General features: G+C 59.3%; 106 protein-coding genes and 1 other RNA gene. 40 read left to right on the top strand and 67 right to left on the bottom strand.

What is annotated here, in order from left to right:
* Positions 1 to 710 precede the first annotated feature (710 nt).
* From thrC to ffh, 10 genes are all read right to left on the bottom strand, one after another.
* Positions 711 to 2,120 (bottom strand): threonine synthase, encoded by a 1,410-nt coding sequence (thrC, locus tag F8N12_RS12235; protein WP_150580660.1) that lies wholly within the window; start codon positions 2,118 to 2,120, stop codon positions 711 to 713.
* A gap of 103 nt (positions 2,121 to 2,223) precedes the next feature.
* Positions 2,224 to 3,528 (bottom strand): homoserine dehydrogenase, encoded by a 1,305-nt coding sequence (locus F8N12_RS12230; protein ID WP_028623878.1) that lies wholly within the window; start codon positions 3,526 to 3,528, stop codon positions 2,224 to 2,226.
* A 133-nt stretch (positions 3,529 to 3,661) separates the two neighbouring features.
* Positions 3,662 to 4,393 (bottom strand): bifunctional protein-disulfide isomerase/oxidoreductase DsbC, encoded by a 732-nt coding sequence (gene dsbC, locus F8N12_RS12225; RefSeq protein ID WP_150580659.1) that lies wholly within the window; start codon positions 4,391 to 4,393, stop codon positions 3,662 to 3,664.
* Positions 4,394 to 4,648: 255 nt separating this feature from the next.
* Complete coding sequence (gene xerD / locus F8N12_RS12220; protein WP_150580658.1) at positions 4,649 to 5,545, bottom strand: site-specific tyrosine recombinase XerD; 897 nt, start codon at positions 5,543 to 5,545, stop codon at positions 4,649 to 4,651.
* Between the two features lie 72 nt (positions 5,546 to 5,617).
* Entirely contained in the window at positions 5,618 to 6,031 is a 414-nt protein-coding gene (locus F8N12_RS12215; RefSeq protein ID WP_150580657.1) for an acyl-CoA thioesterase, read from the bottom strand.
* Positions 6,032 to 6,167: 136 nt separating this feature from the next.
* A complete protein-coding gene (rplS, locus tag F8N12_RS12210) occupies positions 6,168 to 6,518 on the bottom strand; it encodes a 50S ribosomal protein L19 (protein WP_003175895.1) in 351 nt (116 codons plus the stop codon).
* Positions 6,519 to 6,563: 45 nt separating this feature from the next.
* Positions 6,564 to 7,337, bottom strand: coding sequence for a tRNA (guanosine(37)-N1)-methyltransferase TrmD (gene trmD, locus F8N12_RS12205; protein ID WP_191623154.1), 774 nt, complete (start codon positions 7,335 to 7,337; stop codon positions 6,564 to 6,566).
* Entirely contained in the window at positions 7,319 to 7,855 is a 537-nt protein-coding gene (gene rimM, locus F8N12_RS12200) for a ribosome maturation factor RimM (RefSeq protein ID WP_008014731.1), read from the bottom strand. The genes trmD and rimM overlap by 19 nt, the downstream gene beginning before the upstream one ends.
* 5 nt (positions 7,856 to 7,860) lie before the next feature.
* Entirely contained in the window at positions 7,861 to 8,112 is a 252-nt protein-coding gene (gene rpsP, locus F8N12_RS12195) for a 30S ribosomal protein S16 (protein ID WP_045059142.1), read from the bottom strand.
* A gap of 250 nt (positions 8,113 to 8,362) precedes the next feature.
* Positions 8,363 to 9,739 carry a signal recognition particle protein gene (gene ffh, locus F8N12_RS12190; RefSeq protein WP_028623883.1) on the bottom strand — a complete coding sequence of 459 codons (1,377 nt, stop codon included), beginning with the start codon at positions 9,737 to 9,739 and terminating at the stop codon, positions 8,363 to 8,365.
* A 195-nt stretch (positions 9,740 to 9,934) separates the two neighbouring features.
* Here ffh and F8N12_RS12185 point away from each other — a divergent pair, with 195 nt between their 5' ends.
* The 3 genes from F8N12_RS12185 to F8N12_RS12175 all read left to right on the top strand — a co-directional run bounded on the left by F8N12_RS12185 (position 9,935) and on the right by F8N12_RS12175 (position 13,627).
* Positions 9,935 to 10,747 (top strand): inner membrane protein YpjD, encoded by an 813-nt coding sequence (locus F8N12_RS12185; RefSeq protein ID WP_150580655.1) that lies wholly within the window; start codon positions 9,935 to 9,937, stop codon positions 10,745 to 10,747.
* Positions 10,748 to 10,759: 12 nt separating this feature from the next.
* The gene (locus F8N12_RS12180; protein ID WP_150580654.1) at positions 10,760 to 11,995 is read left to right on the top strand and encodes an HlyC/CorC family transporter; all 1,236 of its coding nucleotides are present in this window, start codon (positions 10,760 to 10,762) and stop codon (positions 11,993 to 11,995) included.
* Positions 11,996 to 12,310: 315 nt separating this feature from the next.
* Complete coding sequence (locus tag F8N12_RS12175) at positions 12,311 to 13,627, top strand: MFS transporter (RefSeq protein ID WP_150580653.1); 1,317 nt, start codon at positions 12,311 to 12,313, stop codon at positions 13,625 to 13,627.
* Positions 13,628 to 13,745: 118 nt separating this feature from the next.
* Here the strand turns inward: F8N12_RS12175 and purT are convergent, their stop codons facing one another.
* The 5 genes from purT to F8N12_RS12145 form a co-directional block, all read right to left on the bottom strand.
* Positions 13,746 to 14,927 carry a formate-dependent phosphoribosylglycinamide formyltransferase gene (gene purT / locus F8N12_RS12170; RefSeq protein ID WP_150580652.1) on the bottom strand — a complete coding sequence of 394 codons (1,182 nt, stop codon included), beginning with the start codon at positions 14,925 to 14,927 and terminating at the stop codon, positions 13,746 to 13,748.
* Between the two features lie 101 nt (positions 14,928 to 15,028).
* Positions 15,029 to 15,496, bottom strand: a complete 468-nt coding sequence (locus F8N12_RS12165; protein ID WP_150580651.1) for a preQ0 transporter — start codon at positions 15,494 to 15,496, stop codon at positions 15,029 to 15,031.
* A 265-nt stretch (positions 15,497 to 15,761) separates the two neighbouring features.
* Positions 15,762 to 15,977: a DUF1289 domain-containing protein gene (locus F8N12_RS12155; protein WP_150580650.1), complete on the bottom strand. Its 216-nt coding sequence runs from the start codon at positions 15,975 to 15,977 to the stop codon at positions 15,762 to 15,764.
* Positions 15,974 to 16,498: a gamma carbonic anhydrase family protein gene (locus tag F8N12_RS12150; protein ID WP_150580649.1), complete on the bottom strand. Its 525-nt coding sequence runs from the start codon at positions 16,496 to 16,498 to the stop codon at positions 15,974 to 15,976. The genes F8N12_RS12155 and F8N12_RS12150 overlap by 4 nt, the downstream gene beginning before the upstream one ends.
* Positions 16,499 to 16,559: 61 nt before the next feature.
* Positions 16,560 to 17,159 carry a CoA pyrophosphatase gene (locus F8N12_RS12145; RefSeq protein WP_150580648.1) on the bottom strand — a complete coding sequence of 200 codons (600 nt, stop codon included), beginning with the start codon at positions 17,157 to 17,159 and terminating at the stop codon, positions 16,560 to 16,562.
* Between the two features lie 146 nt (positions 17,160 to 17,305).
* Between F8N12_RS12145 and F8N12_RS12140 the strand changes: the two genes are divergently transcribed.
* Positions 17,306 to 17,857: an NUDIX hydrolase gene (locus F8N12_RS12140; RefSeq protein WP_150580647.1), complete on the top strand. Its 552-nt coding sequence runs from the start codon at positions 17,306 to 17,308 to the stop codon at positions 17,855 to 17,857.
* Between the two features lie 82 nt (positions 17,858 to 17,939).
* Positions 17,940 to 18,446: a L,D-transpeptidase family protein gene (locus tag F8N12_RS12135; protein ID WP_150580646.1), complete on the top strand. Its 507-nt coding sequence runs from the start codon at positions 17,940 to 17,942 to the stop codon at positions 18,444 to 18,446.
* Between the two features lie 74 nt (positions 18,447 to 18,520).
* Here the strand turns inward: F8N12_RS12135 and F8N12_RS12130 are convergent, their stop codons facing one another.
* Positions 18,521 to 18,832: a YqfO family protein gene (locus F8N12_RS12130; RefSeq protein WP_150580665.1), complete on the bottom strand. Its 312-nt coding sequence runs from the start codon at positions 18,830 to 18,832 to the stop codon at positions 18,521 to 18,523.
* A 5-nt stretch (positions 18,833 to 18,837) separates the two neighbouring features.
* Complete coding sequence (gene purL / locus F8N12_RS12125; protein ID WP_150580645.1) at positions 18,838 to 22,734, bottom strand: phosphoribosylformylglycinamidine synthase; 3,897 nt, start codon at positions 22,732 to 22,734, stop codon at positions 18,838 to 18,840.
* A 274-nt stretch (positions 22,735 to 23,008) separates the two neighbouring features.
* Here purL and mltF point away from each other — a divergent pair, with 274 nt between their 5' ends.
* Positions 23,009 to 24,469: a membrane-bound lytic murein transglycosylase MltF gene (gene mltF / locus F8N12_RS12120; protein ID WP_150580644.1), complete on the top strand. Its 1,461-nt coding sequence runs from the start codon at positions 23,009 to 23,011 to the stop codon at positions 24,467 to 24,469.
* An 85-nt stretch (positions 24,470 to 24,554) separates the two neighbouring features.
* On the opposite strand, the gene pdxJ is transcribed toward mltF, so the two are convergent.
* From pdxJ to lptF, 8 genes are all read right to left on the bottom strand, one after another.
* Positions 24,555 to 25,301 (bottom strand): pyridoxine 5'-phosphate synthase, encoded by a 747-nt coding sequence (gene pdxJ, locus F8N12_RS12115; protein WP_150580643.1) that lies wholly within the window; start codon positions 25,299 to 25,301, stop codon positions 24,555 to 24,557.
* Positions 25,302 to 25,352: 51 nt separating this feature from the next.
* Positions 25,353 to 26,036 (bottom strand): DNA repair protein RecO, encoded by a 684-nt coding sequence (gene recO, locus F8N12_RS12110; RefSeq protein WP_150580642.1) that lies wholly within the window; start codon positions 26,034 to 26,036, stop codon positions 25,353 to 25,355.
* A gap of 166 nt (positions 26,037 to 26,202) precedes the next feature.
* On the bottom strand, positions 26,203 to 27,105 hold the full coding sequence (era, locus tag F8N12_RS12105) for a GTPase Era (protein ID WP_150580641.1): 903 nt from the start codon (positions 27,103 to 27,105) through the stop codon (positions 26,203 to 26,205).
* Positions 27,098 to 27,787, bottom strand: a complete 690-nt coding sequence (gene rnc / locus F8N12_RS12100; protein WP_150580640.1) for a ribonuclease III — start codon at positions 27,785 to 27,787, stop codon at positions 27,098 to 27,100. The genes era and rnc overlap by 8 nt, the downstream gene beginning before the upstream one ends.
* Positions 27,788 to 27,970: 183 nt before the next feature.
* Positions 27,971 to 28,825, bottom strand: coding sequence for a signal peptidase I (gene lepB, locus F8N12_RS12095; protein WP_150580639.1), 855 nt, complete (start codon positions 28,823 to 28,825; stop codon positions 27,971 to 27,973).
* 5 nt (positions 28,826 to 28,830) lie between these two features.
* Positions 28,831 to 30,630 (bottom strand): translation elongation factor 4, encoded by a 1,800-nt coding sequence (lepA, locus tag F8N12_RS12090; RefSeq protein WP_150580638.1) that lies wholly within the window; start codon positions 30,628 to 30,630, stop codon positions 28,831 to 28,833.
* A gap of 237 nt (positions 30,631 to 30,867) precedes the next feature.
* On the bottom strand, positions 30,868 to 31,929 hold the full coding sequence (lptG, locus tag F8N12_RS12085) for an LPS export ABC transporter permease LptG (protein WP_150580637.1): 1,062 nt from the start codon (positions 31,927 to 31,929) through the stop codon (positions 30,868 to 30,870).
* The gene (lptF, locus tag F8N12_RS12080) at positions 31,922 to 33,040 is read right to left on the bottom strand and encodes an LPS export ABC transporter permease LptF (RefSeq protein ID WP_150580636.1); all 1,119 of its coding nucleotides are present in this window, start codon (positions 33,038 to 33,040) and stop codon (positions 31,922 to 31,924) included. Before lptF ends, lptG begins: the two co-directional genes overlap by 8 nt.
* 293 nt (positions 33,041 to 33,333) lie before the next feature.
* Between lptF and F8N12_RS12075 the strand changes: the two genes are divergently transcribed.
* From F8N12_RS12075 to rlmF, 5 genes are all read left to right on the top strand, one after another.
* On the top strand, positions 33,334 to 34,824 hold the full coding sequence (locus tag F8N12_RS12075; RefSeq protein ID WP_150580635.1) for a leucyl aminopeptidase: 1,491 nt from the start codon (positions 33,334 to 33,336) through the stop codon (positions 34,822 to 34,824).
* 58 nt (positions 34,825 to 34,882) lie between these two features.
* Entirely contained in the window at positions 34,883 to 35,311 is a 429-nt protein-coding gene (locus F8N12_RS12070; protein WP_150580634.1) for a DNA polymerase III subunit chi, read from the top strand.
* Positions 35,312 to 35,319: 8 nt separating this feature from the next.
* The gene (locus F8N12_RS12065) at positions 35,320 to 35,706 is read left to right on the top strand and encodes a DNA polymerase III subunit chi (RefSeq protein WP_150580633.1); all 387 of its coding nucleotides are present in this window, start codon (positions 35,320 to 35,322) and stop codon (positions 35,704 to 35,706) included.
* 223 nt (positions 35,707 to 35,929) lie between these two features.
* Positions 35,930 to 38,776 (top strand): valine--tRNA ligase, encoded by a 2,847-nt coding sequence (locus tag F8N12_RS12060; protein ID WP_150580632.1) that lies wholly within the window; start codon positions 35,930 to 35,932, stop codon positions 38,774 to 38,776.
* Between the two features lie 233 nt (positions 38,777 to 39,009).
* Complete coding sequence (gene rlmF / locus F8N12_RS12055) at positions 39,010 to 40,032, top strand: 23S rRNA (adenine(1618)-N(6))-methyltransferase RlmF (RefSeq protein ID WP_150580631.1); 1,023 nt, start codon at positions 39,010 to 39,012, stop codon at positions 40,030 to 40,032.
* Positions 40,033 to 40,244: 212 nt separating this feature from the next.
* Here the strand turns inward: rlmF and F8N12_RS12050 are convergent, their stop codons facing one another.
* The gene (locus tag F8N12_RS12050) at positions 40,245 to 40,526 is read right to left on the bottom strand and encodes an HU family DNA-binding protein (RefSeq protein ID WP_007905514.1); all 282 of its coding nucleotides are present in this window, start codon (positions 40,524 to 40,526) and stop codon (positions 40,245 to 40,247) included.
* A gap of 496 nt (positions 40,527 to 41,022) precedes the next feature.
* Between F8N12_RS12050 and yejK the strand changes: the two genes are divergently transcribed.
* Positions 41,023 to 42,027 carry a nucleoid-associated protein YejK gene (gene yejK / locus F8N12_RS12045; protein WP_150580630.1) on the top strand — a complete coding sequence of 335 codons (1,005 nt, stop codon included), beginning with the start codon at positions 41,023 to 41,025 and terminating at the stop codon, positions 42,025 to 42,027.
* Positions 42,027 to 42,377, top strand: coding sequence for a glutaredoxin family protein (locus tag F8N12_RS12040; RefSeq protein WP_150580629.1), 351 nt, complete (start codon positions 42,027 to 42,029; stop codon positions 42,375 to 42,377). The genes yejK and F8N12_RS12040 overlap by 1 nt, the downstream gene beginning before the upstream one ends.
* A 227-nt stretch (positions 42,378 to 42,604) precedes the next feature.
* On the opposite strand, the gene F8N12_RS12035 is transcribed toward F8N12_RS12040, so the two are convergent.
* The 5 genes from F8N12_RS12035 to F8N12_RS12015 all read right to left on the bottom strand — a co-directional run bounded on the left by F8N12_RS12035 (position 42,605) and on the right by F8N12_RS12015 (position 46,513).
* A complete protein-coding gene (locus F8N12_RS12035; protein ID WP_150580628.1) occupies positions 42,605 to 43,540 on the bottom strand; it encodes a glutathione S-transferase family protein in 936 nt (311 codons plus the stop codon).
* An 87-nt stretch (positions 43,541 to 43,627) separates the two neighbouring features.
* The gene (locus F8N12_RS12030) at positions 43,628 to 43,945 is read right to left on the bottom strand and encodes a GIY-YIG nuclease family protein (RefSeq protein ID WP_150580664.1); all 318 of its coding nucleotides are present in this window, start codon (positions 43,943 to 43,945) and stop codon (positions 43,628 to 43,630) included.
* A 39-nt stretch (positions 43,946 to 43,984) separates the two neighbouring features.
* Positions 43,985 to 44,455: a nuclear transport factor 2 family protein gene (locus F8N12_RS12025; protein ID WP_150580627.1), complete on the bottom strand. Its 471-nt coding sequence runs from the start codon at positions 44,453 to 44,455 to the stop codon at positions 43,985 to 43,987.
* 110 nt (positions 44,456 to 44,565) lie between these two features.
* The gene (locus F8N12_RS12020; RefSeq protein ID WP_150580626.1) at positions 44,566 to 45,864 is read right to left on the bottom strand and encodes a CynX/NimT family MFS transporter; all 1,299 of its coding nucleotides are present in this window, start codon (positions 45,862 to 45,864) and stop codon (positions 44,566 to 44,568) included.
* Positions 45,854 to 46,513, bottom strand: a complete 660-nt coding sequence (locus tag F8N12_RS12015; RefSeq protein WP_150580625.1) for a FadR/GntR family transcriptional regulator — start codon at positions 46,511 to 46,513, stop codon at positions 45,854 to 45,856. Before F8N12_RS12015 ends, F8N12_RS12020 begins: the two co-directional genes overlap by 11 nt.
* Before the next feature lie 167 nt (positions 46,514 to 46,680).
* Between F8N12_RS12015 and F8N12_RS12010 the strand changes: the two genes are divergently transcribed.
* Positions 46,681 to 46,992 (top strand): type II toxin-antitoxin system MqsR family toxin, encoded by a 312-nt coding sequence (locus tag F8N12_RS12010; RefSeq protein WP_150580624.1) that lies wholly within the window; start codon positions 46,681 to 46,683, stop codon positions 46,990 to 46,992.
* Positions 46,989 to 47,471, top strand: coding sequence for a type II toxin-antitoxin system MqsA family antitoxin (locus tag F8N12_RS12005; protein ID WP_150580623.1), 483 nt, complete (start codon positions 46,989 to 46,991; stop codon positions 47,469 to 47,471). Before F8N12_RS12010 ends, F8N12_RS12005 begins: the two co-directional genes overlap by 4 nt.
* Positions 47,472 to 47,529: 58 nt before the next feature.
* Here the strand turns inward: F8N12_RS12005 and F8N12_RS12000 are convergent, their stop codons facing one another.
* The 4 genes from F8N12_RS12000 to F8N12_RS11985 all read right to left on the bottom strand — a co-directional run bounded on the left by F8N12_RS12000 (position 47,530) and on the right by F8N12_RS11985 (position 51,692).
* Positions 47,530 to 48,294, bottom strand: coding sequence for an amino acid ABC transporter ATP-binding protein (locus F8N12_RS12000; RefSeq protein WP_092272917.1), 765 nt, complete (start codon positions 48,292 to 48,294; stop codon positions 47,530 to 47,532).
* An 11-nt stretch (positions 48,295 to 48,305) separates the two neighbouring features.
* Positions 48,306 to 49,403 carry an amino acid ABC transporter permease gene (locus F8N12_RS11995; protein WP_150580622.1) on the bottom strand — a complete coding sequence of 366 codons (1,098 nt, stop codon included), beginning with the start codon at positions 49,401 to 49,403 and terminating at the stop codon, positions 48,306 to 48,308.
* Between the two features lie 10 nt (positions 49,404 to 49,413).
* The gene (locus F8N12_RS11990) at positions 49,414 to 50,595 is read right to left on the bottom strand and encodes an amino acid ABC transporter permease (protein ID WP_150580621.1); all 1,182 of its coding nucleotides are present in this window, start codon (positions 50,593 to 50,595) and stop codon (positions 49,414 to 49,416) included.
* A gap of 65 nt (positions 50,596 to 50,660) precedes the next feature.
* Entirely contained in the window at positions 50,661 to 51,692 is a 1,032-nt protein-coding gene (locus F8N12_RS11985; RefSeq protein ID WP_150580620.1) for an amino acid ABC transporter substrate-binding protein, read from the bottom strand.
* A gap of 465 nt (positions 51,693 to 52,157) precedes the next feature.
* Here F8N12_RS11985 and F8N12_RS11980 point away from each other — a divergent pair, with 465 nt between their 5' ends.
* The 5 genes from F8N12_RS11980 (at position 52,158) to F8N12_RS11960 (ending at position 57,454) form a co-directional block, all read left to right on the top strand.
* Positions 52,158 to 52,814: an alpha/beta hydrolase gene (locus F8N12_RS11980; protein WP_150580619.1), complete on the top strand. Its 657-nt coding sequence runs from the start codon at positions 52,158 to 52,160 to the stop codon at positions 52,812 to 52,814.
* An 86-nt stretch (positions 52,815 to 52,900) separates the two neighbouring features.
* Complete coding sequence (rhlB, locus tag F8N12_RS11975; RefSeq protein WP_150580618.1) at positions 52,901 to 54,364, top strand: ATP-dependent RNA helicase RhlB; 1,464 nt, start codon at positions 52,901 to 52,903, stop codon at positions 54,362 to 54,364.
* A gap of 127 nt (positions 54,365 to 54,491) precedes the next feature.
* Complete coding sequence (locus F8N12_RS11970) at positions 54,492 to 55,439, top strand: ornithine cyclodeaminase family protein (RefSeq protein WP_150580617.1); 948 nt, start codon at positions 54,492 to 54,494, stop codon at positions 55,437 to 55,439.
* 148 nt (positions 55,440 to 55,587) lie between these two features.
* Positions 55,588 to 56,715, top strand: a complete 1,128-nt coding sequence (locus F8N12_RS11965) for an NAD(P)/FAD-dependent oxidoreductase (RefSeq protein ID WP_150580616.1) — start codon at positions 55,588 to 55,590, stop codon at positions 56,713 to 56,715.
* A gap of 88 nt (positions 56,716 to 56,803) precedes the next feature.
* Positions 56,804 to 57,454 carry a transcriptional regulator gene (locus F8N12_RS11960; protein ID WP_150580615.1) on the top strand — a complete coding sequence of 217 codons (651 nt, stop codon included), beginning with the start codon at positions 56,804 to 56,806 and terminating at the stop codon, positions 57,452 to 57,454.
* Between the two features lie 172 nt (positions 57,455 to 57,626).
* Here the strand turns inward: F8N12_RS11960 and hmpA are convergent, their stop codons facing one another.
* Entirely contained in the window at positions 57,627 to 58,808 is a 1,182-nt protein-coding gene (hmpA, locus tag F8N12_RS11955) for an NO-inducible flavohemoprotein (protein ID WP_150580614.1), read from the bottom strand.
* A 155-nt stretch (positions 58,809 to 58,963) separates the two neighbouring features.
* On the opposite strand from hmpA, the gene norR reads away from it, so the two are divergent.
* The 5 genes from norR (at position 58,964) to F8N12_RS11930 (ending at position 63,558) form a co-directional block, all read left to right on the top strand.
* Complete coding sequence (gene norR / locus F8N12_RS11950) at positions 58,964 to 60,511, top strand: nitric oxide reductase transcriptional regulator NorR (RefSeq protein ID WP_150580613.1); 1,548 nt, start codon at positions 58,964 to 58,966, stop codon at positions 60,509 to 60,511.
* A gap of 324 nt (positions 60,512 to 60,835) precedes the next feature.
* Positions 60,836 to 61,738: a chemotaxis protein CheV gene (locus F8N12_RS11945; RefSeq protein ID WP_028620833.1), complete on the top strand. Its 903-nt coding sequence runs from the start codon at positions 60,836 to 60,838 to the stop codon at positions 61,736 to 61,738.
* Positions 61,739 to 61,765: 27 nt separating this feature from the next.
* Positions 61,766 to 62,224, top strand: a complete 459-nt coding sequence (locus tag F8N12_RS11940) for a GNAT family N-acetyltransferase (protein ID WP_150580612.1) — start codon at positions 61,766 to 61,768, stop codon at positions 62,222 to 62,224.
* Positions 62,225 to 62,398: 174 nt separating this feature from the next.
* On the top strand, positions 62,399 to 62,725 hold the full coding sequence (locus F8N12_RS11935; protein WP_150580611.1) for a hypothetical protein: 327 nt from the start codon (positions 62,399 to 62,401) through the stop codon (positions 62,723 to 62,725).
* Positions 62,726 to 62,808: 83 nt separating this feature from the next.
* Complete coding sequence (locus F8N12_RS11930) at positions 62,809 to 63,558, top strand: YkgJ family cysteine cluster protein (RefSeq protein WP_150580610.1); 750 nt, start codon at positions 62,809 to 62,811, stop codon at positions 63,556 to 63,558.
* Between the two features lie 146 nt (positions 63,559 to 63,704).
* On the opposite strand, the gene F8N12_RS11925 is transcribed toward F8N12_RS11930, so the two are convergent.
* Positions 63,705 to 63,962 (bottom strand): hypothetical protein, encoded by a 258-nt coding sequence (locus F8N12_RS11925; protein WP_150580609.1) that lies wholly within the window; start codon positions 63,960 to 63,962, stop codon positions 63,705 to 63,707.
* Between the two features lie 138 nt (positions 63,963 to 64,100).
* The gene (locus F8N12_RS11920) at positions 64,101 to 64,499 is read right to left on the bottom strand and encodes a type 1 fimbrial protein (RefSeq protein WP_224787698.1); all 399 of its coding nucleotides are present in this window, start codon (positions 64,497 to 64,499) and stop codon (positions 64,101 to 64,103) included.
* Between the two features lie 183 nt (positions 64,500 to 64,682).
* Between F8N12_RS11920 and F8N12_RS11915 the strand changes: the two genes are divergently transcribed.
* From F8N12_RS11915 to F8N12_RS11895, 5 genes are all read left to right on the top strand, one after another.
* Positions 64,683 to 65,843 carry an efflux RND transporter periplasmic adaptor subunit gene (locus tag F8N12_RS11915; protein WP_150580608.1) on the top strand — a complete coding sequence of 387 codons (1,161 nt, stop codon included), beginning with the start codon at positions 64,683 to 64,685 and terminating at the stop codon, positions 65,841 to 65,843.
* Positions 65,840 to 68,947 (top strand): multidrug efflux RND transporter permease subunit, encoded by a 3,108-nt coding sequence (locus tag F8N12_RS11910; protein ID WP_150580607.1) that lies wholly within the window; start codon positions 65,840 to 65,842, stop codon positions 68,945 to 68,947. Before F8N12_RS11915 ends, F8N12_RS11910 begins: the two co-directional genes overlap by 4 nt.
* Before the next feature lie 9 nt (positions 68,948 to 68,956).
* A complete protein-coding gene (locus F8N12_RS11905) occupies positions 68,957 to 69,631 on the top strand; it encodes a heavy metal response regulator transcription factor (RefSeq protein ID WP_150580606.1) in 675 nt (224 codons plus the stop codon).
* Positions 69,624 to 70,988 (top strand): heavy metal sensor histidine kinase, encoded by a 1,365-nt coding sequence (locus F8N12_RS11900; RefSeq protein WP_150580605.1) that lies wholly within the window; start codon positions 69,624 to 69,626, stop codon positions 70,986 to 70,988. The genes F8N12_RS11905 and F8N12_RS11900 overlap by 8 nt, the downstream gene beginning before the upstream one ends.
* Positions 70,989 to 71,095: 107 nt before the next feature.
* The gene (locus F8N12_RS11895; RefSeq protein WP_150580604.1) at positions 71,096 to 72,598 is read left to right on the top strand and encodes a sensor domain-containing diguanylate cyclase; all 1,503 of its coding nucleotides are present in this window, start codon (positions 71,096 to 71,098) and stop codon (positions 72,596 to 72,598) included.
* A 203-nt stretch (positions 72,599 to 72,801) separates the two neighbouring features.
* On the opposite strand, the gene lpxC is transcribed toward F8N12_RS11895, so the two are convergent.
* The 18 genes from lpxC to rsmI form a co-directional block, all read right to left on the bottom strand.
* Positions 72,802 to 73,713, bottom strand: coding sequence for a UDP-3-O-acyl-N-acetylglucosamine deacetylase (gene lpxC, locus F8N12_RS11890; protein WP_064675983.1), 912 nt, complete (start codon positions 73,711 to 73,713; stop codon positions 72,802 to 72,804).
* Between the two features lie 112 nt (positions 73,714 to 73,825).
* Positions 73,826 to 75,019, bottom strand: coding sequence for a cell division protein FtsZ (gene ftsZ / locus F8N12_RS11885; RefSeq protein ID WP_033061342.1), 1,194 nt, complete (start codon positions 75,017 to 75,019; stop codon positions 73,826 to 73,828).
* A gap of 107 nt (positions 75,020 to 75,126) precedes the next feature.
* Positions 75,127 to 76,386, bottom strand: coding sequence for a cell division protein FtsA (ftsA, locus tag F8N12_RS11880; RefSeq protein ID WP_150580603.1), 1,260 nt, complete (start codon positions 76,384 to 76,386; stop codon positions 75,127 to 75,129).
* 15 nt (positions 76,387 to 76,401) lie between these two features.
* Positions 76,402 to 77,271 (bottom strand): cell division protein FtsQ/DivIB, encoded by an 870-nt coding sequence (locus F8N12_RS11875; RefSeq protein WP_150580602.1) that lies wholly within the window; start codon positions 77,269 to 77,271, stop codon positions 76,402 to 76,404.
* Positions 77,272 to 77,274: 3 nt separating this feature from the next.
* Positions 77,275 to 78,243: a D-alanine--D-alanine ligase gene (locus F8N12_RS11870; protein WP_150580601.1), complete on the bottom strand. Its 969-nt coding sequence runs from the start codon at positions 78,241 to 78,243 to the stop codon at positions 77,275 to 77,277.
* Entirely contained in the window at positions 78,240 to 79,700 is a 1,461-nt protein-coding gene (murC, locus tag F8N12_RS11865; protein WP_150580600.1) for a UDP-N-acetylmuramate--L-alanine ligase, read from the bottom strand. Before murC ends, F8N12_RS11870 begins: the two co-directional genes overlap by 4 nt.
* Entirely contained in the window at positions 79,693 to 80,763 is a 1,071-nt protein-coding gene (murG, locus tag F8N12_RS11860; protein WP_150580599.1) for an undecaprenyldiphospho-muramoylpentapeptide beta-N-acetylglucosaminyltransferase, read from the bottom strand. The genes murC and murG overlap by 8 nt, the downstream gene beginning before the upstream one ends.
* Complete coding sequence (gene ftsW, locus F8N12_RS11855; RefSeq protein ID WP_150580598.1) at positions 80,753 to 81,970, bottom strand: putative lipid II flippase FtsW; 1,218 nt, start codon at positions 81,968 to 81,970, stop codon at positions 80,753 to 80,755. The genes murG and ftsW overlap by 11 nt, the downstream gene beginning before the upstream one ends.
* Entirely contained in the window at positions 81,967 to 83,313 is a 1,347-nt protein-coding gene (murD, locus tag F8N12_RS11850; RefSeq protein ID WP_150580597.1) for a UDP-N-acetylmuramoyl-L-alanine--D-glutamate ligase, read from the bottom strand. The genes ftsW and murD overlap by 4 nt, the downstream gene beginning before the upstream one ends.
* 5 nt (positions 83,314 to 83,318) lie before the next feature.
* The gene (gene mraY / locus F8N12_RS11845; RefSeq protein ID WP_028620371.1) at positions 83,319 to 84,401 is read right to left on the bottom strand and encodes a phospho-N-acetylmuramoyl-pentapeptide-transferase; all 1,083 of its coding nucleotides are present in this window, start codon (positions 84,399 to 84,401) and stop codon (positions 83,319 to 83,321) included.
* Positions 84,401 to 85,768 (bottom strand): UDP-N-acetylmuramoyl-tripeptide--D-alanyl-D-alanine ligase, encoded by a 1,368-nt coding sequence (locus F8N12_RS11840; RefSeq protein ID WP_150580596.1) that lies wholly within the window; start codon positions 85,766 to 85,768, stop codon positions 84,401 to 84,403. The genes mraY and F8N12_RS11840 overlap by 1 nt, the downstream gene beginning before the upstream one ends.
* On the bottom strand, positions 85,761 to 87,224 hold the full coding sequence (locus tag F8N12_RS11835; protein WP_150580595.1) for a UDP-N-acetylmuramoyl-L-alanyl-D-glutamate--2,6-diaminopimelate ligase: 1,464 nt from the start codon (positions 87,222 to 87,224) through the stop codon (positions 85,761 to 85,763). Before F8N12_RS11835 ends, F8N12_RS11840 begins: the two co-directional genes overlap by 8 nt.
* Positions 87,224 to 88,963 (bottom strand): peptidoglycan D,D-transpeptidase FtsI family protein, encoded by a 1,740-nt coding sequence (locus F8N12_RS11830; protein WP_191623156.1) that lies wholly within the window; start codon positions 88,961 to 88,963, stop codon positions 87,224 to 87,226. Before F8N12_RS11830 ends, F8N12_RS11835 begins: the two co-directional genes overlap by 1 nt.
* Positions 88,963 to 89,256 carry a cell division protein FtsL gene (ftsL, locus tag F8N12_RS11825; protein ID WP_150580593.1) on the bottom strand — a complete coding sequence of 98 codons (294 nt, stop codon included), beginning with the start codon at positions 89,254 to 89,256 and terminating at the stop codon, positions 88,963 to 88,965. Before ftsL ends, F8N12_RS11830 begins: the two co-directional genes overlap by 1 nt.
* Positions 89,253 to 90,200 (bottom strand): 16S rRNA (cytosine(1402)-N(4))-methyltransferase RsmH, encoded by a 948-nt coding sequence (gene rsmH, locus F8N12_RS11820; protein WP_412072146.1) that lies wholly within the window; start codon positions 90,198 to 90,200, stop codon positions 89,253 to 89,255. The genes ftsL and rsmH overlap by 4 nt, the downstream gene beginning before the upstream one ends.
* Positions 90,197 to 90,652 (bottom strand): division/cell wall cluster transcriptional repressor MraZ, encoded by a 456-nt coding sequence (mraZ, locus tag F8N12_RS11815; RefSeq protein ID WP_008025967.1) that lies wholly within the window; start codon positions 90,650 to 90,652, stop codon positions 90,197 to 90,199. The genes rsmH and mraZ overlap by 4 nt, the downstream gene beginning before the upstream one ends.
* A 353-nt stretch (positions 90,653 to 91,005) precedes the next feature.
* Positions 91,006 to 91,359, bottom strand: an RNA gene (rnpB, locus tag F8N12_RS11810) — RNase P RNA component class A.
* A gap of 76 nt (positions 91,360 to 91,435) precedes the next feature.
* Positions 91,436 to 92,341 (bottom strand): 16S rRNA (cytidine(1402)-2'-O)-methyltransferase, encoded by a 906-nt coding sequence (gene rsmI, locus F8N12_RS11805; protein ID WP_191623153.1) that lies wholly within the window; start codon positions 92,339 to 92,341, stop codon positions 91,436 to 91,438.
* 176 nt (positions 92,342 to 92,517) lie between these two features.
* Here rsmI and F8N12_RS11800 point away from each other — a divergent pair, with 176 nt between their 5' ends.
* The 4 genes from F8N12_RS11800 to F8N12_RS11785 all read left to right on the top strand — a co-directional run bounded on the left by F8N12_RS11800 (position 92,518) and on the right by F8N12_RS11785 (position 95,964).
* Complete coding sequence (locus tag F8N12_RS11800; RefSeq protein WP_150580591.1) at positions 92,518 to 94,329, top strand: penicillin-binding protein activator; 1,812 nt, start codon at positions 92,518 to 92,520, stop codon at positions 94,327 to 94,329.
* Positions 94,329 to 94,691: a YraN family protein gene (locus F8N12_RS11795; protein ID WP_150580590.1), complete on the top strand. Its 363-nt coding sequence runs from the start codon at positions 94,329 to 94,331 to the stop codon at positions 94,689 to 94,691. The genes F8N12_RS11800 and F8N12_RS11795 overlap by 1 nt, the downstream gene beginning before the upstream one ends.
* Positions 94,692 to 94,795: 104 nt before the next feature.
* Complete coding sequence (locus tag F8N12_RS11790) at positions 94,796 to 95,389, top strand: phosphoheptose isomerase (RefSeq protein WP_028624534.1); 594 nt, start codon at positions 94,796 to 94,798, stop codon at positions 95,387 to 95,389.
* Entirely contained in the window at positions 95,386 to 95,964 is a 579-nt protein-coding gene (locus tag F8N12_RS11785) for a BON domain-containing protein (RefSeq protein ID WP_150580589.1), read from the top strand. Before F8N12_RS11790 ends, F8N12_RS11785 begins: the two co-directional genes overlap by 4 nt.
* A 187-nt stretch (positions 95,965 to 96,151) precedes the next feature.
* On the opposite strand, the gene F8N12_RS11780 is transcribed toward F8N12_RS11785, so the two are convergent.
* From F8N12_RS11780 to rplM, 7 genes are all read right to left on the bottom strand, one after another.
* Positions 96,152 to 96,565, bottom strand: coding sequence for a ClpXP protease specificity-enhancing factor (locus F8N12_RS11780; protein WP_064675964.1), 414 nt, complete (start codon positions 96,563 to 96,565; stop codon positions 96,152 to 96,154).
* A gap of 16 nt (positions 96,566 to 96,581) precedes the next feature.
* On the bottom strand, positions 96,582 to 97,199 hold the full coding sequence (locus tag F8N12_RS11775) for a glutathione S-transferase N-terminal domain-containing protein (RefSeq protein ID WP_028624531.1): 618 nt from the start codon (positions 97,197 to 97,199) through the stop codon (positions 96,582 to 96,584).
* Positions 97,200 to 97,349: 150 nt separating this feature from the next.
* On the bottom strand, positions 97,350 to 98,132 hold the full coding sequence (locus tag F8N12_RS11770; RefSeq protein WP_150580588.1) for a cytochrome c1: 783 nt from the start codon (positions 98,130 to 98,132) through the stop codon (positions 97,350 to 97,352).
* Positions 98,132 to 99,343: a cytochrome b gene (locus tag F8N12_RS11765; protein WP_150580587.1), complete on the bottom strand. Its 1,212-nt coding sequence runs from the start codon at positions 99,341 to 99,343 to the stop codon at positions 98,132 to 98,134. Before F8N12_RS11765 ends, F8N12_RS11770 begins: the two co-directional genes overlap by 1 nt.
* The gene (petA, locus tag F8N12_RS11760; RefSeq protein ID WP_008060255.1) at positions 99,343 to 99,936 is read right to left on the bottom strand and encodes a ubiquinol-cytochrome c reductase iron-sulfur subunit; all 594 of its coding nucleotides are present in this window, start codon (positions 99,934 to 99,936) and stop codon (positions 99,343 to 99,345) included. Before petA ends, F8N12_RS11765 begins: the two co-directional genes overlap by 1 nt.
* A 268-nt stretch (positions 99,937 to 100,204) precedes the next feature.
* The gene (gene rpsI, locus F8N12_RS11755; protein WP_002555064.1) at positions 100,205 to 100,597 is read right to left on the bottom strand and encodes a 30S ribosomal protein S9; all 393 of its coding nucleotides are present in this window, start codon (positions 100,595 to 100,597) and stop codon (positions 100,205 to 100,207) included.
* Positions 100,598 to 100,611: 14 nt separating this feature from the next.
* Positions 100,612 to 101,040 (bottom strand): 50S ribosomal protein L13, encoded by a 429-nt coding sequence (gene rplM, locus F8N12_RS11750; protein WP_007905295.1) that lies wholly within the window; start codon positions 101,038 to 101,040, stop codon positions 100,612 to 100,614.
* 245 nt (positions 101,041 to 101,285) lie between these two features.
* On the opposite strand from rplM, the gene F8N12_RS11745 reads away from it, so the two are divergent.
* Positions 101,286 to 102,326, top strand: a complete 1,041-nt coding sequence (locus F8N12_RS11745) for an NADP(H)-dependent aldo-keto reductase (protein ID WP_150580586.1) — start codon at positions 101,286 to 101,288, stop codon at positions 102,324 to 102,326.
* A 131-nt stretch (positions 102,327 to 102,457) separates the two neighbouring features.
* Here the strand turns inward: F8N12_RS11745 and F8N12_RS11740 are convergent, their stop codons facing one another.
* Positions 102,458 to 103,594, bottom strand: a complete 1,137-nt coding sequence (locus F8N12_RS11740) for an acyl-CoA dehydrogenase family protein (protein WP_150580585.1) — start codon at positions 103,592 to 103,594, stop codon at positions 102,458 to 102,460.
* A gap of 242 nt (positions 103,595 to 103,836) precedes the next feature.
* Between F8N12_RS11740 and F8N12_RS11735 the strand changes: the two genes are divergently transcribed.
* The 4 genes from F8N12_RS11735 to F8N12_RS11720 all read left to right on the top strand — a co-directional run bounded on the left by F8N12_RS11735 (position 103,837) and on the right by F8N12_RS11720 (position 108,239).
* A complete protein-coding gene (locus F8N12_RS11735) occupies positions 103,837 to 104,733 on the top strand; it encodes a GlxA family transcriptional regulator (RefSeq protein ID WP_191623155.1) in 897 nt (298 codons plus the stop codon).
* A gap of 341 nt (positions 104,734 to 105,074) precedes the next feature.
* Entirely contained in the window at positions 105,075 to 105,962 is an 888-nt protein-coding gene (locus tag F8N12_RS11730; protein WP_150580583.1) for a nitrilase family protein, read from the top strand.
* 16 nt (positions 105,963 to 105,978) lie between these two features.
* Complete coding sequence (locus F8N12_RS11725; RefSeq protein WP_150580582.1) at positions 105,979 to 107,184, top strand: hypothetical protein; 1,206 nt, start codon at positions 105,979 to 105,981, stop codon at positions 107,182 to 107,184.
* Positions 107,185 to 107,258: 74 nt separating this feature from the next.
* Positions 107,259 to 108,239 (top strand): asparaginase, encoded by a 981-nt coding sequence (locus F8N12_RS11720; protein WP_150580581.1) that lies wholly within the window; start codon positions 107,259 to 107,261, stop codon positions 108,237 to 108,239.
* Between the two features lie 96 nt (positions 108,240 to 108,335).
* On the opposite strand, the gene zapE is transcribed toward F8N12_RS11720, so the two are convergent.
* The 3 genes from zapE to F8N12_RS11705 form a co-directional block, all read right to left on the bottom strand.
* Positions 108,336 to 109,430 carry a cell division protein ZapE gene (zapE, locus tag F8N12_RS11715; protein ID WP_150580580.1) on the bottom strand — a complete coding sequence of 365 codons (1,095 nt, stop codon included), beginning with the start codon at positions 109,428 to 109,430 and terminating at the stop codon, positions 108,336 to 108,338.
* A 90-nt stretch (positions 109,431 to 109,520) separates the two neighbouring features.
* Positions 109,521 to 110,876 (bottom strand): tryptophan--tRNA ligase, encoded by a 1,356-nt coding sequence (locus F8N12_RS11710; RefSeq protein ID WP_150580579.1) that lies wholly within the window; start codon positions 110,874 to 110,876, stop codon positions 109,521 to 109,523.
* Positions 110,877 to 110,900: 24 nt separating this feature from the next.
* Complete coding sequence (locus F8N12_RS11705; RefSeq protein WP_150580661.1) at positions 110,901 to 111,530, bottom strand: alpha/beta hydrolase; 630 nt, start codon at positions 111,528 to 111,530, stop codon at positions 110,901 to 110,903.
* A 144-nt stretch (positions 111,531 to 111,674) separates the two neighbouring features.
* Here F8N12_RS11705 and F8N12_RS11700 point away from each other — a divergent pair.
* Positions 111,675 to 111,945, top strand: a 271-nt coding sequence (locus tag F8N12_RS11700) for a YhcB family protein (RefSeq protein WP_150580578.1), incomplete at its 3' end; no start/stop codon positions are given.

Raw genomic sequence — 111,945 nt, 5'->3', positions numbered from 1 at the left:
GGGCCGCGATCGGACGCAGCAGTCGTCGTCATTGTCATCGTAGATCCAGAGCATGTGGCTATTCATCTAACCTCGCTCCCTGATTTTACGACCGCTCCGCCAGATCGCGGCCAGTTCGCGGCCAGATCGCGGCCAGTTCGCGGCCAGATCGCGGCCCGAGCCGGACGCAGGCTGCGCCAGCTGCTACAGGGTTTTGTGTTGCTGCTCAGATTTGGCGCTACCCCCGCGAGTCAGGTCGGCTATCAGGCCGCCTCGGCGGCTGTGGCGGTTAGCGCCACCTCGGGAGGCTGAGTGGAGGTTCTGCGCAGTGGCTAACCCGGCATGGATGCCGGGTTAGCCGCGCACGCCCAAGGATGGCCGATCGCGCCGGGCCCACGGAGCAGGACCGGAGCGAGGGTATGGCGAGCCCAGGCGAACCACCGTACGTCAGGGGCAAGAGCACTTGGTTACTTGGTGCTTCTCCAAGTGACTCGCCGTAAGGGCGAAACCAATATCAGCCATCACCACAGCAATGGATATGTACCCGGCAAATCTATACGCCCTGTACATAGCCATCGCTGGCAAGCCAGCTCCTAAAGTAGACCGAGTACACTCTCGAGAATCCCGCCGAATCCAGACAAGCCTTCGCGAGCAAGCTTTGCTCCCACAAAGCTCGCAAGCGACGGCTAGAACCTGTCAGTCAGACGCACAAGTCAAAGCAGTCAAAGCAGTCAAAGCGGCTTCCCACGATTCCCATGCTGAGCAACAAACGCCTGCACCGCCTTCAAATCATTCGGCAACACCGTGCAACGCTCATCCCGCTCAAACAGATCGGTCAAATGCACCGGCAATTCCAGCGCTTTACCCACGCCCGCTTTCAACACCGCATCCGGGAATTTGACCGGGTGCGCCGTCCCCAGGATCACCATCGGAATATCCAGGCTGCGACGGCATTCGCGCGCAGCTTTCACACCGATTGCAGTGTGCGGATCCAGCAACTCACCGGTCTGCTCGTAAACCTCGGCAATGGTTTCGCACGTCTGTGCATCATCCACTGCCAGCGAATCAAACAGCTTGCGAGCCTCGGTCCAGCGCTCCTGTTCAACGCTGAAGCTACCGCCCTGGCGGAAGCTGTCCATCAAACCGGCAATCGCCGCGCCGTTGCGACCATGCAGGTCAAACAGCAAACGTTCGAAGTTCGACGACACCATGATGTCCATCGACGGCGAGAGCGTCGCGTGCAAGGTTTCCTTGACGTACTGATTGCCGCTCATGAAGCGGTGCAGGATGTCATTGCGGTTAGTGGCAACGATCAGTTGATTGATCGGCAGACCCATGTTGCGCGCCAGGTAACCGGCGAAGATGTCACCGAAGTTACCGGTTGGCACCGAGAACGACACCGACCGCGCCGGGCCACCCAACTGCAGGGACGCATGGAAGTAGTAAACGATCTGGGCCATGATCCGCGCCCAGTTGATCGAGTTCACAGCCACCAGGCGGGTGCCCTTGAGGAAGCTCTGGTCGGCGAAGCTCGCCTTGACCATTTCCTGGCAGTCATCGAAGTTGCCTTCGATGGCGATGTTGTGGATGTTCTCGCCGAAGATCGTGGTCATCTGCCGACGCTGCACTTCGGACACACGGTTGTGCGGATGCAGGATGAAGATGTCGACGTTTTCGCAATGCTTGCAGCCTTCGATCGCCGCCGAGCCGGTGTCACCGGAGGTCGCGCCGACAATCACCACGCGCTCGCCGCGTTTCTCCAGCACGTAGTCGAGCAGTCGGCCGAGCAGCTGCAGAGCGAAATCCTTGAACGCCAGGGTCGGGCCGTGGAACAGTTCCAGAACCCACTCGTTGCCGTTCAACTGACGCAGCGGTGCGACGGCACTGTGTGAAAACACACCGTATGTTTCTTCGAGAATCTTCTTGAAATCGGCATCGGGAATGCTGCCGGTAACGAACGGACGCATCACCCGGAAGGCCAGTTCGTGATACGGCAGGCCGGCCCAGGATGCGATCTCTTCCTGGGTGAAGCGCGGCAGGTTTTCCGGGACGTACAGACCACCGTCGGTGGCGAGACCGGTCAGCAGGACATCTTCGAAATTCAGGGCCGGTGCCTGGCCGCGGGTACTGATATAACGCATAAGAGCAACCTTCGGTTTGGGCTATAAGCGGCAAGCGGCAAGCTACAAGTAAAAGCGGTTCTGCTTTGTCTTGCAGCTTGAAGCTTGAAGCTTGCAGCTGCTGTTAATTCAGATGTTCGACACGAATCCGTACAACCGGACCGACTACCCCCGCCAACGCCTCAAGCGCGGCGATCGCATCGTTGATGTGCTGCTCGAGCACACGATGTGTAATCAGGATCATCGGCACCAGACCGTCGTGTTCTTCAACTTCCTTCTGCATGATCGACTCGATATTGATCCCGCGCTCCGAGAGGATGCTTGCAACTTGCGCCAGCACACCCGGATGGTCCTTGGCCTGAATGCGCAGGTAATAAGCGCTTTCGCAGGCTTCGATCGGCAGGATCGGGTGCGCTGACAGCGAATCCGGCTGAAAGGCCAGGTGCGGCACGCGGTTTTCCGGATCGGAGGTCATGGCGCGAACCACATCCACCAGATCGGCGATCACTGACGAAGCGGTCGGCTCCATACCGGCACCGGCACCGTAAAACAGGGTCGAACCGGCGGCATCACCGTTGACCATCACGGCGTTCATCACGCCATTGACGTTGGCGATCAGACGATCAGCCGGGATCAGCGTCGGGTGCACGCGCAATTCAATGCCGGAGGCCGTGCTGCGCGCCACACCGAGGTGCTTGATTCGGTAGCCCAGTGCTTCGGCGTAATTGACGTCAGCTGTGGTGAGTTTGGTGATGCCTTCGGTGTAAGCCTTGTCGAACTGCAGCGGAATGCCGAAGGCAATGGACGCGAGAATCGTCAGCTTATGAGCCGCGTCGATGCCTTCCACGTCGAAAGTCGGATCCGCCTCGGCGTAACCCAGCGCTTGCGCTTCGGCGAGGACGTCTTCAAAGGTGCGCCCCTTCTCACGCATCTCCGTGAGAATGAAGTTGCCGGTGCCATTGATGATGCCGGCGACCCAGTTGATTCGGTTGGCAGAAAGGCCTTCACGGATCGCCTTGATCACCGGAATGCCGCCGGCAACGGCAGCTTCGAACGCCACGATCACGCCTTTCTCGCGAGCCCTGGCGAAAATTTCATTACCATGAACGGCGATAAGCGCCTTGTTCGCGGTTACTACGTGTTTTCCGTTCTCGATCGCTTTGAGTACCAGCTCGCGGGCAACGGTGTAGCCGCCCATCAGCTCTATGACGATATCGATCTCAGGGTTCGTGGCCACATCGAAGACATCGTTGGTAATCGCAATACCGGTCGTCTGGAACTGAGGCTTTGGCGTGCGCATGGCAATTTGTGCCACTTCGATTCCACGCCCGGCACGACGAGCAATTTCCTCGGCGTTGCGCTGAAGTACGTTGAAGGTTCCGCCACCGACGGTCCCTAACCCACAGATGCCTACTTTGACCGGTTTCACTGTGAACTCCCCATAAAACGGCCGACTCAAGGCCGGCCGTGAAAACAGCCGCAAGCTCGCGGCTCTCTATTAATGGCCCGGCAATACTGCCGCCGGACCATGATCGTCAAAGGCTGACCGTGACGATGCGAATTTACTTCGCGCCCAGCGCCAGTTTGGCGACTTGTGGCGCAGGCTGGTAGCCCGGAATGACCTGACCGTCAGCCAAAACGATGGCCGGTGTGCCGTTCACGCCAATCGACTGGCCCAGAGCGAACTGCTTGGCAACCGGGTTATCGCATTTGGCGGCTTTGATTTCCGTGCCATCGACCATCTTGTCCATCGCGGCTTTCTTGTCTTTCGAGCACCAGACCGCTTGCAATTGTTCGTCACCCGGCGAGCCAAGGCCTTGGCGCGGGAACGCCACATAACGCACTTCGATGCCGCGCTTGTTCAGCTCGGGCACTTCGGCGTGCAGCTTGTGGCAGTACGGGCAGGTGGTGTCGGTAAAGACGGTGATGTGCGATTTGGTTTCACCGATGGCCGGGTAGACCACGGTTTCCGCGAGCGGGATGGCGTTGACCAGCTTGGACACACCGAGGCGCTCGGTTTTCTCGGTCAGGTTGACGGGTTTGCCGTCCTTCAGCTGGAACATGTAACCCTGAACCACGTACTGACCATCGGCGCTGGCGTAGAGCACGCGGCTGCCCTGAAGCTTGACTTCGTAGAGGCCGGGCAACGGGCTGGCGGAGATGCTTTCTACCGGGACTTCAAGCTGGAGGTTTTCCAGGCTTTTACGGATGGCTTTGTCGGCCGCGTCATCGGCGACGGCAAAGGTGCTGACCAACGCAAGGGCTGCGGCGGCGAAAATCTGGGTCAGACGCATGAGAACTCCTGAAGACGGACAAATGGGTCGATCAGAACGCCCGTGCCGAAACACCGGGTCATAACCGCCCACCGTGCAAACCGGCAAAGCCTATCACATAAGGGTCCCGTGGCCGAATGCGGCTGTCGCCAGAGATGTCCAGAGCGTCGAAGAACCTGTAGGAGTGAGCCTGCTCGCGATAGCATTATTCCTGCCAACACAGCGGTGACAGCCAAATCGCCATCGCGAGCAGGCTCGCTCCTACAGGGATTTTGTTCAGCCTCTGGGGTGATGCTTGGCGTGCAGGTCCTGCAGACGTGCGCGGGCAACGTGGGTGTAGATTTGCGTAGTCGACAGGTCGCTGTGGCCAAGCAGCATTTGCACCACGCGCAGATCGGCGCCGTGGTTGAGCAGGTGCGTGGCAAAGGCGTGGCGCAGGGTGTGCGGCGACAGAGACTTGCCGATCCCGGCAACCCTGGCCTGGTGCTTGATTCGGTGCCAGAACGTCTGCCGGGTCATCTGCTCACCGCGCAGGCTGGGGAACAGCACATCACTCGGGCGTCCGCCCAGCAGTTCGCTACGCGCATCGCGCATATAGCGTTCGACCCAGACAATCGCCTCTTCGCCCATCGGTACCAACCGTTCCTTGCTGCCCTTGCCCATTACCCGGAGCACGCCCTGGCGCAGATTCACCTGCTCGAGCGTCAAGCTGATCAGCTCGGTAACCCGCAATCCACAGGCATAAAGCACTTCGAGCATGGCGCGGTCACGCTGACCGATGGCTTCGCTCAGATCTGGCGCCTTCAACAGCGCCTCCACATCGGCTTCTGACAACGACTTGGGCAGCGGCCTGCCCAATTGCGGCATATCGACCCGCAAGGTCGGGTCCACAGCAATCAGCTTTTCACGCAGCAGATAGCGATAAAAGCCACGCACGCCGGATAAAAATCGCGCAGTGGAACGAGGTTTGTAATTTTGCTCCAGTCGCCAGGCCAGATGATCGAGGATCAATTCGCGGCCAGCATTGACCAGCTCCAGCCCTTGGTCCTGCACCCAGCCGTTGAACAGCGCCAAATCGCTGCGGTAGGCATCACGGGTGTTGTCGGAAAGGCCCTTCTCCAGCCACAGGGCATCAAGGAATTGGTCTATCAGTGGATGATCAATGGCGGGCATAAAGGCTCAGGTAGCGGGAGTCAGACAGCAAGTCTTTCATAGCCCAATCATTCGCGGAACCACCAGGACACATCAGGCGGCGAATCCCGCCAGCACCGGTACCGGGCGTTTATCTTCATCGATTGCCACGAAGCTGAACTGCCCATGAATGGCTTTCTCGCGGCCGTCACAACTCATGCTTTCAACAAACACCTCTACCTCTACCTTCAGGCTGGTGTTGCCCACTTTAATGACTCGGCCGACCAGTTCGACGATGGAGCCGGCAGGGATAGCGTGATTGAAGTCGATGCGATCCGTGGACACCGTCACCAACGGCAATCGGCAGAAACGCGTGGCGGTGATGAATGACACTTCGTCCATCCAGGCCAGGGCAGTGCCGCCGAACAATGTGTTGTGGTGATTGGTGGTCGACGGAAAAACCGCCTTGGTCACGCGGCTCACCGAGCGTTCGGTGCGGCGTTTGATTTCCTGTTCACGGGTGGTCATGGGTAAGGCTCGCAAAGGGCGCACTGCGGATGAAAGCAAGAGCAAAAGATCACAGCTTTCGGCAGGCGGGAGGGATAAATAACAGGCAACAAAAAAGCAGCCCTTAGGCTGCTTTTTTCTGCATCGGAAGCTGGACTTAAGCCAGTTTTTCCTTGATGCGAGCTGCTTTACCGGACAGGTCACGCAGGTAGTACAGCTTGGCTTTACGCACGTCACCGCGACGTTTAACGGCCATGCTGTCGATTTGCGGGCTGTAGGTCTGGAAAGTACGCTCTACGCCAACACCGTTGGAGATTTTACGAACGGTGAAAGCACTGTTTACGCCGCGGTTACGCTTGGCGATAACAACACCTTCGAACGCTTGCAGACGCGAACGGTCGCCTTCCTTCACTTTCACCTGAACGACAATGGTGTCGCCCGGGGCAAAGGTAGGGATTTCTTTGGTCATCTGCTCTGCTTCGAGTGCAAGGATGATTTTGTTAGTCATGCTGTGCTCCTAAGGCAAGTCAACGGACTTACCATCGATACGTTGTTAACTATCGTCCCGCTCGCGGATGTATTCCTCGAGCAGCTTCTTCTCTTCTCCAGAAAGCGAGCGGCTTTCCAGAAGATCGGCGCGTCGTTCAAAGGTCCTGCCAAGGGACTGCTGTAAACGCCAACGCCGGATATGCGCGTGATTGCCACTTAGCAATACGTCGGGAACACGCTGATCCGCATACACCTCCGGTCGGGTGTAGTGCGGGCAATCCAGCAAACCATCCGTAAAGGAATCTTCCTCGGCGGAGTCCGCATGCCCTAAAGCTCCAGGCAGCAGTCGTGTAACCGCATCGATCAGGACCATCGCCGGCAGCTCGCCGCCAGACAGTACATAGTCGCCAATCGACCACTCTTCATCGACATGAGCCTCAATAAAACGCTCGTCAATGCCTTCATAACGGCCGGCAATCAGGATCAATGCATCCAGAGTCGCCAACTCGCGTACCGCCGACTGATTCAGTTGACGGCCTTGGGGCGACAGGTAAATTACCTTCGCCGCCTCCCCGGCTGCTGCCTTGGCGTGAACCAGAGCATCTTCCAGGGGTTTGATCTTCATCACCATGCCCGGGCCACCGCCAAATGGGCGATCGTCCACAGTGTGATGTCGATCCGTCGTGTAGTCTCGCGGATTCCAACAGGTCAGCTGCAACAGCCCCTGTTTCACCGCACGACTGGTGATGCCGTACTCGCTGATGGCGGAGAACATCTCGGGAAACAAACTGATCACTTCTACGCGCAAGTTAGCCACGCTTAGAAGTCCGCATCCCATTCCACCTTCATCTCGCCTGCGGCAAGGTCGACGGCCAACACGCATTGCTCGGTATAGGGCAACAGGCGTTCGCGATCATCCAGGCTGCCAGCGCAAGGCTTGACCACCATTACATCATTGGCGCCGGTTTCCAGAAGATGATCGATTTTCCCGAGCAATTGCCCGAGTTGATCAATAACCTTCAGACCTTCCAGCTGGTACCAGTAGTACTCGCCGTCGGTCAATTCAGGGAACAGGTTGCGCGGCACGCAGATCTCATAACCGGCCAGAAGACGCGCTTCTTCACGATCATCAAGACCCTTGAGCTTTGCGACCAGGAACTTGTCGTTCCCGCGTCCACTGACCAGCTCGACCTGTTTGACATTGCCTTCGCGCTTGAGCGTCCAGGTTTTGTACTGCAACAGGTTTTCAGTCGGATCAGTAAAGGAATACACCTTCACTTCGCCGCGAACGCCATGAACAGAATAAATCTTGCCGATAACGATCAAATCATCAGCAACCGCTGGCGTCGCGTTCATATTGCTCAGGCCGCAGCCTTAGCCGAGTCCTTCAGCAACTGGGCAACACGCTCAGAAGGCTGTGCACCAACGCTCAGCCAGTAGGCTACGCGCTCTTGGTTCACGGACAGACGAACTTCCTGACCACGAGCAACAGGGTTGAAGAAACCAACCTGTTCCTTGTGCGAACCGTCGCGCGGGTTGCGGCTGTCGGTTACGGTCAAGTGGTAAAACGGGCGCTTTTTGGAGCCGCCAAGGGCAAGACGGATTGTTAGCATGTGAACATCGTTCCTGTAGTCGGTGCTGCAAATCTAAAGGCACAGCGGGCATAGGTGCCCGAAAGGCCGCATATTCTAAGGAATATCCGGACTTTTGCAAATGACTTTTTCCGGCGGCCTTTCAGTCGCCATCAAGATTTGCTATAGAGCCGTCGTTGAAAACGGCGAGTCAGCTCCCGCCAATGGCGGGTTTACTGGAGATCCCACATCCCTGTGGGGCGGAGCCAGGGCAAGCCCAGGCTCGAATTCTTTACATTTTCGGCATGCCGCCGCCGGGCAACATACCGCCCATGCCGCGCATCATCTTGGCCATTCCGCCTTTCGCGGAGAATTTCTTCATCATCTTCTGCATCTGCTTGTGTTGCTTGATCAAGCGACCGATGTCTTGCACCTGAGTACCGGAACCCATGGCGATCCGGCGCTTGCGCGAACCGCTGATCAGCTCAGGGTCGCGGCGCTCGGCCGGGGTCATTGAATTGATGATGGCTTCCATCTGCTTGAACTGCTTCTCTGCCGCACCCTGGGCGTTGCCCATCTGCGCCAGGTTTACACCGCCGATGTTTGGCAGCTTGTCCATGAGGCCGCCGAGGCCGCCCATGTTCTTCATCTGTTGCAGCTGATCGCGGAAGTCTTCGAGGTCGAAGCCCTTGCCCTTCTTCAGCTTCTTGGCCAGCTTGTCGGCCTTGTCCTTGTCGAGGGTCTGTTCGGCCTGCTCGATCAGGCTGAGCACGTCGCCCATACCGAGGATGCGCGAAGCGATACGCTCAGGGTGAAACGGTTCGAGCGCGTCGCTCTTCTCGCCCATGCCGATGAACTTGATCGGCTTGCCGGTGATGGCGCGAACCGACAGCGCGGCACCGCCTCGGGCGTCGCCGTCGACCTTGGTCAGGATCACACCGGTCAGCGGTAATGCATCACCGAAGGCTTTGGCTGTGTTCGCGGCATCCTGGCCAGTCATGGCGTCGACCACGAACAGGGTTTCGACCGGGTTGATCGCGGCGTGCAACGCCTTGATCTCACCCATCATCTCTTCGTCGATGTGCAGACGACCGGCGGTATCGACGATGACCACATCAATAAATTTGAGCTTTGCTTCTTTAATAGCAGCCTGCGCGATCTCGACCGGCTTCTGGCTCAGGTCGGACGGGAAGAAGGTGACGCCGACTTCCCCGGCCAGCATTTCCAGTTGCTTGATCGCTGCCGGACGGTAGATGTCCGCAGACACCACCATGACCGACTTCTTCTTGCGCTCTTTAAGGAAGCGCGCAAGTTTGCCGGCGGTGGTGGTTTTACCCGCGCCCTGCAGACCGGCCATCAAGACGATAGCGGGTGGCACGGCACTCAGGTTCAAATCTTCGTTGGCCGCACCCATCAGGCTTTCGAGTTCGGCCTGGACGATTTTTACGAACGCCTGACCCGGCGTCAGGCTGCGCGACACTTCCGTGCCGACAGCGCGCTCCTTGACCGAATTGACGAAGTCTTTCACCACCGGCAAGGCGACGTCGGCTTCGAGCAACGCCATGCGCACTTCGCGCAGCGTGTCTTTGATGTTGTCTTCGGTCAGCTTGGCCTTGCCGGTGACATGGCGCAGCGTCTGCGAGAGACGGTCGGTTAGGTTTTCAAACATTGCGCGATCCTTTCAGGCCCTGTGTTGACCGGGATAATGGCGGCCCGGGCCGTGATAAACATGAGCTCGGCGAGCCTGCGGCGTGGGCAGGTCGCGGATTATAGCGAAGACTGCGCCTGGCGGACACCTCGCACTTTCGTGGTGTGTGGGTTCTATGCCAAACTCAGCCCCTTTCGGGCTTGCCTAACAGGATTTATGCTCCCCTTGTCACCCAGTTTGCTCACCACCCTCGCCGCCGCCTGCTTATACGCCGCTGCGACATTCTATCAAGGCTCTCGTCTGGCCACCGGCGCCAAGGCGAACAAACGCCTGCTGGTAACGCTTGGCGTGCTGGCTGTGCTGGCGCACAGCGCCAGCCTGCTCACCCACTTGTTGACGCCGATCGGCCTGGGCCTGGACTTCTTCAGTGCGGCCAGCCTGATCGCCGCTGCCGTGATAGCCCTGACGCTGCTGGCCTGCTCACGGATTCCGGTGGAAAACCTGCTGGTGTTGCTGTTCCCGCTGGGGGCTGCGACCGTCCTGCTAGCGCAGTTCGCTCCGGCCGGCACGGTGCAGATCATCGATGAGGAGCCGGGCATTCTTGCTCACATCCTTTTGTCGATCCTGGCCTATGGCATGTTCACCATCGCGGTGTTCCAGGCCTTGCTGCTGCTGGTTCAGGACCATCAACTCAAGCACAAGCACCCGTCCGGACTGATTAAAAACTTCCCGCCGCTGCAAACCATGGAAAGCCTGCTGTTCGGTTTCCTGTGGGCTGGCTGGACCCTGCTGTCGATGTCACTGATTTCCGGATGGCTGTTCGTCGAAAACCTGTTTGCCCAGCATCTGGTGCACAAAACCTTGCTGGCATGCCTCGCCTGGATTGTTTTCAGCGTGCTGCTGTGGGGTCGCAACCGCCTCGGCTGGCGCGGGCACAAGGCTATTCGCTGGACCCTCGCCGGTTTCTGCCTGCTGATGCTGGCGTACTTTGGCAGCAAGCTGGTCCGTGAATATATTCTGCACATCTGACGGGCGGCACTAATGGATGACTTGCCCTTGGGGCCGATGCTCGCAGTGGTGGCCCTGCTGATTTTATGGTCGGGCCTGTTTACCGCGATCGAAGCGGCCCAACAACATGTGCTGGCCCAGCGCACGGCGTCGCGCGCCAAAGACAAGCCGCTGGCAAAGCTCAGCTTTCCCCTCAGCAGTCTTATTCTCTGCAACACACTGTGCCGCGCACTCATGGTGGTCATCAGCACCTTGCTGGCCATTTTCATCTGGGCCGAGAACGGTCCATGGGCAGCGTGCCTGGGCGCAGCAGCGGTTCTGCTGGTGTTCGCCGACTACCTGCCACGCACTCTTGCCGTTCGCTATCCCGACGCCGTGCTGGCGCTTGGCAACACCTTGCTGCGCATCCCGCTGAAAATTCTTTACCCTGCCGCCTGGCTGCTCAGCGGGATCAGCCAGCTGCTGACGCGACCGTTCGCGCGCAAAAGCAAAGTGGTGCAGCAAAGCCAGGACGAAGCGCCGACGGACCGCAGCGACGACCACGACAGCCACGTCAGCCGTCCGCACCCACTCCCGGGCATTCATGCTCTGGACAACATTACGGTCAATGACATCCTGGTGCCCCGCAGCGAAGTGGACGGGATCAACCTTGATGACTCGATCGAGGAAATTCTTCAACAGCTGCGCGCCAACCGTCGCACGCGCCTGCCGGTGTTCCACAGCGACATCAATCAGGTCGAAGCGGTACTCAACACCCGGCAGATCCGCCATCTGCTGGCCGGTGGCGACCTGACGCGCGAAGCCCTCCTCGCCGCGTGTCACGATCCTTACTTCGTGCCGGAAAGCACTCCGCTACAGTTGCAATTGCTTAACTTCCACAAGCAGCAACGACGCCTGGGCATGGTGGTCGACGAATACGGCGAAGTGCTGGGCATCGTCACGCTGGAGGATATCCTCGAAGAAATCGTCGGCGAGTTTGAAAGCCAGCACACCCTGGACAACCCGCACATTCATTCGCAGCCCGACGGACGTTTGATGATTGACGGTGCTGCCTCGATTCGCGATGTGAATAAAAGCCTCGGCTGGCACCTCCCGAGTGACGGTCCGAAAACCCTCAACGGGCTGGTCACCGAGGCGCTGGAAACGATTCCCGAGAGTCCGGTATGCCTGAAGATCGGACGTTATCGGCTGGAGATTCTGGAAACCGAAGATAACCGCGTCACGCGGGTGCTGATCTGGCATACCAGCTCGGTGCCAGCCGTCCTCTAATCACCCCGCCCCCCCTGTAGCAGCTGCCGAAGGTTGCGTCCGGCTGCGCAGCAGTCGTAAACCCTGAACACGCGGACTTCCTGAAACACCGCATCGTCTGGTTTTACGACTGCTGCGCTGCCGGACGCAGCCTTCGGCAGCTGCTACAAGGATTTGCGCTTGTTTGATCGTTAGGCACCTTCCTATAATCGGGGCGCTTACCCAAGCCCTGCCCCACCCCAGTGCTACCCGCACTCCGCATCAAAACCCACATCCCTGGGTGTTCGACCATAATAATTCGCTCCACTGGGGCACATGACTGTCAGGGATCCACACATGACGACCAGCACTACTTACAGCGAAACCACGCCTGAGCAACCGACGAACTCCGCTACCCGCGTGGCCACCGCAAGTTTTATCGGCACGGCCATCGAGTTTTACGATTTCTATGTCTACGCCACGGCCGCTGCCTTGGTTATCGGTCCGGTGTTCTTTCCGCAGACCTCCGGCACCGCGCAAATGCTGTCGGCATTCCTCACTTTCGGTATCGCTTTCCTGGCTCGGCCGCTGGGCTCGGCGCTGTTCGGGCACTTTGGTGATCGTATCGGGCGCAAGTCGACGCTGGTCGCCTCGCTGTTGTTGATGGGAGTGTGCACGACGCTGATCGGCGTGCTGCCGGGTTACGACGCCATCGGAGCCTGGGCGCCGATCCTGCTTTGCGTGCTGCGTTTCGGCCAAGGCTTGGGATTGGGCGGCGAATGGGGCGGTGCGGCTTTGCTGGCCACCGAGAACGCGCCGAAGGGCAAGCGTGCCTGGTTCGGCATGTTTCCGCAGCTCGGCCCTTCGATTGGCTTTCTCGCCGCGAACGGCCTGTTCCTGACGCTGGCGATGACGCTGGACGACGAGCAGTTCCGTTCGTGGGGCTGGCGGATACCGTTTCTGCTCAGCGCCGCCCTGGTGATGGTCGGCCTGTATGTGCGTCTCAAGCTGCACGAAACGCCAGTGTTCGCCAATGCCATGGCCCGTCAGGAACGAGTGAAAATCCCGCTGGTCGAGCTGTTCAGCCAATATTGGGCACCGACGCTGCTGGGCGCGGGGTCGATGGTGGTGTGCTACGCGCTTTTCTACATTTCGACGGTGTTTTCGCTGAGTTATGGCGTGTCGACGCTGGGCTACACCCGCGAAACTTTCCTCGGCCTGCTGTGTTTCGCCGTGTTGTTCATGGCTGCCGCGACCCCGCTGTCGGCCTGGGCCAGTGACCGTTATGGGCGCAAACCGGTGCTGATCATCGGCGGCGTGCTGGCGATTCTGTCCGGGTTCTTGATGGAGCCGCTGCTGACCCAGGGTTCGACCTGGGGCGTGGGGCTGTTCCTGTGCATCGAGTTGTTTTTGATGGGCGTAACGTTCGCGCCAATGGGCGCGCTGCTGCCCGAGTTATTTCCTACGCATGTGCGCTACACCGGAGCGTCGGCGGCCTACAACCTTGGCGGAATCGTCGGTGCCTCGGCGGCGCCGTTCTTTGCGCAGAAGCTGGTGGCGATGGGCGGTTTGAGTTATGTCGGCGGTTATGTGTCGGGGGCGGCGGTGCTGAGTCTGATTGCGGTGCTGTGTTTGAAGGAGACGCGCGATAACGATTTGAATCGGGTGACATAAACAAAGTCAAAAGCTTCGCGAGCAAGCCCGCTCCCACATTGGATCTCGGTGTACACGATATTTGTGTTCAAACCAATCCAATGTGGGAGCGGGCTTGCTCGCGAAGGGCGCGCCGCGGTTACAGCTCGACCACGACAGCCTTGGACGCACGAGTTGCTTTAGCGCGAGCCGCCTCGATCGACTCATCCCGCGCCAGCGCCACACCCATCCGGCGTTGGCCATTTACTTCAGGCTTGCCGAACAGACGCAACGCCGTATCCGGTTCGCTGAGTGCAGCACCGAGATTGGCGAACGCGGTCTGCGTCGACTGCCCTTCCACCAGAATCACCGCTGATGCCGAAGGCGCGAACTGGCGGATCAATGGAATCGGCAGCCCCAGAATCGCGCGCGCATGCAAAGCGAACTGCGACAAGTCCTGGGAGATGAGCGTCACCAGACCGGTGTCGTGAGGGCGCGGCGAGACTTCGCTGAACCACACTTGATCACCCTTGATGAACAACTCGACACCAAACAGACCCCGACCACCCAAGGCTTCGGTGACCGCTTTGGCAACACGCTCGGATTCAGCCAGCGCCACCGGGCTCATGGCTTGCGGCTGCCAGGATTCCTGATAGTCGCCCTTCTCCTGACGGTGACCGACAGGTGCGCAGAACGTGGTGCCGCCAACGTGGCGCACGGTCAGCAGGGTGATTTCGTAATCGAAATCGATGAAGCCTTCGACGATCACCCGGCCTTTACCGGCCCGGCCGCCCTCCTGGGCGTAATCCCAAGCGGTTTTCACGTCAGCGGTGCTGCGCAGCAGGCTCTGGCCTTTGCCCGACGAACTCATGACAGGCTTGACCACGCACGGGAAACCGAGGTTTTCGACGGCTTTGCTGTAATCCTCGAAGGTATCGGCAAAGAAATAAGGTGAGGTCGGCAAGCCCAGTTCTTCAGCGGCCAGACGACGAATGCCTTCGCGGTTCATGGTCAACTGCGCAGCGCGCGCGGTCGGAATCACGGTGAAGCCTTCGGCTTCCAGTTCGACCAGGGTCGCGGTAGCGATGGCTTCGATTTCCGGCACGATGAAGTGCGGCTTCTCGGCTTCGATAACCGCGCGCAGGGCCGCGCCGTCGAGCATGTTTATCACGTGGCTGCGATGCGCCACCTGCATGGCCGGTGCGTTGGCATAGCGATCCACGGCAATCACTTCAACGCCCAGGCGTTGCAGCTCGATCACCACTTCCTTGCCCAACTCGCCACAGCCACACATCAATACGCGGGTCGCGGTTGGCGACAATGGAGTTCCGATACGGGTCATCTCAGGTCCTCAAGAAGCGGATCATCGAGGGTTGCGTCGCGGCTGGCGCGCTTCCCATGGGGAGAAAGCGCGGCATTTTACATGAACCTGAGGGTTTGGCTTCAGCCGGCGACGGCCTGTTTGCGCAAGCGCCACGCCATGATCAGCCACACGACCGTGACACCAGCGAATTTCGAGGCCATGGCAGTGAGGATCACGGCCGGGGTGAACGCGTCGATCATGCCGAAGAAGATGAAGGTATCGAGCGGGATGCTCAGCGCCGAACTTATCCACAGGCGATCGTGCAGCGGGCGTTTGGTGATAGTGAAGACCAGCCAGTCGATGCACTCCGACACGGCGAATGCCGTCGCGCTGGCCAACGCAATGGAGGGGTCGGAGGTGACGTAGGAAAGTACCAGCGCCGCCAGCATGGCCACGATCGCGCCATGGCCGAAGCGGATTTGCACCATGTCGCGGAGGACGAACACCAGCCCGCCCCACGCCGACCAGATGATGTCCAGGTGTGGCGCGGTGGAAAAAGCGTAATTGATCAGCACGACGCTGCTGATGTAGGCGATCAGGAAGAGCATGTTGGTGGGTGATACCTGTCAGTTTGGCGCACAGGGTACTTTATCTGGGGTTTCCGCATAACCTGTGGCGAAGGGGCTTGCTGTGGCGAGACGCTTGCTGTGGCGAGGGGGCTTGCTGTGGCGAGGGGGCTTGCCCCCGTTGGGCTGCGAAGCGGCCCTGATGTCACCCGCCACAGATTCGCCTGATCTGACAATTTTCAGGGCGGCTTCGCCACCTAACGGGGGCAAGCCCCCTCGCCACAATGGAACGAGAAACTCACAAGGCTCAGTTATCGGATTTGGCAGGCAGCATCCAAACCAAACCACTCGACTTCGCCCGCTCATGACAAAACCCCAGCACCGTTCGCCGCTCGTCGTTATTCATCCGGCTCCAGCGCGTGATCTCTTCCACCGTGCGCTGACAGCCGGTGCAGATGTCCGCCTCGTCCAGCGCGCAGATATTCACGCAAGGCGATCGAACCGGGCGCTCGGGTGTGCTCATTCTTCCTGCTCAGCCAGATCGCGAGCATAGCGCTGCGAGTTATGCACGTAGTGCGCGGCGCTCGCTTCGAGCATGCGCATCTGCTGTTCGGTCAATTCGCGCACCACTTTGCCGGGGGACCCCATAACCAGAGAACCGTCGGGAATCTCCTTGCCCTCGCCGATCAGCGAGTTGGCGCCGATGATGCAGTGCTTGCCGATTCTGGCGCCGTTGAGGATCACCGCGTTGATCCCGATCAGGCTGTAATCCCCGACCGTACAGCCGTGCAGCATGGCGTTGTGGCCGATGGTCACCCCGGTGCCGAGCGTCAATGGGTAGCCCATGTCGGTGTGCATCACCGTGCCGTCCTGGACGTTGCTGTTCTTGCCGATCAGGATCAGCTCGTTGTCGCCACGCAGCACGGCGTTGAACCAGACATTGGCACCCTCTTCCAGCTTGACCTTGCCCACCAGCACGGCGTTAGGCGCGACCCAACTCTGCGGGTGGGTTTCGACGCGGGCATCGCCCAGGCGATATTTCATTTTATTGTCCTCAAGGGCCAGGCAGGCTCACACGCTGATTCACGCCATACGAACGATGGCTTCAGGTATTGATGAAACGTTTGGGTGGTTGATGCAGGCTGATTTTCGCGTCATAAAGGAGGTTGATCAATTCGACGACCATGATTGCCGTCAAACCCCAAATCTTATACTCCCCATAACGGTAGCTTGGCACATACCAGCTGCGGCCCTGGTAATCGATGCGATGGGTGTGTTCGCGCGGGTCTTTGCGGAAGAACTCCAGGGGCACGCTGAATACCGCGGCGATCTCGGCATCATTAGGCTGATACTCGACGAAATCCGGAATCACTCCGACATATGGCGTCACTTTAATACCGTGCAAAGAAATCAGCGGGCTCAGCGGGCCGATCACTTCAACCAGGCCCGGCGGCAAGCCTATTTCTTCCTGAGCTTCGCGCAAGGCCGTGAAAATCAGGTCAGGGTCTTCGGGGTCACGGCGACCACCGGGAAAGGCAACTTCGCCGCCGTGGGTCGAGAGCCCGCTGGCGCGCAGAGTCAGCACCAACTCAGGCTCATCGCTGCGGGTGATAGGCACCAGGACGGCGGCCTCGGGGAAACGTTTATCGGTTTCCAGCGTTCGCGGCGTGTGATTACTTACACGGTGAAGTAGCTCGTCCAGCATGAGTCTTCTCGATTTATTCGCTACCTTGCATCATGCACCAATCACATCGGCCGCCCAACCCCCGAACAGCCACGTGTCGCGAAACGACAACTTGCCGACTGACACCGCCACACGCCAAGATAGGCGCAGCCTTCAGGAACCCAAGCATGAAATTTTGCAGTCAGTGCGGCAAACCGGTGACCCAGCGCATCCCAGAAGGCGATTCACGCCTGCGATTTGTTTGCGACAGCTGTCATACCATTCATTACCAGAACCCCAACATCGTCGCCGGTTGCGTGCCGACCTGGGGCAGTAAAGTGTTGCTTTGTCGCCGTGCAATCGAGCCGCGACTCGGCTACTGGACGCTGCCGGCCGGCTTCATGGAAAACGGCGAAACCATCGAGCAGGCAGCCGTCCGCGAAACGGCCGAAGAGGCCTGCGCACGGGTGCGTAATTTGCACATCTACACGTTGATCGACGTGCCGCACATCAGTCAGGTGCACGTATTTTTCCGTGCCGAACTGGTAGATCTGGATTTTGCTGCCGGCCCCGAGAGCCTGGAAGTGGCTTTGTTTGAGGAAGCCGACATCCCTTGGTCCGAGCTGGCTTTCCGCACGGTGGGCCGTACCCTAGAATGCTTCTTCGCTGACCGGCGCGGTGAGGTCTATCCTGTGCGGTCGGAATCGATTCCGCCGCTGGTGCAATCCGCCCTGACCTGATTCGCATTCTGCTCAGACCTGGGAAGATCGCAGCCTGCGGCAGCTCCTACAACATCGCGACATTTTTTGGGATACCGTTTTAATGCGCTGGTTGCTTGCCTTGTTTTGCCTGTCGTTCGTTGCCGTGTCCCAAGCGTCCACCGTGGGAACCTATGACGGCAAAATTATCGAGAAAGTCCTGGTTCTCAAATCCGCGCACCAGTTGCAACTGATCAACGACGGCAAGGCGCTCAAGACCTATCGCATCTCCCTGGGCAAAGGCGCGAAGAAAGGCCCTAAGCTGATAGAAGGCGACAAGCGCACCCCAGAGGGGTTCTATTGGCTGGACTGGCGCAAGACCAGCGAAAAATTCAACCTGTCGATGCACATTTCCTATCCGAACATCAGCGATGCCGCACGCGCCCGCCGTGAAGGCGTCGAGCCGGGTGGCATGATCATGGTCCACGGCACGCCCCACACAGAGGAAGATCCCGAAGAACTGTTCCATACCCTGGACTGGACTGACGGCTGTATCGCCATGCGCAACGTCGACATGCGTGAAGTGTGGGATCTGGTGCCAGACGGCACGATGATCGAGATTCGTCCGTAATCCCCCTCAAATTCCGGGTAACAAAAAACCCGCGGATCTGCATCAGCGGGTTTTTCATTTCAGCGACCAGAGACCTAGAACTCCTCCAGCCGCACTACTTCATAAGCCGGCGTCTCGTACGGGTGGCTGAGTTTCAGCGCGGCCACTACGGCCACTATCAACTCGTCTGCCACTACCAGTTCAACCTTCCATTCCTCAACCTGCTCGACCTGCCCCGCTTCACCGATAAAAGGCTGGCTACCCTCCAGCGGACGAAACTGGCCGTGGCCGAGCACCTGCCACGCACAGTGGTCGTAAGCGCCGATCCGACCGCCACCGGCGGCGAATACGGCACTCTTGACCCCGTCGACGTGACTGTCGGGAACGAAAAAGCAGAGCTTGTACACAGTGCTCAGTTCACCCAAACGCGCGCGTTGCGGAACATGCGCATCCATGGCGCGTCTTCGTTCCAGTCTTCCGAACGCCACGAGTTCTGCACAGCGCGGAATACACGTTCCGGGTGCGGCATCATGATCGTCACGCGACCGTCACGGCTGGTCAAACCGGTAATCCCGCGCGGCGAGCCGTTCGGGTTGGCCGGGTAGCTTTCAGTGACCTTGCCGTGGTTGTCGACGAAACGCATTGCCACACAACCGGACAGATCGGCTTCCAGCAACGCTTCTTCGCTGGCGAACTCGGCATGCCCTTCACCGTGCGCGATAGCGATCGGCATGCGCGAACCGGCCATGCCTTGCAGGAAGATCGAATTCGATTCCTGGACCTGAACCATCGCCACACGGGCTTCGAACTGCTCGGAACGGTTACGCACGAAGTGCGGCCAGAACTCGCTGCCCGGGATCAGCTCGTGCAGGTTGGACATCATCTGGCAGCCGTTGCACACGCCAAGCGTGAAGCTGTCGGTACGCTCGAAGAAACCCTGGAACGCATCGCGGGCGCGGCTGTTGAACAGCGCGGACTTGGCCCAGCCTTCGCCGGCACCCAGTACGTCGCCGTATGAGAAACCGCCGCAAGCGACCATGCCCTTGAAGTCGTTCAGGTCGACACGGCCGGCCAGAATGTCGCTCATGTGCACGTCGATCGCGTTGAAACCGGCGCGGTCGAACGCGGCGGCCATTTCCACCTGGCCGTTGACGCCCTGCTCACGCAGTACGGCAACCTGTGGGCGAATGTTTTTCTTGATGTAAGGCGCGGCGACGTCCTGGTTGACGTCGTAGCTCAGCTTGACGCTCAGGCCCGGGTTGTCTTCTTCCAGCAGCACGTCGAACTCTTGTTCGGCGCAATCGGCGTTATCACGCAGACGCTGGATCTGGTAGCTGGTTTCAGCCCAGGTACGCTGCAGCAGACGACGCTGGCCTTCGAAGACGGTGTCGCCGTTGAAGGTGATGTTGATCTGGCCGTTGTTCATCGGCTGACCGATCACCGACACGCACTCGCCCAGGCCAGCAGCGCTGAACTGCGCGAGGATGTCCGGGGTGGCGTCCTGACGAACCTGGATCACCGCGCCCAATTCTTCGTTGAACAGGATCGCGGCGATGTCGGCGGAAGTTTCCGCCAGACCGTCGAGGTTCAGGCTCAGGCCGCAGTGACCGGCGAAGGCCATTTCCACGGCGCTGGTCAGCAGACCACCGTCGGAACGGTCGTGGTACGCCAGCAGGTGACCGTCGGCGTTGAGGCCCTGAATCACCGCGAAGAAGGCTTTGAGGTCTTCGGCGTCATCGACGTCCGGCGCTTGCGAGCCGAGCTTGCCATGAACCTGGGCCAGGATCGAGGCGCCCATGCGGTTCTGCCCACGGCCCAGATCGATCAGGATCAGGTCAGTGGTGCCTTTGTCCATGCGCAATTCCGGGGTCAGGGTCTGACGGATGTCAGCCACTGGCGCGAAACCGGTCACGATCAACGACATCGGCGACGTCACGGTCTTGTCGACGCCTTCGTCGTTCCAGCGAGTGGCCATGGACATCGAGTCCTTGCCCACCGGGATGGTGATGCCGAGGTCCGGGCACAATTGCATGCCGACCGCTTTCACGGTGTCGTACAGACGCGCGTCTTCACCTGGGTGACCGGCTGCGGACATCCAGTTGGCCGACAACTTGATGTCGGAGATTTTGTTGATGCGCGACGCGGCGATGTTGGTGAGGGTTTCACCGATGGCCATGCGGCCCGACGCCGGAGCATCCAGCAGCGCCAGCGGAGTACGCTCGCCCATGGCCATGGCTTCACCGGTGTAGACGTCGAAGCTTGTCGCAGTGACCGCAACGTCGGCCACCGGCACCTGCCACGGGCCAACCATCTGATCACGGGCCACGAGGCCGGTGATGGTGCGGTCGCCGATGGTGATCAGGAAGCTTTTACTGGCGACGGCCGGGTGGTGCAGAACACGCTCGACGCAGTCGGCGATGTCCAGCGTCGACGGATCGAAATCGTCGCCCAGTTCGTTTTCGCGAACGGCCGAACGGTGCATGCGCGGGGCTTTACCCAGCAGCACTTCCAGCGGCATGTCTACCGGGCTGTTGCCGAAGTGGCTATCTGTAACTGTAAGCTGCGGCTCGGCAGTGGCTTCACCCACAACCGCGAATGGGCAACGCTCACGTTCGCAGATCGCCTGGAAGCGTTCGAAGTCCGCCGGACCCACCGCCAGAACATAGCGTTCCTGGGATTCGTTACTCCAGATTTCGTGCGGGGCCATGCCCGGCTCGTCGTTTGGAATGTTGCGCAGTTCGAAGCGGCCACCGCGGTTGCCGTCGTTGACCAGTTCCGGGAAGGCGTTGGACAGACCGCCCGCGCCGACGTCGTGGATGAAGCTGATCGGGTTGTGTTCACCCAACTGCCAGCAACGGTCGATGACTTCCTGGCAGCGGCGTTCCATTTCCGGGTTTTCGCGCTGTACGGAAGCGAAGTCGAGGTCAGCCGAGCTGGTGCCGGTGGCCATCGAGGAAGCCGCGCCGCCGCCCAGGCCGATCAGCATCGCCGGGCCGCCGAGCACGATCAGCTTGGAGCCAACGGTGATCTCGCCTTTCTGCACGTGTTCGGCACGGATATTACCCATACCGCCAGCCAGCATGATCGGCTTGTGGTAACCGCGAACTTCGTCGCCACGCGGGGTGGTGATCGACTGTTCGAAGGTACGGAAATAGCCGGTCAGGGCCGGACGCCCGAATTCGTTGTTGAACGCGGCGCCACCCAGAGGGCCTTCGATCATGATGTCCAGCGCGGTAACGATGCGCTCAGGTTTGCCATACGGCACTTCCCACGGCTGTTCGAAGCCCGGGATCTGCAAGTTGGATACGGTGAAACCGGTCAGGCCGGCCTTTGGCTTGGCACCGCGACCGGTAGCACCTTCGTCGCGAATCTCGCCGCCACTGCCGGTGGATGCGCCCGGGAACGGGGCAATCGCGGTCGGGTGGTTGTGCGTTTCGACTTTCATCAGGATGTGCACCGGCTCCTGCACCGCGCCGTACTGGCGGGTCTCCGGGTCCGGGAAGAAACGACCGGCGACGTTACCGACGATCACCGAAGCGTTGTCCTTATAAGCCGACAGAACGCCTTCGCTGTGCATCACGTAGGTGTTCTTGATCATGCCGAACAGGCTTTTTTCCTGGCTCTGACCGTCGATGTCCCAACTGGCGTTGAAGATCTTGTGACGGCAGTGCTCGGAGTTCGCCTGGGCGAACATCATCAGTTCGATGTCGTGCGGGCTGCGCTTGAGGCCGATAAAGGCGTTGACCAGGTAATCGATTTCGTCTTCCGCCAGCGCGAGGCCCAGCTCGGTATTGGCTTTTTCCAGCGCGGCACGGCCACCACCCAGCACGTCGATCGCGGTCAGCGGCTTCGGTTCGGCGTGGCTGAACAGGCCGGCGGCCTGTTCGAGATTGTCGAGGACGATCTGGGTCATGCGGTCGTGCAGAGCAGCCGAGATCAACTGCGCGTCAGCGTCGCTGAACTGGCCGGCCACGTAGAACGCGATGCCGCGTTCCAGGCGCTGGACCTTGCTCAGGCCGCAGTTGCGCGCGATGTCGCTGGCTTTACTGGACCATGGCGAGATAGTGCCGAAACGCGGCAACACCAGGAACAGACGACCGGTCGGCTCCTGTACGGGAACACTTGGGCCGTACTTCAGAAGGCGCGCGAGCACCTGCTGTTCGTCGCCGGTCAGGACGCCGGTAACTTCGGCGAAGTGAGCGAATTCAGCATACAGGCCGCTGACAGCCGGGACCTTCTGGCTCAGTTGCTCAAGGAGTTTGCTGTGGCGAAAGGCAGAAAGGGCAGGAGCGCCGCGCAGGATCAACATCTTCGGGACAGCCTCGGGAAGGGGTGTGCTTTGAGGCCGTGCATTCTAGCCTAAACCGCCCGCGACATCACCCGAAACGCTACGCACGGCAATCCCCGGACGTCGGGCAGGCCGATCTACCTCTGAAGGAACACTTCCAGGCGCTTAATTTTTATGTGACAAATTGCCCACGGGGCCTGTTCCTACGGGCTGCGGGTCACTTTCTTGCGCTCTAGCAGACAAGCCCTTCGCTGTCGAGATATGGCGCTCGTGGTCCTTTGCGTATACTGCGCAGATGTTTTCTCCAACGGCTTTGCGTCCGCGGTACGCCAAATGGCTGATCGCAACCGGACTCTTCCTGGTGCTCGGTGGCTGTGTTGATAAACCCAACACGCTTGAGCGCGTTAAGGAGGATGGCGTGCTGCGGGTGGTTACCCGAAACAGCCCTGCTACCTACTTCCAGGATCGCAACGGTGAAACCGGCTTCGAATACGAGCTGGTGAAGCGCTTTGCCGACGATCTGGGAGTCGAACTCAAGATCGAAACCGCTGACAACCTCGACGACCTGTTCAATCAGGTGGGCAAGCCTACCGGCCCTGTGCTGGCGGCTGCGGGCCTGGTCAGCAGCGATGAGCGCAAGAAGCAGGTGCGGTTTTCCCATTCTTACCTGGAAGTCACCCCGCAGATCATCTATCGCAACGGCCAGTCGCGGCCGACCGACGCGAAGGATCTGGTCGGCAAGAAGATCATGGTGCTCAAGGGCAGCACTCACGCCGGGCAACTGTCAGAACTGAAAAAGACACTTCCCGGCATCGAATACGAAGAATCCGACGCGGTTGAGGTGGTTGACCTGCTGCGCATGGTGGATGAGGGCCAGATCGACCTGACCCTGGTCGACTCCAACGAAGTGGCGATGAACCAGGTCTACTTCCCGAACGTGCGGGTGGCCTTCGACCTCGGCGATGCGAGCAATCAGAGCTGGGCCGTGGCGCCCGGCGATGACAACAGCCTGCTCAACGAGATCAACGCCTACCTCGACAAGGTAAAGAAAAACGGCACCCTTCAGCGCTTGAAAGACCGTTATTACGGTCACGTCGACATGCTCGGCTACGTCGGCGCCACCACGTTCGCGCAGCATCTGCAGCAACGGCTGCCCAAATACGAACAGCACTTCAAAAATTACGCCAAGAAAGAAAAAGTCGATTGGCGCCTGTTGGCTGCAGTGGGTTATCAGGAATCACTGTGGCAGGCTGCTGTAACGTCCAAAACCGGGGTGCGCGGCCTGATGATGCTCACGCAGAACACCGCGCAGGCCATGGGCGTGTCCAATCGTCTGGACCCCAAGCAAAGCATCATGGGCGGCGCCAAGTACCTGGCTTACATGAAGGAGCAGCTCGACTCGTCAATTCAGGAACCGGATCGTACGTGGTTCGCATTGGCAGCCTACAACGTGGGCAGCGGCCATCTGGATGACGCACGCAAACTGGCGGCGAAAGAAGGACTGAATCCGGACAAATGGCTGGACGTGAAGAAGATCCTGCCAAGGCTGTCCGAGAAGAAGTGGTACAGCAAGACCCGCTATGGCTACGCCCGCGGCGGCGAGCCGGTGCACTTCGTGGCGAACATCCGGCGCTACTACGACATTCTGACGTGGGTGACGCAGCCGCAGCTGGAAGGTGATCAGGTCGCCGAAGGCAACCTGCACGTGCCGGGGATCGATAAATCAAAGCCGAATCAGGAAAATCCGCAGCTTTAAAACATAAGATCGCAGCCTTCGGCAGCTGCTACCCAGTTATGTGCACACCTCTATAGGAGCTGCCGAAGGCTGCGCTCTGTTGATCTTAGCCTTTCATAGCAGCAGCCAGGATCAAAGCTTTCATCTCGGAAACAGCCGACTTGAACCCGACAAACAACGCATGCGCCACCAGGGCATGGCCGATGTTCAGTTCATTGATGCCCTTGATCGCCGCGACTGCTTCAACGTTGTGATAGTGCAAACCGTGCCCGGCGTTGACGATCAAACCCTGCGCCAGACCGAACGCCACCCCATCAGCAACACGCTTGAGTTCTTCGGCGACGTCCGTCGGCGTCTCGGCATCAGCATAACGGCCTGTGTGCAATTCGATGGCAGGCGCACCTACGCGACGCGATGCTTCGATCTGACGTTCGTCTGCATCGATGAACAGCGACACTTCGCAGCCAATCTTCGCCAGACGATCCACCGCCGCCTTGATCCGCGCTTCCTGTCCCGCCACGTCGAGACCGCCTTCAGTGGTCAGCTCCTGGCGGGTTTCCGGGACCAGGCAAATGTGTGCCGGGCGGATGCGCTCGGCGAACAGCATCATTTCTTCAGTAACACCCATTTCAAAGTTCATGCGCGTTTGCAGCACGTCCTTGAGCAGCAGCACATCGCGCTCCTGAATGTGCCGACGGTCTTCACGCAGGTGCACGGTAATGCCGTCAGCGCCCGCTTCTTCCGCGTCCAGAGCCGCCTTGACCGGATCCGGATAACGCGTACCCCGGGCCTGACGCAAAGTGGCAACGTGGTCGATGTTCACGCCAAGAAGAATGCGATTGCTGATGGTCACGGAAGCGCTCCTGAAGAGGGGAAAGTTCGGGGCACAGCATACACAAGGAATTTACGGCTTTCGAAACAACTCTCGGGAAACCAGCGGACGCCCGCCCAGATGCACCGCCAAGGCCTGACGCATCAAGCGTTTGGCCGCCGACAATGCGCCCGGAGCGGACCAATCGGCGTCCGCCATGGCCAATAACTCGGTGCCGTTGAACAGACCGGGCTGCAGCAAATAGACCCGCTCAAGCCCGGCATCCACCTGCAAACGATAGAGACCATCGGGGGCGATCGGGTCGCCGTGGAGGTCAGCGCCTAGCGCAAAGCCATAACCGAGATCGTCGAGCAGCCGCCATTCGAACGAACGCAGCAGCGGCTCCAGCGGACGACCTTCGGCCAACGCCAGCAGGGTCGCGGCGTAGTGATCGAACACACCCGGGTGCGGATCTTCGGCGGGTAGCAGCCGAATCAGCAGTTCATTGAGATAGAGACCGCTGAACAGCGCCTCGCCATTGAGCCAGGTGGACACGCCGGCCGCTTCCATGCGCCCCACGTTCTTCAGTTCGCCGCGGCCGCGAAATTCGACTTCCAGCGGCACGAACGGCCGCGCCAATGTGCCCGCCTTGCCCCGCGCACTGCGCAACACCGCCCGCAGCCGACCTTGCGGCGTGAGGAAGTCGACCAAAGCGCTGGTTTCGCGATAGGCGCGCGAGTGCAGGACGTAGGCGGGCTGAGCGATGGGCTGGGACATGGAGTTCTCAATGACGGATCGCGATCTTATAAACACCACAAACCAATGTGGGAGCGAGCCTGCTCGCGATTGCGGTCTGCCAGTCAACAATGATGTTGAATTTCAGGCCCTCATCGCGAGCAAGCTCGCTCCCACAGGGTTCAACGGTGTAGCACAAATCCGAGTCTTACAGGTCGCCATAACCCAACGAACGCAACGCACGCTCATCATCGGACCAGCCGCCCTTCACCTTGACCCACAGGTTGAGCATGATTTTGGAGTCGAACAGCAGCTCCATGTCCTTGCGCGCTTCGGTGCCGATGCGCTTGATGCGCTCGCCTTTGTCGCCAATGATGATCTTCTTCTGGCCGTCACGTTCGACGAGAATCAAGGCATGAATGTGCAAGGTCTTGCCCTGCTGCTTGAACTCTTCGATTTCCACGGTGATCTGGTATGGCAGCTCGGCGCCCATCTGGCGCATGATTTTCTCGCGCACCAGTTCCGCGGCGAGGAAACGGCTGCTGCGGTCGGTGATCTGGTCTTCCGGGAAGAAGTGATCGTTTTCCGGCAGATAGCCGGCAATTACCCGCTCCAGCGCTTCGAGGTTGTGCCCGTGCTGGGCCGAGATCGGCATGATCTGCGCGTTAGGCAGTTGTTCCTGCAACCAGGACAGGTGCGGCATCAACTCGGCTTTGTCTTCGATGCGGTCGGTTTTGTTAAGCGCCACGATCAACGGGCCGGTCACATACTGGACGCGATCGAGAACCATCTGGTCTTCGTCGGTCCACTTGGTGCGGTCGACAACGAAGATCACCACATCGACGTCTTTCAACGCCGCCGAGGCGGTCTTGTTCATGTAACGGTTGAGGGCCTTTTCGCCGCCCTTGTGCATGCCCGGGGTGTCGACGTAAATCGCTTGCACATCGCCTTCGGTCTTGATGCCGAGCATGTTGTGGCGAGTGGTCTGCGGCTTGCGCGAGGTGATCGCCAGCTTCTGGCCGAGGATGTGATTGAGCAACGTGGACTTGCCCACGTTGGGACGGCCGACGATGGCAACATAGCCACAGCGTGTTGCGGTTGTATCAGTCATTGCCATTCTCCACACCCAGGGCAATCAGTGCTGCGGCGGCCGCTACCTGTTCGGCAATACGACGACTCACACCCTGACCTCGGCTTTTTTCGTTCAGTAAGGTGATTTCACATTCGACGAAGAACGTCCGGCAATGCGGCTCACCCTGGATATCCACCACTTCGTAACGCGGCAGTTCGCAACCACGGGACTGCAGGTGTTCCTGCAGGCGGGTTTTCGGATCTTTGTTGGTATCTACCAGCGTGAGGCCTTCGAACTCGCCGGCCAGCCAGGCCAGTACGCGCTCGCGAGCGACGTCCATGCCGGCGTCCAGGTAGATCGCCCCGATCAGCGCTTCGAGGGCGTCGGCCAGAATTGATTCGCGACGAAAACCGCCACTTTTCAGCTCGCCCGAACCCAGGCGCAGGTACTCGCCCAGATCAAAACCGCGGGCCAGCACGGCCAGGGTTTCACCTTTCACCAAGCGTGCGCGTAAACGCGATAACTGACCTTCGCGGGCCAGCGGGAAGCGGTCGAACAGCGCCTCGCCAGCGACAAAGTTGAGGATCGCATCACCGAGGAACTCCAGGCGTTCATTGTTGCGCCCGGCAAAACTGCGGTGAGTCAGGGCCAGGACCATCAGTTCCTGATCCTTGAAAGTGTAGCCGAGCTGACGCTCTAGACGGCTCAAGGAAACGCTCACGGTTTACCCACGCAGAGTTCGTGGCTGGATTCCACCGCCGCGGCCGACAGGCGGCACAGGCTTGGGACAAATAACGCTGTGTTCAAAAATTACGTCCTGACTATCAGTGTTTTCATGCGTCGGGGGCCGATTGTAGCGGCTCCAGAAATGCATTCGGCGCTGTGTTCAACAGCGCCGTTGTGGTTACTTGATCAGGCCGACCCGCGAGAAATTCGGCAGGTGACTGAGTTTGGGTTCAGGCCAGCTCATCCAGACCGCGAAGGCCTTGCCGACAATATTCTTGTCGGGAACCATGCCCAGCAGCTCCCTGGGAATGTTCGGATCATCCCAGTAGCGACTGTCGTTGGAATTGTCACGGTTGTCGCCCATCATGAAATAGTGCCCGGCGGGTACGGTCCACGAGCGATCCGGCGCTGCGCGGTAACGGCTCATTTCCTTGCGGATCTGATGCTCTGCAGCGCCCAGTTTCTCTTTGTAGAGTTCGGCGCTGCCCAGCGTACCCGGCTCGGAGCCGACCAACTGCTCGGCAACCGATTCACCATTGACGAACAGGCGCTTGTCGGCGGTGTAACGGATCTGATCACCCGGCAGGCCAACGACACGCTTGATGTAGTTGACGCTCGGATCGCTCGGGAAGCGGAACACCATCACGTCACCGCGCTGCGGATCACCAACTTCGATGACTTTCTTGTCGAGCACCGGCAAGCGGATCCCGTAGGAAAACTTGTTCACCAGAATGAAGTCGCCGACATCCAGGGTGGGTTTCATCGAGCCCGATGGAATCTGGAACGGCTCCACCAGGAATGAACGCAGCACCAGCACGATGAACAGCACCGGAAAGAACGACTTGCCGTATTCGACCAGCAGCGGCTCTTTGTTGAGTTTCTCGACCACCAACCCGTCAGGCTGGCTGACGCTACCCTGATAGGAAGCAATGGCGGCTCGCCGACGCGGCGCCAGAAAAACCAGATCGAGCAATGCCAACAGGCCGCAGACGAAAACAGCGATGACCAGCAACAGCGGGAAATTTAGCGACATAGGACCTAACTATCCAACCTGAGCACTGCAAGGAAGGCTTCCTGTGGAATTTCCACGTTACCGACCTGCTTCATGCGTTTTTTACCAGCCTTCTGCTTTTCCAACAGCTTGCGCTTGCGGCTGACGTCACCGCCGTAGCATTTGGCCAATACGTTCTTTCTGAGTGCCTTGACGGAGGTTCGCGCAATGATCTGCCCGCCAATGGCGGCCTGGATCGCAACGTCGAACATCTGACGCGGAATCAGTTCTTTCATCTTCTCGGTCAACTGGCGACCTTTGTAATGCGCATTATCCTTGTGCACGATCAACGCCAGGGCGTCGACCTTGTCACCGTTGATCAGCACATCCAGCTTCACCAGATTAGCCGATTGATAACGATCGAAATGGTAATCCAGCGAAGCATAGCCACGGCTGGTGGATTTGAGACGGTCAAAGAAGTCGAGGACCACTTCGTTCATCGGCAAATCGTAAGTCACCTGGACCTGAGTTCCGAGGAACAGCATGTCGTGCTGGACGCCACGTTTCTCGATGCACAGGGTGATGACGTTGCCCAGGTGTTCCTGCGGCACAAGAATATTGGCCCGCACGATCGGTTCACGCATGTCTTCGATCGAGGACAGGTCTGGAAGCTTCGACGGGTTGTCGACGTAAATCGTTTCACCGGTTTTCAACAACAGTTCGAAAATTACTGTCGGTGCTGTGGTGATCAGGTCCAGGTCGTACTCGCGCTCAAGGCGCTCCTGGATGATTTCCATGTGCAGCATGCCGAGGAAGCCGCAACGGAAGCCGAAGCCCAGGGCGTCGGAGCTCTCCGGGGTGTACTGCAGGGACGAGTCGTTGAGCGTGAGCTTTTGCAGGGCTTCGCGGAAATCTTCGAAATCGTCGGAGCTGACCGGGAACAGGCCGGCGTAAACCTGCGGCTGAATGCGCTTGAAGCCTGGCAGCACGTCGACGTCGGGCGTGGAGCTCAAGGTCAGGGTGTCACCGACCGGTGCGCCGTGAATGTCCTTGATGCCGGCGATGATGAAGCCCACTTCACCAGCCTTGAGATCAGCGGTGGCGGTGTGTTTTGGGTTGAACACGCCGACGCTGTCCACGAGGTGGATCTTGCCGGTGGACTTGACCAGGATCTTGTCGCCCTTCTTAACGCGACCGTGGCGCACGCGAACCAGAGAGACAACGCCCAGGTAGTTGTCGAACCAGGAGTCGATGATCAACGCTTGCAGAGGATCCTCGTAGTTGCCGGTCGGCGCGGGAATGGTGTGCACCAGACGTTCGAGCACTTCGTCGACGCCCAGACCGGTCTTGGCGCTGCACTCGACCGCATCGGTGGCATCGATGCCGATGATCTTCTCGATTTCTTCCTTGACGCGGTCCGGATCGGCCTGCGGAAGGTCGATCTTGTTCAGCACGGGCATGACTTCCAGGCCCTGCTCGATGGCCGTGTAGCAGTTGGCAACCGACTGCGCTTCAACGCCCTGACCGGCATCGACCACCAGCAATGCGCCTTCGCAGGCCGCCAGCGACCGGCTGACTTCGTAGGTGAAGTCAACGTGGCCGGGGGTGTCAATGAAGTTCAGCTGATATTTGATGCCATCGCGGGCGGTGTAATACAGAGTGACGCTGTGGGCCTTGATGGTGATCCCGCGTTCACGTTCCAGGTCCATGGAGTCGAGGACCTGAGCTTCCATTTCGCGCTCGGCAAGGCCGCCGCACATCTGGATGAAACGATCAGCCAGCGTCGACTTGCCATGGTCAATGTGGGCGATGATGGAGAAATTGCGGATATGACTCAAATCACTCACGGATCAACACTCAAAAAGGCTGCAGGCATAGCCCGCCGAAAAATAGCCGGGAATTGTACCTGATCCTCGGCGCAAGCGTCACGTTCGCAGGTCAGACGGCACTTACAAAAACGCCCCGGTCTTGCGACAGGGGCGCTTTTAGCGGCTTTTGTGGGAGCCGGCTTGCTGGCAACAGGGGCGCGGCGATGGATCTGGATGACCGCAGCGATGCCATCGCCAGCAAACCGGTTCCTGCAATCAACCCGCCCTGCGCAACAACCAGAGCCCGGCCAAGGCGCAGATGCTTGCCGGAACCAGCACCGCAAACAGCGGCGAGAAACCGAACACCAGACTCGACGGCCCAAGCAGATCCTGGACGATACGGAAGGTGAACCCCACCAGCACGCCGGTGAACACGCGCTGACCCAGGGTCACCGAACGCAGCGGACCGAAGATGAAAGAGATGGCCATCAACACCAGTGCGGCAGTCACCAGCGGTTGCAACACCTTGACCCAAAATGCCAGCCAGTAACGGCCGTTCGCCAGGCCCTGATCGGCCAGATAGTGGATGTAACCCCACAGCCCGCTGATCGACAACGAGTCAGGCGACATCACCACGGTGCTGAGCAATTGCGGACTGAGGGCCACGTCCCAACGCTCGACTGGCGCGTTCACCACCTCGGTATTCTTCTCATGGAAAATCGTGGTGGCAACATCGGTCAGCTGCCAGTGATCCTTATCGAACTCCGCACGTTTGGCGAAGCTCGACGAGAGCATGTGACGTTGATCATCAAAACGGTAGCGGGTTACGCCGTAAAGCACACCATTGGGTTGCACCGAGTTGACGTGAATGAACTCGTCACCCTGACGGTGCCACAGGCCGTGCCGGGCACTTTGTGCGTCGCCGCTGCCCTGCGCCAGCGAACGGTTGGCCTGGGCGGCGCTTTCGGTGGCCGGCGCCAGATACTCGCCAATCAACAGACCCGCAACCATCAGCACCAGCATCGGCTTCATGACCGCCCAGACGATACGGCCGACCGAAACGCCCGCTGCACGCATGATGGTCAGTTCGCTGTGACTGGCGAGCGTGCCGAGGCCGATCAGGCAGCCAATCAACGCTGCCATCGGCAACATGTCATAGAGCCGGCGCGGAGCCGTCAGCAGGACATAACTCAGGACATCCAGCAAGGTGTAGGTATCGCTGACGTCGCCTATCTCGTCGATAAAGGCAAACAGCGTGGCCAGACCGAGAATGATCCCCAGCACAGCGAGGATCGCAATGAAAACGGTGCTGCCGATGTAGCGATCGAGTTTAACCACGAGCCACCTCCAGCGCGCTGCGGCGACTCGCCATCTTCAGGCGTAACGGTTCCCAGTAGAGCAAGCCCAGGCCAATGGCCAGGAAGATCCCATGCACCCACCACAAGCCCAGTGCCGGCGGGATCTTGCCCTTTTCGAGGGCGCCGCGAGCGGCAATCAGGATGCTCAGGTATGCCATATAAAGAAGAATCGCCGGCAGCAGTTTGAGGAAGCGGCCCTGACGCGGGTTGACCCGCGACAGCGGCACCGCCATCAAGGTCACGACGAACACCAGCAGCGGCAACGACAGACGCCATTGCAGTTCGGTGCGGGAACGGATGTCGTCACTGCCGAACAGCGAGCGGGTGGTCATCGCATCACGATCGGTCACCTCTTCGCTGACGTCCGGCTTGGGCAGCAGCACACCGTATTCCTGATACTTGATCGCACGGTAATCAGCCTGGCCCGGGTTACCGTCGTAACGATAACCGTTGTCGAGAATCAGGTAGCGATTGCCGTCAGGGCGGATTTCCTGACGGCCCTTCTCGGCCACCAGTACGGAAATACCGCGGTCTTTCTTGTCGGAAGAGATGTTCTTCTGCGAGATGAAAACGCCACCGAGATTGATGCGGTCATCGGACAGCGTTTCGGTATACGTCACCCGAGTGCCGTCGCGCAGCGCCTGAAAGCGACCAGGTTCCAGGGTATCGAACTCGGTCAGGGCATCCTGCTTGTTGAGCAACAGCTGAAACTGGTTGGCCCCTTGCGGCGCGAGGCTGAGGCTCAACCATGCCACTACCAACGCAACCAGCGTGGCAGGGAAAAGGGTCATGGCAAGCAAGCGTTGCTGACTCATGCCCGTGGCGGAAAGCACGGTCATCTCGCTTTCCAGATACAAGCGACCGTAGGCCAGCAGGATCCCGAGAAACAGGCCGAGCGGCAGGATCAGCTGCAGGAAGCCTGGCAGACGAAAACCCATGATCAGGAACAGCGAGCCCGGATCCAGCAGGCCGGCAGCCGCCTGGGCAAGATACTTGATGAAGCGTCCGCTCATGATGATGACCAGCAGCACGGCACTGACGGCGCTCAGGGTCAACAGGACTTCGCGGGATAGGTAACGGAAGACGATCAAACCAGACACTCCAGGGTTGTCAGGCTAAGGCGGCCAAACAAGCAAACATATCAGGCGACCCGCAAGCCAGGGCCGCCGAAAAAAGTTGGCGCATTATCCTGTGATTGGGTGCGCCTGTCACTGCGGATAGTTACGCAGGCAGTCAATGGGTTGAAGATCGTGCAGCCGAGGGTTGTCAGGCGCCGGTAGCGAGGTTCAAACTGCGGCCTTTGTCGCAGGCCGTGTCCTGCGTCTTTCTGTTTATAAGCAAGTTCAGACACTTGCGTGTTGACCATTAATTCAGGGACCCGGACATGGAACTGGTTGTAAAAAGCGTTAGCCCAGAAACGTTGAAGACTGCCACCCTGGTCGTCGCCGTTGGCGAAGGCCGCAAACTTGGCGCGGTTGCCAGACAACTCGACGATCTGAGCGGCGGTGCGATCAGCGCTGTGCTCAAGCGTGGCGACCTGGCCGGCAAAGTCGGGCAAAGCCTGATGCTGCACAGCCTGCCAAACCTCAAAGCCGAGCGCGTGCTGCTGGTGGGCGTGGGTAAGGATGAAGAACTGTCCGACCGTCCGTTTCGTAAAATAGTCGCCGGCATCCTCAACACCCTCAAAGGCCTGGGCGGCAGCGATGCCGTACTGGCGCTGGATGAAGTGGTAATCAAGGGTCGCGACAGCTACGGCAAAACCCGTTTGCTCGCTGAAACACTGGTCGACGGCGAATACACGTTCGATCGCTTTAAGAGCCAGAAAGCCGAACCCCGCGCCCTGAAGAAAATCACCCTGGTGACCATCAAGGCTGCTCAGGCCGAAGTCGAGCGCGCTGTCGCCCATGCGACCGCAATCGCCAACGGTATGGCGTTCACTCGCGACCTGGGCAACCTGCCGCCGAACATCTGCCATCCGACGTTCCTCGGCGAGCAGGCGAAGAACCTCGGCAAGGAATTCAAAAGCCTGAAAGTCGAAGTCCTCGATGAGAAGAAGATCAAAGACCTCGGCATGGGCTCGTTCTACGCCGTCGGCCAGGGCAGCGACCAGCCGCCACGCCTGATCGTCATGCAGTACAACGGCGGCAAGAAATCCGAGAAGCCATACGCGCTGGTCGGCAAGGGCATCACCTTCGACACCGGCGGCATCAGCCTGAAACCGGGCGCCGGCATGGACGAAATGAAGTACGACATGGGCGGCGCGGCAAGCGTCTTCGGCACCCTGCGCGCCGTGCTCGAACTGAAACTGCCGATCAACCTGGTGTGCATTCTCGCCTGCGCCGAGAACATGCCGAGCGGCAATGCTTCGCGCCCGGGTGACATCGTCACCACCATGAGCGGCCAGACCGTGGAAATCCTCAACACCGACGCCGAAGGCCGTCTGGTGCTGTGCGATGCCCTGACTTACTCGGAACGTTTCAAGCCGCAAGCAGTGATCGACATCGCCACTTTGACCGGCGCATGCGTCGTTGCCCTTGGTGCGCACACCTCCGGCCTGCTGGGCAATAACGACGAGCTGATCGGCCAACTGCTGAGCGCCGGCCAGGTGGCCGACGATCGCGCCTGGCAGTTGCCGCTATTTGATGAATATCAGGAACAACTGGACAGCCCGTTTGCCGACATCGCCAACATCGGCGGGCCAAAAGCCGGGACCATTACCGCCGCGTGCTTCCTCTCGCGCTTTACCAAGAACCTCAACTGGGCGCACCTGGACATCGCCGGCACCGCATGGACCAGCGGCGGCAAGGACAAAGGCGCCACCGGCCGCCCGGTTCCCCTGCTGACCCAATACCTGCTGGACCGCGCCAAAGCCTGAAACCGATGACCTGCGGCGGCGTCGCTGATGTGACGCCGCTGAGGGCTCAGGAACCGCAATGACCCAAGTCGACTTTTATATCCTGCCCAGCGCCAACCCCTCGGCGCGGCTGGATTTCGCCTGCAAACTTACCGAAAAAGCCTGGCGCATGGGCCATCGCATCTACCTGCATTGCAGCGATGCCGCCCAGCGTGACGATCTCGATGCGCGCCTGTGGACCTTCAAGGGCGAAAGTTTCGTGCCCCATGGCCCCGCAGAAAGCGAGCCTGGCAGTTTGATCGTGCTGGGCCTTGGCGATGACTGCGGTGAGCACCAGGATCTTCTGGTCAACCTGGACCTGAAAGTCCCGGCCTTTGCCCAACGCTTCGCCCGCGTGGCGGAAGTGGTGGTTGAAGACCCGGCGATTCGCACGGCCGCGCGGGAGAGTTTTCGCTTCTACCGCGAACAAGGCTATTCTTTGCAAGATCACCGTTTACAGCGACTCTGAGCATTCCGATGGACACTCCAAAACCGCTGCAAAAGCCCACGCACCTGCTGGACGACCTTGAGTCGATCCGCCAACTGCTCGGCGATGACAACCTGCAACCGCCGCTGCTGACCGACACGGTCGAAGATGATGAGCAGGAACAGATTCCGATGTTGTTCGATTCGGTCAGTGCCTCCCAGCCCACCATCGAACCACCCGTGCCCGCTTCTGCGGGACAACCGGCACAGGCTACAAGCAAGAATCCCGACGACCTGCTGCATCTGGACAGCGAACTTCGAGCCGCCGCGCAATTGATCATGCAAGACGTGATCGACGATTTTGCGCCGCACATTGAAACCGAAATCAAACGCCGACTGGCGGCGCGGATGGAGCGGTTGCTCAGCCAGTACGAATAGACCCCACCTCGGCACTGTAGGAGCTGCCGCAGGCTGCGATCTTTTGATTTCGATCTTCAACCCGAAAAAGATGGAGATCAAAAGATCGCAGCCTGCGGCAGCTCCTACAGTGTTCGCGCTGAAATGGATGACGCGCCCTGTCCACCCCTGCTCGCCCTGCGCCGCGTGCCCCGCTATACTCATCGGCTTTTCCTGAATTACTGCCAATAGGGTCCCGCCGCGCATGGACAAGACCTACCAGCCGCACGCCATTGAAGCTTCCTGGTACAACACCTGGGAGTCCGAGAATTACTTCGCCCCGCAAGGCGCGGGCGAGTCCTACACCATCATGATCCCGCCGCCGAACGTCACCGGCAGCCTGCACATGGGTCACGGTTTCAACAACGCGATCATGGACGCCCTGATCCGCTTCCGCCGCATGCAGGGTCGCAACACCCTGTGGCAGCCGGGCACCGACCACGCCGGTATCGCCACGCAAATGCTGGTGGAACGCCAACTCGAAGCTCAGGGCCAGAGCCGTCACGACCTCGGTCGCGAAAAATTCCTCGAGAAAATCTGGGAATGGAAGGATCAGTCCGGCGGCAATATCAGCCGGCAGATCCGCCGCCTCGGCTCGTCCGTGGACTGGAGCCGCGAGCGCTTCACCATGGACGACGGCCTCTCGGAAGCGGTCAAGGAAGCCTTTGTGCGTCTGCACGAAGACGGCCTGATTTATCGCGGCAAGCGCCTGGTCAACTGGGACACCAAGCTGCACACGGCGATTTCCGACCTTGAAGTGGAAAACCACGACGAGAAGGGCTTCCTGTGGAACCTGAAATATCCGCTGGCTGATGGCGTGAAGACCGCTGAAGGCAACGATTACCTGATCGTCGCGACCACGCGCCCGGAAACCATGCTTGGCGACGCCGCCGTGGCGGTTAACCCGAACGATGAACGCTACAAAGCCCTGATCGGCAAATTTGTCGAGCTGCCGCTGGTGGGCCGCCGCATCCCGATCATCGCCGACGATTACTGTGATCCGGAATTCGGCACCGGCTGCGTGAAAATCACCCCGGCCCACGATTTCAACGATTACGAAGTGGGCAAGCGCCACAACCTGCCGCTGCTGAACATCTTCGACAAGAACGCCGCCGTCCTGCCGGCCTGCCAGGTGTTCAACCTCGACGGTACGCTGAACGAAAGCGTCGATGGCAAGATTCCGGCCGAATATGCCGGCCTCGACCGTTTCGAAGCCCGCAAGCAAATTGTTGCGGCATTCGACGCCGCGGGCCTGCTGGTCAGCGTTGACGATCACGCCCTGAAAGTGCCGAAAGGCGACCGTTCCGGCACCATCATCGAGCCGTGGCTGACCGACCAGTGGTACGTGTCCACCAAGCCGTTGGCCGAGCCTGCAATCGCCGCCGTTGAAAACGGCCGCATCCAGTTCGTGCCGAAACAGTACGAAAACATGTACTTCTCGTGGATGCGTGACATCCAGGACTGGTGCATCAGCCGTCAACTGTGGTGGGGCCACCGGATTCCGGCCTGGTATGACGAGTCGGGCAAGGTTTATGTCGGTCGCGACGAAGCCGAAGTGCGCGCCAAGCACAGCCTCGGCCCGGACGTTGCGCTGCAACAGGACAATGACGTGCTCGACACCTGGTTCAGCTCCGGGCTATGGACCTTCTCCACCCTGGGCTGGCCTGAGCAGACCGAGTTCCTGAAGAAATTCCACTCCACTGACGTGCTGGTCACCGGTTTCGACATCATTTTCTTCTGGGTTGCCCGGATGATCATGCTCACCATGCACTTGGTGAAGAACGAAGACGGCACCCCTCAAGTTCCGTTCAAGACCGTTTATGTGCACGGTCTGGTGCGTGATGGCCAGGGCCAGAAGATGTCCAAGTCCAAGGGCAACGTCCTGGACCCGCTGGACATCATCGACGGTATCGAGCTGGAAGATCTGGTGCAGAAACGCACCTCCGGCATGATGCAGCCGAAACTGGCGAAGAAGATCGAGAAGCAGACTCGCGACGAGTTCGCCGACGGCATCGCCAGTTATGGCACCGATGCCCTGCGCTTCACGTTCTGCTCGCTGGCGTCCACGGGTCGTGACATCAAGTTCGACATGGGTCGCGTCGAGGGCTATCGCAACTTCTGCAACAAGATCTGGAACGCCGCGCGTTACGTGCTGGACAAGGGCGAAGATTGCGGCCAGAACGGCGAGGCTTACGAGCTGTCGCTGGCGGATCGCTGGATCATCTCGCAACTGCAACGCACCGAAGCCGAAGTAACCCGTCAACTCGACCAGTTCCGCTTCGACCTGGCAGCACAAGCGCTGTACGAGTTCATCTGGAACCAGTATTGCGACTGGTACCTGGAACTCTCCAAGCCGGTGCTGTGGGACGAGAACGCTGCGGTCGAACGCCAGCGCGGCACCCGCCGTACACTGGTTCGGGTGCTGGAAGTTGCGTTGCGCCTGGCGCATCCGTTCATGCCGTTCATCACCGAAGAAATCTGGCAGCGCATCGCGCCACTGGCCGGTATCGAAGGCAAGACGATCATGCTGCAACCTTGGCCGGTGGCCAATGAAGCGCGCATCGATCCAGCCGCCGAAGACGATATCGAGTGGCTGAAGACGCTGATGCTTGGCACGCGCAACATCCGCGCCGAGATGAACATTGGGCCGGGCAAGCCGCTGAACCTGTTCCTGAAAAACGTCAGCGCCGAAGATCAGCGTCGTCTCAGCGAGAACGAAGCGCTGCTGAAGAAGCTTGCGCGTCTGGAATCGATCACTGTGCTGGCTGCTGGCGAAGAGGCACCGCTGTCCGCTACCGCACTGGTGGGCGAGATGGAAGTGCTGGTGCCGATGGCCGGCCTGATCGACAAGGACGCCGAACTGGCACGTCTGGACAAGGAAATCCTGCGTCTGCAGGGTGAAGTTCAGCGCGTGGGCGGCAAGCTGTCCAACGCCGGCTTCGTCGACAAGGCCCCGGCCGAAGTCATCGAGAAGGAGCGCGCCAAACTGGCTGAAGCCGAACAGGCTTTGGGCAAGCTGGCGGAGCAGCATGCGCGGATTGCCAGTCTGTAACGGAAAATCGCAATAAAAAAGGGAGGCCCGAAATGGCCTCCCTTTTTTTGTCCAATCGCCGCAATCCCCCTGTGGTAGCGGGCTTGCTCGCGAAGGCGATGAGTCAGTCATTATCAATGTTGAATGTTAAATCGCATTCGCGAGCAAGCCCGCTCCCACAGGTATTGAGTTCAAAATGCTTGAATGTGGGACAATGCCCGCCACTTTCAGCCATACCCGAATCGACCACGCCCATGAACGCCCCCCGCACTCCCCGCCCTGCGCGCAAGAAGCCCGAATCCGCGACCCCGGCCAACGCCGCCCAGCCGCGCGAGAAGGCCAGCCTGCACCCGCGCAATCGCCATCAGGGTCGTTACGACTTCCCGGCGCTGATCAAAACCACGCCGGAACTGGCGAAGTTCGTGATCATCAATCCGTATGGCAAGGAAAGTATCGACTTCGCCAGCCCGGACGCCGTGCGCGTGTTCAACCGGGCGCTGCTCAAGTCGTTCTACGGCATTGCCCATTGGGACATTCCGGCGGACTACCTTTGCCCACCAGTACCGGGCCGGGCCGACTACGTGCACTTCCTGGCTGACCTGCTGGCCAGCGTCAACGAGGGCGAGATCCCGCGCGGTGCGCCGGTCAAGGTACTCGACATCGGCATGGGCGCCAACTGCGTCTACCCATTGATCGGCTACAGCGATTACCGCTGGCACTTCCTCGGCTCGGAAATCGATCCGACCGCTGTGGCCGCTGCCAAGGCCATTGTGCAATCGAACGGGTTGAACAAAGCCATTCAGTTGCGTCAGCAAAGCAATCCGAAGCACATTCTGCTGGGTTTGCTGGAACCGGGCGAACGCTTCGACCTGACCATGTGCAACCCGCCGTTCCACGCCTCGATGGACGAGGCAACCAAAGGCAGCGAGCGCAAGTGGCGCGCTCTAGGCCGCGCCGACCCCAAGCGCAAGCTACCGGTGCTGAACTTCGGCGGTCAATCCGCTGAGCTCTGGTGTGAAGGCGGTGAAGCACGCTTCGTCACCCAGCTGATCGCCGAGAGCGCGCACTTCCAGCACAAGGTGTTGTGGTTCAGCACGCTGGTGTCGAAAGCCTCCAATCTGCCGGCCATCGAGATCGCTTTGAAAAAGGCTGGCGTGCTGGAAAGCCAGGTAGTGGAAATGTCTCAGGGACAGAAGAAGAGTCGCTTTGTGGCCTGGACCTTCCAGACCAAATCCGAGCAGCAGGTATGGCGCGAGCGCTGGGCGCGTAAAAGCTGAGTAAAGCTATTTCTGACCTGTGAAAATCCAATGTGGGAGCGAGCCTGCTCGCGAAAGCGGTTGATCAGTCACATCAATGTTGACTGTCAGATCGCTTTCGCGAGCAGGCTCGCTCCCACATGGGTTTAGATGTTTGCAGGTCAATCGCTGAATCACAGACACAAAAAAACCGTGCCCGGATCACTCCGGCGCACGGTTTTTTCTAATGTGTCTTACTTGTTAACAGCGTCAGTCAGGCCTTTGGCCACAACCAGCTTGATAACTTTTTTGGCAGCGATTTCGATGGCTGCGCCAGTCGAAGGATTACGGCCAGTACGGGCAGGACGCTCAGTCACTTTCAGTTTGCCGATACCTGGCAGAGTGATTTCGCCGCCGTTTTCCAGCTGATCAGCAACGATTTGGCCCAGTTGGTCCAAAGCGTTACGCGCGGTGGTTTTTGGCGCGTCGATAGCTTCAGCGATGTCGGCGATCAGTTGGTCTTTAGTAAGAGCCATGTAGTGTTCCTTCCCTATCAAATTCATATGGATTGCAGAGTGCAGTGTCAGCCATCGAGCCGGATCTTCTGGATCTGGCACCCTCGGCCAATAACCACGGGATCGGGGTTATAGATGCCGAAATCAGGGTTTGGTTCGACCTGACAAATGCTGAATGCACGCTTTACGCAGTGACTTCGCGCAAGACCGGGCAAAACTAGCACAGAGACGGGGAAATATCCGCTTCTAGCTGCCCATTTGATCAGCTTTATTGCTCCAAACCGGGAAAAAACTGCATAAGCAGTGCCGCGCGAGCTGGAATTGGACTAAGCGTGCCCTGTAGGAGCTGCCGAAGGCTGCGATCTGTTGATCTGGTTATAACATCGAAAGATCGCACCCTTCCGCAACGCCTGCATTGAGCGCGCCAATCCGTCGGCCTGTCATGCCCAAAGATTGCGGTACACTGGGCGCTTTTTCGGGGAGCACGCCCTCCTCTCTTCAATCAGCCGAGAAGCCCATGCCGATCCGTCATTGCATCGTCCACCTGATCGACAAAAAACCCGACGGCACACCTGCAGTTCTTCATGCCCGCGACTCCGAACTGGCCGAGTCGAGCGCCATCGAAAACATGCTCGCCGACCTCAACGAAAGCTATAACGCCAAACAAGGCAAGGCCTGGGGTTTCTTCCATGCCGAGTCCGGTGCGCATCCGTTCAGCGGCTGGCTGAAGGAGTATTTCGACGGCGGCAAGGATTTCACCGCCTTCAGCCGTGTGGCGGTGGAACACCTGCAGAAGTTGATGGAAGAGTCGAACCTGTCAGTGGGCGGCCACGTGCTGTTCGCCCATTACCAGCAGGGCATGACCGATTACTTGGCGATCGCCCTGCTGCACCACAGCGAAGGCGTTGCAGTGACCGACGAGCTCGACGTCACGCCCTCGCGCCATCTCGATCTGGGCCAACTGCACCTCGCCGCCCGGATCAATGTTTCGGAATGGCAGAACAACAAGCAGTCCAAGCAGTACATTTCGTTCATCAAAGGAAAGAACGGCAAGAAGGTTTCGGAGTACTTCCGCGATTTCATCGGCTGTCAGGAAGGCGTCGACGGCCCGGGCGAAACCCGCACGCTGCTCAAGGCGTTCAGTGACTTCGTCGAAAGCGAAGACCTGCCGGAAGAATCCGCCCGGGAAAAAACCAAGACCCTGGTCGATTACGCCAGCAGTCAGGCAAAGATGGGTGAGCCCATGGGTCTGGAGGAGTTGTCGGAGCTGATCGACGAAGAACGTCCGAAGGCCTTTTACGATCACATCCGCAACAAGGATTACGGCCTGTCCCCGGAGATTCCGGCGGACAAACGCACCCTCAACCAGTTCCGCCGCTTCACCGGTCGCGCCGAAGGCCTGTCGATCAGCTTTGAAGCGCACCTGCTGGGCTCGAAGATCGAATACGACGAGGAAGCTGGCACCTTGATTATCAAAGGCCTTCCTACGCAGCTGACCGATCAGCTGAAGCGGCGCAACTGATGCTGACCGGGGTCTTGAAGAAAATCCTGCTGATTTTGCTGGTAGTGGTGATTTACCAGAATTGGGGCAAAATCGAGCGGTTGTTTAACCCCTCGCAAGTGGTGTCGGAACAGACTCAGGCCAAAGCCAACGTCGTGCTGTACGCCACTGAGTGGTGCGGCTACTGCAAGCTGACCCGGCGCTTTCTTGATCAGAAAGGCATTCCGTATCAGGAATTCGATATCGAAAAGAACACTGACGCGCGCAAGGCCTATGAGGCCCTGGGCGGTGGTGGAATTCCGATCATTGATGTGAATGGCACATTGATTCGCGGCTATGACCCCGATGCCATCCTCGCGGCATTGAAATAATCCGTTTGCCTCACACAACCCCTGTGGCGAGGGGGCTTGCCCCCGTTCGAGCGCGAAGCGGTCGCAAAGCTTGAGGCCGCTTCGCAGCCCAACGGGGGCAAGCCCCCTCGCCACAAGTAAATGTGAATCACCAAGCCACGACCAGATGTGAGTCACCAAGCCTCGACCAGGTGTCAATCAGCAAGCTTCTACCAGGTGTGAATCACCAGGCCTCGACCAAGTGTCAATCAGCAAGCCTCGATACGAAACCCGAACCGCGGGAAGTGCACATGCACCACACCGCCGCGCTCGTCCTCGCGACGCAGAATCAATTCTTCACTCCCCGCAAACAGCAATTCGCCGGCCACCGGGTCAACCCCGTAATCGGTTGCGGCAATCGTAACTTGCTGGCCAGACTCAAAGCCGTTCGGCTCTGCAAAATGCTCATTCGGCAAGGCCGTCGGCGTCGCATTGCGCGCCACTTGCAGCGCCTCCTCGGCGGTCATCTCGCTCGCAGCGCCATGGCCGAAACCCATCACCCGGGCGAACCACGCTGACACCGCAGGATAAGCATCAACCAACGGGGCAGTCACCGGCGTCGCCTTGAGGAACCACAGCGGATGAGCCAGCGCAATGTCGGCAATTGACGCCGCGCCGAACAGGAAGTCACCCTGCTCACGCTGCAGCTGCTGCTCCAGACGCATCATGATCGTCGGCCATTGATGCCGCGCCTGCTCGGCCGACAACCGGGTGGCACTGCCACCGCTGAACAGACCGGCGCGATCGGCCAAAAACGCCTTGATCGCTTCCGGCGGCAAACTGGCGAAACGCACCGCGACTGATTCCGGCTGGAACACCAGGCTGACAGCATGCTGGAACACCACCGAATCGACCCACGCCGCGAACGAGGCGACGATCATTTCCTGGCCTTCGGGGAAGAACGCCGGCAAGGCTTTTTCCTGTTCCAGCCGACGCGCAATCAGTGCGGTGTCGCAGTAAATATCGGCGCCTATCTGCAACACCGGCGTTTTGCGATAGCCGCCGGTCAATGCAGTCAGATCAGGTTTGGGCATCACCGGTGAAATTTTTACCGATCGCCAGGACAAGCCTTTGAAGCCCAGCAGCAGGCGCGCCTTTTCGGCGAACGGGGACGTCGGGTAATGATGAAGGATCAACTCGGACATGCTCGGCTCCGCCGCTGGAATAAGAGTCCGCAGCTTAGCGCGCAAATCGGTAGCAGCCTACAGATCTGCCTGATGGGAACTGATCAGTCAGATTGATAAGACGCCAGCGGCGCTGGCCACCAGACATTCCTTGGCGCTTTTCTTGAGTTTTTTGATGAGGCGTTCCTGGCGCAGCGCTTCACTTTTATCGCAGCAGGCTTCGGTGTAGACCAGCGCCACTGCCGGGCTGGAGAGGAAAAATCGCGCGCCCTTGCCACGTTGATGCGTGGCAAAACGGCGCACGGGATCGTCGCTGATCCCGCAATACAGCGAGCCATTGGCTGCCCGAACGAGGTACACAAACCAGGGTTTGCTGACCGGCGGCGCCTCGGCGGCAAGAACGGAAGAGTGGCTGAGGGTTTTCACGTGACGATTAAGGTTTGATCCGGACAAGTGGCGATCTTATCAGCGAGCGGCCTGAAATGCCCTCAACCCCTTCAATGCCTGGGCGCGAACAGCGTTTCTGACCAACGGCGTCCAGCCCAGCAGCAAACCTTTGAAGCCAAGCGCCTGCCGCGACCAGGCCCACAGATCGAAATGGTCATGGTGCTCGCAGATCTTGCCGTCGCGAAAGACGAACCGCGCCTGTATGTCGTTGACCACGGTGTTGCCGGTCTGGCTGAACAGATAAGTCGCCACCCAATGCGCGCCGCCCGTGCGTTCATCGCTGCGTACATTGTCGAACGTGAGGGAAAAGTCCTTCGCGCGGGTGGTCAGCATGCGCCACATGTCGCCGGCATCACGTCCGCGCAATTCGCCGAAGGCCGGGTCGCTGAACACCACGTCGTCGGTGTAGCAAGCGCTCATGGCCTCGGCATCCAGTCGTTGGAAGGCTTGGTAGAAACGGGTGATCAAGGCGTCGTGGGTTTCGCTCATGGTCAGGCTCTGTGATTGCGAAGGGTTGGGCTCTATTGCCTGCACGATAGTCTGCAAACACACGCAACACTATCGGCATTCGTGGACCGAATACCGAGGGTGCGTGAACCTCAGATCTTTTCGCTTTCTACCTGGACATACAATGAACGCCCTGCGCCAAGACCGGCAACGATCGCGGCGAGGCCGATCACGCCGAAAATCCAGCCGACGGCGGACCATCCACCGGTCCAGTCATGCACAATCCCGACCGCGAATGGCCCCATGGACGCGAGCGTGTAGCCGAAGCCCTGGGCCATGCCCGACAGGTTGGCGGCGACGTGGGAATCGCGCGAGCGCAGCACGATCAACGTCAGCGCCAGGCTGAATGCGCCGCCCTGCCCCAGGCCCAGAATAATTGCCCAGCCCCACAACCCTTCGATCGGTGCATACAGGCAACCGAACAGGCCGGCGAGAACCAGCGCCATGACCACCACGATTGCCAGGCGCTGGTCCTTGCCGCGCGTGGCCAGCCACGGTGCGGCCAGAGAACTCGCCAGTTGCACGATCACTGATCCCGAGAGCACCAGACCGGCCTGAGTCGGCGTCAGTCCGCGGCCGATCAGGATCGACGGCAACCAGCCGAAAACGATGTAGGCCAGCGACGATTGCAGGCCCATGTACAAGGTTACTTGCCAGGCCAGTCGATCGCGCAACAATCCGCGAACGCGATACGCAACTTGATGCGCACCGTGTTTCGGTCCGACCTGGGGCAACCAGAAGATCGCCGCGACCACGGCCGGAATCACCCAGACGCCAAGGCCCAGCGCCCAGCTATGGTCGAAATGCTCGCTTAACGGCACGGTCGCGCCCGCTGCCATGGCGGCGCCCAGACACAGGGCCATGGTGTAAACCCCGGTCATGGTCCCGGCGTGTTTGGCGAAGTCACGTTTGACGATGCCCGGCAGCAATACGCCAATCACGCCAATACTGGCCCCGGCCATTACGCTGCCAGCAAACAGGCCGATCTGACCAAACGAGCTGCGCACGATGATCCCGGCGGCCAGCGTCAGAAGAATCCCCAGTACGACCCGCTCGGCACCGAAACGGCGCGCGAGGATCGGTGCCAGCGGTGCAAACAGACCCAGGCAAAGCACCGGCAGCGTGGTCAGCAAACCGGCCTGAGCGGCGGACAAGCCGAGGGCTTTGGAGATGTCGCTGAGCATCGGTGCCATGCTCGACAGTGCCGGGCGCAGGTTCAGTGCCACCAGGATCAGGCCCAGCAACAGCAGCCACGGGCGGCGCAGTAACGGGGGGCGTTGCTGGACTTCGTCGTCATCGGCTTCGGCATCAATCAGCAGCTCTTCGAGCTCAGCTGTGCGCTTGTTTTGTTGCGTATTACTGGACATGGATTTCTCGGTTTCAAGGTTCATTGATCAACTGCCTCGACAGGGCTTTGGCCCGTTCGGGGTCGCGTTGTTCGACGGCATCAAGCAATTCGATATGCAGGTCGAACACTTCCTGGCGTCGGGGTGTAATGTTCAGGCAGTGGCGCAATTGCGCACCGACAATGCTGGAAAAATAGCCATACAGCTCACTGAGCGCCGGGTTGTGCGCGGCGGCTACCAACCGGCGGTGGAACACCAAATCGCAGGCGATATAAGTGTCGAGGTCGCCGTGGTAATGGCTGCCGCTGACGCCAAGCGCCTCGCGCAGCGCATGCAAATCTTCATCCGTGCGGCGCAACGCAGCGAGGCCGATCGCTTCGACTTCAAGGATGTGCCGCGTCTCGCGCGCCTGTTCGGCAGAGCAGCGCGACAACGCTTTCACGGTGTCGAGCGGGTCAACCACCGCCCGCAGATAACTGCCGTCTCCCTGGCGAATCTCGATCAATCCGGAAAATGCCAACACGCGCATCGCTTCGCGCACGGTGTTGCGACTGATGCCCAGCTCTGCCGACAACTCGGGTTCGGTGGGCAGTCGCTGGCCGACAACCCAGGCACCTTGATTGATTCTCAGGCGAAGCTGATCCAGCGCTTGGTCGACCAGGGAGCGTTTAACGAGTGGAGAAATGTCTGACATGGAATTCGCCCTTTCATCCAATCATAGGATGAATTTTCTGACATGTTAGTCAGCTTCGCGTAGGACGGCAACCGTCTAGGGTGTATGAGCAGGGAAAGGAGCGATATTTTCGACTAGTCAAAATTACCCTTTAAGGGTAATTTCAGGGACAGGGTAAACGACTTCTTATGGAAAAGAACACGCCTCATTACGACTTGGCGGTGATCAAGGCCGATGTCCGGCGACTTGGAAGCAAAGCATTCACCAGTACGGCTAAAAACGACGGCCAGATTCTTGGTTTAAACATCGAGGAAATGCTGACGGTCATTTTCGAACTACAGGGAAGGATGCTGTACAAATCGATGACCACCTACGCTGATCATCGCGTTTGGCAGGATGTTTATCACATCAACTCATTCGGTTTGGAGATTTATATCAAGGTGACATATCGCCCCGGCGGTGGCCCACCGATAATCTCCTTCAAGGAGAAATCCCAATGAAAACCCAGCAATGTTTTAGCTGCGGAGCCCAGGAAGGCATGCGCCATTTCGAGGGTCGCGCCGTGACCATGTCCGTTAAAGGCATGGAGCGCCGCGTAGATGATTTATCTGGCTGGGAATGCCAGATGTGTGGCGAGGTGGAGTTAGACGACAGCTGTTCTGAGCGCCATTCGGACGCGGGTGACGAATTGGTGATGGCGGCACGACAGATGATTGGCGATGAGATGAAGCGAATCCGGCGCAAGCTGCATCTGACGCAAAAAGAAGCGGTACACGTACTGTCTGGTGGCGGGCACAACGCGTTTTCTCGTTACGAGCGTGGCGAAATACTTCCCCCAAAAACATTGGTGTTACTGATGCGCCTGCTCGACCGTTATCCGCATTTGCTTGCTGACGTAAGATCACTGGGTGAAGGTGCGGACTTGAGGGGGTTCGAACATACGGAGCATAAAGAGCACCAAACCCTCACGGCTTCCTGAGCGAGAAAAAGCAAAACCCGGCACGTGGCCGGGTTTGTCTATACGAGTCAGCCTCGCATCAATGCAAAATCTGGCTCAAGAACAACTTGGTCCGATCATTCTGCGGGTTATCGAAGAAGTCATTCGGCGCCGCCTGCTCGACGATTTCGCCTTTGTCCATGAAGATCACGCGATTGGCCACGGTTCGGGCGAAGCCCATTTCGTGAGTCACGCACAGCATGGTCATGCCGTCTTCGGCGAGACCGATCATAGTGTCCAGAACCTCTTTCACCATCTCCGGATCGAGCGCCGAAGTTGGTTCGTCGAACAACATGATTTTCGGTTTCATGCACAGCGCACGGGCAATCGCCACGCGCTGTTGCTGACCACCGGACAACTGCCCCGGAAATTTATGCGCCTGCTCTGGAATGCGCACGCGCTCCAGGTAATGCATGGCGATTTCTTCGGCCTTGCGCTTGGGCATCTTGCGCACCCACATCGGCGCCAGCGTGCAGTTCTGCAGGATGGTCAGGTGCGGGAACAGGTTGAAGTGCTGGAACACCATGCCGACTTCGCGGCGCACCGTTTCGATCTGCTTGAGGTCGTTGGTCAGCTCCACGCCGTCCACCACAATGCGCCCCTGCTGGTGCTCTTCGAGACGATTGAGGCAACGAATGGTGGTCGATTTGCCCGAACCCGACGGGCCGCACAGGACGATTCGCTCGCCCTGTTTGACGTTCAGGTTGATGTCTTTCAAGACGTGGAACTGGCCGTACCACTTGTTTACGCCCTGCATCTGAATAATGCCTTCAGGGCTCACAGGCTGTTTGATCGCTTCACTCATAAACTACGCTCCTAACGCTTGTGGCCAGTGTCGAGCTTGCGTTCCAAATGCATGGAATAGCGCGACATACCAAAACAGAAAATCCAGAACACCAGGGCCGCGAACACGTAGCCTTCAGTGGCCATGCCCAACCATTTCGGGTCGGCTGCGGCTTGTTTGACGCTGTTGAGCAAGTCGAACAGGCCGATGATGATTACCAGGCTCGTGTCCTTGAACAGCGCAATGAAGGTGTTGACGATGCCGGGGATCACCATTTTCAGGGCTTGCGGCAGGATCACCAGGCCCATGCTGCGCCAGTACCCCAGGCCCATCGCAGCAGCCGCTTCGTACTGACCTTTGGGAATCGCTTGCAGACCACCGCGCACCACTTCGGCGACGTACGCGGACTGGAACAGGATCACGCCGATCAGTGCCCGCAGCAATTTGTCGAAGTTCATGCCTTCGGGCAGGAACAACGGCAGCATCACCGAGGACATGAACAGCACCGTGATCAACGGCACGCCGCGCCAGAACTCGATGAAGGTCACGCAGACCACGCGAATCGCGGGCATGTTCGAACGACGGCCCAGCGCCAGGACAATCCCCAGCGGCAATGCGCCGGCAATGCCCACTGTCGCAATCACCAGGGTCAGCATCAGGCCGCCCCACTGACTGGTCGCCACGGTGCTCAGACCAAACACGCCGCCGTGCAGCAGGCACCACGCGATGATCGGGTAAAGCACGAGGAAGCTCAGGCCGTACACGGCTTTGCGCGGGAAGCGCGAAATGAACAGCGGCGCCACGCCGATCACTGCCAGCCACACGGTCAGGTCCACGCGCCAGCGCATGTCCACCGGGTAGTAGCCATACATGAACTGGCCGAAACGCTGCTGGATGAACACCCAGCAGGCGCCTTCCTTGGTGCAGTCGGCCTGGCTGGTACCGATCCAGTTGGCGTCGATGATCGCCCAGCCGAGGATCGGCGGGACCACCAGATAGATCAGGTAAAACGCAAACAGGGTCAGCAGCGTGTTGAGCCAGCTGGAGAACATGTTCGCGCGTATCCACGCCACGACCCCGATACTGCGATTCGGTGGCGGCATGTCAGGTTTGAAAATATGAGTACTCATGCGCTTTTCCTTACCGCTCGATCAGCGCAATGCGCTTGTTGTACCAGTTCATCAGCAGGGAAATGCTGATACTGATCGCCAGGTACACGCTCATGGTGATGGCAATCACTTCGATCGCCTGGCCGGTCTGGTTGAGCACCGTGCCGGCAAACAGCGAGACCATTTCCGGGTAACCGATACCGGCCGCCAGCGAGGAGTTTTTCGCCAGGTTCAGGTATTGGCTGGTCAGCGGCGGGATGATCACGCGCATGGCTTGCGGGATGATCACCTTGCGCAGGGTCGGACCGTTGCGCAGGCCAAGCGAATGCGCCGCTTCGGTCTGGCCGTGGCTGACCGACTTGATGCCCGAACGCACGATCTCGGCGATGAACGCCGCGGTGTACACGGTCAACGCCAGCGTGAGCGCCAGCAGTTCCGGAATCAGCACCCAGCCACCAACGAAGTTGAAGCCTTTGAGCTCGGGCATTTCCCAGTGCACCGGCGCGCCGAAGATCAAGGCGCACAGCGCTGGAATCACCAGAAAAAGCGCCAGGCCTACCCAGAATTTGTGGAAGGGTACGCCGGTCGCTTCAAAACGTTTATTGGCCCAGCGGCACATCATCACGATGGCAACAATGGCTATAACGACGCTTGCTGCAAACGGCCAGAAACCTTCCGACGCCAGCGCGGCCGGCATGTTCAGGCCCCGGCTGCTGACGAAGAACGTGTCACCGAAGTTGTGGCTGGCGCGCGGCCCCGGCATGGTCAGGAATACCGCGAAATACCAGAACAGGATTTGCAGCAGCGGCGGAATGTTACGGAAAACTTCCACGTACACCGTCGCCAGTTTGGCAATGATCCAGTTCTTCGACAGGCGTGCCACGCCGACAATGAAGCCGAGCAACGTCGCCAGGATCACACCGATAAATGTCACCAGCAGCGTATTGAGCAGACCGATGACAAAAACCCGGGCGTAACTGTCCGATTCGGTGTAATCGATCAGGGTTTGAGCGATGCCGAAACCGGCACTGCGCTCCAGAAAGCTGAAGCCGGAGGTAATGCCCCGGTGTTCAAGGTTGGTCTGCGTGTTGTCGAACAGAAACCAGCCCAGCGAGACCACACCAATGATGGTGACGATCTGAAATACCCACGCACGCACTTTTGGATCGCTGAGGCTGAACCTCTGCTTTGGTGCGCCGATTGAATTTTGCATGAAGTGCCCCGGATGTAATGGAACAGAACATCACCCGGCGGTTGGCCCGCCGGGTGATAGAACCATCAGCGCACTGGTGGTGCGTATTGAATGCCGCCGTTATTCCACAGAGCGTTCAGCCCGCGGTCAATTTCCAGCGGAGTGCTCTTGCCAAGGTTCTTCTCGAACACTTCGCCGTAGTTACCGACTTGCTTGATGATCTGAACGACCCAGTCTTTAGGCAGCTTCAGGTCTTTGCCGTATTCACCGTCAGCGCCGAGCATACGAGCGACGTCCGGGTTCTTGGTGGCTTTGGCTTCGGCTTCGACGTTTTTCGAAGTGATGCCGGCTTCTTCAGCGTTGAGCATGGCGTAGCCAGTCCAGCGCACTACAGCCAGCCACTCGTCGTCGCCATTACGCACGACCGGGCCCAATGGCTCTTTGGAAATGGTTTCCGGCAGAACCACGTAGTCCTTCGGCGCGGCCAGCTTGCTGCGCTGGGCGAACAGCTGGGACTTGTCGGAGGTCAGTACGTCGCAACGACCGGATTCCAGCGACTTGGCGCTTTCGTCGGAGGTGTCGAAGGTGATCGGGGTGTATTTCAGACCGTTACCGCGGAAATAGTCGGAAACGTTCAGCTCGGTGGTGGTACCGGCCTGGATGCAGATGGTTGCACCGTCCAGTTCCTTGGCACTTTTGACGCCCAGCTTGTTGTTCACCAGGAAGCCGATGCCGTCATAGTAGGTAATGAAGCCTGGAAATTTCAGGCCCATGCCCGCATCGCGCGAACTGGTCATGGTGGTGTTGCGCGACAGAATGTCGATTTCGCCGGATTGCAGCGCGGTGAAACGCTCTTTGGCGTTCAGCTGGCTGAATTTCACTTTGTTCGCGTCGCCGAAAACGGCAGCGGCCACTGCGCGGCAGAAGTCAGCATCGATGCCGAGGATCTTGCCAGTAGCGTCCGGTACCGAGAAACCCGGCAAACCATCGCTGACGCCGCACTGTACGAAACCTTTTTTCTGCACTGCATCCAGGGTCGCGCCCGCCTGAGCGAACCCACTGACGCCAAGCACTGCGGCTGCAGTCACGACGGCCAGGGTGGATTTCAACATCTTCATTCAAACCTCCAGTTTTGCTCTTGTTGTGTCGGAGCGTGAGTCCAGTCGCACCCTTATGAGGCGTTGTTGACCCGTGTTGGCTTTTTTTAGGGTCAACCGACGTAAGACCTAGCTATAAGTCGAGTAGCAGAGATCCACTTTCATGGGCTCTCGCTTCTTACCAATCGGCCGAACAGGCTGTAGCCCTTTCACGTTCGCGAAGCCCGTTGCGGCCGTTGGCGAACATCCATCACCGGATTCTTGCTATCCCGCTGCTGACGATGGCCTGATAGTGTTACCGCCAGGCAGAGGAATATTCGTACAAGCGTTTACATAGCAAAGCCCGTACCAGACCGCTCGCCGAGCTCGATACGCGACAGGTCAATAGCTAAACTTGTAGCCTTGCGACATCTTCTTAACTGATCAACCCGATGCGCACTCAGATCACGCACTCATTGAGCGCGCATGCACATATTTGGAGCAGCCATGACCGAGCCCTTGATTCTTCAACCTGTTAAGGCCGCTGATGCCTGTGTTATCTGGCTGCACGGCCTGGGTGCCGATCGTTATGATTTTCTGCCGGTGGCGGAAGCGCTGCAGGAAAGTCTGCTGACCACCCGCTTCGTTCTGCCGCAGGCACCGACCCGGGCCGTGACCATCAATGGTGGTTACGAGATGCCAAGCTGGTACGACATATTGGCCATGAGCCCGGCGCGCGCGATCAGTCGCGAACAGCTCGACGCATCAGCCGACCGCGTACTGGCATTGATTGAAGAGCAGCGCACCAGCGGAATAGACGCCTCGCGGATTTTCCTCGCCGGGTTTTCGCAGGGCGGCGCGGTGGTCTTGCACGCTGCCTTTGTTAAATGGCAGGGACCTCTGGGTGGCGTACTTGCCCTCTCTACTTATGCGCCGACGTTCAGTGATGAGCTGCAGTTGTCCGCCAGTCAACAGCGTATTCCGGCACTTTCCCTGCACGGTCAGTACGATGACGTGGTGCAGAACGTCATGGGGCGGACCGCCTATGAATATCTGAAGCACCATGGTGTCACCGTGACATGGCAGGAATACCCAATGGGTCACGAAGTGTTACCTGAAGAGATCCGCGATATCGGGGTGTGGCTCGGTGAGCATTTGCGTTGACCGCAGGAAAACAGCCCATTGATCCCTCCCACTACGCCGCGCCCGGTTCTTGCATTACACTGGCCGGCACTTAACCTATTGATGAGATGACCGTGCTCAAAGCACTCAAGAAAATGTTCGGTAAAAGCGGGACTGAGCAGCTCGCGCCAGTTTCCACTGCGTCTCACAGCACCAGCCACCGAGCCGACATCAGCCCGTCGGGCCGCGGCCCAGGCGCAGAGGCCGCAATGACCGCGCCGGCTGTCGAAGCAGTTGCAGCCGAACAGCCGCTCGCCGAAGCACCGAAGCACCGAAGCCCGCGTCGAGAACCCAAGCCTAAAGCGCCGGTGATCCCCTGGAAACTCGAAGATTTCGCTGTTGAACCCCAGGAAGGCAAAACGCGTTTCCACGATTTCAAACTCGCACCCGAGCTGATGCACGCCATCCAGGACCTCGGCTTTCCTTATTGCACGCCGATCCAGGCTCAGGTGCTCGGTTTTACCCTCGCTGGCAAAGACGCCATCGGCCGCGCCCAGACCGGCACCGGAAAAACCGCCGCATTTCTGATTTCGATCATCACTCAACTGCTGCAGACGCCGCCACCGAAAGAGCGCTACATGGGTGAGCCGCGCGCGCTGATCATTGCTCCGACCCGTGAATTGGTGGTGCAGATTGCCAAGGACGCCGCCGACCTGACGAAGTACACCGGCCTCAATGTCATGACATTTGTCGGCGGTATGGACTTCGACAAACAGCTCAAGCATCTCGAAGCCCGTCACTGCGACATCCTCGTCGCAACGCCTGGCCGACTGCTCGACTTCAACCAGCGCGGCGACGTGCACCTGGACATGGTCGAAGTGATGGTGCTGGACGAAGCGGACCGCATGCTCGACATGGGCTTCATCCCGCAGGTGCGTCAGATCATTCGCCAGACCCCGCCAAAAAACGAGCGGCAGACCTTGCTGTTCTCCGCGACATTCACCGAAGACGTCATGAACCTCGCCAAGCAGTGGACGACCGACCCGTCGATCGTCGAGATCGAGTCGCAGAATGTCGCCAGCGAGAACGTCGAGCAACACATCTACGCGGTGGCGGGTGCCGACAAATACAAATTGCTCTACAACCTGGTCAATGACAACGGCTGGGAACGGGTGATGGTGTTTGCCAACCGCAAGGATGAAGTGCGGCGCATCGAGGAACGCTTGGTGCGTGATGGCGTCAACGCCGCGCAACTGTCCGGCGATGTGCCGCAACACAAGCGCATCAAGACCCTCGAAGGCTTCCGCGAAGGCAAGATTCGCGTGCTGGTTGCCACCGATGTCGCTGGTCGCGGTATCCACATTGACGGCATCAGCCACGTCATCAACTTCACGTTGCCGGAAGTCCCGGATGACTATGTGCACCGCATTGGTCGTACCGGTCGTGCCGGCGCCGATGGCGTGTCCATCAGTTTTGCCGGTGAAGATGATTCCTATCAGCTACCGTCCATCGAGGCGTTGCTGGGGCGCAAGATCAGTTGCGAAACTCCGCCAACGCATCTGCTGCGTGCGGTAGAGCGCAAGCGCCCGTAACACGCAGCAGCATAAAGAAAGGCGCAGCCGGAAACGGACTGCGCTTTTTTTTTGACCTGCTTATTGCTCGATAAACTTTATTGTCCATAATGGACAAATCAGTTTTCCTGCAACCTGCGGAGTCCACATGCCCAGCCTTCCTAATGTGATCAACCAGCGTCAGGCGCGCGAGCTGTTGGCTCAGGTCGACGTGCCGCACATCCTGCGCACGCTGTTCATGGATCTAGCTGCCGGGGATGCGCTGCAGCCGCCTCAGCAACTGGTCGAGTTTCCACATGGCGCGGGCGACTTCATCAACTTCCTCGGGGTGTTGGCGCAAGACGGCGTATATGGCGTCAAGACGTCGCCGTACATCGTCCGCGAACAAGGCGCGCTGGTGACTGCATGGACGCTGTTGATGTCAATGCAGACCGGCCAGCCGCTGCTGCTCTGCGATGCCGGCGAACTGACCACTGCGCGAACCGCCGCGACCACCGCTGTCGCTGTCGACGCACTCGCACCGTTGAATGCGCAGCGTCTGGCAATCATCGGCAGCGGCAAGGTTGCCCTGGCGCACCTGCACTACGTCAAAGGTTTGCGCGACTGGCAAAGCATCCACCTTTTCTCGCCGAACCTGAGCGAGCTCAGCCCTGAAGCCCTGGCCGAGATCAAAAGCCTCGATCCACGGCTGACCCTCGTCGACAGTCGCGAAGCAGCTGTCCAGGACGCCGACGTGATTATGCTGTGTACCTCGTCCGCCGGCCCGGTGATTGACCCGTCCAGCCTGAGCAAACCGGCGCTGATCACCTCCATCAGCACCAATGCACCGCGCGCCCACGAAGTGCCGCCGCAGAGCCTCAATGACATGCAGGTGTTCTGCGACTATCGCCTGACCACTCCGGGGTCGGCGGGCGAAATGCTGATTGCCGGTGAGCAACATGGCTGGGACAAGAACGCGATTGTCGGTGACCTGCCCGATCTGCTCAGCGAAAAAGTCCAGCGCCCGGGCTACGACCGCCACGTGTTCTTCCGCTCGATAGGCCTGGGCCTGGAAGACATCGCGCTGGCCAATGCCATTTACCGCCTACATCCCTAAACACCACGACCCCCTGTGGGAGCGGGCTTGCCCGCGATGGCGTCGTATCAGCCAACATCATTGCTGAATGCCAGAACGCCATCGCGAGCAAACTCGCTCCCACAGGGATCTCTACATTTTTGGCATTTACGCTCGACAGGAGACGTTCATGAGCCAGGCAGATTTCATCATCATCGGCGGCGGGATTGCCGGCGCTTCCACCGGTTTCTGGCTGTCGCAGCATGCCCGGGTGATTGTGCTCGAACGCGAATCCCATCCGGCCTATCACTCCACCGGACGTTCCGCCGCGCTATTCACCGCGGCTTATGGCACGCCGCAAGTCCGGGCGCTGACCCAGGCCAGTCGCAATTTTTTTGACGCGCCGCCCGCCGGTTTCTGCGAACACCCGCTGCTGACCCCGCGCGGTGAGATGACCGTGGATTTCATCGGCGACCCGGCCGAACTGCACAACCAATACCTGAGCGCGAAGGCCACCGTTACCGAAATGCAGATGCTCAGCGCCGAAGAGGCCTGCGCGCGCCTGCCTATTCTGCGCCGGGAAAAAGTCCACGGCGCCCTCTACGACCCGACTGCCTGCGATATTGATACCGATGCCCTGCATCAAGGTTATCTGCGCGGCATCCGGCGCAACCAGGGCGAAGTGCACACTGACAGCGAGGTCACGCATCTGAGCCGCGACAACGAGGGTGTATGGCACGTCCAAACCCCCAAGCAGACTTTTAGCGCACCGATCATCATCAATGCCGCTGGCGCCTGGGCCGACAAGATCGGCGCCCTGGCCGGTGCCAGATCGTTGGGTCTGCAACCCAAACGCCGCGCCGCGTTCATCTTCGCCGGGCCCGACGGCGTGGACATTCACCAGTGGCCGATGCTGGTCAGCCTCGACGAATCGTTTTACATGAAACCGGACGCCGGCATGTTCCTCGGCTCTCCGGCCAACGCTGACCCCGTCGAACCCCACGACGTACAGCCCGAAGAGCTCGACATCGCGATGGGCATTTACCAGATCGAAGAAGCCACCACGCTGACCATCCGCCGACCGACCCGCACCTGGGCCGGTTTGCGCAGCTTTGTTTGTGACGGTGATTTGCTGTCAGGTTTTGATCAGCAAGTGCCGGGGTTTTTCTGGGTGGCGGCGCAAGGCGGCTATGGCATCCAGACTTCACCCGCCATGGGCGAGGCCAGCGCCGCGCTGGTTCGTGGCGAGGCCTTGCCCGAGCAACTCACGCGCTTTGGACTGGACGCTTCAATGCTCTCCCCCGCGCGCCTTGGTTGAGGCTTGTTCAGGTGACGCGTCGACCCGTTTGCGTCAGACTCCCTGCGCCCTTTTTCACCGGCGCAGAAGCCTCCTGGAGCTCCATTGAATGAATGTACCTGAGCAAACCACACGCCAGGATGATGCTGCGCTGGACAACTATCGGGCGATCGCCAATGCGATCGCCACGTTGTTTTTCCCCCATGCCGAGGTGGTGCTGCATGATCTGCGCACACAGAAAGTTGATTACATCGCCAACAATCTGTCGAAGCGGGCAATCGGTGACGACTCGTCCCTGGAGGACATGGTCAGCGGCGACATCAGCGAACGGAACATCGGCCCGTACGAGAAGCTCAACTGGGATGGTCAGAAAATTCGCAGCCTGAGCAGCGTTCTGCGCGACGGCACGGGGCATCCGCTGGCTGTGCTGTGCATCAATCTGAACATTTCGCTGTTCGAGAATGCCAAAGCCGCTCTGGACCTGTTTCTGTCGCCGAGCAAGTTGATCCCACAGCCGGATTCATTGTTTCGCGATGACTGGCAGGAACGCATCAACACGTTTCTTCACGCCTGGCTGCGTGAGCGGCAATTAAGCCTGAATCTGCTGACCCGCGATCATAAACGTGAACTGGTGCTGGCCCTGCACGCTGAAGGCGCTTTCAAGGGTAAAAGCGCCTCCAACTACGTCGCGAATGTCCTGAACATGGGGCGGGCGACGGTGTACAAGCATTTGAAGGAATTGAAGGAATTGAAGGGCTGAAGATCCCGCCGTCGATTCAGTAGCAGCTGGCGCAGCCTGCGTCCGAGGAAACGGTCCTCGTCATTGCGGCCAGAATTTACCCGGCGCAACGTGGGTGCTGGAGAAGCGAGGGCTGCGCCCTCGGACGCAGGCTTCGCCAGCTGCTACAGGAATCGTGTCACGCGCCAGGGGGTTATTCCAGCGCCGAAGCAGGGCCGAAGAACTCGTAGCGACTCTGCTTCTCTGGCACACCCAAAGCTTTGAGGTGGCGCTTGATCGCTGCCATGAAGCCTTTAGGCCCCAGGAAATAAGCATCCACATCACGATGCTGCGGCAACCACTCGCCCAGTTGCTCCTGGCTCAACAAACCGACCTTGTCCGCCGCCGGGCTGACGCCATCATCCTCGGCGTAGCAATAAAAACGCTTGAGTTGCGGGTGGCGCGCGGCCAATCCGTCGATCCAGTCACGAAACGCATGCACGCTACCGTTACGGGCGCAGTGGATAAAATGCACCGGGCGCTCGGTGGCCAGCGCCGCTTCGAGCATCGCCAGGGTCGGGGTGATGCCGACGCCACCGCTGATCAGCACCAGTGGTTTGTCGCTGGCGGTCAGGGTGAATTCTCCCGATGGCGGGAACAGCTGAATGCTTGAGCCGACGTGCAGCTGATCATGCAAGTGGTTGGACGCTCGGCCGCCGTGCTCGCGTTTTACGCTGATGCGGTACTGGCCCTTGTTCGCCAGTGCCGACAACGAATAATTACGACGAATTTCTTCGCCATCAAGGATCAATTTCATGCCGATGTACTGGCCGGGTTCCGCAGCCAGAATCGAACCTTTGTCCGCTGGTTCGAAGTAGAACGAAGTGATTTCCGAACTCTCCTCCACTTTGGCCGCGACGATGAATTCCCGCGCGCCGCGCCAGCCGCCGGGGGCCTGCGCTTTCTGGTCGTAGATGCTGGTTTCCGCACCGATCAGGATGTCAGCCAATTGACCGTAAGCAGCCCCCCAGGCACTCATGACTTCTGGCGTGGCAATTTCTTCACCCAATACTTCTGAAATGGCGCGCAACAGGCAGCTGCCGACAATCGGATAGTGTTCAGGGAGAATCTGCAGGGCGACGTGTTTGTTGATGATCTTCGCCACCAGGTCGCCCAACTGATCAAGCTGGTCGATGTGCCGTGCGTACATCAATACGCCGTTCGCCAGAGCACGGGGCTGATCACCGCTAACCTGGTGAGCCTGGTTGAAGAGTGGACGAACTTGCGGGTATTCAGAGAGCATCATGCGATAAAAGTGAGTGATCAACGCTTCGCCACCGCTTTCCAGCAACGGCACGGTTGACTTGACGATTGCACGGTCTTGGACGCTAAGCATAAGGTTACTCCTGGCTACTGGGTTTACTAACGGATTGCTCTAGGACTATCAGTTTCCATGCCAGAAAATTATTCGTTAGTAATCATATAGTTAACTCAAATATGGTCATATCGACACAATCTGCCTTATAGTCATCTCGACTACATGGAGTCACTATGACTGCGAAATCCCTGCTCACTGCCTTGCTGCCTTTGGTGTCCGACCTGTCCCGCGAACTCCCAGAGAGCGAACGTTACCGGCGCTTGCTTGAAGCGATGCGCGCCCTGCTTCCCTGCGACGCCGCCGCCCTCCTGCGCCTGGATGGCGAATGGCTGGTGCCGCTGGCCGTCGACGGGTTGAGCACCGATACCCTTGGCCGGCGTTTCAAGGTCAGCGAGCATCCACGTTTCGAGATCCTGCTGAGCAGCCCGGACCCCACCCGGTTCGCCGCCGACAGCGACTTGCCCGATCCGTACGACGGGCTGGTCGATGGGCTTGATGATCACCTGGAAGTTCATGATTGCCTGGGTTGTCCGCTGTTCATCGACGAACGCCCGTGGGGCTTGCTAACCCTCGACGCGCTCGATCCAGAACGCCTCGAACCGATCGAACTGGATGCCTTGCAAGCCTTCGCCAGCCTCGCTGCCGCCACGGTCAATGCCGCCGAAAGCATTCAGCGACTGGCCAATCGCGCCGAACACGAACACCAGCGTGCCGAGGTCTATCGCCAGGCCAGCGGTCAGCAAACGCGCGAAATGATCGGCCAGAGCAAGGCGCACAGGCGGCTGGTTGAAGAAATCAACCTGGTCGGGGGCAGCGATCTCACCGTACTCATCACCGGCGAGACCGGTGTCGGCAAAGAGCTGGTCGCTCAGGCCATCCACGCCGCGTCGTCGCGGGCAGACAGGCCCATCATCAGCCTGAACTGCGCCGCGCTGCCGGATACCTTGGTGGAAAGCGAACTGTTCGGCCATGTGCGCGGCGCCTTCACCGGCGCGACCAGCGACCGTAGGGGCAAATTCGAGCTGGCCAATGGCGGCACGCTGTTTCTCGACGAAGTCGGCGAACTGTCGCTGACCGTGCAGGCCAAATTGCTCCGTGTCCTGCAAAGCGGCCAACTCCAGCGCCTGGGCTCGGACAAAGAGCATCAGGTGGACGTGCGCCTGATCGCTGCGACCAACCGCGATCTCGCAGAAGAAGTGCGCAGCGGCCGTTACCGCGCCGACTTCTACCACCGTTTGAGCGTTTACCCATTGTTGGTGCCGGCGCTGCGAGATCGCAGTCGCGATGTGCTGTTGCTCAGCGGTTATTTTCTGGAGCAGAACCGCTCGCGCATGGGCCTCAACAGTTTGCGCCTGAGTGCCGATGCCCAGGCTGCGCTGCTGGCCTATGACTGGCCAGGCAACGTGCGCGAATTGGAGCACCTGATCGGTCGCAGCGCGCTGAAAGCCTTGGGCCGCTGCAAAGAACGGCCGAAGATTCTCAGCCTTAGCGCGGCCGACCTCGACCTGCCCGGTGTCAACGTCGAAGTCAACCAGGAGCAACCGGCGGCGCCAATGACAGTAGTGACGGGGGATTTGCGCGAGGCCACCGACAATTATCAGCGGCAATTGATCAGCGCCTGTCTTGAACGCCATCAGAACAACTGGGCCAGCGCCGCCCGCGAACTGGGCCTCGACCGCGCCAACCTCGGACGCATGGCCAAGCGCCTTGGCATGAAATAAACCCGATTCCCTGTAGCAGCTGCCAAAGGCTGCGTTCGGCCGCAGAGCAGTCGTCAATGGCTAAACTCAGTGCCTTGGACATTGCTCGTTGCAGGGTCGGGCGAGGACTTCGTCCTCGAACGCAGCCTTCGGCAGCTGCTACAGGGTTGCGCTTATCAAGAGGATCGGTGGGCTAACGCAGCCTTCGGCAGCTGCTACAGGGTTGCGCTCACCTGGTGTCGATGGAATGTTGTTAAAGCCTGCCCTCAACAAGTCGATAACCCGGCATCGATAGTTGTTGGCACTCTTCACGGATGCCCATCACGTTCTACACAGAAGGTTTTTATGTCCTCCACCAAAGCCCGCGCAGATTCACTTTCGCTTCTGCTGTTTACCTTGCGCAGCGGCAAGCTGATGGCGATCAACCTGCTTAAAGTCAGTGAAATCATTCCTTGCCCGCCGCTGACCAAACTGCCGGAGTCGCATCCACACGTCAAAGGCATCGCCACCCTGCGCGGCATGTCGCTGTCGGTGATCGACCTCAGTCGCGCCATCGGCGAGCGCCCCCTGGAAGACCCCAACGGTGGCTGCCTGATCGTCACTGATGTCAGTCGCTCCAAACAGGGCCTGCATGTTCAGGCAGTCAGCAAGATTGTTCACTGCCTGACCACCGACATCCGCCCGCCGCCCTTCGGTTCCGGCGGCGTGCGCTCGTACATTACCGGCGTGACATCGGTCGATGGCACCCTGGTGCAGGTGCTGGATATTGAAAAAGTCATCCACGGCATCGCCCCGGCGCAAATCGAAATGGCCCCGACCGAGCTGAGCATGGAAGACGCCGAGGTACTGGGCAATGCGCGCATTCTAGTGGTCGACGATAGTCAGGTCGCGCTGCAGCAATCGGTGCACACCCTGCGTAATCTCGGCCTGCAATGTCACACTGCCCGCAGTGCAAGGGAGGCCATCGACTGCCTGCTGGATCTGCAAGGTACGGCGCAACAGATCAACCTGATCGTCTCGGACATCGAAATGTCCGAGATGGATGGCTACGCTTTAACCCGAACCCTGCGCGAAACCCCAGACTTCGCGCACCTGTACGTGCTCTTGCACACCTCTCTGGACAGCGCAATGAACAGCGAGAAAGCTCGATTGGCCGGCGCCAACGGAGTGCTGACCAAGTTCTCTTCGCCGGAACTGACCAAGTGCCTTATCGAAGCAGCGAAGGCCGTCGCCGAACAGGGTCACTAAGCGGTGGCCGACGATTTCTGTTTTCTGATGCGACGCAATCTGGCTGAAGTTGCCACAGAGGCACGGTGGCCGTCGTCCATCGTTCTCAGCGACTACCGTCCGGAACTCGCGGAGGCCGTGCATGGCCTGATGGAACTGGGACATATGGACGGCGGTGGTCGCGTGCCGTCACTGGACGTCTGGCAGCAGAGGTTTGAAACCGATCCTGAATACGATCCTTCCCTGTGTTTCATTGCCCTGGATGCTGAAGGTATCGTTGGCGTTTGTCAGTGCTGGACCAGTGCCTACATCAAGAATCTGGTGGTGCATCCTCGCGCGCGAAGTCTGGGCCTTGGCCGCGCATTGTTGCTGCACGCCTTCAGGGTTTTCCAACAACGGCGGGAAGGTTTTGTCGATCTGAAGGTGAAAGAAGACAACCTGCGGGCGCAGCACTTGTATGAAAATGTCGGGATGTATGTGGTCCGCCGGGAAGTTATTCCAACCTGATACACCGTCATCGGCCAACCACGCTCCCACAGGCTTTTGCGTTGTGCCTGACATTAATTCGACGCAAATTGTGTGGGAGCAAAGCCTGCTCGCGAAGAGGCCGACACATTCAAACTAAAACCCTCAGGCATACTCCAACCTTTGGCCAACCCAATACCCAAGGATGCTTGAACCGTGAAAGCCACCACCCTGACCTTCCTCTGCCTCACTGCTCTCGCCACCCAGGCCCATGCCTCCAGCCCCGACGCCTGGGCAGCCTTCGACAAAGCCGTGCTCGCCAGCTGCACCAAGGCCAGTGGCCTGAAAGACGTGAAACCTGTGGGCACCGCGGCACAGTTCGATGATCGGGTCGGCTACGTCGCTGTTCTGCTGCAAGGCCAATACCCGCAAAAACATATGAAAGGCCAGCAAGGTACCGAACTGTGCCTCTACAACAAGAAAAGCAAAACCGCTTACGTCAATGAGTGGGATTCAATCCGCACGCCGGGCAAAACTCGCTGAGTGGCGCGCAACTTGCTTCGAGGCAGTCCTTGGCGGTGACATTCTGTCGCCGTTTCAGACGCTGAGAGTCGACTGAACGCTCAATGAATACGACCTTTTCATGCGTGGGCTGTGGCAAGTGCTGCAATGACCATCACGTGCCCCTGACCCTGGGTGAAGCGCGGATGTGGGCGGCTGACGGCGGTCAGGTGATCGTGCTGGTCGAGGCTTTCCTCGACAACGGGCTTGGCCTGCCGTTGCTGCAGCGCGATCACGCCGGACGCCGGTCAGTGCGGGTGTCCAGCGGCGCATCGAACGCTCATGTTGCCATCACCTTTGCCGCCTTCAACGCCGGTCGCTGCCGGAATCTTGACGAAGAAAACCTTTGCCGGATTTACGAACGCCGGCCATTGGTGTGCCGGATCTATCCTATGGAAATCAATCCGCACATTCCCTTGAACACCGCCGTGAAGGAGTGTCCGCCCGAATCGTGGGAAAAGGGACCGGCACTGATCGTCGGTGGCGAGCTGGTCGATCAGGAACTCGCAGGGCTTATCCAGCGCTCCCGTCAGGCGGATCGCGATGACATCGGCACCAAAGATGCGATCTGCGCGTTACTGGGCATTCGCACGACGGCTCTGAAAGGCGATGGATTTACAGCGTACTTGCCGGACATGACTGCGTTTGCCACGGCTATTGAGCAGAGTGCACAACAACCGCTGGAGAGCACCGGCAGCGAATGGCTGTTTCATGTGTCGGGGGACGATATCGCCGGGCAGTTGCTAGCGGCAGGTGCACGAGTGACGACCGGATCACCGCTGGACTACACGTTCATTTCGCTGCGGGCGGCTTGAACTGATTTATCGGGGATGGCGCCCATGAAGCCCTGGCTTGAGCAAAACCAGCCACAGCTGGGCGCATTCTCAGAGAGGCCATGCGATCAACTGTGAGAGCCGGGCTTGCTCGCGATGCAAGCGGCACACACTGAAAATGTCGAAACTCAGCGCTTGCCCATCGAACGTCGCGTACCCGGCGGCGCGGCGCCCGGGGTTTTGGTATGGCCGTTCCTGGCGCCATTTTTGTACCACGGCTGACTCGCATTTTTTGTAACAGGCAATTCGCCTGGCTTGAACGGAAACTTGAACGCCGGGATCGCCGCCTGGCTTTCGCCGTCTACGTTGTCATCGACGCTGTCTGGCAAGTCTGCCGGGGCGTCGCTCAAAGCGTCGGCAACCGGCGGTTGTATCGGGGAAGTCATGAAAGCTCCGGGTGATGCATGAAGTCGGGCCCGATCACCGAACCGCGAAAGGCGGCAGTATACCTGCCGGGCTGACGCACGCACGCGCACCTTCGGTCGGCGATCAAAGAATTTTCAGCCGAAAAAACCGGCCAAGGCCTATCGGTAAGTGACCGTAACGATGCCGATGCCTGAGCCCGGACTACTCTCGATGGCCCGGGCGTAGAATGGTTCGAATGTGGTCGACAGCGGCATCGCCCCGTGACTGCAGGCATTTTGATAGGTGCTCACATCCACTTCCACACCCGGCACGACCAGCAAGCGTCGAAATTCAGGAGATCGCATCGACCCCGCCCTTTCCACCGCACAGCCAGCTTCGACGATACTTCCTGCAAAGCTGATGGTCCCCGACTCAATCCTGGGTCCAGCGGCCAGAACGAGCGGCATAAGTAACAGGGCACCCAAAGCAACCACACTCAGCTTCATATCGATCATTCCTTGGCATTGCAGGATTGTCTCTTGCGTATCTGCCACCACAAAGAAATCTTTAATGAGCATAGTCCGCCCTAAGACTCAGGCACGTTATCGTCAGCCACCGGGATATAGGCAGAGTTCCTGGGACAGAACAACGGCCAAACTGACAGCGCCGTCAGCCAGCAGTCACTTTCCTGACGGTGTAACAGGCTTATAAGGGAGGTATAAATAACCTGACTTCCGATTTCCTGCCCGGCCTTGACTCGCATGCGCATACAAAAACAAACCGCCCTGATTGCCGGCCTGCTGATAGTGCTGGCTGCGTGGGGCGTCTGGTACCTGGGCAAACCTGCCACCGCCAAACCGACGACCCCGACCGCGATCCCTGTGCGAGTGGTCAGCGTTGCCGAAAAAGACGTGCCTCGTTATGTCACCGGGATCGGCTCTGTGCTGTCTCTGCACAGCGTGGTGGTACGGCCGCAGATCGACGGGATCCTCACCAAAATCCTGGTCAATGAGGGTCAGTTGGTGAAAAAGGGGGATCTTCTAGCGACCATTGATGACCGTTCAATTCGCGCCAGTCTCGATCAGACCCGCGCGCAATTGGGCGAAAGCCAGGCGCAGCTGCAAGTGGCGATGGTCAACCTCAAGCGTTACAAATTGTTGAGCGTTGATGACGGTGTGTCCAAGCAGACGTTTGACCAGCAACAAGCCTTGGTCAGTCAACTCAAGGCCACAGCCCAAGGCAATCAGGCTGCAATCGACGCCGCTCAGGTACAGCTTTCCTACACGCAGATTCGCTCTCCGGTGACCGGACGAGTCGGAATTCGTACGGTGGACGAAGGCAATTTTCTGCGCATGACCGATACCCAGGGTTTGTTCACCGTGACCCAGATTGATCCCATAGCCGTGGAGTTCTCCCTGCCACAGCAAATGCTGCCGACCTTGCAAGGTCTGATCGGCGACCCGCAGCGGGCCCGCGTGAAGGCTTATATCGGTGCCGACACCGATGGCGAGACTGGCAATCTGCTCGGCGAAGGCCATTTGACGCTGATCGACAACCAGATCAACGCCAACACCGGGACCATTCGCGCCAAGGCCGAATTCGATAATGCCGGGCAAACGCTCTGGCCTGGCTTGCTGGTGACGGTACAGATTCAGACAGCGCTGGAGAAGGCTGCCCTGGTGGTGCCTCCCACCGTCGTACAGCGTGGCCTCGATCAGCATTTCGTCTACCGGATCAACGGCGACAAAGTCGAGATAGTCAACGTGCAGATGGTGTATCAGGGCGCCGAACAGAACATCGTCAAAGGCGTCAAACCCGGCGATGTGCTGGTCAGTGACGGTCAGTCGCGGCTCAAACCCGGGTCGACGGTGCAGATTCTCACCGAGCCGCCGCAAGTGGTGCAGGCGGAGCCCAAGCCATGAAAGGCCACCGATCGATATCGGCGTGGTGCATCGATCATCCGGTGGCGACGATCCTGCTGACGTTTGCCCTGGTGTTGCTGGGGGTTATCGCGTTCCCTAAGTTGCCGATCGCGCCGCTGCCGGAGGCGGAGTTCCCGACCATCCAGGTCGCCGCGCAATTGCCCGGCGCAAGCCCGGAAACCATGGCGTCGTCGGTGGCCACGCCGCTGGAAGTGCAATTCAGCGCCATCCCCGGTGTGACGCAAATGACCTCAAGCAGCGCCTTGGGCTCGACCAATCTGACGCTGCAATTCACCCTCGACAAAAGCATCGACACCGCTGCGCAGGAAGTCCAGGCCGCGATCAACACCGCCGCCGGCAAGCTGCCCAAGGACATGCCGAACCTGCCGACCTGGCGCAAGGTCAATCCGGCCGACAGCCCGGTGCTGATCCTCAGCATCAACTCAACCCTGATGCCCGGCCCCGAACTCAGCGATCTGGTGGAAACGCTACTGTCGCGCCAAATCAGTCAGATCGACGGCGTAGGCCAGGTCAACATCACCGGTCAGCAACGTCCGGCCATCCGTGTTCAGGCTTCGGCAGACAAACTGGCTGCCATTGGTTTGACCCTGGCGGACATTCGCCTGGCGCTGCAGAAGACCAGCCTCAACCTGGCCAAAGGTGCGCTGTACGGCGAGTCGAGCATTTCCACCCTCTCCACCAATGACCAATTGTTCCACCCTGAGGAATACAGCGAACTCATCGTTTCCTACAAGGACGGCGCCCCGGTTCACCTGCGCGATGTCGCCAAAGTCGTCAACGGTGCAGAAGATGCCTACGTGCAGGCGTGGGCTGGCGACCGACCCGGCGTCAACCTGGTGATCTTCCGTCAGCCAGGCGCCAACATTGTCGAAACCGTCGACCGAGTGCAGGCCGCATTGCCGACGCTGGAAGCCATGCTGCCGGCGTCGGTACAGGCCAGCACCCTGGTCGACCGCACCCAAACCATCCGCGCTTCGCTGCACGAGGTGGAAATAACCCTGCTGATCGCGATCCTGCTGGTGGTGGCGGTGATGGCCCTGTTCTTGCGCCAGTTGTCAGCAACGTTGATCGTGACGGCCGTGCTCGGCGTGTCGCTGATCGCCAGTTTCGCCCTGATGTACATCATGGGTTTCAGTCTGAACAACCTGACCCTGGTAGCGATCGTGGTGGCCGTGGGCTTTGTGGTCGACGATGCGATCGTGGTGGTGGAAAACATCCACCGGCATCTGGAGGCCGGCGACGACATGCGCGAGGCCGCCATCAAGGGCTCCAGCGAAATCGGCTTCACCGTTGTCTCGATCAGCTTCTCACTGGTGGCGGCGTTTATTCCACTGCTGTTCATGGGCGGCGTGGTCGGGCGCCTGTTCAAGGAATTCGCCTTGACGGCGACTTCGACCATCATGATCTCAGTGGTGGTGTCGCTGACTCTCGCGCCCACCCTCGCGGCCCTGTTCATGAAAGCGCCAGCGCACCATGCTCACGACAAACCCGGTTTCGGCGATCGCTTGCTCAACTGGTACGAACGGGGCTTGCGGCGTGCCCTCGCCCATCAAAAACTGATGATTGGCGTGTTCGGCCTGTCGCTGGCGCTGGCGGTGACCGGTTACATCTTCATCCCCAAGGGTTTCTTCCCGGTGCAGGACACAGGTTTTGTCCTCGGCACCACGGAAGCAGCTGCCGATATTTCCTACGGCGACATGGTAAAAAAACACCTGGCGATGGCAGAAATTGTCGCGGCAGACCCCGCCGTCGATGTGTTTTCCCATTCGGTGGGTGTCTCCGGCAGCAACCAGACTATTGCCAATGGCCGTTTCTGGATTTCTTTGAAAAAACGTGGCGACCGCGATGTCTCCGCCAGTCAATTCATAGACCGGATTCGTCCACAACTGATGAAAGTCCCGGGCATCGTCCTGTACCTGCGCGCAGGTCAGGACATCAACCTCAGCTCCGGGCCGAGCCGCGCACAATATCAATACGTACTCAAGAGTAACGACGGCGCGACCCTCAGCACCTGGACCCAACGCCTCACGGAAAAACTGCGCAGCAACCCGGCGTTCCGCGACATTTCCAACGACCTGCAGCTGGGCGGCAGTATCACGCACATCAGCATCGACCGCAGCGCAGCGGCACGTTTTGGCTTGACCGCCAGCGATGTCGATGAGGCGCTGTACGATGCTTTCGGTCAGCGCCAGATCAATGAATTCCAGACCCAGACCAACCAGTACAACGTGATTCTGGAGCTGGACACCAAGCAACGCGGCAAGGCCGAAAGCCTCAACTATTTCTACCTGCGCTCGCCGTTGAGCGGGGAAATGGTGCCGCTGTCGGCAATGGCGCGCTTCGATGCGCCAACGGTTGGGCCTTTGTCCATCGCCCACGACGGGATGTTCCCGGCCGCCAACCTGTCCTTCAACCTCGCGTCCGGCGTGGCGCTCGGCGACGCGGTGATCATGCTCGATCAGGCCAAGGCCGAGATCGGCATGCCAGCGGCCATGAGCGGCAATTTCCAGGGCGCGGCGCAAGCCTTTCAAAGCTCACTGGCCAGCCAGCCGTGGCTGATTCTCGCGGCGCTGGTGGCGGTGTACATCATTCTCGGCGTGCTCTACGAAAGTTTCGTGCACCCGCTGACGATCATCTCGACCCTGCCCTCGGCGGGACTGGGGGCGGTGATCATGCTGTGGATCTGCGGCCAGGATTTTTCGATCATGGCGCTGATCGGGTTGGTGCTGCTGATCGGGATCGTCAAGAAAAACGGCATCCTGATGATCGACTTCGCGCTGGACGCCCAGCGCAATCGTGGTTTGCCGCCCGAGGAGGCTATTTACGAGGCGTGCATCACGCGGTTCCGACCGATCATCATGACCACCCTCGCCGCCCTGCTTGGCGCCCTGCCGCTGATGCTCGGCTACGGCACCGGCGCCGAATTGCGCCAGCCATTGGGAATCGCTGTCGTGGGCGGGCTGCTGGTAAGTCAGGCGCTGACGCTATTCACCACGCCGGTCATATACTTGTGGCTTGAGCGGCTATTCCATCGGCCTAAACCCGCGCCAGCACCGATGCCGGCACTGGCGACCACAGACTGAGGCGGGGTCATGCGCGTTCTGATTATCGAAGACGAGGAAAAAACCGCAGACTATTTGCACCGCGGCCTCACCGAACAGGGTTACACCGTGGACCTGGCGCGCGACGGCGTCGAAGGTCTGCACATGGCGCTGGAAAACGATTATGCGGTGATCGTCCTCGACGTCATGTTGCCGGGCCTCGATGGCTTTGGCGTGCTGCGTGCGCTGCGTGCCCGCAAACAAACGCCGGTGATCATGCTGACCGCCCGCGAGCGCGTCGAAGATCGCATCAAAGGCTTGCGCGACGGTGCCGACGATTACCTCGGCAAACCGTTTTCCTTCCTTGAGCTGGTCGCACGTCTGCAGGCGCTGACCCGGCGCAGCGGTGGCCATGAACCGGTGCAGGTGAGCGTCGCCGACCTGTGGATCGACTTGATCAGCCGTAAGGCTACCCGCGCGGGTACCCGTCTGGACCTGACCGCCAAAGAGTTTTCACTGCTTAGCGTGCTGGCTCGCCGACAAGGGGAAATTCTCTCGAAAACGTCGATCGCGGAAATGGTCTGGGACATCAATTTCGACAGTGACGCCAATGTCGTCGAAGTGGCGATCAAGCGCTTGCGCGCGAAGCTCGACGGGCCGTTCGAAGAGAAATTACTGCACACGATCCGGGGCATGGGTTATGTGCTGGAGAGCCGCGGTGTTTAGCAATTCGATTGCACTGCGCCTCAGTGGCATGTTCACGCTGGTGGCGCTGGTGGTGTTTCTGTTGATCGGCGGCGCGCTGTATCAACAAGTTGATAAAGGCCTTGGCCTGCTGCCGGAAGCCGAACTGGACGCGCGCTACAGCGTGCTGGAATCCACTGTCGGCCGTTTTGGCACGCCCGAGCACTGGGTGAAGATCAACAACAAACTCAATCTGCTGAGCGAGGAAGACAAGCGCATCCGGTTCTGGATTATCAGCGGCGACCCGCAGTACGAATACGGCAACGCCTCCACGCAGATTCGCGCGTTCGCCGAGGGGCCGCTGGGCATGCGCGACCTCAACCTGCCCGGGCAGCCTTATCCGCTAAAAGTGCTGGTCAGCCAGTTCCCGGCCAAGGATCAGCGTCCGCCGTTGCGTTTCATGATCGGCATCGATACCGGGACGCTTCATCAGACTCAGCATCATCTGCTGATTGCCTTGATCAGTCTGGCGATCATTGGCGTGCTGCTGGCCTCGGCGCTGGGTTATTGGGTGGCGCGGATCGGCCTCAAGCCGCTGATCAAGTTGTCTCAAGAGGCCCAGCGCCTGGCCCCGCCGCTACGCTCCGGGCGTTTGCGCCTCGCCTCACTTCCGCCGGAACTCAATCAGTTCGTCAACTCGTTCAATTCGACCCTGGAGCGGGTCGAGCAGGCCTACTCGCGGCTCGAATCGTTCAATGCCGATGTCGCTCACGAACTGCGTTCGCCGCTGACCAACCTGATCGGTCAGACCCAAGTGGCGCTTACCCGTGGCCGTTCGGCCGAGCACTACTTCGAGGTGCTGCAATCGAACCTCGAAGAGCTCGAACGCCTGCGCTCGATCATCAACGATATGCTGTTTCTTGCCAGTGCCGACCAAGGCAGCAAGGCCACCAAGCTGACCTCCGCGTCTCTCGCCGATGAAGTAGCGACGACGCTGGAGTATCTGGATTTCATTCTTGAGGATGCGCACGTGCAAGTGCAGGTCAGCGGTGATGCGCTGGTGCACATCGAGATCGCACATCTGCGACGTGCGCTGATCAATCTGCTGAACAACGCGGTCCAGCATACCGAACCCGGCCAAGTCATCGAGGTGCGGATCGAGGTGGACGAACATCAGGTGAGCATTGGCGTCGCCAACCCCGGCTCGCCGATTGCCAACGAGCATTTGCCACGGCTGTTCGAACGGTTCTACCGGGTCGATGCTTCGCGCAGCAACAGCGGTAATAACCACGGTCTGGGGCTGGCGATTGTGAAGGCGATCGCGTTGATGCACGGCGGCGATGTGTTTGTGCGAAGTGATCGGGGGATGAACACCTTCGGGATTTATTTGCCTGTTTGAGCGCAACCCATCCGCGGTGGAAAAAGTCTTCTAAGCTTCAATCAGTGAAAGGCCAGCGCGTTTGCTGGCTTTTTTTTGCGTTGAACGTTCATGCAGACAGTGTCCCCATGACCGCACCTCACCCTACCTACGTTTCAGGCAAGACCCGCCGAACTGAGTTGATGGTGATGCTCGGCAGCGCACTGACCGTGATTGCGATCGTATGCATCGTCACTTTTCTGTTGATCCGGGAACATGCCAGCGCTCAGCTGGAGGCCACCCGCAGCGCTACCACGATTGTCCAGCTGATTAACGCCGATGTCCTGCGCACGGTCGAGCTCTATGACCTGACCCTGCAAGGCCTGATCGCAGCCGCCCAGCGCGATGACCTCAAACAGGGCTCCGCGCAGATCCGCCATATGGTGTTGTTCGACCGTTCGACGACGGCCCGTTTCAAAGGCGATATTCTGCTGCTTGATTCGAACGGCCAGGTCCTGGCGGACTCGTCGATTATCGATCCCATGCCGGGCAACTATGCCGAACGTGATTTTTTCCTTGAGCATGCCGCCAGGCAAGATACCGGCCTGTTCATCAGCCGCCCGTTCAAGCTGGAATGCGATTGCGAGTTCAATGGCGAATGGCGAGTTACCTTCAGCCGCCGAATCTCCACGTCCACAGGAGGATTTCTCGGCGTTGCCGTGGCTTCGATGCGCTTGAACTACTTTGACCAGCTGTTCAACAGCCTCGACATCGGCTTCGGCAGCACGCTCAATATCATCAATGCCGACGGTATTCTGCTCGCGCAAAAACCTTATCTGGAGAACGATGCCATCGGTAAGAGTTTCGCCAACCGGCCTAACGTGGAGCGTATTCTGCGCGACAGCAGTGGCAGTTTCGCCAGCGTCTCGAGCATCGACGGCGAGCGGCGTCTATACACCTTTGCCAGGGTGGGTAATCTGCCGCTGACCGTGATCGTCGCACTGTCCGGCGACGAAGTGTTCGCCACCTGGCGGCGCACTGCGTTGGTGATCAGCGGCGCCACGGGCGTGCTCTGCATTGGCCTGCTGTGGCTCAGTGGTCTGCTTTACCGAGAGCTACGCTTGCGCCGCCATGCCGAGAAGGAACTGGCGCAACTGGCGGCCACCGATGCGCTGACCGGTGTGGCGAATCGGCGAATCCTCGACCTGACCCTGCGCCACGAGTGGTTTCGGGCGCAACGCTCCGGCCAGCCTTTGTCACTGCTGATGATTGACGCCGACCACTTCAAGGCCTTCAACGATCAACATGGTCACCAGGCCGGCGACGATGCCTTGCGCGCGGTGGCCAAGGTGATTTGCGACAATGTGCGAAGGCCCGCCGACATGGTCGCCCGCTACGGTGGTGAAGAGTTTTCGGTGGTATTGGCCGAAACCGACAGCGCAGGGGCGCAACAGATTGCCGAACACATCAGGGTGGCGGTGGAGCAACTACCGTTTGCGGCGGGGGTGGCATCGCCGGTGACGGTCAGTATCGGCCTGAGTACCTGGACAACCGCCAATGATGTGAGCCTGGAGCAGTTGCTGTTTGCAGCGGACAAGGCGTTGTATCAGGCCAAGGAGCGTGGGCGGAATCAGGTGGTGGCGGCGACGTGAGTTCTTCAGCGAATCGATTGGCCTCATCGCGAGCAGGCTCGCTCCCACAGGTCAGGATCTGGTGCCCAACTTTTGGGGTGCAGACTAAAAATGTGGGAGCGAGCCTGCGCGCGATAGCGTCCTACCTGCCACTACACAACGTTCCGGCAGACATAAAAAAAGGCCACCCGAGGGCAGCCTTTAAAAACTAGAGAGGTTTTTGTTTACACCGCCGCAACAGGACGCATGTAAGAGATCGGTGCAGTGCTGGCGTCTTCGAAAGTCACGACTTCCCAAGCATCTGTCTGCTCAATCAACTTGCGCAGCAGCTGGTTGTTCAATGCATGTCCGGACTTGAAGCCCTTGAACTCACCAATCAGGCTATTGCCCAGCAGGTAGAGGTCACCAATTGCATCGAGGATCTTGTGCTTCACGAATTCGTCTTCATAGCGAAGACCGTCTTCGTTCAGTACGCCATCCGCGTCGACCACAATAGCGTTTTCAACGCTGCCGCCGAGTGCGAGGTTGTGCTTGCGCAGGTACTCGATGTCACTCATGAAACCAAAGGTACGGGCGCGGCTGACTTCTTTTACGAACGAAGTGCTGGAAAAATCCACGCTTGCACTTTGTGTGCGGTCACGGAAAACCGGGTGATCGAAATCGATCTCGAAACTCACCTTGAAGCCTTCGAAAGGGACGAAAGTGGCGCGCTTGTCGCCGTCTTCCACTGTCACTTCACGCAGGATGCGGATGAATTTCTTGGCGGCGTCCTGTTCTTCCAGGCCAGCCGACTGAATCAGGAATACGAAAGGTCCAGCGCTACCATCCATGATCGGCACTTCGGACGCGGAGAGCTCGACGTAGGCGTTATCGATGCCCAGGCCAGCCATGGCCGAGAGCAAGTGCTCCACCGTATCCACTTTGGTGTCACCACTGACCAGTGTGGTCGACATCGTGGTTTCACCAACGTTTTCCGCGCGGGCAGGAATCTGCACCACAGGGTCGAGGTCGGCACGACAAAACACAATGCCGGTGTCGACAGGCGCTGGCTTGAGGGTCAGGTAGACCTTCTCCCCGGAGTGCAGGCCTACACCTGTGGCACGGATAATATTTTTCAGTGTGCGTTGTTTAATCATGGCTTGGGCCGCTTCAGCGCAAATTGCGAACTGGTATCAACAAAGGCTGGCGATGATAGCAGACCACGCCTTTGCTGAACACCAATCACCTTCATAGCCCTGATACATTCCATCAATCAGCCTGACGACGCAGGAATGCCGGGATGTCCAGGTAGTCCAGGTCATCTTGCGGATTCATCTTCGCGGCAGTCGCAGCACCGGCCTGAGCCTGGTTGCGCATGACGGTCGGACGGTCCAGATCACGGTAGTTGACAGCCGGCGCCTCTTGACGCGAAGGCGCTTGTTGCTGCGGCTGTGAGGCTACGGACGTGTGCATGGTGTTGTCGATGACCTTCACAGGCTTCTCGATTTTCGCGCCCAGACCGGTGGCAACGACAGTGACGTGCAGCTCGTCGCGCATGTCCGGGTCGATTACGGTACCGACCTTGACCATGGCGTGCTCGGAAGCGAAGGCTTCGATGATGCTACCCACGTCCGAGTACTCACCCAGGGACAGGTCAGGACCGGCGGTGATGTTCACCAGGATGCCGCGTGCACCTTGCAGGTTCACGTCTTCCAGCAACGGATTGCGAATGGCCGCTTCGGTGGCCTCGCGTGCACGATTCGGACCGCTGGCGCAGCCAGTGCCCATCATCGCCATGCCCATTTCGCTCATCACGGTGCGAACGTCAGCGAAGTCGACGTTGATCATGCCCGGACGCTTGATGATGTCGGAGATACCGCGAACGGCACCGGCCAGTACATCGTCAGCCTTGGCGAAAGCCGACAGCAGGCTGGCGTCCTTACCAAGGATGGTCAGCAGCTTCTCGTTAGGAATGGTGATCAACGAGTCGACGCTCTCCGACAGCAGACGAATACCTTCGTCGGCGATCTGCATACGCTTGCGACCTTCGAACGGGAACGGACGAGTCACCACCGCAACGGTGAGGATCCCCATTTCCTTGGCCACTTCAGCAATGATCGGCGCAGCACCGGTACCGGTACCACCGCCCATGCCGGTTGTAATGAACACCATATTGGTGCCCTGCAGGACTTCGGCAATGCGCTCACGATCTTCGAGAGCGGCCTGACGACCTACTTCAGGGTTGGCGCCAGCGCCGAGACCTTTGGTCACGCCGGTACCCAGTTGCAGGATGGTCCGCGCGCCGATGCTCTTCAGCGCTTGGGCATCAGTGTTGGCGCAGATGAATTCAACGCCTTCAATGTTGCTCTTGACCATGTGATTGACAGCGTTGCCGCCGCCTCCGCCAACACCGATAACTTTAATGACCGGGCTTGCGGGGATGTTGTCTACGAGTTCGAACATTTTCCCTCTCCTTTACGTTCTCTAGTTTTTTCGCCTACTGCGTTTGTTGCTTGTCGCTTTTACTGCTTGTTCTTGCGGCTTGTAGCTTGCCGCTCGAAACTGCTTCGTCAGAAGTTGCCTTTTACCCAGCTCTTGATGCGATCGAGCAAGGCCGGTTTGGCTTCTTCATTGCTGTAGCTGTCGCGGCTGCCGATGCCCGAGAAAGAAATCCCGTCGGACTGCTTCTGCAGGCCATACATCAACAAGCCAACGCCGGTGGAATAAATCGGGTTGCGCACCACGTCGTCGAGACCCTTGACGCCATGCGGTACGCCGAGGCGCACCGGCATGTGAAAGATCTCTTCAGCCAGTTCCACCGCGCCTTCCATTTTCGAGGTGCCGCCGGTCAGCACAATGCCGGCCGGAATCAGGTCTTCGTAGCCGCTGCGGCGCAGTTCGGCCTGGATCAGCGTGAACAGCTCGTCGTAACGCGGCTCGACCACTTCGGCCAAGGCCTGACGGGACAGCTCGCGAGGCGGACGGTCGCCAACGCTTGGCACCTTGATGGTTTCACCGGCGCCGGCCAGCTTGGCCAGGGCGCAGGCATAGCGAATCTTGATTTCTTCGGCGTACTGGGTCGGGGTGCGCAACGCCATGGCGATGTCGTTGGTCACCTGATCGCCAGCAATCGGGATCACAGCGGTGTGACGGATCGCGCCTTCGGTGAAGATCGCGATATCGGTGGTGCCGCCGCCGATGTCCACCAGGCAGACGCCCAGCTCTTTTTCGTCGTCGGTCAGTACCGAATAAGCCGACGCCAGCTGCTCAAGAATGATGTCGTCGATTTCCAGACCGCAGCGACGCACGCATTTTTCGATGTTCTGTGCAGCGTTGACGGCGCAGGTGACCACGTGAACCTTGGCTTCCAGACGCACGCCGGACATGCCCAGAGGCTCGCGAACACCTTCCTGGTTGTCGATCACATAATCCTGCGGCAACGTGTGCAGCACCCGCTGATCGGCCGGAATCGCAACGGCCTGGGCGGCGTCGAGCACGCGTTCGAGGTCGGCGGAGCTGACTTCCCGATCACGAATCGCGACGATGCCGTGGGAATTGAGGCTGCGGATGTGATTGCCCGCCACGCCAACGAACGCCGAATGAATCCGGCAACCGGCCATCAGCTGCGCTTCTTCGATGGCGCGCTGGATCGACTGCACGGTGGACTCGATGTTCACCACCACGCCCTTTTTCAGGCCACGGGACGGATGGGTACCGATCCCGACGATTTCCAGCGTGCCGTCGTCAGAAACCTCGCCTACCAGCGCCACCACCTTGGAGGTGCCGATATCGAGACCGACGATCATTTTGCCGCTTTGCACGTTTGCCATGGGTCCTGCCTCTTCTTAATTCTTCGCGACAGCGGGTTGGTCTGTCGTGGGCGCTGCAGGTTCCCGCCAGCCAACAGCAAGGCCGTTGGCGTAGCGCAGATCGATGCGCGCAATGTTCGTAATCTGTTCTTTAAGCGTCTTGTCGTAGATGGCGATGAAACGGCGCATCTTTTCCACCAGCTTGCCGCGTCCCAGCAGCAGTTCGATCCCCGGGCCCGAGCTGCCAGCACCGGTGGTCAAAAACCAGCTGCCTCGCTCACGCAATTCCAGACGCGCAATCGAGAAGCCCAACGGCCTGAGCATCTGGCTCAATACCTGGTATTGCTGCATCACTTGCTGCTGGGCCCGCTGTGGGCCGAACAGTTGTGGCAGGTGTTCGTAGTTCGCCAGCTCACGCGGGGTAAACGCTTGACCCTGGTTGTTCAACAGCGATTCATCGCCCCAACGTGCCACGGGCAGTTGCTCTTCGAGCCGGATCACCACTTGATCCGGCCACACCCGACGCACTTCGGCGTGGGCAATCCATGGCATCTGTTCCAGCTCGGTGCGCATGCCCGCCAGGTCAACAGTGAAAAAGCTCGACGCCACATAAGGGGCGATCCGCTGCTGTACCGCTTGCTGGCTGATGTAACTCAAGTCGCCCTGAACCGCGACCTTGGTGATCGGCCGGTCGGCGTACGGCAACAAACGCTGTGCGCCTTCATAGGTACCGAACCCCAGCGCCACCAGCAGCACCGGCCAGAACAAGGCTTTCAGAAAGCCGAAATTGGCTTTCGGCAGGCGCGCGGACATCGGCTCTTTCGCCACCATTCGGCTGGCACCCCGAGGCACCGGCTTGCGGCCGGGTGCTGGAGGGGGCTGATGTCGCAGCTGAGCGCCTTGCATGTCTTACCCTCGCGCCTCGCCGTTAGCGGCAAAACCGGCGGCCAGAATGGCCAGTACCAGTTGCTGGAAATCCAGACCTGCAGCACGGGCCGCCATCGGCACCAGGCTGTGATCGGTCATGCCCGGTGCGGTGTTGACCTCGAGAAACCAGAACTGCCCGTCGGCGTCCTGCATCACGTCTGCCCTGCCCCAACCGGCGATACCCAGCGCCTCACAGGCTTTCGCCGTGAGGTCCATCAATTCCTGTTCTTTGTCACGGTCGAGCCCACACGGGATCCGGTACTGCGTATCGGAGGCCACGTACTTGGCGTCGTAGTCGTAAAAAGTGTGCGGCGTACCCAGTGCAATCGGAGGCAACACCTGGTCACGCAGGGTGGCGATGGTGAACTCCGGACCTTGAATCCATTGCTCGACCAACACTTGCGAATCGTAGGTACTGGCCGCTTTCCACGCCTCGATCAACTCCGACGTGGAGGTCACTTTGGCCATCCCGATACTTGAGCCTTCATGGGCGGGTTTGACGATCATCGGGAAGCCCAGTTCCGTCGCTGCCAAAATACAATCGGCCTCGCTGCTCAATACCGCATGCCGTGGCGTCGGAATGCCGAGGCTGTGCCAGACCTGTTTGGTGCGCAGCTTGTCCATTGCCAGTGCCGACGCGAGGATGCCGCTGCCGGTATACGGAATGCCCAGGCATTCGAGCAGGCCCTGCATGCTGCCGTCTTCGCCGCCACGACCGTGCAAAATGATGAAGGCGCGATCAATTTTTTCCGCGAGCAAACGCTGCAGCAGGTCATCCCCAACGTCCAGGCCGAACGCATCCACGCCCGCGCCCTGCAGCGCCTGAAGCACCGCATTACCGGACTTCAGCGACACTTCGCGTTCAGCACTTTTGCCGCCGAACAGCACGGCGACGCGGCCGAAGTCCTTCGGCGCAATCGTGGAGAACAGGTTGGCGTAAGCAGCAGTCATTTCAGCTTCCCCACAGTTGGCGCGGCAACAGCGCCGGCAAACAACGGACTTTTCAGCAGTTTTGGCGCAAGCCCACCGATATCGCCGGCGCCCTGGCACAGAAGAATGTCGCCGGCACGCAGCAGCGGCTTGACCAGCGGCGCGAGGTCGACACCGCGCTCGATGTAAATCGGGTCAAGCTGACCGCGCTGACGAATGCTGTTGCACAACTTGCGGCTGTCGGCACCCGGAATCGGCTCTTCTCCGGCCGGATAGACCTCCATCAGCAACAGCACGTTGGCATCGGCCAGTACATTGACGAAATCGTCGTACAGGTCGCGGGTGCGGCTGTAACGGTGCGGCTGGTAAACCATCACCAGACGGCGCTCCGGCCAACCGCCGCGCACGGCCTGGATGACTGCGGCGACCTCGGTCGGGTGATGACCGTAGTCGTCGACCAGCATCACGTTGCCGCCTTCGACCGGCAGTTCGCCGTAGACCTGGAAGCGCCGACCCACACCCTGGAATCCAGACAGGCCCTGCACGATGGCTTCATCGCTGACGCCTTCGTCAGTGGCGATGCAGATGGTCGCGAGCGCGTTCAACACGTTGTGGTTGCCCGGCATGTTGACCGAGACATCCAGCGGTTCGCGATCAGGCCGCAGCACGGTGAAGAAAGTCTGCATGCCTTGCTGGCGCACATTGATAGCGCGCACGTCGCAGTCATCGCCGAAGCCATAAGTGACGGCCGGGCGTTTGACCAGCGGGAGGATTTCGCGAACGACCGGATCGTCCAGGCACACCACCGCCAAACCGTAGAAAGGCAGGTTGTGGAGGAACTCGACGAAGGTTTTCTTCAGCTTGTTGAAGTCACCGTCGTAAGTCGCCATGTGATCGGCGTCGATATTGGTGACCACGGCCACCAACGGTTGCAGGTGCAGGAAACTGGCGTCGCTTTCGTCGGCTTCGGCGATCAGATAACGGCTGGTGCCAAGCTGGGCATTGGTGCCCGCAGCGTTCAGACGGCCACCGATGACGAACGTCGGATCCAGACCACCGGCCGCGAACACCGAAGCGATCAGGCTGGTGGTGGTGGTTTTGCCGTGGGTACCGGCAACGGCGATGCCGTGGCGATAACGCATCAGCTCGGCCAGCATTTCGGCACGCGGTACCACGGGAATACGGCGTTCCAGCGCAGTGGCCACTTCGGGATTGGAGGTGTTGACGGCACTCGACGTGACCAGCACATCGGCAGTGGCCGCGTTCTCGGCGCGGTGACCTATATAGATAGTCGCGCCGAACGATTCAAGACGCTCGGTAACCGGCGACGCTTTCAGGTCGGAACCGGACACTTCATAGCCCAGGTTCAACAACACTTCGGCGATGCCGCACATGCCTACGCCGCCGATACCGACGAAGTGGATGCGACGGATGCGGCGCATTTCCGGTTGTGGCATGGCTTTCTGATTCTCAACCATGGGCCACCTCCAGGCAGGTATCGACCACGTTACTGGTGGCATCGGGTTTGGCCAGGCGGCGAGCCGCGCTCGCCATTTCGGTGAGTCGTTGTGGTTGCATCAGGACCTCTGTCAGGCGTGCGGCAAGATCCGCCGCGCCAGTCGTTCTTTGTGGCATCAGGAAGGCAGCGCCTTCCCGGGCCAAATAATCGGCATTGCGGGTCTGGTGATCGTCGATCGCGTGGGGCAAAGGCACCAGCATCGAGGGCAGACCGGCGGCAGCCAGTTCACTGATGGTCAGCGCGCCTGCGCGGCACACCACCAGGTCGGCCCAGCCATAGGCTTGAGCCATGTCTTTGATGAAAGGCTGCACTTGCGCCTCGACGCCAGCCGCGCGATAGCGCTGCGCAGTCACTTCATCGTGGTTTCTGCCGGCCTGGTGAAACACTTCCGGGCGCAGGTCGACGGCGACCTGCGACAGGGCTTCAGGCAGCAATTTGTTCAACGGTTCTGCGCCGAGGCTTCCGCCCAGGATCAGCAAACGCGCCTTGCGACCGGCCAGGGCTGGTCGCAGTGTTTCGAGGAACAGCTCGGCGCGCACCGGATTGCCGGTGGTTCGACGGCTGTTCGACAGGGTAAAGGTGTCGGGGAACGCTTCACAGACCCGGGCGGCCAACGGCACCAGCAACCGATTGGCGGTACCGGCCACGGCGTTCTGTTCGTGCACGATTACCGGCACACCGGCCAGTTTCGCTGCCACGCCGCCAGGACCGGTCACATAACCGCCAAAGCCGACCACGCACACCGGCCGCAGCTGACGAATGATCGCCCGCGCCTGCCAGACCGATTTGAGCAACATCAGCGGTGCTTTGAGCAGAGACAATTTGCCCTTGCCGCGCAACCCGCTGGCGTTGATGCGGTGCAGCTCGATGCCAGCCGCTGGCACCAGGTCGTTCTCGATGCCGCGTGGTGTACCGAGCCAGTGCACGGTGTAACCGCGGGACTGGAATTCGCGGGCACAGGCCAGTGCCGGGAACACGTGGCCGCCGGTGCCGCCCGCCATGATCAGCACGTTAGCGCCCATGGGTCGGCTCCTCGGCAAAGTCACTCTCTTGGAACTCCATCTCTTCACTGCCCAGATGGGTTCGACTCTCCCATTCGATGCGCAGCAACAGGCCGAGACAGGCACAGCAGATGACCAGGGAGCTACCGCCATAGCTCAGGAAGGGCAAAGTCAGGCCTTTGGTCGGCAGCAGGCCGACGTTCACGCCGATGTTGATCAGGAACTGGCCAATCCACAGGAACGACAAGCCGTAGGCGATGTAGGCCGCGAAAAACTGCTTGGCTTTCTCCGCCCAATAGCCGATGTACATGCCGCGAATACAGACGAAAGTGAACAACGCGACCGTCAACAGCGAACCCAATGCGCCCAGTTCTTCCGCCAGCACCGAGAACACGAAGTCGGTATGCGCTTCCGGCAGGTAGAACTGCTTCTGCACGCTGTTGCCCAAGCCGACGCCCAGCCATTCACCGCGACCGAAAGCGATCAATGCCTGGGACAACTGATAACCGGCACCGAACTGATCGGCCCATGGGTCGGCGAAGTTGGTCAGACGCGCCATCCGGTACGGCTGCATCTGAATCAGCAAGACCACCGCACCTACCGCCAGCACGACCATCAGCAGGAAGCGGAACAACCCGACCCCTCCGAGGAACAGCATCGCCGCAGCGGCGCCCATCATCACCACGGTGGCACCGAAGTCCGGTTCCATCAGCAGCAGGCCAGCCATCGGCAGCAGCACGATGAACGGCTTGAAGAAACCCATCCAGCTCTCACGCACTTCTTTCTGACGCCGCACCAGGTAGCCGGCGAGGTAAATCACCACGAACACCTTGGCGATTTCGGAAGGCTGGACGTTGAAGAAGCTGAAACCGATCCAGCGCATCGAACCGTTCACTTCACGCCCGATGCCCGGGATGATCACCATCACCAGCAAACCGAAGGCACCGATCAGCATCAGCCAGCCGAGGCGCTGCCAGGTGGCGATCGGGATCATCATGGTGACGATGCAGGCACCCAGGCCCAGCACCACGTAGATCAAGTGGCGGATCATGTAATAAAGCGCACTGCCCGACTGCACGGCGGCCACTTCGGTGGAGGCCGACGCGATCATGACCAGGCCAAGACCCAGCAGCGCGAGGCAGCCAGCGAGCATCGGGAAATCGAGGTCGATACCGCGCCCGGTGATCAGCGGCGACGGATACGGTTTGATGATATTGGCCAGGCTCATGCCAAGTCCTCCACGGCGCGGACGAACTGATAACCGCGGTCTTCGTAGTTCTTGAACATGTCGAAACTGGCGCACGCCGGTGACAACAGCACCACGTCGCCCGGTTGCGCCGCGGCGCGGCATTGCTCGACGGCTTCGAGCAGCGAAGCGACGCGGATCAGCGGCACGGCGTCGCCGAGGGCCTGAGCAATCTTGTCGGAGTCGCGTCCCATCAGGATGACGGCGCGGCAGTTCGCTGCGACAGGATGCCGCAGATCATTGAATTCGGCGCCCTTGCCGTCGCCACCGGCGATCAACACGACCTTGCCATCGATATCTGCACCCAGGCCTTCGATGGCTGCCAATGCGGCGCCGACGTTGGTCGCCTTGGAATCGTTGTAGTAACTCACGCCGTCCAGGGCACGAACCCATTGGCAGCGATGTTCAAGCCCGGCAAACGTGCGCAGGCTGGCGAGCATGGCGTCGAATGGCAGGCCGACCGCATGGCCCAGGGCCAGTGCCGCCAGGGCATTGGACTGGTTATGCGCGCCACGGATCTTCAGCTCACGGACCGGCATCAGGCACTGCAGTTCGAACGCCAGGAACTTCTCACCGTTTTCTTCACGGATACCAAACGCCTTGAAATCCGGTTGGCTCAGGCCGAAGGTCCAGCACGGCTGGCCCTCGCCCATCAGTGGACGCGTCAACGCATCCTGACGGTTGACCACGAACTGTCTGGCACCGCGGAAAATCCGGTGCTTGGCCAAGTGATAGGCCGGCAGGCCGCTGTAGCGGTCCATGTGGTCTTCGCTGATGTTGAGCACGGTGGCGACTTCGGCACCCAGGTGATCAGTGGTTTCCAGCTGGAAACTCGACAGTTCCATCACGTACAACTCGACATCGTCGCTGAGCAGATCCAGCGCCGGCACGCCGAGATTGCCGCCGACAGCCACACGCTTGCCGGCCGCGGCAGCCATCTCGCCAACCAGGGTGGTAACGGTACTTTTTGCGTTGGATCCGCTGATCGCGACAATCGGCGCTTTTGCGTTACGCGCAAACAGGTCGATGTCGCCGGACAATTTCACGCCACGGGCGGCGGCAGCCTGCAGGGCCGGGGTCGCCAGCGCCAGCCCGGGGCTCACGTAGAGCTCGTCGGCACGGCACAGAAATTCGACATCCAGCTCGCCACAACGCACTTCCACGTGCGGATAGTCACGCTTGAGCGCGGCCAGTTCCGGTGGATTTTCCCGCGTATCGGCGACAGCAAACGACGTGCCCCGGTTCGCCAGGAAGCGAACCAGGGACATGCCGCTCTTGCCGAGGCCGACAACGATGCGGAAGTGGTCAGAAGCGATCAGAGACACTCGTTCTACCTCAGCTTCAGGGTGGCAAGGCCAACCAGTACGAGAATCACGGTGATGATCCAGAAACGGACGATCACGCGCGGCTCGGGCCAGCCCTTGAGTTCAAAGTGGTGATGAATCGGTGCCATGCGGAATACGCGGCGACCCGTCAGCTTGAAGGAAGCCACCTGGATCACGACCGACAGGGTTTCCATCACGAACACGCCGCCCATGATGAACAGGACGATTTCCTGACGGACGATCACGGCGATGGTGCCGAGCGCTGCGCCAAGGGCCAGTGCGCCGACGTCGCCCATGAAGACTTGCGCCGGGTACGTGTTGAACCAGAGGAAGCCAAGGCCGGCGCCGATCAGCGCGCCACAGAAAACGATCAGCTCGCCCGCGCCCGGCACGTATGGGATCAGCAAGTATTCAGCGAATTTCACGTTGCCGGACAGGTAGCAGAAAATCCCCAGACCGCCGCCCACCATCACGGTCGGCATGATCGCCAAACCGTCGAGGCCGTCCGTCAGGTTGACTGCGTTGCTCGAGCCGACAATCACGAAGTAGGTCAGGACGACAAAACCGACACCCAACGGGATGCTGTAGTCCTTGAGCATCGGCAGGATCAGGGTGGTTTCCACCGCTGAAGGGGCCGTCATATAAAGGAAGATCGCTGCACCCAGACCAAACACCGATTGCCAGAAATACTTCCAGCGGCTCGGAAGGCCACGGGAGTTCTTTTCGATGACCTTGCGATAGTCATCGACCCAGCCGATGGCGCCAAACAGCAAAGTCACCAGCAACACGGTCCAGACGTAACGGTTGCTCAGGTCGGCCCACAGCAAGGTGCTGACGCCGATGGATGACAGGATCAGCGCGCCGCCCATGGTCGGCGTGCCCGATTTGGACAGGTGCGATTGCGGACCATCGTTACGAACGGACTGGCCGATCTGACGGTTCTGCAGGGTGCGGATCATCCACGGGCCATAGCACAGCGACAGCACCAGCGCGGTCAGCACACCGAGAATCCCGCGCAGGGTCAGGTACTGAAAGACCGCGAAGCCTTTGTGGAACTGTTGCAGATACTCCGCTAGCAGCAGCAGCATTAATGTTTCTCCAGACTGGACCCGCACAATGCGGCGACGACGTTTTCCATCGCCGCGCTGCGCGAGCCCTTGATCAAAATGGTGGTGTTAGTGTCTTGCTCGGCTGCCAGGGCGTTTATCAGTTCAGCCTGAGTGGCAAAGTGGCGAGCCTGTTCACCGAAAGCGTTGACGGCGTGGACCATCATTGGCCCGACGGCATACAGCGCGCTAACCTTGCCACGGGCGTATTCGCCGACGTCGCGGTGGCCCTGCTCGGCCCACTCGCCCAACTCGCCGATATCGCCGAGCACCAGGACGGTGCGGCCGGCAAAACCGGCGAGGATATCAACCGCGGCGCACATGGACGTCGGGTTGGCATTGTAAGTGTCATCGATCACGCGCGCGCCATTGCTGGCCAGTTGCGCGACAGTGCGCCCCTTGACCGGCTGCACCGCGCCCAGCCCGGTGGCGATGCCGAACAGCGACACACCCAGTGCATGAGCGGCCGCGGCGGCGGCCATGGCGTTGGCGACGTTATGAGTGCCGAGCAGGTTCAATTGAACGCGCTCCACACCTTCGGGAGTGTGCAGGTTGAACGCCGGGCAACCGCGTGCATCGCGGTCCAGATCACTAGCGTAAAAGTCGGCGCTGACATTGCTCAGGGCAAACGTCAGCACTTGGCGACCGGCTGCGCGGGTCTTCCAGATGTCGAATGCCTTGTCGTCAAGATTGAGCACGGCGACGCCATCGGCCGCCAGCCCTTCAATGATCTCGCCCTTGGCTTCAACGATTTTGTCCGGACCGCCGAATTCGCCGACATGGGCAGTCCCGGCATTGTTGAGCACGGCCACGTGCGGCTTGGTCATGGCCACGGTGTAGGCAATCTCACCGAGGCGCGATGCACCGAGTTCGATCACGGCGGCAGTGTGTTCCGGCGCCAGTTCGAGCAAGGTCAGCGGTACGCCGAGGTCGTTGTTCAGGTTGCCACGAGTGGCCAGCACCGGCCCACGCGTGCGCAGAATGCTTGCGAGCATTTCCTTGACCGTGGTCTTGCCACTGGAACCAGTGATCGCCGCAACGGGGCTGGTGAAGGCCGATCGATTCATGGCACCCAACTGGCCCAGAGCCAGACGGGTATCCTTGACCAATAGTTGTGGCAGCGTGCTGTCGGCGACTTCACGCTCGACCAGCGCCGCAACGGCGCCTTTACTCGCCACGTCGCTCAGATAGTCATGGCCGTCGAAACGTGGACCGGTCAACGCTATGAAGAGCTGGCCAGACTTGATCGCACGACTGTCGATGCTGACGCCATCGAACGTAGCGTCAGTTGCGATGAGGCGAGCATTCAATGCGCCGGTCAGTTCGCTCAGCTGCAAGGGCTTAAGCATTGGCCACCTCCCATGCGGTCAAGGCTTGATCGGCCTCGACCAGATCGGAAAAGGCATGCCGCTGGCCATTGATTTCCTGATAGTCCTCATGACCTTTGCCGGCCAGAACAACGACGTCATCGGCCGAAGCGCTGGCAATCAGCCTGGCAATCGCTGCCCCGCGGCCAGCGACGAAATCGACCTTATCCACAGCGCTGAAGCCGGCGCGGATGTCATCGAAGATAACCGCCGGATCTTCGGTACGCGGGTTGTCGTCGGTCACCAGGACACCGTCGGCCAAACGCTCGACCACTTCAGCCATCAGCGGACGCTTGCCACGATCGCGATCACCGCCGCAACCGAACAAGCACAGCAAACGGCCCTTGGCGTGAGGGCGCAGAGCGGTCAGGACTTTTTCCAGGGCATCCGGGGTGTGGGCGTAATCGACCACCACCAAAGGCTGAGTGCCGCCGCCGAGACGCTGCATGCGACCGGCCGGGCCTTCGAGTTTTGGTAACACCTTGAGTATTTCGTCCAGCGCATAATCCAGACCGAGCAAGGCGCCAATCGCCGCCAGCACGTTGCTCAGGTTGAAACGACCGAGCAAAGTACTGCGTAAATGGTGTTGACCCTGTGGCGTGACCAGCGTGGCGCGCACGCCTTCGTCATCGAACTGCGCGTCGCGGCAATAGAGGTAGGCGCCGCTGTCTTCAAGGCTGTAAGTGATCAGGCGCGACTCACCTTTGTCGGCCGCCAACTGCCGGCCGAACGCGTCGTCGAGGTTGACCACGCGGCATTTCAAATCATTCCAGGCAAACAGCTTGGCCTTGGCATCACCATACGCTTGCATGGTGCCGTGGTAATCGAGGTGATCGCGGGACAGATTGGTCATCACCGCCACATCAAAAGCCAGCGCCGTGACACGCCCCTGATCCAGACCATGGGAGGACACTTCCATCGCCACGGCTTTGGCACCGGCCTTTTTCAAGTCAGCAAGGGTCGCCTGCACGGCGATCGGGTTGGGCGTGGTGTGCAGCCCGCTCTCCAGCGCACCGTAGAAACCGGTACCCAGCGTGCCAACAATACCGCAATGCTGGCCGAGCAAATCCAGCGCTTGCGCAACAAGTTGCGTCACGCTGGTTTTGCCGTTGGTGCCGGTCACGCCGACCAGATTCAGATGGCGACTCGGGTCACCGTAGAAGCGTCCGGCAATATCGGAAAGTTGCGCGGCCAAGCCCTTCACAGGAATCAACGGCACGTCGGTGATCGGCAGCACGGTCGCGCCTTCGACTTCATAAGCCACAGCAGCAGCACCGCGTTGCAAGGCATCGACGATGTGCGCACGCCCGTCGAACTTGCCGCCAGGGACGGCGAGAAACAGGTCACCCGCGCGCACGTTGCGACTGTCCAGCGTCAACTCGCGGATCAACAGATCGCGGCCGGCGTGGGCGAAAATCTTGTTCAGACTCAGAGACATCAGCCGCGCCCTCCATTGGCTTTCAGTGGAACGACCGGCGCTGCGTTCGCCTGCTGAACAGGCGGCAGGTTGTCCGGCGTGATGTTCATCAGGCGCAAGGTCCCGGACATCACTTTGCTAAATACCGGCGCGGAAACCAGACCGCCGTAGTAACCAGCCTTGGTTGGCTCATCGATTACCACCACGATGGCGTAGCGCGGATCGCTCATCGGGCCGAACCCGGCGAACAGCGAACGGTAGGAATTCTCGGCATAGCCTTTGGTGCCGACCGACGTTTTACGCGCGGTACCCGACTTGCCGCCGACGTGATAGGCCGGTACCTGCGCGCGGAACACACCGCGCGGCGCTTCGATCACTTGCTGCAGCATGGTCTGCATCGTCTTGGCCACGGCTTCAGGCAGCACTTCAGTGGATTGCGGAACCTTGTCGGTTTTGATCAACGTCAACGGTGCGAGGCGCCCGTTGTTGGCCAACGCCGAGAACGCATGAACCAGCTGGATCGCGGTCACGGAAATACCGTAGCCGTAAGACAGCGTGGCCGTTTCAGCCTTGCGCCACTCGCGGTAGTTCGGCAGGTTGCCGACACGCTCCCCCGGGAAACCGAGACCAGTGTCCTGGCCGAGACCGACTTTCTGTGCCAGGCGGAAAATGGTTTCACCACCGATATCGAAAGCGACCTTACTCATGCCGACGTTACTGGAATTGATCAGGATGCCGGTCAGATCGAGCACCGGCCCTTCACTTTTCGACACGTCCTTGATGGTGTATTTGCCGATCTGCAAAGTACCCGGGTAAACGTCCACAGTATCGGTAGGTTTCCAGCGGCCGGTTTCGATTGCGGCACTCATGGAGATCGCTTTCATCGTGGAGCCCGGCTCGAACACGTCGATCATCGCGCGGTTACGCATCATCGCCGGCTGCAGGTTCCGGCGGTTGTTCGGGTTGTAGGTCGGCTGGTTGACCATGGCGAGGATCTCGCCGGTCTTGACGTCCATAATGACCAGGCTGCCGGCCTTGGCTCCGTTCTCGATGATCGCGTTTCGCAGTTCGCGGTTCGCCAGGTATTGCAGGCGCAGGTCAATCGACAATGCCAAGGTCTTACCGGCCTTGGCATTTTTGGTGACCTGCACATCTTTAATGAGTCGACCGCGCCGATCCTTGATGACCTGACGCTTGCCAGGCACGCCAGCGAGCCATTCGTCGTAGGCCAACTCGACGCCTTCGCGACCGTGATCGTCGATATCGGTAAAGCCGACCATGTGCGCGGTCACTTCACCTGCCGGGTAAAAACGCCGAAATTCTTCAATGCCGTAAACGCCTGGCACCTTAAGGTCGAGCACCGATTGACCCTGCTCGGGAGTAAGCCCGCGCACCAGGTAAATGAATTCCTTGTTAGCCTGCGCCAGCAGTCGCTCGGACAGGGCTTTAGGATCCTGGCCCAGCGCTGCCGCGAGTGCTGGCCACTTCTCTTTGGCCTGCTGCATTTCCTTGGCGTTGGCCCACAGGGTGGTGACCGGGGTACTCACGGCCAACGGCTCACCGTTACGGTCAGTGATGAGACCACGGTGAGCCGGAATCGGAATGTGACGCACGCTGCGCGCATCGCCCTGGCCTTTGAGGAACGCGCGGTCGACCACTTGCAGATCAATGATCCGCCAGCAGATCGCCGCGACCATGACGCCGAGCAAACCCACCACCAGGCGAAACCGCCATGGGAACAGCGCGCCTTCGAGTTTCATCATGGTGCCACCATCTGCACTTCAGCAGCGCCGGGAATGCGCATCTTCAACTGCTCGGTGGCCAGCACTTCGATGCGGCTGTGCGCAGTCCAGGTGCTCTGTTCGAGGATCAACCGGCCCCACTCCGCCTGCGCTTTGTCGCGCACGCTCAATTCACTGTACAGCGAGTTCAACAGCTGACGATTCCAGTGCGCGCTGTAGGCCACGCCGATCGCCGAAATCAGCACGCCGACGAACAACAGCAGCATGAAAAAGCTTCCGCCTGGAAGTGGTTTGGCGAACAACTTGCTCACCGCAACTTCTCCGCGACGCGCATGACGGCGCTACGGGAACGAGGGTTGGCTTTGAGTTCGGCCTCGGAGGCGGACTGCGCTTTACCGTGAACTTTTATTTTCGGTTCGAAGGCGACGTGACGCACCGGCAGATTGCGCGGCAGGTTGTCGGCTTCACCTTTCACCAGCTTGCGCATGAACAGTTTGACGATGCGGTCTTCGAGCGAGTGGAAGCTGATGACCACCAGACGGCCGCCGATTTCCAGGCAATCCAGCGCGGCTTCGAGCCCGGCCTCCAGATCTCCCAGTTCATTGTTGACATGAATGCGCAGGCCCTGGAACGCACGAGTGGCCGGGTTCTTGCCCTTTTCCCACGCAGGGTTGGCGACTTTCAGCACTTCGGCCAGGTCGCCAGTACGCGCGAACGGCTTGATATCGCGACGTTCGGCCACGGCACGGGCCATGCGCCCGGAGAAACGTTCTTCGCCGTACTCCTTGAATACGCGGGCGATTTCTTCTACCGGTGCGGTGTTCACGAATTCGGCAGCGCTGATGCCCCGGGACGGGTCCATACGCATATCCAGCGGGCCGTCGTTGAGAAAACTGAAGCCACGCTCAGGATCATCGAGCTGCGGCGACGATACGCCGAGATCCAGCAAAATACCGCTGACCTTGCCCGCGAGACCGCGCTCGGCCACTTCCGAACCCAACTCGGCAAAGCTGCGCTGCACAACGACAAAGCGGCCGTCTTCGGCCGCTAGCGTTTGCCCGGTGGCAATCGCTTGAGGATCCTTGTCGAATCCGAGCAACCGACCATCAGGACCCAGTTGACTGAGGATGAGCCGGCTGTGTCCGCCGCGCCCGAACGTGCCGTCCAGATAGCAGCCATCAGAACGTACGGCGAGAGCCTGGACGGCTTCGTCAAGCAGTACGGTGATGTGGTTAAAGCCGCTATCAATAGTCACAGGATCAAATCACGCAGTTCATCAGGCATGGCGCCCGGTTGTTGTATGGCAGCCAGATCAGCGGCAGAAACCGCATCCCAGGCATCTTCGTCCCACAGTTGGAACTTGTTCAATTGGCCGACCAGCATCGCTCGCTTATCCAGCCTGGCGTATTCGCGCAGACGCGGTGGAACCAGAAAACGACCACTGCCATCGAGTTCGAGGTCGACGGCATTACCAATCAATAAACGTTGCAGACGACGGTTCTCTTCACGAAGCGAAGGCAGTGCGCGCAGCTTGGTTTCGATGATTTCCCACTCATCGAGGGGGTAAACACACAAACATGGATCAACGGCATCGATCGTCACGATCAATTGCCCGGAACTCCGCGAAACGAGCTCGTCACGGTACCGGCTCGGCATAGCGAGACGGCCCTTTGCATCGAGACTGATTGCGTTGGCTCCGCGAAACACGTCAGCGTTTCTCCAAATATTAGCGTTTTACGTTCAAAAAACCCACTTCATGCCACTTTCCGCCACTTGCGCACACTATAGGAATGCGGCTACCGCACCGTCAAGGCGCGGATAGAAGGAAAAGCCTTATAGAACTGTGATTTAGAAGCGTTTCAGGAGAGGTGACGACATTCTGAGGAGCAAATCGGAGGGATAACCTGAATTAGCACAGCAAGCTGTACACAGAAGTTAAAGTAGTTTGTGAAGAGTAAGATTTTTTCGGTATTACAAATGCGCTTCTGCTAGTGATTTAGCAGGGAGGGAAATAGCCATTACACACATCGTTGCAAGTGATTGAAGCAGAGAGGAAAAAGGTGGAGAGTCGATCTGTAAGCCGGGTTCTGTCTTGAACAGTCATTCGTCTACGATGGCCATCACTGGACATCTTTAGCAACCTACCCGGTCCCAGCGCGGGCCACGCCTTGGGACCCTATTTGGTCTTGCTCCAAGTGGGGTTTACCTAGCCACGAACTGTTGCCAGTCGTGCGGTGCGCTCTTACCGCACCTTTTCACCCTTACCGGCGCCGAAGCGCTTAGGCGGTTATTTTCTGTGGCACTTTCCGTAGGCTCACGCCCCCCAGGCATTACCTGGCACTTCGCCCTATGGAGCCCGGACTTTCCTCCCCCCCCTAATTTTCATAGAGGGCAGCGACTGTCCGATCGACTCTCCGCCGCGAAGGTTAACGGCAGAGCGCCCGAAGAACAAGCGCTAAACGCCACCCGCCATGGCGGCATGTCGGGATTTCACTCGCCCTTCTGTTTATCCAGCGCAACCTGATAAAGAACATTCTTACGCTCACCGGTAATTTGTGCCGCCAGTGCAGCCGCGCGTTTGAGCGGCATTTCCTCAAGCAAAAGATCAAGAATGCGCATGGCTTCGCTACTGACAGCGTCTTCAGTTTCCGGCTGCGACCAGCCCGCCACCAGCACCACGCACTCGCCGCGCTGCTGATTACTGTCCGATTCGACAAACTCGCGCAATTGCGCCAGTGGCAAGCCTTTCAGCGTTTCAAAGGTTTTGGTCAGCTCACGAGCCAGCAACGCCGGACGCTGCGGACCGAACACCAGCTCCATATCCTGCAAACACTCCAGAATTCGGTGCGGCGCCTCGTAGAAAATCAGCGTGCGCGGCTCCTCCCTGACCAGCTCCAGACGCGCACGGCGCCCTACAGCCTTGGCCGGCAGAAAGCCTTCGAAGATAAATCGATCCGACGGCAGACCAGCGGCAGACAACGCCGCAATCAATGCACAGGCGCCCGGTACCGGGACGACGTTGATGCCCGCAGCGCGCGCCTGTCGGACCAAGTGATAGCCCGGATCGGAAATCAGCGGGGTGCCGGCATCGGATATCAGCGCGACGTCATCGCCGGCAAGCAGACGCGTAATAAAGCGACTACCTTCGTCCCGCTCATTGTGCTCATGACAGGCGGCGAGCGGCGTGGGAATCCCGAAATGTTGCATCAGGCGCTGGGAATGGCGCGTGTCTTCGGCGGCGATCAATGCGACGTCACGCAGGATTTTCAGCGCGCGCGCACTGATGTCGTCCAGGTTGCCGATGGGCGTCGCCACCACATAAAGCGAGCCAGCAGCGGAATTCACAGCACCTGGAGCAGTCAAAGCGCACACCTCATGATCGGTAAAAGCCGACATTGTAGCGCGTCGCGGCTATCGCGATACCTGCAAGCAAGCCTCGTCTTTTCAGCCTTTCATGCGGCGCTGCAACATTTGCACGAGCTAAATTGATCGATTCACGCCACTAACATCGCGCCCCGGCCAGTGCTTGGGTACAATTCCACGCTAATTTGATCGAGTATCGGGAACACTACATGATCGCTTGCCTGCGGCTGTTCACTGCCCTCTGCCTCGCTGCCTTGCTGGCGGCTTGCGCCAGCTCGCCCTCCTCCAGCCTTGGCGAACTCCCACGGACCCCGGATGCCAGCATCGAGCAGTTGCTCGATCAGGCGACCAAGGCCAAGACGCCGGAGCAGGCCGCGCTGTTGCGCCTGAGCGCGGCAGACCTGGCCTTCCGCCAAGGCGACGCTGGCCAGTCGGCGCAAATCCTCCAGCAGGTGCCCGTCGAGCAGCTCAAGCCCGGCCCGCAGGTGTTCGCCAGTACGCTGGCGGCGGAGCTCGCCATGGCGCGCAATCAGCCGAAAGCAGCGCTGACTGCATTGACGCATCCGAGCCTGCAACACCTGTCGCAATTGTCGGTCGAGCAACAGGTTCGCACCGCCACCGTCCGCGCCCGCGCACTCGAAGCAGACGGCCAGACACTGGCTGCCGCGAAGGAGCGCATCTTTATCGCGCCGATGCTGGAAGGCGAAGCTGCTGGCAAGAACCACGAGGCGATCTGGACCCTGATCGCTTCGCTGCCGGCCGATCAACTGCAGCCGACCACCAGCGATGACCTCGGCGGCTGGATGAGCCTGGCGCTGGCGGTGAAAACCGCGGGCACGCTTGAGCAGCAGCAAGCAGCGATTGACGCGTGGCGCGCTCAGAACCCTAAACACCCGGCTGCAGCCCAGTTGCCTCTGCCTCTGACCCAACTCAAAGAACTCGCCAGCCAGCCGCTGACCAAGATTGCGCTGCTGTTGCCGCAAGAAGGTCCGTTGGCTTCGGTCGGTCGCGCTCTACGCGAAGGCTTCATGGCGGCGCACTATCAGGCTCAGCAAGCTGGGCAGAAGCCGCCAGCCATTGAGTTCTACGACAGCTCGCGCCTGACTTCACTGGACGAGTTCTATCGCAAGGCTCAGGCGGACGGCGTGCAAATGGTCGTCGGTCCGCTGGAAAAGCCGCTGGTCAAACAGCTCAGCGCTCGCCCGCAATTGCCGATCACCACCCTGGCGCTCAACTACAGCGAAGGCGAGCAAGGCCCGGCGCAGCTGTTCCAGTTTGGTCTGGCCGCTGAAGACGAAGCCCGCGAAGTGTCCCGCCGCGCTCGCGCCGATGGCTTGCATCGCGCCGCAATCATGGTGCCCAAGGGTGAATGGGGCGATCGCGTGATGAAAGCGTTCAGCCAGGACTGGCAAGCCAACGGTGGCAGCATCGTTGCCACCGAGCGTGTCGATCAGCCGGTGCAACTGGCCCAGCAGATTGCCGACATGTTCCAGCTGCGCCAGAGCGAAGGTCGCGCCAAGAGCCTGCAAAGCACTGTCGGTTCTCAGGTCGCCGCGCAACCGTCGCGTCGCCAGGACATCGAGTTCATTTTCCTCGCTGCAACTCCGCAACAGGCTCAGCAGATCAAACCGACGCTGAATTTCCAATACGCGGGTGACGTGCCGGTTTACGCCACATCCCATGTGTTCAGCGCCAGCGGAGACCAGAATCAGTACAATGACATGAATGGCGTGCGCTTCTGCGAAACGCCGTGGTTGCTTGATTCCACCGATCCGTTGCGCCAGCAGGTCACTGCTCAATGGCCGCAAGCTGCCGGCAGCCTGGGACGCTTGTATGCCATGGGTGTTGATGCCTACCGCCTGGCGCCACGCCTGGGGCAATTGAAAACCCTGCCGGACAGCCGCATCGAAGGGCAATCGGGCAGCCTCGGCATGACCCAGACACAACGAGTGGTTCGCCAGTTGCCATGGGCGCAGTTCGTTAATGGTCAGGTTCAACGCCTGCCGGATACCCCACGCTAATGCCCGACCGGTCACGCCAGCAAAGCGGTAAGAATGCCGAGCGCCATGCGCTCGAGCATCTGCAACAACAGGGTCTGCGCCTGCTGGCGCAGAACTGGTTGTGCAAACGCGGCGAGCTTGATCTGGTCATGCTTGATGGCGATACAGTAGTATTCGTCGAAGTCCGCTACAGAAAAAACACTCAATGGGGTGGCGCGCTCGATAGCGTTGATGCGCGCAAACGGCAAAAACTTATTTTTGCCGCGCAGTATTTTCTTCAGCGCGAATCGCGTTGGGCCAACTCCCCTTGCCGTTTCGACGTGGTTGCCATCGACAGCAGCCTCGATCAGTTGAACTGGCTGCAGAATGCATTCGACAGCTGATCGCCCGCGCTCCGAACCGCGCACTTTCACCCTGCACTTTTGCTCTTTGCTTTGCGGGCTGCACATTCATGTGCCAGGTAGCCGCGCTAATTAAGGTCACACAGATGGACATGCAATCGCGAATTCGCCAGCTTTTTCAGGCCAGTATCGACACCAAGCAACAGGCGATGGAAGTACTTGCACCGCACATCGAGCAAGCCAGCCAGGTCATGGTCAACGCCCTGCTCAATGAGGGCAAGATGCTGTCCTGCGGCAACGGCGGTTCAGCCGGCGATGCCCAGCATTTTTCCTCCGAGCTGCTCAACCGCTTTGAGCGCGAACGCCCGAGCCTGCCGGCGATTGCGCTGACCACCGACAGCTCGACGATCACCTCGATCGCCAACGATTACAGCTATAACGAAATTTTCTCCAAGCAGATCCGCGCACTCGGCCAACCGGGTGATGTGTTGCTGGCGATTTCCACCAGCGGCAACTCGGCGAACATAATTCAAGCGATCCAGGCCGCACATGATCGCGAAATGATTGTCGTAGCAATGACGGGACGCGACGGTGGCGGCATGGCTTCCCTGCTGTTGCCCGAGGACGTAGAGATTCGCGTCCCGGCCAACGTCACTGCACGTATTCAGGAAGTCCACCTGCTGGCGATCCATTGCCTTTGCGATTTGATCGACAGCCAATTGTTCGGGAGTGAAGAATGACCCCTAATCGCCTAGGCCTGATGGCCTTGACCCTATGCCTCGGCATCAGCGGCTGCACCTCGGTGGTTAACGCCAGCCGCGAAGCGCCGATTGATGACGACCGTGGCACGCGCACTTTCGGCAGCAAAATCGATGATTCGCTGATCGAAACCAAAGCCGGCGTGAACATCGCAAAAGCTGATCCAGCCCTGGATAACGATTCGCACATCGTCGTCACCAGCTTCAATGGCGTGGTGCTGCTGGCCGGGCAGACACCCCGTGCAGACCTCAAAGCCAAGGCCGAGCAGGCTGCGGCCTCGGTGCAACGGGTGAAGAAGGTCCATAATGAGCTGCAAGTGTTGCCGCCCTCCGGTTTTCTGGCCCGCCAGAATGACACCTGGTTGACGTCCAAGATCAAGACGCAAATGCTCACTGACCCAAGCATCCCAGGCTCGCGCATCAAGGTCATCACCGAGAATGGCATTGTTTATCTGCTCGGTTTGCTGACCAAACAGGAAGCCGCTCAGGCGACCAATCTGGTGCAAGGCGTTTCCGGGGTGCAGAAAATTGTGAAGTTGTTTGAGTACATCGATTGATAACGATGATGGCATCTATCCACCATCGCCCCTGAACCGTAGGAGCTGTGAGCGAAGCGAAGCTGCGATCTTTTGATCATTGTCGAAAAATGGATCAAAAGATCGCAGCCTCGTTTCACTCGACAGCTCCTACGTTTGAAGGTGGTGAAGTAATAAAAAAGGCGATCCATTCGGATCGCCTTTTTTATTACTTCACCACCTTCAAACTGGGTCGACCGCTGGGACGCGGCGGCTCGCTATCGGGTGGCGGAATATCATCATCCGGCTCAATCTCATCCTCGCCGTCCATAGGCGACTCCAGATCGAAGACCATGCCTTGGCCATTCTCTCGAGCGTAAATGCCCAGGATCGAAGCAATAGGCACGTACAAGGTATGCGGCACACCGCCAAAGCGTCCTTCGAAGCTGACCGCCTCGTTGTCCATGTGCAAATGACGCACGGCGGCTGGCGATACGTTCAGGACAATCTGTCCGTCACTGGCAAAACCTTGCGGCACCTGCACCGACGGGTACTCGGAATTGACCAGCATGTGCGGGGTGCAATCGTTATCCACAATCCACTCGTAGAGCGCGCGGACCAGATAAGGTCGACTGGAGTTCATAGCGGCTCCTTAAGCCTTAGCGCATATCGCGTTCGACACCAGACAGACTCGCCTGGAAAGCCTCACGTGCAAAAGAGCGCTCCATGTAATCAAGCAGCGGCTTGGCAGGCCGCGGCAGTTCAATACCCATGATCGGCAAGCGCCAGAGTATGGGTAATAGGCAGCAATCCACGAGGCTTTGTTCCTCACTGAGGAAAAACGGCTTGTCCGCGAATAACTGCGAAACACCTGTCAGGCTCTCACGCAGCTCTTTTCGAGCGACGACACGGGCAGCCTCCTTGGATCGCGAATCGAGAATCAGATCCACCAGACCACACCAGTCACGCTGGATTCGATGAATCAGCAGACGGCTATTGGCACGCGCTACTGGATAGACCGGCAGCAGTGGCGGGTGCGGGTAACGCTCATCCAGGTATTCCATCACCACGGTCGACTCCCACAAGGCCAGGTCACGATCGACCAGAGTGGGCAGGCTGCCGTAAGGGTTCACCTCAATCAGTTTAGGCGGCTGACGACCAGCCTCCACATAAATGATCTCGGCGCTGACACCCTTCTCTGCAAGTACGATACGCACTCGGTGGGAATAGTGGTCGGCGGGGTCGGAGTAACAGGCCAACCGATTGGTCACGCCCATGGCGGTCCTCCTCGCTTGTAGAAATTATCGGGAGCGGAAAAACGAGCGCGCCCAGAGGACGTCTCCCGTAACGCCTGGCTCACCAGGCTCGTTACACATTCAGAGACGCCCTTGGGCGCGCGCGATTAACAGCAATTGCTTGAATCTTAATCAGTGCACATCTTTCCAGTATTCACGCTTGAGCAAGTATGCAAATACGAAGAAGAACGCCAGGTACAACAAGACGTAGGTACCAATGCGCTGATGCTGCAGCTTAACCGGGTTAGCCGAGTAAGCGAGGAAGGTTACCAGATTCTTGACCTTCTCATCGAACTGCTCTTCGGTCAGCGCTCCACTTTTCGGCACGATGGTCAACTGATCGCACGCTTCATGGGTCAAAGGCGTGCCGGTCAGCGGATCATATTGCTTCTTGCCGTCTTCGACGATCTGCACCTGTTTGCACCCGACCACCTGACGGCCTTGCAACGGCGCAAGGACGTTAGGCATACCGACGTTCGGGAAAACCTTGTTGTTCACGCCCCAGGGACGCGTCGGGTCTTCGTAGAACGCTTTCAGGTAACCGTAGAGCCAATCGGTGCCACGAACACGCGCAACCAGAGTGAGATCGGGCGGCGCCGCACCGAACCAGGTCTTGGCGTCAGCAGGCTGCATGCCGATGTTCATGTGGTCGCCGATCTTGGCACCGGTGAAAATCAGGTTCGACAGCATCAGATCGTGAGGAATACCCAGATCGTCCGCGACGCGTTCATAGCGCTGGAACTTGGCGCTGTGACAGCCCATGCAATAGTTGGCGAACGTACGGGCGCCATCCTGCATGGCGGCCTGATCGGATACGTCGATGTCGACTTTTTCCAGCTCCGGCCCCCCGTGCTCAGCGGCGAAGGACAGTGCTGGCAGAGCAGCAAGAATCAGTACAGCAAATAGCTTTTTCATCAGCCAGTCACCCTTTCCGGAACCGGTTTGGTCTTCTCGAGCCTGGTGTAGAAAGGCATCAGAATGAAGTAGGCGAAGTACAGGAAAGTACAGACCTGCGACAGCAGCGTACGGCCCGGAGTCGGAGCCAGAACACCCAGCACGCCAAGGATCACGAACGAGATGCAGAACACCCACAGCCAGATCTTGCTCATCCAGCCTTTGTAGCGCATCGACTTGACCGGGCTACGGTCGAGCCACGGCAAGACAAACAGGACAGCAATGGCCGCGCCCATGGCGATGACGCCCAGGAGCTTGTCCGGCACCGCCCGCAGAATTGCGTAGAACGGTGTGAAGTACCAGACCGGCGCGATGTGCTCAGGGGTCTTGAAGGCGTTCGCCACTTCGAAGTTCGGCTTCTCGAGGAAGTAACCGCCCATTTCCGGGAAGAAGAACACGATCGAGCAGAAGATGAAGAGGAACACCACCACGCCGACGATATCTTTCACGGTGTAGTACGGATGGAAGGCGATACCGTCCAGCGGTATTCCGTTTTCATCCTTGTGTTTCTTGATGTCGACGCCGTCCGGGTTGTTCGAGCCCACTTCGTGCAGCGCCAGGATGTGCACAACCACCAGACCGAGAATAACGATCGGCAGCGCAACCACATGCAAGGCAAAGAAGCGGTTCAGCGTGATCCCCGAAATCAGGTAGTCACCACGAATCCACTGCGTCAGGTCGTCACCGATGACCGGGATCGCACCGAACAGCGAGATGATCACCTGGGCGCCCCAGTAGGACATCTGGCCCCACGGCAGCAGGTAACCCATGAAGGCTTCAGCCATCAGCGCCAGGTAGATCAGCATGCCGAAGACCCACACCAGCTCGCGAGGTTTCTGGTAGGAACCGTAGAGCAAGCCACGGAACATGTGCAGGTAAACCACGATAAAAAACATCGACGCGCCGACTGCGTGCAGCATACGCAGGATCGATCCATGCTCGACGTCGCGCATGATGTATTCGACCGACGCGAAGGCTTCTTCGGCCGACGGGGTGTAGCTCATGGTCAGCCAGACACCGGTGACGATCTGGTTGACCAGAACGAGCAGCGCGAGCGAACCAAAGAAATAGAAGAAGTTGAAGTTCTTCGGGGCGTAATACTTGCTGAGATGGTCTTCCCACATTTTGGTCGCGGGAAAGCGCGCATCAACCCAATCCATGAACTTGCTCATCACGCTTTCTCCGTATCGACGCCGACGACAATGATGTCATCAGTCTCATAGGAATGCGGGGGAACTGGCAGGTTCAAAGGCGCAGGTTGCGACTTGTAGACGCGACCAGCCAGATCGTAGTGGGAACCGTGGCACGGGCAGAAATAACCGCCTACCCAGTCTTTGCCCAGATCAGCAGGTGCCACTTCAGGACGAAAAGTCGGCGAGCAACCCAGGTGAGTGCAGATACCGATCAGCAGCAGAACTTCTGGCTTGATCGAACGCGTCTCCGGGTCGACATAAGTCGGTTGTGTCGAGTTCTTGGAGGTTGGGTCAGACAACTGGCCCTCGATCTTTTTCAGATTCCCCAGGATTTCCTCGGTACGGCGGACGATGAATACCGGCTGACCACGCCATTCAGCAATCATTTGCTGACCTGGCTCGATTTTGCTGACATTTACCTTCACCGGTGCACCTGCAGCTTTCGCCTTGGCACTGGGAAACCATGACCCCACGAACGGGACCGCAGCCCCCACCGCTCCTGCAGCACCCACCACGGATGTGGCTGCTACCAAGAAGCGACGCCGGCCTGCATTCACGCCGTCATTGCTCATTCAGTCCTCTCCCATCAGCTTTGTGGCCTGTTAAATCAGGCGTCTACTAAATTAAAACTATGTACTTATAAAAATTTTGCCGAATGGTAATGAAAAGCCCCAATTCTGACAAGGTAATTACCGAAGGGCTCCACTGCCAAGCCTTGCAGTATAGGGCCTCTGCGTGTGTGGCAAGTTGTCACAGCGCAATTCTTTGATAAATCGCACCCATAAAAAAACGCCCTGCTTCGCGAGGAAGCAGGGCGTTCTTTTTGAACGAGAAAGCGAATTAACGCTTCGAGTACTGCGGACGCTTACGCGCTTTACGCAGACCGACTTTCTTACGTTCAACTTCACGAGCATCGCGAGTAACGAAGCCAGCTTTGCGCAGAGCGCCACGCAGGGTTTCGTCGTACTGCATCAGTGCGCGAGTGATACCGTGGCGGATTGCGCCAGCTTGACCACTTACACCACCGCCGATCACGGTGACGTAGATGTCGAACTTCTCGACAGTCTCAGTCAATTCCAGCGGCTGACGAACTACCATGCGGGCAGTTTCGCGGCCGAAGAAATTATCCAGCGAACGGTTGTTGATGGAGATGTTACCAGTACCCGGACGCAGGAAAACGCGTGCGGTTGCGGTCTTGCGACGGCCAGTGCCGTAATTTTGAGTCGCCGACATAATGAACTATTCCGTTAAAACTTCAGTTCTTGGGGCTGCTGAGCAGTATGAGGGTGTACAGCGCCCGCATAGACTTTCAGCTTACGATACATGTCGCGACCCAGCGGGTTCTTAGGCAGCATGCCTTTGACCGCGGTCTCGATCACGCGCTCAGGGGCTTTGGCGATCAGCTTTTCAAAGTTGATCGACTTGATGCCGCCCGGGAAACCGGAGTGGGAGTAGTAGATTTTGTCGGTGGTTTTAGCACCGGTTACACGAATCTGCTCGGCATTGATAACGACGATGTAATCGCCGGTGTCAACGTGAGGAGTGTACTCAGCTTTATGCTTGCCACGCAGACGGCTCGCGATTTCGGTGGCCAGACGACCCAGGGTCTGACCTGCAGCGTCGACGACAAACCAGTCGCGCTGTACTGTTTCCGGTTTAGCAGTAAAAGTTTTCATTCTTTATAGCCTCAGGGGCCGCCCTGTAAATTAGACGGCGGATCTTACTGAATAGTGCGTACTTTGACAAGTCAAAGGCAGCCGGATACAGACGCTTTCGGGGGCTCGGGTCGGCGCGTCCGTTCAACGGCAAGATTCTTCGGCGGCGGCGCATCACTTCCACTGCAGAAAGAGGTGCGCAATTATGCAGATTGCGAAAAATATTTCAACCTGCTTTTATGATTGTTTTGCCCAAGGAGCATCCGATGGACTATCGCCAGCTAGGCCGAACCGATCTGAACGTGAGTGCACTGTGCCTCGGGACCATGACTTGGGGTGAGCAAAACAGCGAGGCTGAGGCCTTCGCCCAGATTGAACGGGCCAAAAGCGCCGGGATCAATTTCATCGATACCGCCGAGATGTACCCGGTGCCGCCCAAAGCCGAAACCTACGCCACCACCGAACGCTACATCGGCAATTATTTCAAAAGTCGTGGCGATCGTGCCGACTGGATCCTCGCCAGCAAGATCGCCGGCCCCGGCAATACGATCGATTACATCCGCGACAAAAACCTGCGCCACAACCGTCAGCACATCACCGAAGCTGTCGACGCCAGCCTCAAGCGACTGCAGACCGACTACATCGATCTTTATCAGTTGCACTGGCCGGAGCGCAGTACCAACTTCTTCGGACAGCTGGGTTACAAGCACAAGATCGAAGCCAACCTGACGCCGCTGGAAGACACCCTTGAAGCGCTGGACGAACAGGTCAGGGCCGGCAAGATCCGCCACATTGGCCTGTCCAACGAAACGCCGTGGGGCACCATGCGTTTCCTCGCCCTGGCCGAAGCTCGCGGCTGGCCGCGTGCGGTATCGATCCAGAATCCGTACAACCTGCTCAATCGCAGCTTTGAAGTAGGCCTGGCGGAGATCGCCATCCGCGAACAATGCGGCCTGCTGGCGTATTCGCCGCTGGCATTCGGCTTCCTGTCCGGGAAATACGAAGGCGGCGCGCGCCCCCCGAAAGGACGACTGAGCCTTTACAGCCGTTTCAGCCGATATTTCAATCCGCAGTCGGAAGCGGCGTGCAGCCGATATGTGGCGCTGGCGCGGGAGCATGGTCTGGACCCGGCGCAGATGGCATTGGCGTTCGTCACGCAGCAGCCGTTCGTCACCAGCAACATCATTGGCGCGACGACGCTGGAACAGCTGGACAGCAACATCGCCAGCTTCGATTTGAAACTGTCCGATGCAGTGCTTGAGGGCATAGAGGCGATCCACAAGGACCACCCCAATCCTGCGCCTTGATTGATTCATAAATCCAATCGCGAGCAGGCTCGCTCCCACAGTTGACTGGTGTTGATCACACCTTGTGATCGACACACAACCCAAGTGGGAGCGAGCCTGCTCGCGATGGCGGCCTGACAGTCACCACGCCTTCAAAGCGACCGCGCAATAATTTCCTTCATGATCTCGTTAGTCCCCGCATAAATCCGCTGCACTCGCGCATCTGCCCACGCCCGGGCAATCGGGTATTCCCACATGAAGCCGTAACCGCCATGCAACTGCACGCATTCGTCGAGCACCTTGCATTGCAGATCGGTGCCCCAGTACTTGGCCATCGCCGCCGTCGGCACGTCGAGTTTGCCTTGCAGGTGCAGCTCCAGGCATTTGTCCACGAACACCCGGCCGATCTGAATTTCAGTCGCCATCTCCGCAAGCTTGAAGCGGGTGTTCTGGAAATCCGCAATCGCCTTGCCGAACGCTTTGCGTTCGCGGGTGTAATCCAGCGTCCATTGTAACGCCGCTTCGGCGGATGCAAGCCCACCGATTGCTACCGTCAGACGCTCCTGAGGTAACTCCTGCATCAGGTAGGCAAACCCCATCCCGGCCTGTCCCAGCAGGTTTTCCTTGGGCACGCGAACATCCTGGAAGAACAGCTCGGAGGTGTCCTGCGCTTTCATCCCGACCTTTTCCAGACGTTTACCTTTGGCGAAACCGGGGGTATTCGCCTCCACCAGAAACAGACTGGTGCCCTTTGCGCCCGCCTTCGGATCGGTCTTGGCAACAACGATCACCAGGTCCGCGAGAAAACCATTGGTGATAAACGTTTTCGAACCGTTGATTACGTATTCGTCGCCATCAAGCACCGCCGTGGTCTTGACGCCTTGCAGATCGGACCCGGCACCCGGCTCGGTCATGGCAATTGCAGTGACCATCTCGCCGGACACCAGTTTCGGCAGATACTTGTGCTTCAGCGCCTCACTGCCGTAATGCAGGATGTACGGCGCAACGATGTCCGAATGCAACGAAAACCCAATCCCGGTCAGACCCAGACGGCCGACCTCTTCGATCACCACCGTGCTGTACAGGAAATCCGCGCCCAGACCACCGTATTCTTCAGGCAGGTGCGAGCAGAGCATTCCCGCCTCCCCTGCCTTATTCCACAGGTTACGATCGATGAAGCCTTGTTTTTCCCACTGCCCGTGAAAGGGCACGGCTTCTTTCTCGAGGAACGTTCGCACGCTGTCACGAAAAAGTTCGTGTTCGGAACTGAACAAGGTTCTGGGAATCATGCGGCACCTGTCGTTATTGTTAGAAAGCTGGCCTCCAGAGACTAAGCCTCGCCTGCGATACAGGACACTGGACACATCAGACAAAAAATAAGACGATCCAGCCGTCTGGTGACCACTTTCCCCTATAAGAATAAAGTTGAATTATGTCTAACCAAGCCTCCACGCCTTTACGGCGCGTCAGCATCCTGGCGATCGACCGGGTTTTCGCTTCCACTCTCATGCAAGCCAAGGATTTCTTTCACCTGGCCAGCCTGCGCTACGGCAAACAACTGGGCCACGGCCTGACACCGGCGTTCGAAACGCGGCTGGTCAGCCCCGATGGCAAACCGGTCAACAGCTTCAGCGATGTGATCATGCCGGTGGACGGTGCGCTGGAAAATGCCGACATCATCATTCTTCCGGCGTTCTGGGACGATTTTGAAACCCTGAGCAGGCGCTATCCGCAGATTCTGCCGTGGCTGCGCCAGCAACATGCCCGTGGTGCAGTGCTCTGCGCCGAGGCCACCGGGGTGTTCTGGCTGGCCGAGGCCGGCCTGCTCGACGGCAAGGAAGCGACCACCTACTGGCGCTTTTTCAACGCGTTCGCCGAGCGCTTTCCCAAGGTTTATCTCAATCAGGACAAGCACCTGACCGATGCGGACAACCTGTACTGCGCCGGCGGCACCACGTCTGCGTGCGACCTCTACATCTATCTGATCGAGCGTTTCTGCGGCGCCAACGTCGCTCAGGCGGTGGCACGCGACATTCTTTACGAAGTCCAGCGCAACTACGCGCCTGGGCGGATCGGTTTTGGCGGCCAGAAACTGCACCAGGACGTGATCATCCTGCAGATTCAGCACTGGCTCGAAGAACACTTCGCCGACAAGTTCCGCTTCGAAGACGTGGCCCGCGAACACGGCATGAGCATCCGCAATTTCATGCGCCGCTTTCAGACCGCCACCGGCGACAAGCCGCTGCATTACCTGCAACGCCTGCGCATCGAAACCGCCAAGGGTTTGCTGTCCGGCAGTCGCAAGAGCATCAAGACCATCAGTTATGAAGTCGGTTATGACGATGCGAGCTTCTTCGCGCGGCTATTCCGCCAGCACACGGATTTGTCGCCGAACCAATATCGCCAGCAGTTTCAGCGGGCTGCTTGAGCGCGACCCGATCACCCATGTGGGAGCAAGGCGCTCCCACATTGTTTTGCAGGTTGCAGAGACCAATCTGCAACAAAACCGCAGCCACTTTCAACGGCGGCTTCTCAATGGCCGACTACCCGCATTACGCCGTTACAACCTGACGCAAAATCCCGGGCCAGAGGCCCTTCATGCGTCTGAGCCCTGCCATCCTGTACTGCCAAGCCCAAGCTCGGCCAATACAGTTTGGGACATGGACTACAGGTTAAACGGAAGCGGCTGACTTACTCGCCCATACCGATTCGACTCTTATGAACACGCCATTCAACAGCGTGAATAACAATAAAAAGAGGTCATTCGGTATGAGCGAAGCAATCAGCCCTGTTCGTGTAGCTGTCGTGCAATTCGATCCACAGGTCGGCAAGCAAAACCGGGACGCGAATCTGCGTCAGAGCCTGGATCTGGCTCGAGAAGCCGCTTTGGGCGGAGCGAATCTGATCGTCCTGCCGGAGCTGTCCAGCAGCGGATACTTCTTCAAAACCCGGCAGGACGCCTTCGACCATGCCGAAGGTGTTCCCGATGGACCGAGCGTGCGGGCGTGGATGAACTTTGCTCGCGAGCACCAGGTTTATCTGGTGGCCGGCCTGACCGAGCGCGACGGCATGCGGTTGTTCAACACCGGTGTTCTGCTCGGGCCTGACGGCTTCATCGGCAAGTACCGCAAAGCGCATTTGTGGAATCTGGAAAAGTTGTGGTTCACGCCGGGTGATCTGGGTTTCCCGGTGTTCGATACGCCAATCGGTCGCATCGGCTTGCTGATCTGCTGGGACATCTGGTTTCCGGAGGTGCCGCGCATCCTCAGCCAGCAAGGCGCGGACATCATCTGCAGCCTGAACAACTGGGTCTGGACACCACCGCCGCTGTTCGATGAGGCCGGCAAATGCATGGCTTCGTACCTGACCATGACAGCTGCCCACGTCAACAATGTGTTTATTGCGGCCGCGAGCCGGATTGGCGAAGAACGAGGCGCGCGTTACCTGGGCTGTTCCTTGATCGCCGGTACCAACGGCTGGCCGATCGGTGCTGTGGCATCGGCCGATCAGCAGGAAATCCTGTTCGCCGATATAGACCTGACCAGCTCCCGCAGCGCGCCGATCTGGAACAGCCTGAACGATTTGCATCGCGATCGCCGCACCGACCTCTACGATCCGATGCTGGGGTACCTTCAGCACCCTTGCCTGCCGCGCTGACCGGAGGCGATGACTGATGGAATCCTCAACCCAAAAACAGACACAGAACCGCCTGGTCGCGCGATCAACGCTGGATATCGCCATTGTTGTGCTGGTACTCGGCGCGGCGCTGTCGATCATCTGGCTGTCATTCACTCACCGCGAGTCCTGGTCCGCCCACTGGCCGGATTACGTGCACATGGTCTCGAGCCTTCCCGATCCCGGCGCGTGGTTGCGCTGGGTCATCGGTGACATCAGCGAGGTTGCGTTCTACAAACACGAGTTCGCCTCGATCGGATTATTGGCGGGTGCCTACCTCGCGTACTGGGCAAACCGCACGGGCAAAGTCTGGCAAGGTTTCAGCATCTGTTACGGCACCGGCTTATGGCCCTGGTTGATCACCAGTTCATTGCTGGGCCTGCTGCTGAGCAATTTGTTGTGGGGCTGGACCGTGACTGCCGACAGTTGGCAACCGACTTTCGCCGCCTTCGTTTCCTTGCCGGCGGCGATGGTGCTGATGTTCGGCGCAGGCTGGAAGGTCACGATCAATGGCGCAATCATGGGTGCGCTACTGGTCACACCGATGTGCCTGCTGATCGTCAACTACGTGTGCGTGCCGCTCGGTTTGCCGGTGGTCATTGGCAATGTTTCGGGCATGGCCGTCGCCAGCGTCGTGGCCTTTTTGCTCTGCCGTTACTTGCCGAGCCTGGTGAAATCCGAGCAGTCGCGCAAATCGCCGGAGCCGCCGCCCGCAGTCGGCAAAGCACCTGATTACGGCGTTGTCTGGAGCCTGCGTCGGGTGCTGGCAGACTTTTCCGAAGCACCGTTTTACGGCAACGAATGGGCCAGCCTCGGCCTGATCGTTGGGGCCTTGCTGGCGTTCACCCTGAACCCGTTGAGCCCGGCGTACGGTTCAGGCCTGTTGCCGCAGTTGATCGGCGCGCAGGCGCTGACTTCGGCAGTTGGGGTTGTCGTCTGGCGTCGGCAGTGGATCCGGCTCGGCTGGTACCCCACTTACGTGCCACTGGTGTCCGTGGTACCGGCCGCGGTGCTGACGTATGGCGGCACCTGGCCGGTGATTGTCTCGAGCGCAGTGCTGGGCGCACTGATCGCGCCGCCGCTGGCCTGTGCCTTCGCCAAGCGCTTGCCGCCAGACATGCATGGCTTTATCGGCAATGTCCTGTCGATGGCGATGAGCACCGTGCTGATCATTCCAGTTGTCGGCTGGTTGACGAGCAACTGATGAAGGCCGCCAAGGCTGTGCCAGGAACCCGTTCCGGGCACAGCCTTTATTCTTCTACCCACACGAGGTATTCCATGGACCTGCCTAAACTGGCCATCGCAGCACTTGGCGGCACCGTCAGCATGAAAGCCCGCCATATCAGCGAAGGCGTCATTCCGATGGTTAACGGCGAAGCACTTCTGGCGTCTGTGCCTGAGTTGAAAACACTCGCACGGGTCAACGTAGAAACGCTCGGAATGCTGCCCAGCGCGTCTGTGGATTTCGAGTTTTTGTTAAGCGTCCTGTCCTGGGCAAGCTTTCAAATCAAGCAAGGGGCCGCCGGCGTTGTGATCACCCAAGGCACCGATGCCCTGGAAGAAGTCGCAACTTTCTTCGACCATTTATGGCACCACGATCAACCGCTGGTGCTGACCGGCGCCATGCGTTCAGCCGCGCAAGCGGGGGCCGACGGTCCGGCGAATCTGCTGGATGCTTGCCGCGTTGCACTGGCCGCCAGCAGTCGGCAACGGGGTGTGCAAGTGGTCATTCATGGGCAGATTCATCAAGCGAGCGCGGTGCGCAAAACCGATTCCCTGGCGCTCCAGGCGTTTTCCTCTCCGAATGTCGGCCCCGCCGGCCTGCTGGTCGAAGATTCCGTCTGCTACCTGCGACCGCCCTCCCCCCGCAAAGTCCTGCCGCTGCCGCACCAGACCGGTCACAGGATCGCCCTGCTGGAAGCTTCCCTTTCAGCCGACACGCGGATTCTCGAAAACATCTCTGGACTGGGCTACGCAGGGTTGGTGATTGCAGGTTTCGGTGCCGGGCACGTTTCCGAAAGCTGGGCGCGCACGATTGAATTCATCGCCCAACACATTCCAGTGATCGTAGCGACCCGAACGGGCTCAGGCTCCACTGCTCGGGCAACCTATGGTTTTGATGGCAGCGAAATCGATCTGGTGCGCAAAGGCGCGTTGATGGCCGGGTTTGTGTGCCCGCGCAAGACGAGGATTTTGCTATGGCTGCTGGTAGGGTGCGAGCGGCAGGATGAATTGGCGGATTTTCTGAAACAGGATTGAAACGCACTCGCCATGCTCGATCACAATCAGCTATGACAGGAGTTTTTTGGCAAAAAAAAGGCCTGCAATGCAGGCCGTTTTATTTTCCGAATTGTCCTAAGGCTTATGCGCCCGGGACAGAAATTCGTGCGACTGCATTTCCAGCAGACGACTCAGCGTGCGCTGGAATTCGAAGTTCAAACGACCGCCGGTGTACAGGTCTTTGAGTTCGACTTCTGCAGAAATGATCAGCTTCACGTTACGGTCGTAGAATTCGTCGACCATATTGATGAAGCGCCGGGCGATGTCGTCGGTGGTGACGCTCATTTGCTCGACGCCGCTGAGTAGCACCGCGTGGAATATCTTGCCCAGTTCGATGTAATCGTTCTGGCTGCGAGGGCCATCGCACAACTCGCGGAATTCGAACCAGGCGACGTCGTCACAGGTACGCAAGGCGCGGATGGCGCGGTTCTCGATCATCAGTACGTCGTTTTCCACGGCCGCCGTGCATTCCGGGGTCAACGCGCGGAAGCTCTTGCGCAGGCTTTCGTGGGACGCTTCGTCGAGCGGAAAGTGGAACAGCTCCGCTTGCTCAAGGTGCCGCAGTCGATAGTCGACGCCGCTGTCGACGTTGACGATTTCAGTGTGTTGCTTGATCAGTGCAATGGCCGGCAGGAAGCGCGCACGTTGCAGGCCGTCCTTGTACAGACCGTCCGGCACGATGTTCGAGGTGGCGACCAGGGTCACGCCGTTTTTGAACAGCTCTTCCATCAGGGTGCCGAGGATCATGGCGTCGGTGATGTCGGAGACGAAAAACTCATCGAAGCAGATCACTCGCGACTCGTCGGAGAAGCGCTTGGCGATGATGGTCAGCGGGTTTTTCTCGCCGCCCAATGTTTTCATTTCTTCGTGCACGCGCTTCATGAAGCGGTGGAAGTGTGTGCGGGTCTTCTCCTTGAACGGCAGCGCTTCGAAGAACGTGTCGACCAGGTAAGTCTTGCCGCGACCCACGCCGCCCCAGAAATACAGGCCTTTGACCGGTACCTGGTCCTTTTTTCCGAACAGTTTGCCGAGCAGGCCCGGCTTGTGTTGCGAGGCTGCGACCAGATCGTCGTACAGGCGCTGCAAATGGCGCACGGCAGTTTCCTGCGCGGCGTCATGGAAGAAATCCGGGCGTTTCAGATCTGCTTGATATCGTTCTAGGGGCGTCATAATTCGTTAGCAAGGCAACAAAAACGGGCCGTCACTGTAGCGACGGCCCGTGGGAATGGCAATCGGCCCTTGGTCGGACCGCGCCGCTGATTATTCCTGAACCGGCGTCAGAGCGATGCGCAACGTCTCGATGGCAGCGTCCCGAGCGGTGTTGTCGGCAAATGTCGGGCTGTCCGCTACACATTCACTTTCCAGCCAGACACTGAAGCTGCGGTCTTCGCTGCGCACATCCAATGTTTGGCCCGCTTGCAATTGCTTGGTCACTTGACCGGCAGTCTTGCCGTCCGGAAAGTTGCGCGACAGCAGCAGTTGCTCGCCATCGGCCGCCAGCAGACGGAAACGGAAACTGCTGTCTTCTTCACGGAAGCTGACAAAACGCGGGCCTTTAACGGCTTTCTTTTTAGCGGTTGCTGCAACTTGAGTCTGCGCAACGAAAGAACGCAAGCCGACCGCTTCGCGCAGTTCGTTGAGGAACGGCGTCGCCACAGCCCGGGCCTTCTTCGCGCCGATCTGCAGCATGTCTTCCAGGTCCGCCGGGCGTTCGATCAGTTGATGATAACGCTCGCGGGACTCACCCAGCTCACTGTCAAGCAGCTGGAACAGGCGGCTTTTTGCTTCACCCCAACTGAGGCCCTGCAACAGTTCGCTGCGAAACTCGTCGGACTGCGCCGGCGTGGCAAATGCCTGGAACAAGGTGAACAGGTGCGAATTGTCCGGATCTTTCGCTTCGCCCGGCGCGCGGGAGTCGGTGACAATCCGCGAGATCGCGTCTTTCATGTCCTTTGCGCTGCTGAACAACGGGATGGTGTTGTCATAGCTTTTCGACATCTTGCGACCGTCGAGACCGGGCAGCGTGGCGACGCTTTCCTCGATCAGCGCTTCCGGCATGGTGAAAAATTCCTTGCCCTGGCCAAACAGGTGGTTGAAGCGCTGGCCGATGTCGCGGGCCATTTCCACATGCTGAATCTGGTCACGGCCGACGGGCACTTTGTGTGCATTGAACATCAGGATGTCCGCGGCCATCAGCACCGGGTAGCTGTACAGGCCCATGGTGATGCCCGCGTCCGGGTCTTCGCCGGTTTCGACGTTCTTGTCGACCGAGGCCTTGTAGGCGTGGGCGCGGTTAAGCAGGCCTTTGGCGGCAACGCAGGTCAGCAGCCAGGTCAGCTCGGGGATTTCCGGAATGTCGGACTGGCGATAGAAGGTCACGCGGTCGACGTCGAGACCACCGGCCAGCCAGGTCGCGGCGATTTCCAAACGCGAGCGCTGGATGCGCAGAGGGTCGTCACATTTGATCAGGGCGTGGTAGTCCGCCAGGAAGTAGAACGAGTCGGCATTGCTGTCGCGGCTGGCGAGGATTGCCGGGCGAATGGCGCCGGCGTAGTTGCCCAGATGCGGCGTGCCGGTGGTGGTGATGCCGGTGAGGATGCGGGTACGGGTCGTCATGGGTAATCGCTTGTCAGACTGCAATCAATTCGAAAGGCGCGGCAGGATCAAATCTTTGAGATCGGTCAGCTTGCCATGAAAAAAGTGTCCGCATTCTGCCACTTTCAGCAGCTCATGGGGGCGTTCCACCTTGTCCGACCATGCGTAAACCACGGCCGGATCGATGACTTCGTCGGTTTCCGGCTGGATCAGGGTCAGATCGCCGTGCTGCGGCAGTTGATCCTGGTCGCCCAGGCGCATGACCGCCGGCGCGACCATGAACAGGTGCTTGAGCTGCTCGCCTTGAGCTTCAAGACGTCCGCCGAGACTTGCTGCAACAAAACCGCCAAAGGAGAAACCGAACAGGGTCAGCGGCAAGTCGGGATGTTTCGCCCGCAACCATTGCGCCGCGGCCTGCGCGTCGTCGACCTCGCCGGTGCCCATGTCGTGGCTGCCGGCGCTGGCGCCGACACCTCGGTAATTGAAGCGCAAGGTGATTAACCCGGCATCGCGCGCGGTGCGCTGCAGGGTCGAGACCACTTTGTTAAGCATCGTACCGCCCTGCACCGGGTTCGGATGACAGATCAGCGCCAGCCCAGAGGGCTGCTCGACGTCCAGATACAAAGCTTCCAGCTGACCCACCGGGCCATCAATCACTACGGGGGTTTCGCGCATAAGCAAGGAAGGAACTCCGTGACCCCGAATCGGGTCGACTCGTCTAGCAAATTGTCTGTGCTGATGGATTGCGAGTGAATCGCGGTATACAGCGCAGGTTCGAGCCGTTAACGTAAAGCAAAGCCGTTTATAGAGGAAGGACTCGTGGAACACTCGCTCTTAGTTTGGTTGTTGCCGACTCTTGCCCTGGTTGTGGGTGTCGCCATTGGATTCCTGATCGCTCGCCTGGCGCCAAATGCTGCGCCTAACCGCACGCAACGTCAGCTGGACGATATTCAGGAACGTTTCGACAGTTATCAGAACGAAGTGGTCACCCACTTCAACACCACTGCAACGCTGGTCAAGAAAATGACCGCAAGCTATCAGGAAGTGCAGGAGCATCTCGCCGACGGCGCCAATCGCCTCGCGCTGGACG

This window comes from Pseudomonas fluorescens (genome assembly GCF_902497625.1).
GTDB lineage: Bacteria > Pseudomonadota > Gammaproteobacteria > Pseudomonadales > Pseudomonadaceae > Aquipseudomonas > Aquipseudomonas fluorescens_BQ.
This window is presented reverse-complemented; position numbering and strand designations above follow the sequence as displayed.

Excerpts from the sequence above, each read along its gene's own strand:
- F8N12_RS12005 (WP_150580623.1), top strand. The coding sequence starts at position 46,989 with ATGAAAACCCAGCAATGTTTTAGCTGCGGAGCCCAGGAAGGCATGCGC.
- ftsW (WP_150580598.1), bottom strand. The coding sequence starts at position 81,970 with ATGAGCCTGGCCAATATCATCAAACCGTATCCGTCGCCGCTGATCACC.
- F8N12_RS12020 (WP_150580626.1), bottom strand. The coding sequence starts at position 45,864 with ATGAACCTTGAAACCGAGAAATCCATGTCCAGTAATACGCAACAAAAC.
- norR (WP_150580613.1), top strand. The coding sequence starts at position 58,964 with ATGACTGCGAAATCCCTGCTCACTGCCTTGCTGCCTTTGGTGTCCGAC.
- xerD (WP_150580658.1), bottom strand. The coding sequence starts at position 5,545 with ATGCCCGCCATTGATCATCCACTGATAGACCAATTCCTTGATGCCCTG.
- ftsZ (WP_033061342.1), bottom strand. The coding sequence starts at position 75,019 with ATGTTCGAACTCGTAGACAACATCCCCGCAAGCCCGGTCATTAAAGTT.
- F8N12_RS11870 (WP_150580601.1), bottom strand. The coding sequence starts at position 78,243 with ATGACTGCTGCTTACGCCAACCTGTTCTCCACGATTGCGCCGAAGGAC.
- F8N12_RS11930 (WP_150580610.1), top strand. The coding sequence starts at position 62,809 with ATGAATACGACCTTTTCATGCGTGGGCTGTGGCAAGTGCTGCAATGAC.
- F8N12_RS11905 (WP_150580606.1), top strand. The coding sequence starts at position 68,957 with ATGCGCGTTCTGATTATCGAAGACGAGGAAAAAACCGCAGACTATTTG.
- F8N12_RS12025 (WP_150580627.1), bottom strand. The coding sequence starts at position 44,455 with ATGAGCGAAACCCACGACGCCTTGATCACCCGTTTCTACCAAGCCTTC.
- rlmF (WP_150580631.1), top strand. The coding sequence starts at position 39,010 with ATGAACGCCCCCCGCACTCCCCGCCCTGCGCGCAAGAAGCCCGAATCC.
- F8N12_RS12155 (WP_150580650.1), bottom strand. The coding sequence starts at position 15,977 with ATGAGCACACCCGAGCGCCCGGTTCGATCGCCTTGCGTGAATATCTGC.
- rplS (WP_003175895.1), bottom strand. The coding sequence starts at position 6,518 with ATGACTAACAAAATCATCCTTGCACTCGAAGCAGAGCAGATGACCAAA.
- F8N12_RS11920 (WP_224787698.1), bottom strand. The coding sequence starts at position 64,499 with ATGCTCATTAAAGATTTCTTTGTGGTGGCAGATACGCAAGAGACAATC.
- F8N12_RS12165 (WP_150580651.1), bottom strand. The coding sequence starts at position 15,496 with ATGCTCTTCCTGATCGCCTACATCAGCAGCGTCGTGCTGATCAATTAC.
- F8N12_RS11795 (WP_150580590.1), top strand. The coding sequence starts at position 94,329 with ATGCCCGACCGGTCACGCCAGCAAAGCGGTAAGAATGCCGAGCGCCAT.
- F8N12_RS11770 (WP_150580588.1), bottom strand. The coding sequence starts at position 98,132 with ATGAAAAAGCTATTTGCTGTACTGATTCTTGCTGCTCTGCCAGCACTG.
- F8N12_RS12215 (WP_150580657.1), bottom strand. The coding sequence starts at position 6,031 with ATGACCACCCGTGAACAGGAAATCAAACGCCGCACCGAACGCTCGGTG.
- F8N12_RS11895 (WP_150580604.1), top strand. The coding sequence starts at position 71,096 with ATGACCGCACCTCACCCTACCTACGTTTCAGGCAAGACCCGCCGAACT.
- recO (WP_150580642.1), bottom strand. The coding sequence starts at position 26,036 with ATGTCCCAGCCCATCGCTCAGCCCGCCTACGTCCTGCACTCGCGCGCC.
- F8N12_RS12040 (WP_150580629.1), top strand. The coding sequence starts at position 42,027 with ATGCTGACCGGGGTCTTGAAGAAAATCCTGCTGATTTTGCTGGTAGTG.
- F8N12_RS12015 (WP_150580625.1), bottom strand. The coding sequence starts at position 46,513 with ATGTCAGACATTTCTCCACTCGTTAAACGCTCCCTGGTCGACCAAGCG.
- lpxC (WP_064675983.1), bottom strand. The coding sequence starts at position 73,713 with ATGATTAAACAACGCACACTGAAAAATATTATCCGTGCCACAGGTGTA.
- ftsA (WP_150580603.1), bottom strand. The coding sequence starts at position 76,386 with ATGGCAAACGTGCAAAGCGGCAAAATGATCGTCGGTCTCGATATCGGC.
- mraY (WP_028620371.1), bottom strand. The coding sequence starts at position 84,401 with ATGCTGCTGCTGCTAGCGGAGTATCTGCAACAGTTCCACAAAGGCTTC.
- F8N12_RS12050 (WP_007905514.1), bottom strand. The coding sequence starts at position 40,526 with ATGGCTCTTACTAAAGACCAACTGATCGCCGACATCGCTGAAGCTATC.
- hmpA (WP_150580614.1), bottom strand. The coding sequence starts at position 58,808 with ATGCTTAGCGTCCAAGACCGTGCAATCGTCAAGTCAACCGTGCCGTTG.
- F8N12_RS11775 (WP_028624531.1), bottom strand. The coding sequence starts at position 97,199 with ATGGGCGTGACCAATCGGTTGGCCTGTTACTCCGACCCCGCCGACCAC.
- F8N12_RS11965 (WP_150580616.1), top strand. The coding sequence starts at position 55,588 with ATGAGCCAGGCAGATTTCATCATCATCGGCGGCGGGATTGCCGGCGCT.
- F8N12_RS11940 (WP_150580612.1), top strand. The coding sequence starts at position 61,766 with ATGCGACGCAATCTGGCTGAAGTTGCCACAGAGGCACGGTGGCCGTCG.
- murG (WP_150580599.1), bottom strand. The coding sequence starts at position 80,763 with ATGGGCGCTAACGTGCTGATCATGGCGGGCGGCACCGGCGGCCACGTG.
- rimM (WP_008014731.1), bottom strand. The coding sequence starts at position 7,855 with ATGAACGCGACGCCAGCGGTTGCTGATGATTTGATCGTTATCGGCAAG.
- F8N12_RS11875 (WP_150580602.1), bottom strand. The coding sequence starts at position 77,271 with ATGCAAGGCGCTCAGCTGCGACATCAGCCCCCTCCAGCACCCGGCCGC.
- F8N12_RS12075 (WP_150580635.1), top strand. The coding sequence starts at position 33,334 with ATGGAACTGGTTGTAAAAAGCGTTAGCCCAGAAACGTTGAAGACTGCC.
- lepB (WP_150580639.1), bottom strand. The coding sequence starts at position 28,825 with ATGTCGCTAAATTTCCCGCTGTTGCTGGTCATCGCTGTTTTCGTCTGC.
- F8N12_RS11705 (WP_150580661.1), bottom strand. The coding sequence starts at position 111,530 with ATGCGCGAAACCCCCGTAGTGATTGATGGCCCGGTGGGTCAGCTGGAA.
- F8N12_RS12035 (WP_150580628.1), bottom strand. The coding sequence starts at position 43,540 with ATGTCCGAGTTGATCCTTCATCATTACCCGACGTCCCCGTTCGCCGAA.
- purL (WP_150580645.1), bottom strand. The coding sequence starts at position 22,734 with ATGTTGATCCTGCGCGGCGCTCCTGCCCTTTCTGCCTTTCGCCACAGC.
- F8N12_RS12135 (WP_150580646.1), top strand. The coding sequence starts at position 17,940 with ATGCGCTGGTTGCTTGCCTTGTTTTGCCTGTCGTTCGTTGCCGTGTCC.
- F8N12_RS12180 (WP_150580654.1), top strand. The coding sequence starts at position 10,760 with ATGGATGACTTGCCCTTGGGGCCGATGCTCGCAGTGGTGGCCCTGCTG.
- F8N12_RS11740 (WP_150580585.1), bottom strand. The coding sequence starts at position 103,594 with ATGATTCCCAGAACCTTGTTCAGTTCCGAACACGAACTTTTTCGTGAC.
- F8N12_RS11925 (WP_150580609.1), bottom strand. The coding sequence starts at position 63,962 with ATGACTTCCCCGATACAACCGCCGGTTGCCGACGCTTTGAGCGACGCC.
- rpsP (WP_045059142.1), bottom strand. The coding sequence starts at position 8,112 with ATGCTAACAATCCGTCTTGCCCTTGGCGGCTCCAAAAAGCGCCCGTTT.
- F8N12_RS11840 (WP_150580596.1), bottom strand. The coding sequence starts at position 85,768 with ATGCTTAAGCCCTTGCAGCTGAGCGAACTGACCGGCGCATTGAATGCT.
- F8N12_RS11945 (WP_028620833.1), top strand. The coding sequence starts at position 60,836 with ATGTCCTCCACCAAAGCCCGCGCAGATTCACTTTCGCTTCTGCTGTTT.
- F8N12_RS11835 (WP_150580595.1), bottom strand. The coding sequence starts at position 87,224 with ATGTCTCTGAGTCTGAACAAGATTTTCGCCCACGCCGGCCGCGATCTG.
- F8N12_RS12145 (WP_150580648.1), bottom strand. The coding sequence starts at position 17,159 with ATGCTGGACGAGCTACTTCACCGTGTAAGTAATCACACGCCGCGAACG.
- F8N12_RS11995 (WP_150580622.1), bottom strand. The coding sequence starts at position 49,403 with ATGAGTACTCATATTTTCAAACCTGACATGCCGCCACCGAATCGCAGT.
- F8N12_RS12000 (WP_092272917.1), bottom strand. The coding sequence starts at position 48,294 with ATGAGTGAAGCGATCAAACAGCCTGTGAGCCCTGAAGGCATTATTCAG.
- yejK (WP_150580630.1), top strand. The coding sequence starts at position 41,023 with ATGCCGATCCGTCATTGCATCGTCCACCTGATCGACAAAAAACCCGAC.
- F8N12_RS11830 (WP_191623156.1), bottom strand. The coding sequence starts at position 88,963 with ATGAAACTCGAAGGCGCGCTGTTCCCATGGCGGTTTCGCCTGGTGGTG.
- F8N12_RS11960 (WP_150580615.1), top strand. The coding sequence starts at position 56,804 with ATGAATGTACCTGAGCAAACCACACGCCAGGATGATGCTGCGCTGGAC.
- trmD (WP_191623154.1), bottom strand. The coding sequence starts at position 7,337 with ATGGGATGCGGACTTCTAAGCGTGGCTAACTTGCGCGTAGAAGTGATC.
- F8N12_RS12140 (WP_150580647.1), top strand. The coding sequence starts at position 17,306 with ATGAAATTTTGCAGTCAGTGCGGCAAACCGGTGACCCAGCGCATCCCA.
- F8N12_RS11980 (WP_150580619.1), top strand. The coding sequence starts at position 52,158 with ATGACCGAGCCCTTGATTCTTCAACCTGTTAAGGCCGCTGATGCCTGT.
- purT (WP_150580652.1), bottom strand. The coding sequence starts at position 14,927 with ATGACCCGTATCGGAACTCCATTGTCGCCAACCGCGACCCGCGTATTG.
- F8N12_RS11745 (WP_150580586.1), top strand. The coding sequence starts at position 101,286 with ATGGACTATCGCCAGCTAGGCCGAACCGATCTGAACGTGAGTGCACTG.
- F8N12_RS12060 (WP_150580632.1), top strand. The coding sequence starts at position 35,930 with ATGGACAAGACCTACCAGCCGCACGCCATTGAAGCTTCCTGGTACAAC.
- rpsI (WP_002555064.1), bottom strand. The coding sequence starts at position 100,597 with ATGTCGGCGACTCAAAATTACGGCACTGGCCGTCGCAAGACCGCAACC.
- F8N12_RS12150 (WP_150580649.1), bottom strand. The coding sequence starts at position 16,498 with ATGAAATATCGCCTGGGCGATGCCCGCGTCGAAACCCACCCGCAGAGT.
- petA (WP_008060255.1), bottom strand. The coding sequence starts at position 99,936 with ATGAGCAATGACGGCGTGAATGCAGGCCGGCGTCGCTTCTTGGTAGCA.
- F8N12_RS11970 (WP_150580617.1), top strand. The coding sequence starts at position 54,492 with ATGCCCAGCCTTCCTAATGTGATCAACCAGCGTCAGGCGCGCGAGCTG.
- rsmI (WP_191623153.1), bottom strand. The coding sequence starts at position 92,341 with ATGTCGGCTTTTACCGATCATGAGGTGTGCGCTTTGACTGCTCCAGGT.
- zapE (WP_150580580.1), bottom strand. The coding sequence starts at position 109,430 with ATGACGCCCCTAGAACGATATCAAGCAGATCTGAAACGCCCGGATTTC.
- F8N12_RS11720 (WP_150580581.1), top strand. The coding sequence starts at position 107,259 with ATGGACCTGCCTAAACTGGCCATCGCAGCACTTGGCGGCACCGTCAGC.
- F8N12_RS11765 (WP_150580587.1), bottom strand. The coding sequence starts at position 99,343 with ATGAGCAAGTTCATGGATTGGGTTGATGCGCGCTTTCCCGCGACCAAA.
- F8N12_RS12065 (WP_150580633.1), top strand. The coding sequence starts at position 35,320 with ATGGACACTCCAAAACCGCTGCAAAAGCCCACGCACCTGCTGGACGAC.
- ffh (WP_028623883.1), bottom strand. The coding sequence starts at position 9,739 with ATGTTTGAAAACCTAACCGACCGTCTCTCGCAGACGCTGCGCCATGTC.
- dsbC (WP_150580659.1), bottom strand. The coding sequence starts at position 4,393 with ATGCGTCTGACCCAGATTTTCGCCGCCGCAGCCCTTGCGTTGGTCAGC.
- murC (WP_150580600.1), bottom strand. The coding sequence starts at position 79,700 with ATGGTTGAGAATCAGAAAGCCATGCCACAACCGGAAATGCGCCGCATC.
- F8N12_RS12010 (WP_150580624.1), top strand. The coding sequence starts at position 46,681 with ATGGAAAAGAACACGCCTCATTACGACTTGGCGGTGATCAAGGCCGAT.
- F8N12_RS11730 (WP_150580583.1), top strand. The coding sequence starts at position 105,075 with ATGAGCGAAGCAATCAGCCCTGTTCGTGTAGCTGTCGTGCAATTCGAT.
- F8N12_RS12185 (WP_150580655.1), top strand. The coding sequence starts at position 9,935 with ATGCTCCCCTTGTCACCCAGTTTGCTCACCACCCTCGCCGCCGCCTGC.
- F8N12_RS11990 (WP_150580621.1), bottom strand. The coding sequence starts at position 50,595 with ATGCAAAATTCAATCGGCGCACCAAAGCAGAGGTTCAGCCTCAGCGAT.
- F8N12_RS11710 (WP_150580579.1), bottom strand. The coding sequence starts at position 110,876 with ATGACGACCCGTACCCGCATCCTCACCGGCATCACCACCACCGGCACG.
- F8N12_RS12070 (WP_150580634.1), top strand. The coding sequence starts at position 34,883 with ATGACCCAAGTCGACTTTTATATCCTGCCCAGCGCCAACCCCTCGGCG.
- mltF (WP_150580644.1), top strand. The coding sequence starts at position 23,009 with ATGTTTTCTCCAACGGCTTTGCGTCCGCGGTACGCCAAATGGCTGATC.
- thrC (WP_150580660.1), bottom strand. The coding sequence starts at position 2,120 with ATGCGTTATATCAGTACCCGCGGCCAGGCACCGGCCCTGAATTTCGAA.
- F8N12_RS11915 (WP_150580608.1), top strand. The coding sequence starts at position 64,683 with ATGCGCATACAAAAACAAACCGCCCTGATTGCCGGCCTGCTGATAGTG.
- F8N12_RS11725 (WP_150580582.1), top strand. The coding sequence starts at position 105,979 with ATGGAATCCTCAACCCAAAAACAGACACAGAACCGCCTGGTCGCGCGA.
- rhlB (WP_150580618.1), top strand. The coding sequence starts at position 52,901 with ATGACCGTGCTCAAAGCACTCAAGAAAATGTTCGGTAAAAGCGGGACT.
- F8N12_RS11800 (WP_150580591.1), top strand. The coding sequence starts at position 92,518 with ATGATCGCTTGCCTGCGGCTGTTCACTGCCCTCTGCCTCGCTGCCTTG.
- F8N12_RS11910 (WP_150580607.1), top strand. The coding sequence starts at position 65,840 with ATGAAAGGCCACCGATCGATATCGGCGTGGTGCATCGATCATCCGGTG.
- F8N12_RS11985 (WP_150580620.1), bottom strand. The coding sequence starts at position 51,692 with ATGAAGATGTTGAAATCCACCCTGGCCGTCGTGACTGCAGCCGCAGTG.
- rplM (WP_007905295.1), bottom strand. The coding sequence starts at position 101,040 with ATGAAAACTTTTACTGCTAAACCGGAAACAGTACAGCGCGACTGGTTT.
- F8N12_RS11780 (WP_064675964.1), bottom strand. The coding sequence starts at position 96,565 with ATGAACTCCAGTCGACCTTATCTGGTCCGCGCGCTCTACGAGTGGATT.
- F8N12_RS11785 (WP_150580589.1), top strand. The coding sequence starts at position 95,386 with ATGACCCCTAATCGCCTAGGCCTGATGGCCTTGACCCTATGCCTCGGC.
- F8N12_RS12175 (WP_150580653.1), top strand. The coding sequence starts at position 12,311 with ATGACGACCAGCACTACTTACAGCGAAACCACGCCTGAGCAACCGACG.
- F8N12_RS11790 (WP_028624534.1), top strand. The coding sequence starts at position 94,796 with ATGGACATGCAATCGCGAATTCGCCAGCTTTTTCAGGCCAGTATCGAC.
- era (WP_150580641.1), bottom strand. The coding sequence starts at position 27,105 with ATGACTGATACAACCGCAACACGCTGTGGCTATGTTGCCATCGTCGGC.